Raw genomic sequence first — 106,955 nt, 5'->3', positions numbered from 1 at the left:
GTGCTCGGCGGTGTACCCCTCGTCGGTGACCTGCCGTGCTCGCTCGGCGGCGATCAGGTCTGCTCCGGTCATGCTCATGGTCAGTTCTCCTCGATGAGCTCGAAGGTGTACTCGGCGGGGAACGAGTCGCCCCATCCGATCCGCTTGGCGACGGTCTTGAAGTCGATCGCGACGGCGTCGCCGTCCGGGGTGGTGCTGGTGACGCGGCTCGGTCCCTGCTCGGTCTGGACGACGTCGCCCGGGGTGAGCTCGAGGGCGGTCTTCGTGGTGGTCATGCTGCTGCCTTTCGTTCGTTCGTTTCGTCGTTGTCGGGGAGGTCGATGGTGTCGTCGTCAAGGGCGAGCGGGGGAGGCCACCCCATGCGGGCGGCATGGTTCCGGGCACGGCGCGCGGCATTCACCTGCTCGATCGTCTGAGCCGGCGGTAGCCGCATCGACATGGCGTCGTAGACGCGGACGATGGTTGCTGCAGTCGTGGGGGAGACCATGCCGCGGCGGCAGATCGCGGCTGACCAGCCGTGACCGAATCCCGCCTGGGCACTGATCGCTTCGTGCGACCATCCGAGCGCCTGCAGCGCACGGATCCTGCGGATGGTGCCGGTCGAGTCGATGCGCAGCTTCCGGCCGGTACGGTGCTGGTGGTAGCGCCAGAACTCGTATTCGGCGGCGGCGCGTCGGCAGTCGTCGCACTGGCATCCGTGCTTTGCGCGGCAGACGGTGTTCTCGCCGTGACTGTGTTCCGGCGGGCAGATCGTGCGCTCGCTCATGCCGCCATCCCTCCGAGACGCACCATCGCCGCGTACTCGCCGGACTGGACGCGCGTCCAGCCCTGCACGCCGGGGAACCATGCGTGGATCGTGGTCGGGGCGACGCCGACCGTCCGTCCGACCTCGGCGAGCGAGCATCCGTCATCGAGGAGGCGCTTCGCGAGCACGTGATCCGATTCCGGGCGGCGCACCGCGGCGGGCTTCCGGTTTCGATTCAGAGCGGTCCGCCACCGGGTGACCGTCCGCGTCGAGACGCCGAACCGGACCGCGATCTCGGTGGTGCTCAGACGCTCCTGTTCGCATCCCAGGAACGCGGCCTCCCACTCAGGATCGAGCGACGGATACCGGTTATCCACAGGGGTTCGCGCATCAGGAACAGAAGGATTTTCACCGGTGTCTTGGTAGCTCTTACGTTCCGTCCCGTCCCGTTCCGTTCCGTAGCATCCGGCCAGGCCATGGGGTGGCTCGATGGGGTAGGCCATAGCCGAGGCCATTGGGGTAGTCATGAGGTCTCCTTTCCTCCCCAGCGCGCAGCCGCGCCCTTCTTCCCCGCCTCCGACAACTGCTGTCGGAGCGCTTCGGTGATCTCCTTCGTCGGCTGATGGTTTGCGTACCCTGTGACGGCCCAGCCCTTCTCATGGGGCTCGAAGAATCCGCCCTCCACCAAGAGCCGGGCGGTGGCCGCGGTCGCATGGATGAACCGCAGCGCGGACTTCGCGATCACTCCGTCTGTGGCGTGCGCGCCGGAGTACTCGATCGCGAAGTGCCACACGGCCATCGCAGCCAGGCCGCGCTGACCGTGCTCATCGATGAAGGTCGCGACCTTGGGATTCGCGTAGATGTCGCTGTCCATCCGCACCCAGGGCAGTCCCGTGGCCATCAGCGCACGCTCCTCAGGTAGAGCGCACGGGCACGATCCGTGTCGTCGGCGATCGCCTTCCAGAGGAGGTAGTCGTCGCCGTAGACGTCGAGCATCATGGCCAGGGCCTCGACGGCGTCGATCTGGCGGCGGCCGTCGCCTTCGAGGACGAACCAGCGTCCCTCGTTCGCGAACCACACGGGCACGCGTGTGACGTCCTTCACCCAGATCGGCACCTTGACGCCGTACGCCTGAGCGATCGCCGCCCACTCGGCGTCGTCCTCGATGAAGCTGTTGATCAGGGAATCGAGCCACAACAGGTTCGGGAGGCGGTGCTTGTCCTTCCTGCCGCCCATGCCGCCCTGACGGTGCTGGGGGATGATCCGCTCGGACTGGACGGCGGTGAGGACGCACGTGCGGCCGGCGGCAGAGTCCCGGCGGTCCAGGTCGCGGAGCATCCGTGCGGGGACGTGGCTACCCACGATGGTTCTCCTTCCAGTGGCAGGTGCAGGACCGCGGCGCGGCGTTCGAGTGCCCGTAGGGCGTCCAGCAGCACGAGCGACGACACCGCGCCTGGGGTGCGTCGTGCGCGAGCGTCTCCGGCGCTGGGCGGGGCGAGATGGTCTTCACGCGGCCATCGCCTCCGTCCAGTTCAGGAACTCGGCGACGGCGAAACCGAGGTCGCGCGCGCACGGCGGGGTGACCGCGTTCCCGGCCTGCTTGACCTTGTCCCGCTTCGTCCCGAGCAGGAGGTAGTCGCGCGCGAAGCCCATCCCCGCCTGGATCTCGTGCGGTTCGAGCATCCGGAAGCCGGCGTCGTCGACGTCGAGGCTGATCGGTACGAACGGCTCGAGCAGGGACTGATGGCCGCCTGTGGTCAGCGTGCGCAGCGGCTCGGTGACGGGCGTGGACATCTCCGCGCCGCCGAGGTTGTTGCGCATTATCAGGGCGTGGTGGTTGCCGTTCGCCGCGACCGTGTCGATCGGCTGATCGGTCGGCTTCGCGACGCCGTGGTTCCGCAGAGGGATCACGATGCCCTCGCGGTCCACGGTGGTCACCGCGCCCATCGGCTCGGTCGACGGCCGCGGCGTCCCCGTGCTGTAGTACGGCACGAGGATGCCGGTCTCGTTGCGGGTCGACTGCGTGCGCATCGGTCCCGACATCGGCGCGGCGGACTTCCCCTCGCGGCCCTCCACGGGCACGAGCAGCGACGCATGGTTGCCACCGGCGACGAGCGACGGCAGCGCGGCGCTGACCGGCTGAGACCGCGACGCATCCGCCCCACTGAGGTTGTTCACGATCAGCGCGTGGTTGGCGCCGTCCGCGACGACCGTCGGCAGGGCCTCGTCGAGGGTCTGCGTGCGGTCCCGCTCCCGGAACTGCGCCAGGAACGCCGGAGGGACGGCCACGCCATGCTCAGCGGTGCCGGTCTGCACCGGCAGGGGCGTGTCGAGCTCGCTCACCCGCAGGTAGTTCGAACCGGTGTTGACGCCGTCGTAGGTGTTCCCGGCGGCCTTGACGACCAGCGGTGCCCAGTAGCGCTCGATGCCACGGCGGATCCGCTCGCGGGTCTTCTCCGCCAGCGGCTTCTCCCGGTCACCGATCCTCGGCGCCGGCAGCGACCAGTCGATGATCGTGTCCGCGGCCAGCCAGCCCGGCTCCACAACCTGCCAGCACTCGGGGCACCGATAGACGTACTGCGCACGGTAGCGACCCCACGGCTCCTTCTTCTTGAACGCGCGCGTCGCGCGGATCTCGCCGTGCTCCAGGCACAGGGCGAGCGGCTGCGTCCACCGGCCCAGGCGCGGCGCGGGGTTCTTCTTGGACGCCTGATCCTGCCGCCAGAAGACGATGTACATCCGGTCGCGGGACTGCGGCGCGGGCAGGCCACCCTGCTGCGCGTGCATCGAGTTCAGCCAGACTGTCTCGTGCCGGTAGCCGAGCAGCTCCATGGCCATCAGCCAGGCCGGGAACTGCACCCAGCGGGCCGCATCGACGACGTTCTCGATGATGATCGCCCGGTACATGTGGTGCTCGGCGAACCGCGGCACGTCCCACATGGTCGCGCGTGAGCGGTTCGCGGCCTCATCGACCAGCGGGCGGGTACCGTCCAGTTCGAACAGCGCCTCGTTCATCGCCCGCTGCCGCTTCACGCCCTTCGCGATCGAGTGGTTCGTGCACTCCGGCGACGCCCACAGGATGTCCGTGGTCGGGAAGTACCGCGGGTCGACCTGCGAGATGTCCGCCTGCGAGTGGTCGGTGTCGGGGTGGTTCACCTGGTGCGATTCGATCGCCAGCGCCCAGTGGTTCGCCGCGATGACGACGCGGTATCCGGCCTCCACGAGACCGGAGGACGAACCGCCGGCACCGCAGAACAGATCCGTGACGGTGAGGCCGTTCCACGGCACCACGGGGTGCACGTAGCCCTTGACCTTGGCGACCTGGTGGGCGGCGTCGAACGCGGCCGACAGGGCGGCGTCGTGCGACTGATCGATGGTCGCTGCCGACGGCGTCATCGGACAGCCTCGGTCGGGGCGAGCAGCTCGCGGCGTTCGGCGCCTTCAGCGTCTACCTCGGAGACACGGAACCGCGGCGTGTACGGCACGCTGCTCTGATTGAGCGCGTGCAGCACCTTCACGACGGCCTGGAAATCGTCGTGGCTCAGGTCGACCGTGAGCTCCGACACGTCGTCCGCGTACGCTTCGATCTTGAACCGCTTGGTCATGGTCTGGAATGGCGACCTCATGCCGCGCTCCCTTCGATGTCGAGGAGGTCGAACAGCGTGGGTGCGTTCGCCTCAGGTGTCTTCTTGCAGCCGCCCGGAGTGGCATGCGCGTCGTGGACGGTCGCGGGCGCGTAATCCGTTCCAAGGACTTCTGCCCAGCGCTCCGCCTCGGCGCGGTCTTCGCAGGAGAGCGCACGGTCGCCCTTGATTCGCACCTCGAAGCGAGCAGGAGGCTTGTCGTCGGTCGGGAATCCGAGGGCAGTGAGGTCGGCAGCGTGCGAGGTGTCGTAGTGCTCCTGCATGATCCGGGCAGCCTTCTCCGGGCCGCGGTGCTCGACGATGTGCGAGCACTTCGACCAGAAGCAGTGCACCGTGACCATGCCGTTACACGTCGCGCACGTCGGGCGCGCGCTTTGGGTGATCGCGACGTTCGACTCGTCGACGTAGTAGTGCGCGTGCGCGGAGCAGAGCTCCTTCCCGCACGTGTGACATGTCAGGGCGAATGGCTCGCGCGACTTGAACGTCGTCGCGCTGCAGACCTCGCACGCGCTCATGACGTCACCGCCGATAGAGTTCCGGCATGACCTCGCTCGATGCGATGAATGCTGATGTGTGCACCGCGCTCTCGCAGCTCGCCCCCGTCTTCATGGTCTTGCTCGTCGCCGAGCGCGTCGTATTCAAGCGCTCTGGGGACGAGGACGCACTCGAGAGCGACAGCTTCTGGCTTGGCATAGCTCAGATCACGGTTGATTTGCTGCTTGCCGCGCTGAGCGCGTTCATCACCATCTCCGCGCTCCTGGGCATTCAGGCGAAGGGCTACGAGGGAACGTTCGCGAATGTCCTCTGGACGACCACGATCACACTGATCCTTCTGGTGATTCTTCGGTGGCTCTTCCTGGCCACGCCTCTTTCGTCTGCCTTCACCCAAGTGGTCCGATCTCAGGCGCGCGCTGCGCTCGCGCTGCAAGAGGGCCTTGTTGAAGGAGCGGTGGAGTTTCCAAGCGCCCTCGCTCGCGCTCTCGCGACACTGCCATATGACGTTGCGGCAAATGTCGTCCGAATCGTCGAAGGTATCGGACAGTTCTTCGTCGGAGTGGTCTCGATCGGCACCGCAGGGCGCAGCAGCCAGGACGTCAGCTGGCAGCGGCGAAGACGGAGATCCAGGGGCCCGAAGCACTGACCGCTGGTGGCAGCCAAATCCCGCTAGAGTGCGGGCATGCCTACGATCACGTACACGCTTCACTACGCCGACGCCGAGTTCCGCATCACGCACACCGATTACGAGATGCTCAAGGGGCTCTATGACCGCGCGGAGGGGCGTCCTAGCCTGTGGCGATTCACCCCGGCCGACAGCGACGAAGAGGTCGCAGTAGCTATTGGTGGCGGCGCGACCTTCTACGTCACGCGCAACATCGACGCCGACTGAGCCGATCACAGCAGACCCTCCGCTCGGAGCTTCGCCTCGGCGAGAGTTACGCGCTGGAATACCGCGGCGTCGCCGCCTCGATCGGGGTGGGTCGCGCGCTGTGCAGCCCGCAGAGCAGTGGCGGGCGTCCAGTCCTGCCGGACTTCGCCTGAGACATTGGCCAGGAAGAACAGCGCGTCCTTGCTCGAAGCGAAGCCGGCCGGCGCCGCAGTCGCTTCGATCGCGAGGAACCCGCGGTACTGCTCGCCGTGACGGGTGACGCCGTACCTGTCGACCTTGCGCAGCGCCTCGAGCGCGAGAGCGATCGCACGCAGGTTGTCGTGCCAGGTCGTGAACGTGTCGCACGGGTACGACAGTTGACCATGGCGGGACTCCATCGAGAAGATCACACCGGGGTGCTCGGCTTTGGCGTTCGCGTAGGGGCGTCCGTCGATGCGGAACGCGCCCGCCGGGACGGCGATCAGCAGCTCGGCGGAGTCCTGGTGCGCTCGGGTGTCGGCGAGGTGCCAGATCTCGCGATCGAGCAGACGCAGGGTGTCGTTCAGCGTCGCACTGAACTTCGACGCGTGCCGCTCGCGCGTCAGTTCGCCTGGCCACTCGCCGATCGGGCCGACCTTCATCCGGTCAGGCCAGGCGCTCATGCCGTCACCACCGATAGAGTGCGGGCATGACTGAGATCACGATCGCGTTGACCGATGCTGAGTGGGCAGAGGCACTCAAGGCAGGTTTTGATGCGGCGTACAAGGCCCGCTTTGTCGATGGGCTTGAGGACCAGGCGGACGAAATCGGTGTTGCGGCGGGCCAGGCGAAGGCGCGGGAGATCGCGCTGCGTCGCGCACGCGGTCTCTAGGCGCATCACGCTGCACCTCCCAGACGCACGCGGAGCCGTTCGAGCCCGCGCGCGGTGACACGCACCTGCGGGGCCACGGGGAGCAGCTCGCCGTCCTTGACGCGTGGCGGCATCGCGCGCTCCGTCAGGTAGCCGGCGTCGAGTGCGCGCGCGTACGGGCGCCAGCGGCGCTCCTCGCCGCGGTAGATCCAGCCGAGCTCCCCGAGGGTGTCGAACAGGCGCTGCGGGCCCGTGCTGATGCCGGCGCGCTTGAGGATGTTCGCGGCATCCGCGACGGCGTAGTCACCCTCGGCGGACGCGAGGTCGTCCCACGCTTCCGCGCGCGGTGTGAGCTCGGCGATGTGCTGGTCCCGGTCGGCGAGCATCTGCTGCGCCTCGATGACCGCCAGAGCGAGCAGCTCGGCGCCCTTCGGCGCTGCGGCGACTTCCTGCTTCCGGGTCTGGACGGCGAAGTACTGCTGCAGAGCAGCGATCTCCGGCTTCGAACCGTCCGCGTTCTGGAAGAGAACGTACGCGGCGTATCGGGTCAGCTGGACGTCTTCGACCTCGCGGCGTGCGCCCTTGCCGATCTGGATCATCTTGGTGGATCCGACGAAATGATCGGCGGCGTTCAGTCCCGAGGCGTTCACGGACGCGATCGCACGGTTGATCGCCTGCGACCAGTTCCGCCAGTCGGTGTACCCGGCGAACGGCATGAGGTCGCGGGCAGACCAGATCTCACCGTCGGTGAGGGTGATGATCTTGAGGTCGTCGAGCTCCGCGCTCAGAGCGAGGGAGTTCATCGGGCACCCCCGTTCAGGAGGAGGGCGAAGGTGGCGGCCGTCATGGTGACGTACTGCTCGGCCGGATCGGCGGTGCCGCGGCGCTTGTGCATGACGACACCGATTCGGGCGCCGTCGTTGATGCGCTCGGCTTCGGCCTCGCGCAGCCATGCGGGGAGGCTCATCGTCGCGGTGTCTTTGCACTCGATGACGACGCGGGCGCCGTTGAGTGTGCGGACGCCGGCGATGTCGCCCTTGTCGGCGGCGCCGGTCTTCACGCGACGGTCGATGCGGTCGTCGTGGAGCTCGGTGGCGAGCCAGTCGGCCTGACGGCGTTCGAACGTGGTGCCAGCCTTGCGCGCGCTGGCGCGGTTTCGTCGGGGCTTGGTTTCGGGGATGATGGGTACGCTCACGCTGAGTCTCCTGCTAGGGAATGCGATGTGTGGGTGGGGACCGGCCGACTGCTACTCGGCCGGTCCCCGTTCTTGTGGGCGCTGCACCTGCTACGTGCAGCGACCGGTCAGGCGGACGGCCGTCCCATGAAGATGGGGACGCCGCCGATGCCGTCGTGCACGCGGGTCTCTTCCCCGTCGCGCTTGTCAGTGCGGCCGTCGCGGATCTCGGTCACGATGTCCGCGAACGCCGCCTCGAGGATGTTCTCCGGGCGTTCGAGCTTGAAGCCGAGGAGGACAGCCCCGCCGCGGAGCCGGTATCGGAAGTGGGCCCAGATGCTGTAGATCGGACCGCCGACGTACGGGCGCAGCGCCAGCTGGATGCGGGCGGGGATCTCGATGTCGCCCTTCTGTCCGGCCCTCGCGGCCGTGTCCTCCGTGAAGTTCAGCTTCACGTCGCCACTCGTCTCGCGGATGGTGGACTCGAAGGTGACCTTCGTGTGCGCCTGGAAGGATCGCGCGATGTCGATCATGCGCGCCGCGGTCGGGTCGATGACGTCGAGGTAGCGGTCGTCGATGAAGTCCGCGAACACGTCCTGCTGGAACAGCTGCCCGTCGGCCTCGGCCCACGCTGCCCACGCCTTGGAGTGCTCCAAGTCGAGGGTGACGCGGTGTTTCTGCCAACCGCCGGGTGTGCCCGCTTCGTCGTGGGAGTCGATGATGCCGACGACCTTGGACGAGTTGGCGTGCGCGTAGACCTCTGTGCGCGAGTCGGCGTGCCGGTTCACGTAGGCAACGAACGACGCCGCGTCGGTGACGCTGCGTGCCCCGGTCTTACGGCGCGGGGACTCGGCATACTCGTCGGTGTCGATCGTGGCCATGCTCGCCTCCATGCTCTTGGCGACGAGGTAGACCTCGCCTGCCTTGAGCGGAACGTGCATCTCGCCGTCAGCTTGACGCTGCAGTTCGGCGACGACTGCTGCCTCGGTCTTGGTTTCCTCGATGGTGGTCATGCCCCAGGGGCCTCCTTGATCTCGCCGGTGCGGGGATCGGGGACTCCGCCGGCGTCGCGGATGTCCTCGTCGGTGAACAGCGGCATCGCGGACGGGTCCGTGCGCGACAGGTCGCCCGAGGGAGTGATGAACGCCATCGCTCCGACCCGGGTCTTCTCCGGGATCTTCTGGCTGATCTTGTCCGTCACGACGACCGCATCCAGGCCGCCGTCGGCGGCCTTCACGTCGATGCGGATCACGAGCGAGCCGGTCTTTCCCGTCTCCTTGACTGCTGCGGCGACCTTGCGGAGCGTCTCGGCGGCCTCGATGTCGGTGCCGGGGCGGACCTGCGCGAGCATCGCCGCGAAGCTCGGCGGCTTCTCGTCCTTCTTCTTCTCATCCACCTGGATGTCCTTTCTCGTGGTGGTCTATGCGATCCGTGTCGCGTGGTGCTGGGCCTCGGCCCACGTGGCGAACCAGCCGATCGATCCGGGGCTGATGACCATCCACGGACGGTCGAAATGCAGCCACAACGGCAGTCGGTGCACCCACGGCTTCATCGGGTGCTCCCGGGCTCGTCGATCTCCCACAGATGCAAGGTCCGTGGGTGCACGTCGATCCACTCGGCGCGCGGCGGGAGCAGCATCGCCATGCGCGCGCGGTCCGGGACGAACCGATACCGGGCATCGGCGATCTCGTCCCACGACGGGAGGCGGGTGGTGTGCGATACCGATAGGTGCCACAGGCCGACGTCCTGCGTGCGGATCACGTGCAGTTCGCCGTCCGCGACGGTCGCCAACCACGCGCCGGCGCCGGGGAGCGCGGCCATGAAGCCTGCATCCGTCTTCTCCCAGGGCGGGGTGGCGTCGTGCCGCGAGCCAGGCGCGGCGGTGGTGAACGCGCTCATCGTGTGCTCCCGAAGAATCCGGCGGTGATGCGCTTGCCGATGTTCATGAGGGCGAAGGATCGGTTCTGGACCGCTTTCTGCCGTTCCTCGGCGTAGCGGAGCATCTCCTTCTTGAGGTTCAGCTGGTGCAGCTCGTCCTTGGTCTTCGCATGCGCGTACTGGCGTGCCATCTGCGTGCCCGAGCTCTCGTGCATGATCATGAAGTCCGCGAACGCCGCGAGGTACTTCTCCTCGGCGCGGTCCCGGTCCTCGACGAGGACGATGATCACCTGCGCGATGTGCTCGATCGCGTCGGCGACCTCGACGATCATCCGATCGATCTCGCTCGGCCCGATCGGCATGCCGTAGATCCCGGAGGGGATCGCGAGCATCTCGGTCACAGCCTGCTCGGCAGCGGAGAGGCGCAGCTCGCCCGTGCGGCCGTCCACGATCTCAGTCACGGTCCACCTCCCCGGCATCCATGGCGGCGTCGAAGCGCGCAGCCTCGGCGGCCTCGAACTCCTCCTCGGTCAGGCCCTCCGACGGTGAGGGAAGGGGAGCGCTGGGATACGCCACCTCACCATCGGAGGGAGTCTCAGGGTCATCGGGGACGACGTCGGCATCCTCGGTGTTCTCCTCGCGGGAGAGCACGCCGGCGCGGGCCAGCCACGCGGCGCGGAGCTTGTCGGTGCCCTCGTCCTTCGCCGCGATCCGGTCCTTGATGTCGTCGAGCTCGGCGCGCGTCGTCGCGGCGGCGATCAGCGCGGGCCAGTCCTCGCTCGGTTCCGGATCCGGATCAGCGACCGGGATGCCGCCGTCGGTGATCTCCTCGGTGGAGTACAGGCCGAACAGGACATCCGCGAAGCCCTCCCGGCCAACCTCGGACATGCCGCGCCAGACGGGCATCGTCTCGGCGTACGCCTCCCAGGGCTTGATGCCGCCCTTGTCGGATCGAGCCCGGACCTCGAACACACCCTGCGCGTTCGGCTCGTAGCTCTGCACCAGGCCGGCGCGGATCGCGCGGGGGATGTCCCAGGTCGACGTGAACACCGATCCGTCGTCGGCGCGGGTGCCGGTCACGGTCACGGAGTAGTCGCCGCCGGGGATCGATCCGGTCTTGACGACCTCGAGCTTGTGTCCGGCCTTGCGGATGAGTGCCCCCATGAGGCGGGCCGACAGGGTGGCCTTGCCCTCGACGACGTCGATGGACTGCAGGGCGGCGGCCGGCATGAGACCGAGCATCGCGCCGGTCTCCATGACCAGGAGCACCTTCCCCGGCGACGGCGCGGCGGGCACGAGCACGCCATTCACGTTCGACGCGGAGTTCCACAAGCCGCGCGGGATCAGGTCGCCGGCGGCGGCGAGTGTCTGGGCGTACTTCATCCGGTCGTTGAGCGACGCGGACTCGTAGGCGACTACAGCGGTGGACATCAGAAGGGGCTCCGTTCGAGGCGGGCGGCATTCACGCCGGCGAGTACTTCGTGCGCGATCGGCACGATGAGGTTGAGAGCGGCCACGATCTTGGGGTGGTCGCGGTCGAAGTGGATGGTCTGCGGGTCGCGGCGAAGCTCCCAACCTTCGGCGCCGAACGCGCGCACGAGCTCGCCCCAGGTGAAGTTGACGGCCTCGAATTCCGGGAGCACGAACAGCTGCCACGCCATCTGGCGGATCTCGCGCGGCGTCGGTCCCGTGACGACCTTGTTGTGCTTGGCCTTGGTCTCGAAGATCTCCGCACCGCGGGTGCCGTCGACCGTGGCCCCGAACTGCTTCTCGTCCGGGTGGTGGATCAGCAGCGAGTTCGGTTCGGCGCCTGCCCACGCGAGAAGCATCGGCTCCCACCGGTTCCCTGAGCGGGTGGCCTCATTGCCCTTGAAGTCGCGCGGGGCGAGCATCTGTCGGATGTAGGTCTCCACGCTGCCGGGCTTCGCGAACGCCCCGGCCTGGTAAGAGCCGATCACGCGGCCATGCGCACGATCCCACGACGACGGATCCGCGGTGTCCGCGAGGGTGCGGTCCAGAACGGCGAGGGCGCTCACGAGTGCGCCTCGTCGTCCACACGGGCCTGGATGCGCATGCCCGGGGACTCGACATGCCGGTGCATCCAGTCGGGGTTGTCGCGGAGCCGCTTCGGGATGTCCTTGATGAACATGCGCCGGGCGGTGGCCGCTGCGATCCCGTGCATGAAGCATCCGTCACGGTTCGCGTGGAGCATCGCGCCTTCGGCGAGCTGCAGCATCTGCACGGCGGTAGCGATCTCCCGCAGGGTCGGCTTGCGGCGCTTGGCGGACTGCCCGCCAAGCCCGATCACGGTGACGGCGATCCTCATCGCGCACCTCCGAACGGGATGATGTTCAGGCCGGCCGCGGCAGCGACGTCCTCGATCGGTGTGAGGCCCGCATCGAGGGCGCCGTCGCGGACGGTGAACCCGATCCGGCGGGACTCATCGCGGTCGCGCTCCACGAGCACGGTGTAGCCGCGCTCTTCGGCGAGTTCCGCGATCCCGGCGAGGGAGTCGGCGTCGAGCAGGTCGCCGTCCTTGATGATGACGAGCTTGAGCTTCGGATCACCGGCTGTGGCGATCGCGAACGCGACGCGGCGGCGCATGGCCGAGTTCACCTGCGAGAACGGGATGCCATTGAACGTCACGCCGTCGTCATCGACCGAGAGGCCGTCGACGGGGAACTTCGCGGCGGCGAGGCCCTCAGCCTTCCGCGCGGCGATGCGGTCGAGTTCGGCCTGGGCGGCGGCATGGTCCGCATCCGCGACCTGCAGTTCCCCCGACACCTCGAAGTACTGGCGGGCGGCGCGCACGGCGCGGTTCGTGTCGTCGACGGCCGCGAGGCGCTCGCGGAGCGGTGCGATGTCGATCGGATCGGGCAGCTCCCTCAGCTGGCCCCACGCGACCTCCTGCCGATCCGCAGCCTCCTCGCGCTTCCGCTTGAGGTCTTCGATCTGCTGGTCGTAGTCGGCGACGAGGTTCGCGGCCTCGTCGTACCGGCTCTGCGTCTGGACGCGCCGACGCTCGATGTCCTGGGCCTCCTCGATCTCGACGAGGATGTCCTGCCCGGACACCTCCTCATCCGGGGTGCCAGCAGTCGGCTTCGGCAGCGACGCGAGCGCGCCCTCAAGCCGCTTCACCTCGCGACCCGCGATCAGGCGGCGCTCTTCCGCGCCCGCCTTCTCCCGCGCGAGCGCATCCAGGTCGAATGGGAGATCGACCTTCTCGAGCAGTGCGTCGCGCTGCTTCTTCTCGTCGAGGTTCAGGAACGCGACCGGGTCGAAGATCGCACCGCCGAGGAGGTCAGCGACGATCTTCGACGGGGTGGAGTACTTCGCGCCGTCCAGCGCCTCCACGGTCAGGGTGCCCGCGGTGCCATCCTTCTTCCACACGCGCGAGATCCGCAGGTCGAGGTCGTGGTCGACGTACTCGGCGCGCGCCTCGGCGGCGCCCTCCCGGATCGGCTTCGGGGTGAGCTTGGTGCCCTTCGGGTCGAACAGCTCAGTGATCGCGTCGATGAACGACGACTTGCCCGCGCCGTTCCCGCCGGCGATGACGACCAGTCGGCCGGTGGGGGAGAGCTCGATGTTCCGGACGCCCTTGTAGTCCGTCACGGTGAAGGTCTGGTTCATCATGCACGACCCTTCGGGAGGGCGACGTTCGGGCGGCCACCGGAGGCGATGAACGCCTGCGCACGCCGCGGCGACCGCGGGGCGAGCGGGGAGTACTTCATGCCTGCGGGCATCGCGTCGCCACGGCCGCGCATCACGGGCTCGGTGACGAACGACCGCTCGGAGACGGGCGTCCCGGTCTTGGCGGGCTTGGTGAACGGGATGCCGGCGCGCTTGCGGACCTTGCGGGCGGTGGTGCTCATGAGTGGTTCTCCGATTCGGTGGTGTACTGGCCGCGGAACGTCCAGCAGTAGAGGGTGAAGTAGAGGGCGAAGTCGGCAGCGAGGATCGCAGTTGCGACGCTGCGGGGAGTGATGGCCAGGAGCACGAGGCACTCGGCGGCGAGCACGAACAGCGCCCAGCGGAGGAGGACCATCAGTCGTCCCAGTCGCGCTCGCGGGCGAAGGTGTGCCCCGCGCCGCAGTTCGGGCAGTGCGCGTAGACGTACGTGTACGACCGGTCCACGATGGGTGCGTCTCCGCTGTAGACGCACAGGCCGCTGTCGCACTCGATGTCGATCAGACTGTCGCCGGCTTCGATGCACTCGGTGCAGTCCGACGCGTGAGGGAGGTCCGTGATCTCGGGGAGGGCATCCGGCCATGCGGTGTTCCCCTCGACGGTCAGGGCACGCTCCCCAGCGATGCCCTGACCGGAGGCGCTGGAATCCCCAGCCAGCGAGCCGACCCCCGTCGGCTGGTCAATGAGGAGGCTCATCACGCGGCCTCCGGTCCCAGATCAGCGATCCCGAACGCCGCGCGAACGTGCAGCAGCGTGACGGGCGCGAACGGTGCAGCCGGCTCGACGGGTTCGAGCGCGAACACGCGGCCGTCGATCTGATCGGCGCGCTCCGCGGCGACCTCGAAGTCGTCCGTCAGCATCCGACGCCCGCCCAGGTTCCCGTCCTTCTCCAAGACGAGGGCCAGCGGGCCGGTAGAATTCTCAGTGTTGGTGGCCATTGGTCGGCCTCCTTCCATCTCTTGATTCGCTCCCCGTTCCCGCGGGGAGCGTTTCTTCTTTGCGTCAGGCAGTGCGCTTGATCGGTGTGACGTTCGAGGCCGGACCCTGCGCGTCGATCCACGCCTGCACGGTGGACGACTTCCAGCGGAGGTACTTTCCGACCTTGATCGCGGCGGGCCCGTAAGCGGGCTTGAGCGTGCGCCACTTGTAGAGGGTCTGCACCTCGACGCCCAGGATCGACGCGACCTCATCGGGAGTCAGCAGGGGATCGACCACGACGGTGGCCATCAGGCGACCAGCGCTTCACGGTCTCGGTCGCGGATGCCCGTCGTGAGCTGTCCCACAGAGACGCCGAGCCACGCAGCGACCGCAGGCACTTCGTCGAGTGGATACTCGCGGGTGCCGTCATACCGGGCTTTCGCGGCCCGGTACTCGATCCCGAGCGCTCCGGCCAGGTCCCGGACGCTCTTGTGCTGCCAGCCCATCTCTGCCCGGACCTCGGCGGCGACCCGCTGGGGGAGGGGGAGTGTGGATGTCATGCCCCCATAGTGAACCTATTTCGGTTCACTGTCAACTCGATCTGAGCCGAAATCGGTTCACGTTTGACGTAGGAAAACCTTGATATAGACAAAACCGACCCGATTTCGGTACACTCGCCTCCATGTCACCCAAGGAACGGGAACCGGAAGCCACGGGCTTCGCGCGTGCTGTTGCGGACGCGTTCGCCCATGTGATCGAAGACCGCGGGATCTCGAAGCGCGAACTCGCACGGCTGGTCGGCAGGTCGAACAACTACATCGCGATGAGGTTCCGCTACGAGGCGGCCTTCACGCTCACCGATGTGGACGAGATCTGCTCGGCGCTCGGCCTCAACGCGGGGTCTTTCATCGCCGGCGTAGCGGTACCAACTTCAACTCCGGTGTCGCTCGATTCTCGCCGTGAGGCGCGTGTCCGAGGTGCGCGGCAGGATGACCTGGCAACGGTGAAGCTCGACGCTGAGGGGCTTGCAGCTTCCACCGATAACACCCCCATCGACCCCGAACGAGGAGGCGCATAACGCCATGACCCTTGCTGTTGAGACCTGGGACTCAGGAGCAACCACCGGCTACATGTTCGGTGTCACCGACTTCTACGACAGCCCGTGCGCGAGCGACTATGACCCCTGGGCACACGCCGAAATGCTCGACCTGCCTGTCGTCTTCCGCGATGATCTCCCCGACCCTGAAATGGTCGCTGCCTACTCGCATGCACACCGCGCTGTCTTCATGCGGACCAACCTGCACGGTGACGTCGAGCGTTGCGCCCTCGCGCACGAGATCGTGCACTACGAGCACGGCGACATCGGCACCACGGATGCGCAGGAGGAACGCGCGAACCGGATCGCCGCCCGCCGACTCATCCGACCATGGCGCCTTGAGGAACTCCACCCGATCACCGACGATCCGGCAGTAGTCGCCCTGGAGCTCAACGTCACCGAGCGCATCATGCGTGTCTACATGCGGATGCTTCGTCTCGGTCACATCCGATAGATCCTTACCCCCGAAGGAGAACACCATGTCCATACCCACTCCGCCGGCGGAGCCGACGGCCCAAGACGCACCGGCGAGCAGCGCCTCCAACCCGAAGCAGAAGCGGATGCTGGTTCTGGCGACCACGGCTGTGGGCGCTCTACTCGTCGGCGGCGTTGCCGGCTGGGGTGTCACGGCATCTCAGATGGCGCCACAGATCACCGAGCTGCAGAAGGACAACAAGGACGTGTCCTCCGATCTCGCGAAGATGACGAAGCTGCACGACCAGCTCGCAGAAGAGCAGGATCAGGTCATCAGCGAGTACACCGACAAGCTCGCCGACCTCACCACCGATGAAGCTGCCGTGCAGGCGCGCGAAGATGCCGTCAAAGCGCGGGAAGACAAGGTGGCGATTGTTGAAGCGTCATCGTTCTCTGCTGGCGTGCTGATGGTGGGCACCGACGTCGCCCCGGGTGTGTACCGGACCAGCGGCGTGAGCGACTGCTACTACGCCTGGAAGCGGGGCACCGGCTCCGGCGCGGACATCATCGACAACAACATCGCGGACGGTACCGCGACGGTCACCCTCAAGCAGGGCGACGTGTTCGAATCGTCCAGCCGCTGCGGCACCTGGACGAAGATCGGCTGATCATGGCGCGACCACCGCTCCCTATCGGCACGTGGGGGAAGATCAACCGCGTTGAGCGGGAGCCTCGCGTGTGGGTCGCCTACGCCCGTTTCAGAGACTACGACGGCACCACCCGGCAGGTGGAACGCACTGCCAGCACTGGCGCCAAAGCGGAGAACCTGCTGAAGGAAGCCCTCGTGGATCGGGCGAAGCTGCACGGGGATGAGATCACGGCCGACACTCGATTGAAGGTCGTCGCCGAGCAATGGTTCGCCGACGAGATCAAGGACGCGAAGGCGTACAACACCGAGCGTCGATACCGTGAAGTGCTCGACCTGATGGTGCTCCCCGGCATGGGGATGCTCCGCCTGCGTGAAGTGAGCGTGTCCCGCTGCGACCGTTTCCTGAAGGACACGACGGGGTCGCACGGGCCGTCGGCGGCGAAGCACGCGAAGACGGTCCTGTCCGGGGTGCTCGGGCTGGCAACACGACTGGGCGCGATCGACGCGAACCCGATCCGAGATGTCGCATCCGTGCGGATCGAGAAGGGCGAAGTCGAAGCGCTGGACCTCGCGCAGGTGCAACAGCTGCGGGTGCTGCTGTACGCCGACAAAGATGCTGTGTCGCGCGATATCCCCGACGGCGTGGACTACATGCTGGGCACGTCCGCCAGAATCGGCGAAGCGATGGCGCTCCGATGGTCTGACGTCGACCTCGAGTCGTCACCACCTACCGCACTGATCCGCGCGACCACCGTGTTCAAGAAGGGGCAGGGCACGGTGATCCAGGACCATCCGAAGACGTCGGCGTCGCGGCGTGTGGTGCCACTGCCGGAGTTCGTGGCGCGGATGCTGCGCGCGCGGGCGAAGGCCGCACGGCATCCCGAGTACGTGTTCCCCTCCGCGCGCGGGAAGGTCCGCGACCCGAACAACTTCCGCAAAGGATGGGACGCGTTCAAGGTGGAGAACGGGTACGAGTGGGTGCACCCGCATATCTTCAGGAAGACCGCTGCTGCGCTCGTCGCGGATCCTGAGCTTGCCGCCGGCCTGCTGGGGCACGCTGATTCGCGGGTCACGAAGGCGCACTACCTGCCGCGGACGACGCTCGCGCCGGACGTGCGCGACAAGCTCGAAGCCATGGCGAAGAAGCCAGCGAGTACCCAGCGGAATCATGGCGAGATAGCGCCTATCAAAGGCAGAAACGGGAAACAACAAGCTTCAGAAACGGCTGATCGGATCGCATAACAAGGAGACGTGGGAAGAGTGGGGAAAGAGCCGGGTGCGACTCGTGAGGTCGCGGGTTCAGCCCCACGTATGGTGCAGAAGAAGACCCCGGTGAGGCTGAGGTCTTGTCGCCTACTGTGATGTCATGACCAATGCCGGGATGCCTCCGCTGTCCGAGCCGGATAAGACGTTGGCTGTGCTGATCGCGATGAGCGTTCGAAACGCACTGGAGGACTTTCACGTCGAGCACCTGTCGGACCAGCAAATGGCTCAGATGAATCCGATAGTCCGTGATGCGATCGCGACCGCGCTTCATGCGCGGACGAACGCGCTGCGCCATCGGGCGGCTCTGAAGTATCTCGAGTTCCAGAACAGGCTTGTGCCGGACTATTGGGAGGAGCCGAAGCTCCTCGACGAGTACATCGAATACTGGGAGATGATTCCTGAAGCTGAGACCGTGTGCACGCGTTGCGGCCGACGGATCGTCGATGTGGGGGACGGGCAGTCACGTTGGACGCATCTCTCAGCAGACGGTGGCATGAATGTCGGCTGCCGTGCGGCTTCGTTTGTTGCCGGGGCAGGCTGGGATGAATCACTCGATCGGGGTTGGAAGGCACGTCTATGAGCTGTGCCTCCCGCCCGATGGATGGCACTGGAAGGAGCAGTTTCACGGGAGGATCATGAGTACATGGGCACGGTGAATCCGGAGACGCGGCATGTCGGGCTTGGTGGCTTCGTCCTCGTCCTGACTAGCGCAGTGGGTGTGGCGGTCGGACTGCTCGAGTCCGCGTTCGGTCCGTACTACCCGCTGCTGATCGCGACCGCCGTCTGCGTGCTCGGCGTCCTCGTGCGGCGGAGCCAACCCGCCTGGAGCCGTCTCCTGCTCGCGTTCGGGAGCATGATGGCGCTCGGCGCGCTGATGTACGTCGTCCTGGGACTGCTGCCGCACGGAGCGCCGAGCAGCGGATCGGGGACGGGCGTCGGGTGACAGGCGCGGATGCGGGTCGCCACGCGCCCGCCCGATAAACTGGAACCGATGACTGGTACGCGCGCTGAGGCGGCATATTCCCGCTCTCTGGCAGCGTTCAGAACGCCGACCCTGGGGCTGCTCCACGGGCGCCAGGCGCCCTTCGTGATCGCGGCGCTGTCGATGCTCTTCTCAGCCGACCGTCCTTCTGTCCCGATCGCGGATGCCCACGCCGAGGTCGCCGAGGCGCTGGACGTGCTGCGGGCCGCGGGTCATGACGATGACGACCGCCGCATCCCCGCCGGCACCGGCCGCGAGGTGTGCCGCACCTGGGCCAAGCAGGGCTGGCTGGTGCAGCAGATCGACGACGACGTGGAGGTCTACCGGCTCTCCGCCCACGCCGTCGAGGCGCTCGAGATCACCGGGCGCACCGGCGGCGGACGCACCCGCGTCTCCAACTCGCGGGTGCGCACGCTGCTCGAGGCCGTCGAGCGGCTCTCGGACGACGCCGAGGCGGATCCGGTCAAGCGCATCGCCCGGCTCACCGCCGAGCGGGATGCCCTGGATGCGGAGATCCTCAACATCCAGGCGAACGGCGCCGTGCCCCTCGACGACGAGGAGCTGTACGAAGAGGCCGAGAACGTGCTGCACCTCGCCCGCGAGCTGCCTGCCGACTTCACGCGCGTGGCGGAGTCGCTCAAGCAGATGCAGCGCGATGTCGTCTCCCACCTGCGCCGAGACGACCGACCGACCGGTGACGTGCTGCGCGAGTACCTGCAGCGCGCCAAGGACGTCATGCAGTCCACGCCGGAGGGCCGCGCCTTCGCCGGCGCCCTGCGCCTGATCGGTGACGCCGACCGCATCGACGCCCTCACCGAGCAGCTGCACGGCCTGCTGGCGCAGCCCTTCGCCCGCTTCCTCGATCCCGCGCAGCGCATCGAGTTCGACGCGATCGGGCGCCGGGTGGAGCTTGGCGTCGAAGAGGTGCTGGCGGCGCAGCGGCGGGCATCCCACGTCATCACCGGCCAGGTGAAGACCCATGACCCGCTGCGCGACCGGCAGATCGACGAGCTGCTGCGCGATGTGATCGCCGGCCTCCACGAGTGGTCCAAGGACGCGCCGTCATCGGCATCCGTCGACCCCGTCCGCAGCCTCCCGCTGATCGACCTCGGCCGGCTGCGGCAGACCGTCGGCGACGTGCGTCCTCCGGGCGCGCCCGCCCCGCTCACGGATGCGGACGACGTGGAGTACCTAGAGGCCGATTCCCGCTCCTGGGGCGGCCCGCACTACGCCGAGCTGGAGGCGTTCGTCGCCGGGCTCGGCGCGGAGTTCGACCTCGGGGAGGCGTTCGCCCACGCCCCCGATGACACCCGCCGGCCCGTCGACCTGGTCGGCCTGCTGGAGATCGCGCACCGCAACGGCATGACCGAGCACGATGCGATCTCCACCGCCGACACCCTGCGTCCGGACGGCACCACGCGACGATTCGCGTTCGGGGCGGTGACGGCCCGCTCTGCGGCCGCTGCGCCCGACGCGACCAAGGAGGATCAGGATGCCTGAGACGACGACCGATCCGGGTGGCATCGATGCCGGTGCGGGGGGCGCATCCGCATCCGCCACCCTCACCCGCGAGATCGCAGGCGAGGAGGAGAATGTCGGTTCTGATGCCTCAGAACCGACGGTTTCCTCCCGCGCTGAGGGCAGCGAGCCCGACCACGTCGACACCGAAGGCGCCGACCTCCCCGACGACCCGTTCATCGCGCCCGTCGCCATGGAGGACGACCTCGACGAGCTGTTCCCCGGCGACCGCGGCACGCTCGACGCCGAGGTCCGCCGCGTGCTCGTGCACGTGCTGCAGCGCCGCTTCCTCAGCGCCGAGGGCAACCGCGCGGAGTGGAAGCTGCTGCTGGAGCACCAGCAGATCATCGAGTCGCGCATGCACGACCTGTACCTGCGGCTGGTCGTCGACCTCGGCCGCGGGCTGGCGTACAAGCAGCAGGTGCGCTCCGATGAGTTCGAGGTGCCGATCCTGCTGAAGGACGCCCCGTACAACCGCACCGAGACGCTGGTCCTCGTGCACCTCCGCACGGTGTTCCAGCGCGAGTCGGCGGCGGGGGAGTCCGCTCCTCGTATCGACATCGAGGACGTCGAGCAGACCGTGCTCAGCTACCTGACGGATGCCGACGGCAGCCCGGCGCGTCAGCAGAAGGCGATCCGCGCGGCACTGGAAAGGCTCGACCGCGAAGGCGTGATCGACGAGGAGACCACCGGCCGCTACCGCATCAGCGCGCTGGTCGAGGTGGTGCTCAGCGCCGAGAAGCTCGCCGAGCTGCGCGCCTGGCTGCGCCGCCAGCAGCAGGAGCAGCAGGAGAGGGAGAACGCCTGATGACCATGCTCGACACGCTCTTCGGCCTGATCCCCGCCGAGTCCCGCGGCCAGCAGTGGGTCGCCGAGGACCTGCAGCTCGTGAACTGGGGCGGCTACGACGGCGGTCCGCACCGGGTGCGGTTCTCGCCGAACGCCACCCTGCTGTGCGGAGGCTCCGGCTCCGGCAAGTCCACGCTGATGGACGCCTACATCGCCCTGATGATGCCGCACACCACGCCCTTCAACGGTGCGTCCAACGGCGGCGTCACCGGCCGCCCGCGCGGCGACGAGCAGCGCAACATCCTCTCCTACGGCCGCGGCAAGATCGACGAGTCGCGCACCGAGGAGGGCACCAAGCTGCGCGTGCTGCGCGGCGACGGCGAGGACACCTGGACCGCCATCGCGATGACCTGGCGCGACCATGACGACTCGCGCTTCACCGCGATCCGCGCCTGGTACATTCCTGCGGGCGCCCGCATCCTCGAGGACACCGTGCGCGTGCGCGCCACGATCGACGGCGACTTCGACCTCGCGAGGCTCGAATCCGCGGCATCCCAGCGCCTCAGCGACGCGAGCCTGCGAGAGCTCGGTCTGGAGACGCTCGGCACCGACCGCGAGTTCTCCGCCCGCCTGCACGCCGTGCTCGGCATCGGCGCGGCGGGATCCGGCGCGAAGGCGATGAGCCTGCTCGCCCGCATCCAGGCTGGCCAGCAGATCACCACGGTCGACGACCTGTACAAGCGCCTCGTGCTCGAGGAGCCCGAGACGATGGCGACGGCGGACGCCGTGGTCGCGCACTTCGACGAGCTGGAGAGCACCCGCACGAGCATGATCACCGCGCGGCAGCAGGTGAACGCGCTGGAGCCGATCGCCGGCATCCGGGAGCGGATCGCGGATGCCGCGGAGCAGACCCGCCTGATCGACGAGATCGGCGATTTCTCGGACCCGGAATCCCGGGCGTCGCTGTGGCGCGCGCAGCGCCGGCTCGACCTGCTGCGCGAGGTCGAGAGCGAGCTGGGCGACCGGAAGCGCGCGCTGGACGCCGGCATCCGCGAGAAGAAGGCGCTCGTCGACGCGGCCGAGGTGGAGCGCGACGGCCTGCTCGACGTGCTGCGCCAGTCCGGCGGCGACCGGCTCGAGACCGCGCAGCGAGAGCTGCGGGCGGCCGAACGGCGGCTGACCGAGGTGCAGCGCGAGCGCGCCCGCCTGGATGCCGTGCTCGCCGACCTCGGCCTTTCGGCCACGACGTCCGAGGAGTTCGCGGCGGTGCTCGCATCCGCGCACGAGGCCGAAGGAGAGGGCTCTGCCCGCCGATCCGCGCGTGCGGCGTTCGCCGACGCCGAGACCGCGCGGCGCTCGCTGATGCGTCGTCGCGGCGAGCTCGACGCCGAGCGGCAGAAGGCGGATGCCGTGCACGGCAGCATCCCCTCGCCCCTGCACGAGGCTCGGATGCTGCTGGCCCGTGCGGCCGGGCTGGACGCCGACGACCTGCCGTTCGTCGGCGAGCTGATCGAAGTCCGCACGGAGTTCGAGCCCTGGCGTGAGGCGTTCAACCTCGCGCTCGGCGGGTTCGCCACGACCCTGCTCATCGACGCGGAGCACGTCCCCGCATTCCGGGCGGCGATCGACCAGGTGCGCACGCCGATCCGGCTGCGATACGAGGGCGTGCACACCGGCCTCGCGACATCGCCATCGGCCGACGGGCGCACGCTTCCGGGCCGTCTCGACTTCCGTGACACGGCGTTCACGGGCTGGCTGCAGCAGCGCCTCGACGAGCGCTTCGGCTTCGTGTGCGTGGACTCCTCCGCGCAGCTCTCCGCCCACAGCATGGCGCTCACCATCACCGGTCAGATGTCGCAGGGCAACCGCGGGGCGCACGGCGGACACGGGCGCGACAACGTGCTCGGGTTCTCGAACGAGCGACGGCTTCACGACCTCGAGCAGCAGCTGGAGCAGCTCGACGCGCAGATCGTCGCAGCGACGGATGCCGCGGATGCGGCCGAGAAGGCGATGGATGCCATCGAAAACCGGCTCACCGCGTTCGCGAAGATCCAGGACGTGACCTGGGAGCAGATCGACGTCGACGCCCTCGCGCAGGAGGTCGAGCGCTGGGCATCGGTCGAGGCCGAGGTCACCGGCGCGAACCCCGAGATCGCGCAGCTGAAGGAGCAGGCCGAGACGCTCAAACTCAAGGCATCCGTGCTTCGCGACGAGATCGGCTCGCTGACGGCGCAGCGCGACCAGGTCGCGGAGCGCTGGGGCGACGTGACCGACGACGTCGACGACTGCCAGCGCGTGATCGATGCCGCGGACGGCATGGAGCTGGATGCCGGTCAGGCCGCGTTCCTCGACGACCGGTTCATCCTTGAAGGCGCGTCCGAGGATGCCGCCAGCGACCGCCTCGCACGACTCGACGTCGCGTTGAAGACGGCCGCGGCGCGGCTCGCGGGCGACCGGCGAGCAGCATCCGAGGCGTACGAGGAGCAGCGCGAGCGGATGCGCCAGCTGATGGCGTCCTTCCTGGAGCGCTGGCCGAACCTGAACCTGCTGCCCGACCCCGACGAGTCCGTCGCCGAGTTCGAGGGCATCCTGGAGGCGCTGAAGACCAGCGGCCTGCACGAGCTGGAGAGCGAATGGCGCGACAGCCTACTCGGTCTCTCCGGCAACGACCTGACCAGCCTGGACTCCACGCTCAGCCGGTCGGTGCGCGAGATCCGGGAGCGCATCGAGCCGATCAACAGCATCATGCGCGAGCTGCCGTTCTACGACGACGACCACCGGCTGCAGATCTCGCCGCGGGAGAACCAGTCCGAGGCGCGGAAGCGCTTCCGTCGCGACCTGCGCGAGGTGCGCGGGCTGATCGAGGCGGCCTCCACCGACGACGAACGCGAGAACGCGTACCGCCGCATGAGCAGGCTGATCGGCCGCATGCGGCGCACCGCGCCCGACTTCGCCGAGCTGATCGACGTGCGCAACCACGTGCGGGTGTCGGCGGAGCGCGTCGTCGCGGCGACGGGCGAGCACGTCGCCCTGTACGACCACATCGGCGAGAAGTCCGGTGGCGAGTCGCAGGAGCTGGTCGCGTTCATCGTCGGCGCCGCGCTGCGCTACCAGCTGGGGGATGCCGGGGCCGAGCGCCCGCGCTACGCGCCGGTGTTCATGGACGAGGCGCTGATCAAGGCCGACGCGCACTTCACCAAGCGCGCCATCGGAGCCTGGCGGGGCCTCGGCTTCCAGCTGGTGATCGGCGCCCCGAACGACAAGTACAGCGCGATCGAGCCGCACGTGGACGTGGAGTACACGATCCTCAAGGACACCCGCGGACGTTCCTGGGCGAAGCCGAAGGTGGCCGTCGAGGGCTGACACGAAGCGGCGACAGGCAAGGCCGGGGGAGCTCAGCGCCCTCGTGGCCATGCCGTTGGTCGCGCACATCGCACCGTTCGTCGCATGAACGCGCACAGTCGGTCGGCGACTCTCCCGTCCGCCGACGTCGCTTCCTACCGTGACAGGACGCGATGACGCGCATGAGCACAGAACGCCGGGTGCTCGTCTGACTCGAAGGAGAGTAGATGTTCAACTTCGCCCCCCGCTCCCGAAGAACGGCCCTCCTGGTCGCCGGGACCATCCTCGTCACGGGCCTCGCGTCCACCAGCCTGCTGGCCGGTGCCGCGCAGGGCGCATCGTCCCCATCCGATCATTCCTCCAGCTCCTCGAAGCGGGTGCTGCACACCGCCGACGCGCCGGCCGCCATCGGCCCGTACTCGCAGGGGATCGCCGCCGGCAGGACGGTGTACGTGTCGGGGCAGCTGCCCATCGACCCGAAGGTCGGCAAGATCGACAACTCCCAGTCGATCGCCGAGCAGACCGCGCTGTCGGTGAAGAACATCAGGGCGGTGCTCAAGGAGGCGAGGCTGACCCTCGACGATGTCGTGAGCACGACCGTATACCTCGCGGACATGAACGACTTCGCCGCCTTCAACACGGTCTACGCCGAGTACTTCGGCACCGAAGCCGCGCCGGCTCGCGCCACCGTCCAGGTCGCCGCGCTGCCGCAGGGCGCAAAAGTCGAGATCAGTGCGATCGCCGTCCACTAGGAGATGAACACCATGGAAACGAATGACACGCAGATCAGCGGTTTCTCCCGTCGCGGTGCGCTCCGGCTGCTCGGCGCCGGTGTCGGCGCAGCGGGCCTCGGCGCGCTCGGACTCGCACAGCCCGCCACGGCCGCGCCGCTTCCCGCAGTGGTCCCGGCAGTGAACGACACGGGCTTCTGGAAGAAGGTCGAGCAGATGTTCGTGCTCGACAAGAGGATCCTCTACATGAACGTCGGCACGGTCGGCTCCCCGCCGCGTCAGGTGCTGGACGTCGTGGATGCCGTGCACCGTCAGGTCGCCCGCGACGCCGAGGCCTCGTACAGCGACTTCGCGGACGTGCGCCAGGTGATCGCCACCGCGCACGGCGTCGACAAGGATGAGATCGTCATCACGCACAACACCTCGGACGGCATGTCCAAGGCACTGCTCGGGCTGAACCTGCGCGAGGACGACGAGATCCTGACGACCAACCACGAGCACGGCGGCGGCAACACCCCGATGGCCCTGCTGCAGGACAGGCAGGGCGTCGTCATCAAGCGCGTGGAGCTGCCGATCGGTGACGAGCAGACCGCCGAGGACTATGTAGAGCTCTTCCGCGCAGGCATCACCAGCCGCACGAAGCTGATCATGTTCTCCGCGCCCACCTACCTCACCGGCACGATGCTGCCGATCAGGGAGCTGGCGGTGCTGGCGCAGGAGCACGGGATCACGACCCTCGTCGACGGCGCGCACATCCCCGGGATGATGAACTACAACTTCCGCGAGCTCGGGGTCGACTTCCTAGCGGCATCCGCCGCGAAGTGGCAGTGCGCGCCCGGCGGCACCGGCATCCTCTACATCCGCAACCGCATCACGGCAGCGAATCCGAACCCGCTCCCGGAGTTCTGGCCGATCGTGTCGTCGGGGTACCCGACGAACGGGTCGGTCGACCTGCGGCACCGCGATCCCTCGCAGGACATCGGCAAGTACCTCCAGTCCGTCGGCAACGGCACCAAGGCTCTCAACGCCGGCGTGCAGAAGGCGGTCGAGGTGTGGAACGAGATCGGGCGTCAGCGCATCCAGGATCACGTCGTGGGCCTCGGCGACTACGCGAAGGAGCAGATCATCGAGCGGTGGGGGATCGACGCGCTGTACTCGGCGAAGTCCGACCAGCGTCTCACCTGCGCACTGACCGGGTTCAACCCGTTCCAGAACCCGGCCGACGTGAAGGACGCGACCAAGTCGTCCGAGTTCGTCGCGCGGCTCCTGGACGAGTACCGGGTCGAGATCCGCAACACCGCGGTGCCGGTCATCGGGGATTCCGCCCTGCACCGCCCCGTGCGCGTCTCGACGCATCTGTTCCACCAGCAGGAGCATGTCGACCGCATGATCGATGCCGCCTGGAAGCTCTCCAAGCTGATGGCCTGACCTCGGCGACGCGGCCGGCTCATCCCCTCAGCGGGTGAGCCGGCCGCGATCGTCGCCCGACCTCGCGCACTCGCAGCGCACCCGACCTGCCCGCGTCTCAAGGAGGAGACCATGACCACACCTTCCGCAGCCGGCGACGGCACCCGCTCCGCCGCACAGGCGCTCGACACACCGCCCACGGCCGTCACCGAGGAGGACCGGCGGCGGGACTCCCGCTGGACGCTGCCCAAGATCCTGATCTGGGTGGCGATCGCCCTGCTCGGCGCCGTCGCCTGGACGATGCTCGCGTTCGTGCGCGGCGAGACGGTCAACGCCATCTGGTTCGTTTTCGCCGCGGTGTGCACGTACCTGATCGGCTATCGCTTCTACTCCAAGGTGATCGAGAGGCACCTGCTGCGGCCCGACGACCGTCGCGCCACTCCCGCCGAGATCCGGGAGGACGGCAAGGACTACGTCCCGACCGACCGCCGGGTGCTCTACGGCCACCACTTCGCCGCCATCGCCGGGGCGGGCCCCCTGGTCGGGCCCGTGCTCGCCGCGCAGATGGGATTCCTGCCCGGCACGATCTGGATCATCGTCGGCGTCGTGCTCGCCGGGGCGGTGCAGGACTACACCGTGCTGTTCTTCTCCATGCGACGCGGCGGCCGCTCCATCGGGCAGATGGCGCGCGACGTGCTCGGCAGGATCGGCGGAACGGCCGCGATCATCGCCTCGCTGCTCATCATGATCATCATCATCGCCATCCTCGCGCTGGTGGTCGTCAACGCCCTCGGCGAGAGCCCGTGGGGCGTGTTCAGCGTCGCGATGACCCTGCCGATCGCGCTCTTCATGGGCCTGTACCTGCGGTTCCTGCGTCCGGGACGGATCACCGAGGTGTCTCTGATCGGCTTCGTGCTGCTCATCGCCGCGATCGTCGGCGGGGGCGCAGTGGCCGGCACCGAGTGGGGACAGGCGATGTTCCACCTGGATCGCTCGGTGATCGCCTGGGGCATCATCGTCTACGGCTTCATCGCCGCGATCCTCCCGGTGTGGCTGCTGCTCGCGCCCCGCGACTACCTGTCCACGTTCATGAAGATCGGCGTGATCGTGATGCTCGCGGGAGCGATCGTCCTGGTCCGCCCCGAGATCACGGTCCCCGCCTTCACGGACTTCGCGTTCACCGGGCTCGGCCCGGTGTTCTCCGGACCGCTGTTCCCGTTCCTCTTCGTCACGATCGCGTGCGGTGCGCTGTCCGGCTTCCACGCATTGATCTCCTCGGGAACCACTCCGAAGCTGGTGGAGAAGGAGCGCCAGACCCGCTTCATCGGCTACGGCGGGATGCTGATGGAGTCGTTCGTGGCGATCATGGCACTGGTGGCCGCGATCTCGATCGACCAGGGGATCTACTTCGCGATGAACGCGCCGGCCGCCCTCACCGGCGGTACGGCCGAGAGCGCGGTGGCCTTCGTCAACTCGCTGGGCCTGACCGGTCCGAGTCTGACCCCGGACGTGCTCACCTCGACGGCCGCGGCTGTGGGCGAGGAGAGCATCATCTCCCGCACCGGCGGGGCGCCGACACTCGCGCTCGGATTGGCGCACATCATGCACCAGATCGGCGGCGGCACGGCGATGATGGGCTTCTGGTACCACTTCGCCATCATGTTCGAGGCGCTGTTCATCCTCACCGCCGTCGACGCCGGCACCCGTGTCGCGCGCTTCATGCTGCAGGACTCGATCGGTGCCTGGGCGCCGCGGTTCCGCGACAACAGCTGGCGCCCGGGCGTCTGGATCTGCACCGCGATCATGGTCGCCGGGTGGGGCTACATCCTGATCCTGGGAGTCACCGACCCGCTGGGCGGGATCAACACGTTCTTCCCGCTGTTCGGCATCGCCAACCAGCTGCTGGCCGCGATCGCGCTCGCCGTGGTGTTCGCGATCGTCGCGAAGCGCGGGCGGGACTACGTGCGCTGGCTGTGGATCATCGGCGTGCCGCTGGTGTTCACCGCGGTGATCACCATCACGGCCTCGATGTACAAGATCTTCTCGCCGGTGCCGAGCATCGGGTACTGGGCCAACAACGCGAAGTACCGCGCCGCGCAGTCCGCCGGTGACGACTCGTTGGGCGCCCCCGAGGTGGTCGAGGCCGTGATCCGCAACACGGCGGTGCAGGGCACGCTGTCGATCGTGTTCGTCGTGCTCACGATCATCGTGATCATCGTCGCGGCGGTCGTCGCGATCTCGGCGATCCGTCGCGGGGTCGAGGACGACGGAGAGGACGCTCCTCAGCCGTCCCGCCGCTTCGCGCCGGCGGGTCTGATCACCACGCGCGCCGAGCGCGAGCTCGAAGCGCAGTGGCGCGACGTCGGCACCGGACCGGGACGCTGATGGCCGTGACCAGGCTGGACACCGTCCCCGCACCCGTCGCCTTCTGGCGGCGGGTGCGGGGGTGGGCCTCCAGCATCCGCTGGTATCTCACGACCCTGATGGGCGACCGTGCGTACGACACCTACGTCGGGCACTGCCGGGCACAGCATCCGGATGCCGCGATCCCCACCGAACGCGAGTTCTGGCGAGACCGGATGGCGGCGCAAGATGCCAACCCCGGGGCGCGGTGCTGCTGACAGGACCCCGCTGGCGACCGTATGGTGAAGGCATGACCGACCAGGTACTGCTTTCGGGCGGGCTGGGAGCGGCGATCGGGGGGCTGCTGACACTCGTACTGCTGTGGGCGCGACGCTTCGCGCGAGGATCCCGAGATCTCGGCGGAGAGGCCGAGCGGGCCACGAGCCGCACGCTTCACCTCGCGGGCCTCGCCGCCGCCGAGCTTCGCGCCGATCAGGGCCCTGAGCTCGTGCGCGCGGCCCGGCATCTGCGGAATCTCCTCGGTGTGCACGCCGTCGCGTTCGTGGCGCCCGACGGATCCGTCGCCACCGACGGAGCCGTCGCAGGGCTGGAGACGGCGTCACGGGAGATCGCCGCACGCGTGCAGGAGACCGGCCGGAGGCAGGTGTTCCCCGGGACCGGAGCCCAGGATCGGACGTCGCTGGAGGCGGTGGGCGCCCCGATGACCGTGGACGGCGAGAGCCGCGGCATCCTGATCGCCTACTCCGACCAGGTGCGCGGACGGCTGGTGCGGGCCACAGGCCAGGTCGCGGAGTGGTGCGCCGCTCAGATCGCGCTGACGGAGCTGGAGGCCTCGCGGGCCAGCCTCGCCGAGGCCGAGCTGCGGGCCCTGCGCGCGCAGATCAGCCCGCATTTCATCTATAACTCACTGGCCGCGATCGCCTCGTTCATCACCACCGATCCCGAACGGGCCAGAACGCTCGTGCTCGACTTCGCCGACTTCACCCGGTACTCGTTCCGCAAGAAGGGCGAGTTCGCGACCCTCGCGCAGGAACTGGGCAGCATCCGCAACTACCTCGAACTCGAGCGGGCGCGGTTCGGCGACAGGCTGGACGTGCAGCTGCGCATCGCCCCGGAGACCCTCTCGACCGTGATCCCGTTCCTGTCGGTGCAGCCGCTGGTCGAGAACGCGGTCCGGCACGGGCTCGAGCCTCTCGCATCCGGTGGCCGGATCATCATCGCCGCCGCCGACGAGAGCACGCACACCGAGGTCTCGGTCGAGGACGACGGAGCCGGCATGGATCCCGCCGCGGTCCGGCGCGCGCTCGCCGAGGACAGCGCGCAGGGCGCGCATGTCGGGCTGCGCAACGTCGACACGCGACTGCGCCGGCTGTACGGGCCCGAGGGCGGACTGATCATCGAGACGAATCTCGACGCGGGGACGCTGGTGCGGATGCGGATCCCGAAGTCGCAGCCGCTGCACGAGACGGAGGAGCGATGATCATCGACGTGCTGGTCGCGGACGACGAGCCGCCGGCGCTCGCCGAGCTCGTGGCGCTGCTGGAGGCGGATGCCAGGATCGGCGCCATCCACGCGGCGTCCACCGGCGCCGATGCGCTGCGGATGCTCTCGAGCGAGGCGGTCGAGGCCGTCTTCCTCGACATCCATATGCCCGGAGTCGACGGGTTCGATCTCGCGCGGGCGCTGGGGCGGTTCGCGCAGCGACCTGCTCTCGTGTTCGTCACCGCCGACGACGCCGGGGCTGTGACGGCCTTCGATCTGGATGCGCTCGACTACGTGCTCAAGCCCGTCCGTCCCGAACGCCTGCGTCGCGCGATCGACCGGGTGTTCGCCGACGCACGAGCCAAGGAGGCCGCCGACGACGTCGACACCGGGACGGTGGCGGTCCCGGTCGGGCAGTCGGTGCGGCTGGTGCGCCGTGCCGACGTACGCTGGGTGAAGGCGGAGGGCGACTACTCGCGACTGTGGACGGAGACGGGCGACACGCACCTCGTGCGCATCCCGATCTCCGAGCTCGAGGAGCGCTGGGAGGCCGCGGGCTTCGTGCGCATCCACCGCTCGTACCTCGTCCAGGCGGACGCGATCACGGGAGTGCGACTGACCGGCCCGTTGCCGGTGGTGGAGCTGCCCGAGGTCGAGCTGCCGGTCAGCCGGCGCCTCATCCCCGCGGTGCGGAGCCGACTCGTGAAGGCGGACAGCAGATGAGCCACAGCGACGGCGGTCGTCCGGCACGGGTGCGGGTCTCGTTCCAGGCTCCGGCCAGTTCTGCCGAGGCCGCGCGGGCGTCCAGCGGCGCGGCACCTGCGGTGCGTCCGGTGCGCGAGGCCGAGTCGGTGTTCCTCACCGACCTGATGCGCGCGCAGCTGCGCCTGGCCGGCGCCTGCCTGATCGGGTTCGTGCTGGTCTCGCTCACGCTCACCGTCGCGATCATGATCATCGCGAACACGATCGATCCGCCGGTCTTCGGGGTGCCGCTGTCGTGGCTGCTGCAGGCCTATGCGTACTATCCGATCATCCTGGGCTTCGCGGTGGTGTTCGCCCGCAACGCGGCGCGCAACGAGCGCCGGTTCCGGATGCTCGCGGACTCGGACTCCGTGCAGGGCGGTGCCGACGGATGAGTGTGGTCCTCGACCTCTCGGCGTTCGCGCTCGTGCTCGTGGCCACCGTCGTGCTGGCGGTGATGGGCGTGCGGATGAGCCGCACCACGAGCGACTTCTTCGTGGCATCCCGCAGCGCCCGGCCGGTGTGGAACGCATCCGCGATCAGCGGCGAGTATCTCAGCGCGGGCACGTTCCTGGGGCTCGCGGGGCTCGTGCTGCTGGTCGGATCGGACGGGTTCTGGTTCCCGATCGGGTACGCGGCCGGATATCTGCTGCTGCTGCTGTTCGTCGCGGCGCCGCTGCGGCGCAGCGGCGCGTACACGATCCCGGACTTCGTGGAGGCTCGGCTGGAGTCGCGCACGGTGCGCCGGGTGACGAGTCTGCTGGTGCTGGTGATCGGCTGGCTGTACATCGTTCCGCAGCTGCACGGGGCGTCACTGACGCTGGGTGTCGTGGCGGATCTGCCGCCCTGGGTCGGCGCCGTCGTCGTCGCCGTGGTGGTGTCCGGCATCGTCGCGGCCGGTGGCATGCGCGCGATCACGGTCGTGCAGGCCATGCACTACTGGGTCAAGCTCAGTGCACTGGCCATTCCGGCGGTGCTCATGCTGATCGTGCTGTCGGGGCGGGAGCCGTCATCCGACCCGATGGTCGCCTTCCCCGCGGAGCTGGGGCCGGTGGCGGCGGATCCCTATTCCACGGCATCCCTCATGATCGCGCTGCTGCTCGGCACGATCGGCCTCCCGCACGTGCTGGTGCGTTTCTACACCAGCCCCGACGGGGCATCTGCTCGGCGGACGACGGTGCTGGTCGTCGCGATGATCGGCCTGTTCTACGCGGTGTCGGGCACGCTCGGGCTGATCGCGCGCGTCGCGGCACCCGACCTGGCGCTGCCGGGGGTGGCCGACACGGTCGTGCTGGCGCTGCCCGCCCGGCTGCTGCCCGAGCCGCTCGGCACCATCGTCACGGCGATCGTCGTCGCCGGCGCCTTCGCGGCGTTCCTGGCGACCTCGTCGGGCCTGGTCGTGTCCCTTGCGGGCGTGATCAGCCAGGACCTCTTCGACGGGTCTGTGCGGTCGTTCCGGCTTTCGGCCGTGCTGTGCGTCGTCGCGCCGCTGATCGTGGCGCTGCTGACCGGGCCGGAGGCCCTGGTGTCGAGCGTCGGCACGGTGTTCCTGGTGGCGGCGACCAGCCTGACTCCGGTCATCCTGCTCGGCGTGTGGTGGCGCGGCCTGACCGCTCGAGGAGCACTCGCGGGGATGCTGGTGGGTGCGCTCACCGTGGGCGCGTCGCTGATCGCGTCGATCGCGCTGGACCCGCAGGCGCGGGCCGCGGCTTCCTGGATCGTGCAGCCCGCGGCGTGGGCGATCCCGCTGGTCGTCGTGGTGATCGTGCTGGTCTCGCGGTGGGACCGGCGGCGGATCCCGGGCCGCGCCGAGTGGTACCTCACCCGCCTGCACCTGCCGGAGCGCAGCGGCGACGTCGGCTGAGACCATTGCGCGCTCAGACGGGCTCCCCGGCACCCGCCCGCTACTGGACCGGTTCGGGTGTGATGCGCGGCCTGGCGGCGCGCTCGGCCTCGGCGTCGCGGATGCCGTTCTCGACGACCTCGGCGAAGATGCGCCCGCCGTCGTCGCCGGGGTGGATGCGGTCGCCGGCGAGCAGATCCTCGTGCGGGGCGATGGCGCCGGCCCAATCGGCGACGACCACGCCGGGGCGGCCTGCGGCTCATGGTTCACCCCGGGGATCCAGTCGCGCGGGGCGTAGGCGTTCACGAGCACGAGGTCACGGTTGCGCCCGACGGTGTCGGCGATCTTCTGCAGCACATCCTCGTCGACGGAGCCGTTCGTCCCGAGCGCCACGACCACGTGCTCGCGCAGATTCCCGGAGGCCTCGAGCGCGTCGATGATCCGCGGCCCCGCCCAGACCGAGCGCGACACCTTGGCATCCACCTCTATGCCGGGGAACTGCTGCTGCAGGGCCGGAGCGGATGCCAGCATCACCGAGTCGCCGACGGCGGTCACATCGGTGCCCGCGATCACGGCGGGCGTCGTGGGCGCGGGAGTCGGCGCGGCCTTATTCAGGGCCTCCTGACCGGCGCGGATGGCCATCTCGGAGCTCGTCATCGGCGGTGCGCTCGCGACCGCGGCAGTCGTGCCGCCCAGCGCGAGCACACCCACCAGCACGTTCGTCAGCATGGCGAGCCTGCTGACCGGCCCGCGTGCGAAGCGAGACCGCACGGCGCGCAGCGAGCGGCGGAATCCGAGCCGCCGCAGCGGCGTCTCCACGACGCGGAACGACACGGCCGCAGCCGTCACCGACAGCACCAGGGCAGTGCAGCCCGCCCAGACCGGCACGCGGGCGAGCTGACCGGAGACACCCAGGTCGCTCGCGGCGGAGACGAGCACGAGCACAGGCCAGTGCCACAGGTAGACGCCGTACGAACGGTCGCCGATCCAGCGCAGCGGTTGCGCATCGATGGCGCGGCCGAACCACGACCCGGGCATGACGCCCGCGAACACGGCGAGCACCGTCCCCGCGGATGCCAGCAGGAGAGTCCCCGGGAATCCTGCTCCTGCCGGTTCCGACGGCTGGAACGCGGCGAAGACGACAAGACCGACCCCGACCAGCCCGAGCAGCACGCCACCTGCGCGGACGCTGCGGCGCAGCATCCAGTCCCTCTCCGGCATGCCGCGGATGCCGAACGCCAGAGCGATGCCGAGCAGCAGCCCGAACGCGTGCGAGTCGGTGCCGAAGTACGCGCGCGTGACGGTCCCGGACGAGACCAGCACCGACATCCACCACGCGGAAGCGCCGGCCGCGACCACCGCGAACGCGACGAGCGCCCAGCGCACCCGCAGCACGACCAGCAGCAGAGGGAGGAGCAGCGGCCAGAGCAGGTAGAACTGCTCCTCGACGGCGAGCGACCACACGTTGCGGAACAGCTCCGGCTCGGTCGCGGTGAAGTAGTCCGAGCCGCCCGCGAGAGCCACCCAGTTGTAGCTGAACGTCGAGGCACCCAGCAGCTGCCGACCGATGCCGACCAGCACGTCGCCGCCGATCATCCAGGCGACGGTCGCGCACACCGTGAGCATCACGGCCAGCGCGGGCAGCAGCCGGCGGGCCCTGCGGCGCCAGAAGTCCAGCAGGCGGTGCCGCAGGGGATGCCGCGTCGGCCGCAGCGTGAGCGAGGTGATCAGGAATCCGCTCACCACGAAGAAGACGTCCACGCCGACCAGCCCATTGCGCAGACCGAGCCCGGGGAACAGGTGGTAGATCAGCACCAGTCCGACGGCGATCGCGCGGAGCCCGTCGAGCCCCGAGTACCGCGGCAGGTGGGGCGAAGACGGGGACATCACAGCTGAGGAGGGCGCATTTCGAAGGAGGGGGAGGCTCCAGTTTAGGCTGGACGGGTGCGCATTCGCCTGGACATCGCCTACGACGGCACCCATTTCCGCGGGTGGGCGAAGCAGCCCGGCCTGCGCACCGTGCAGGGTGTGCTCGAGGCGGCGCTGGCGCGCATCGTCGGGTCCGACGTGCAGTTCGTGGTCGCCGGGCGGACGGATGCCGGGGTGCACGCCTCCGACCAGGTGGCGCACGTCGATCTCGACGAGGAGCAGTGGTCGCGGGTCACCGCGCGGCACGGACGTGCGGCGGATGATCCGGCCGGGTCGCTCGCGCATCGCATCCGCGGGGTCCTGGGTCAGTACCCCGACGTGACCGTCACCCGCACGACCCTTGCGCCCGAGGGCTTCGACGCCCGGTTCTCGGCGGTGTGGCGCCGATACCGGTACCGGCTCGCGGACACGACCGTCGGCTACGACCCGATGCGCCGCAACGACACCACCACGATCCGCGCTGCGCTGGACGCGGATGCCATGGATGCCGCCGCCCGCACCCTGATCGGGCTGCATGACTTCGCGGCGTACTGCAAGCCGCGCGAGGAGGCGACGACCATCCGCACCCTGCTGGACTACCGCTGGGCCCGGGATGCAGAGGGCGTGCTGGTCGCCGATGTGAAGGCCGACGCGTTCTGCCACAGCATGGTGCGCGCCCTCGTCGGCGCCTGCGCGGCCGTGGGGGAGGGCAAGCTGTCCGTCGACGATGTCGTGCGGCTGCGCGACGAGCTGACCCGCACGAGCGCGTTCAAGGTGCTCCCCGCACGCGGCCTGACGCTCGCCGAGGTCGGCTATCCGGCCGATGAGCTGCTGGCGGCCCGGGCTGAGCAGACCCGCGCCCGCCGCGATCGGGACGGAGACGACGCGGAGGATGCGTGAACCGCGACGCATGCCGGGCGACGTCTCGGGCGAGGACGACGAGCACGCATAACCGGCCGCTCACGCCATTTCAACCCCACGACGCGTTCAGCGTGCGGCGGTAACCTCATCGCATGAGGCTCATCTCGTACAACCTGCGCAAGCATCGGGCGGCATCCGAGCTGGTGGCGCTGGTCGGCCGACATGACCCCGACATCCTGTGCCTGCAGGAGTGCGACACGGCGGCGCTGCCCGAATCGATCGACGGGCTCTCGCTGGTGAGGGCCACCAGCGGCAACCGGCTGGGCCTGGCGATGTACCTGCGCAGCAACCAGTTCCGGGTGGAGCGGGTGCGCACGATCGGCCTGAAGAAGTCCCTGCACGACCGCGTGCTCAAGCCCGCCGAGGAGCGGGTGCTCGGGGCGCTCCTCACGAACATCGACACCGGGCGACAGCTGATCGTGGCATCCTTCCATGCGGCCCCGCTGACCGCACTGAACTCGCTGCGCCGCAACCAGATCCGCGCCGGGCTCGACGCGCTGCAGGCACTCGCCCCGGGCAAGCCCGTGCTGATGGTCGGCGACTACAACTACCCGGTGTTCAAGGAGAACCTCGGGCAGACGGTGCGCGAGCACGGCTACCGACTCACCCTCAGCGACGACCGCACCTACACGCGGTACCGCGTGTTCCGCGGGCACTACGACTTCGCGACATCGAACGGCTTCGACATCGCCGACATCACCACGCTCCCGCAGGGCACCAGCGACCACCGCCCGATCCTGATCACGGCTGAGGCCGCGTAGCGGGTCTCAGTCGTGTGAACGGAGGTAGTGCGCCAGGCCGGTTGCACCGTCCTGTGGGATGAAGCCGGCCGCCTCGATCTTCGAGAGGTCGAGCACGCTGTTGCGTGGGCGCGGCGCCACCGGGGCGGTCGCGGATGCGAAGTACTCGGCCGTGCTGACGGGGGTGATGCTCGCCGGATCGTGTCCTGTCAGACGGTAGACGTCTCGGGCGATATCGGCCCAGGTGCGCGCGGGACCGCTGCCGGTCAGGTTGTATGTGCCGAACGCCGCACCGGAGTCGAGCAGGTGGCGGATGCCGCGGGCGATGTCGTCCGTGAAGGTGAGCCGACCGGTCTGGTCGTCGACGACCTTCGGGGTGATCCCGCGCTCGGCCAAGGAGGCCATCGTGCGGACGAAGTTGGCGCCGTCGCCGATGACCCAGGACGTGCGGATGACGTAGTGCCGGGGTGCGGTGGCGATGGCGAGGTCGCCGGCGGCTTTGGTCTGCCCGTAGACGCTGAGGGGGCTGAGGGCGTCCGTCTCGAGGTAGGGGAGAGCGGATGCCCCGTCGAAGACGTAGTCGCTGGAGACATGCACGATCGTGATGCCATGCTCGGTCGCGATGCGGGCAAGTGCGGCGGGTGCTGCGGCGTTCACGGCCCAGGCATCCGCTCTGCCTTCGGGGGTCTCAGCTGCGTCGACGGCGGTGTAGGCGGCGGCGTTGATGATGGTGCCGTAGTCGCGCCAGCGGCGTGCGGTGCCGAGGTCGGACGAGGTGAGGTCGAGGGAAGCCCGGGTGGCGTACTCCACGTGAGGGGCGTCGCCGTATTCTGCGCGCAGCGCCCGGCCGAGTTGCCCATTCGCGCCCAGGATGAGGGTCCGGCGTGGCGGGATCGGGGTGACGTCTGCCAGCCGGGGGTGGGCACGGTCCTTGTCGGAGAGCTCCGCCTTGTCGAGAGGGATCGGCCAGTCGATCGCGGCCGTCTCGTCGGCGAGGTTCAGGAAGGCATACTCCGCGTCAGGCGACCAGTGGTCGTTGACGAGGTAGACGTAGGCGGTTTCGGGCTCGAGCGTCTGATAGGCGTTGCCCACGCCGCGAGGGACGAAGATCGCCTTCGAAGGATCCAGTTCCGTGGTGAACACCGCGCCGAACGTCGGGCCCTCGCGCAGGTCGACCCAGGCGCCGAAGATGCGTCCGGTCGCGAGGGAGACGAACTTGTCCCAGGGTTCTGCGTGGATGCCGCGCGTGGTTCCGACGTCGTCGTTAAAGGAGATGTTGTTCTGCACCGGTCCGAGATCCGGAAGTCCGGCGGCGATCATCTTCTCGCGCTGCCAGTTCTCCTTGAACCATCCCCGGCTGTCGCCGTGCACAGGCAGGTCGAAGACCACGAGCCCGGGAATCGTCGTCTCCGTGCGGACCAGCTTCTTGCCGAACTCGATGCTCATTGTCCCTTGCCCGCGTAGAACGCCTCCGTGCTGTCCTTGGACGGGGTCCACCAGGCTTCGTTGGCCCGGTACCAGTCGATGGTCGCGGCCAGGCCGGCTTCGAAGTCGGCGTACTGCGGCATCCAGCCGAGCTCGGTCCGGAGCTTGGTGGAGTCGATCGCGTAACGCAGGTCGTGCCCGGCACGGTCGGTCACGTGGTCGTAGGCATCCGGATCCTGGCCCATCAACTCCAGGATCAGCTCGACGACGGACTTGTTGTCCTTCTCGCCGTCCGCTCCGATCAGGTAGGTCTCGCCGATTCGTCCCCTCTCGAGGATGGTGAGCACGGCCGAGGAGTGGTCATCGGCGTGGATCCAGTCGCGCACGTTCTGGCCTGCGCCGTAGAGCTTGGGCCGGATGCCGCGAATGACGTTCGTGATCTGACGTGGGATGAACTTCTCCACGTGCTGGTAGGGCCCGTAGTTGTTGGAGCAGTTCGAGATCGTGGCCTGCACGCCGAAGGAGCGCACCCAGGCGCGCACGAGCAGGTCAGAACCGGCCTTCGTAGACGAGTACGGCGACGAAGGGTTGTACGGGGTGCTCTCGGTGAACTTCTCCGGATCATCGAGCTCCAGGTCGCCGTACACCTCGTCGGTCGAGATGTGGTGCAGCCTCGTGCCATGCCGGCGCGCAGCCTCCAGCAGCGTGTAGGTGCCGATGATGTTCGTGTCCAAGAAAGGCCGAGGGTCGTGCAGCGAATTGTCGTTGTGCGACTCGGCGGCGTAGTGCACCACAGCATCCGCGTCCGCGAACAGTCCGTCGACGAGACCGGCATCCGCGATGTCGCCCTGCACGAACTCCACCCGGTCGGCGGGCAGCCCCTCCAAGGACGCGCGGTTGCCCGCGTACGTGAGCTTGTCCAGCACCGTCACGTGATGATCGGTGTGCGCCACGACGTGGTGCACGAAGTTCGATCCGATGAATCCGGCGCCACCGGTAACCAGCAGACGCGACATCAGCGTCCCCTCTCCAGGATCTCGAGCAGGTACGTCCCGTACCCCGACTTGACCAGCTTCTCGGCGCGCTCGCGCAGTTCGACGTCCGAGAGGAATCCCTGCCGCCAGGCGACCTCCTCCGGGGCACCGATCTTCATGCCCGTGCGGCGCTCCATCGTGCGCACATACTCCGTGGCATCCGTCATCTGATCGAAGGTCCCGGTGTCCAGCCAAGCGGTGCCACGCGGGAGCACCTCCACCTGGAGCTTTCCGCGCTCGAGATACGCACGGTTCACGTCAGTGATCTCGTACTCTCCGCGGGCGGATGGCTTCAGGTTGCGGGCGATCTCGACGACGTCGTTGTCGTAGAAGTACAGGCCGGGCACGGCGTAGTTGCTCTTCGGCTGTGTCGGTTTCTCCTCCAGAGACACCGCCCGTCCCGCGGCATCGAACTCCACCACGCCGTACGCCTGCGGCTCCGACACCCAATAGGCGAACACCGCCCCGCCGTCCACGTCGGCGAACCGCTTCAGCTGCGTGCCGAGCCCAGGACCATAGAGCAGGTTGTCGCCGAGCACCAGCGCAACGGAGTCGTCGCCGATGAAGTCCGCACCGATCGTGAACGCCTGTGCCAGGCCGTCGGGCGACGGCTGCTGCGCGAACGTGATCCGCACGCCGAACTGGGATCCGTCGCCGAGCAGGCGCTCGAAATGAGCGGCATCGTGCGGTGTGGTGATCACAAGGATGTCTTCGATGCCCGCCAGCATCAGCGTCGACAACGGGTAGTACACCATCGGCTTGTCGTACACCGGCACGAGCTGCTTCGACACGCCCAGCGTGATCGGATGCAGACGCGTCCCCGAACCCCCAGCGAGAATGATCCCCTTCATGCGTCCATCGTGGCATAGTGCCGGTTCCTCGCACTGTGTTCCGACCATCGGAGGATCCGGGGCGAAGCCCCAGGCATACTCAGTATCCTGAGGGTGCGTGCCGACTGGGTGGCGCGCGTCGAGGCGACCGAGGGGGCTGCCATCACCGATTCGAACGCACCGCGCAGCCGACGCGAGCGACGCTATGACGGGTCCATCAGCGACCTCGATCCCGACTTCGAGGTGGACGAGTACGTCGAGGGCCCGCGCAAGCGGCGGGTCTGGCCGTGGATCGTGCTGGTCATCTTCCTGTTGCTGATCGCGATCGTCGTGGTCGGCGGCGTTTTCGCGATCCAGGCGCTGAAGGTCAAGGACGACCTGCAGGCTGCGAAGGGCAAGATCTCTGCGGTCGTGCCGCTCATGAAGAAGGGCGACACCGCGGGCGTCGAGGCGCTCAGCAAGCAAGTGCTCAAGCTCACCAGCGACGCCGACAAGATCGTGGCCGGTCCGCTGTGGGACATCGCGAGCATCGTGCCGGGCGTCGGTGCGAACGTCGTCGCCGTCAGCGAGACCACCAAGGCGACGCACATCCTGGTGCGCGACGCCCTGCCGCTGGCATCCTCACTGCTCCCGCTGGCCGACCCGGCGAACTTCAAGGTCGAGGGCGGCGGCATCAACCTCGCGCCGTTCCGCGCCGCCGAGCCGAAGCTGCCGCAGCTGAGCGCGATCTTCGACAACGCGAAGACGCACATCGACAGGATCGACATGAAGGCGATCCACCCGTACATCAAGTCGAACATCAGCCAGATCGTCGACATCGTCGACACGGCCGCACCCACCCTCTCGTTCGCGCAGGAGAACCTGCCCGTGCTGCTGTCGACCCTCGGTGCCGACGGCCCGCGCAACTACGCGCTGCTGTTCCAGAACAACGCCGAGATCCGTGCGACGGGCGGCAACCCCGGTGCGGGCGCTGTCCTCACCGTCGACAACGGCAAGGTCACGATGCGTCAGGACCAGGCGGCGCTGAACTTCGTGCTGCTCGGCCCGAAGGGTCAGTTCCCGCAGCACCTCGCGGATCCCGCGGAGGAGAAGCTGTTCGAGGGCGACACCTGGGCACACTCGCAGAACTACACGCGCACGCCCGACTTCGCGGACACCGCGCACCTGGTCGGCGGCCTGTGGAACCAGACGGTCGGCGGCAAGCTCGACGGCGTCATCTCCATCGACCCCATCACGCTCTCCTACATGCTCCAGGTCGCCGGCCCCGTGCAGGTGCCGGACGAGACCACGCCCGTGGCGGCGGACAATGCCGTGAAGCTGCTGCTCAGCGACACCTACGAGCGCTTCGGGGCGAAGGGCGACTTGGCCGACCTCTACTTCGCGAAGGTCTCGGCGGCCGTGTTCAGCAAGGTCATGAGCGGCGGATGGGATCCGCTGAAGATGGTCGAGCAGCTGCAGAAGGCCACGCACGAGCAGCGCATCTACGCCTGGTTCGCCGACGAGAAGCAGCAGGCGATGGCGACGCAGCTCGGCATCGACGGCAAGATCACCACCGACAACAAGACGGTGACGCAGACCGGCATCTACCTGAACGACTCGTCGCACTCCAAGCTGGAGTACTACCTGTCCAGCAAGATCATGGTGACCTGCTCCGCGGAGAACCGCACGGTGACCACGACGATCGAGATGCACAACTCCGTCCCCACCGCAGACCTGAGTCACTACACGCTCGGCGCGCGGAACAGCCGCTGGGGTCAGCCGCGCACCACCATGATGCTCGATGTCGTCGGCATCGCCCTGCCCGGGGGCAAGCTGGTCGGCTCCTCGCCCGAGAAGGGCGCGCGCAAGGACCAGGAGCGCAGCGGGCTCTACAAGGGGCGCGAGGCGAAGAGCATGCTCATCAACGTGCCGATGGGCGGCTCCAAGACGGTCTCGTTCACGTCGACCGTTCCGGACGACGCCACCAAGCCCCTGCAGGTGCGGTACTCGCCGACCGTGGGCGAGACGCCCGTCACCATCGACGGCTCCTGCGGGTCGATGTTCCCCGCCTCCTGAATTGGGGGAGCGGCGGCGGATGCTGTAAGCTAACCCTTTGGTGCCTGTGCTTCGGCTCGCCGAGACACCGGCACGACGAACGTGAGCCCTCCACTGGCGTGTTCCCGGTCTCGATCAGAGGCAGGAACCACCCCGGAGTGGGATTCACGAACCTCTCCGTTCGATTCAAGAAAGCAGCACTATCGTGACGCGCACTTACACCCCGAAGGCCGGGCAGGTCCAGCGTGACTGGATCGTCATCGACGCCACCGACGTCGTTCTCGGTCGCCTGGCTTCGCACGCCGCCGCAATCCTGCGTGGCAAGCACAAGCCGACCTTCGCTCCCCACGTCGACACCGGCGACTTCGTCGTCATCGTCAACGCCGACAAGGTCGCCCTGACCGGTCAGAAGCTCCTGCAGAAGAAGGCCTACCGTCACTCGGGTTACCCGGGCGGTCTGACGGCCACCTCCTACGCCGAGCTCCTCGAGAAGAACCCGGTTCGCGCCGTGGAGAAGGCCGTCCGCGGCATGCTCCCGAAGAACACCCTGGGCCGCCAGCAGCTCTCGAAGCTGAAGGTGTACGTCGGTGCCGAGCACCCGCACGCCGCTCAGCAGCCCACGCCGTACACCCTCGACCAGGTCGCGCAGTAAGCGCCCCTTAGATTTCAAAGGACATACTCGTGGCTGAAATCCAGGACACCACCGAATTCCCGCAGAACTTCTCGACCGAGACCCCCGAGACCGAGGTCGTGGAGTCCGCTCCTCGCCCCGTGCTCTCCGTGCCGGGTGCGGCCGTGGGCCGTCGCAAGCAGGCCATCGCCCGCGTGCGCCTGGTTCCCGGTTCGGGCACCATCACGATCAACGGTCGCACGATCGAGGACTACTTCCCGAACAAGCTGCACCAGCAGCTGATCAACGACCCGTTCACCGCCCTCAACCTCGTGGGTGCGTACGACGTCATCGCCCGCATCTCGGGTGGCGGCGACTCGGGTCAGGCCGGCGCCCTGCGCCTGGGCATCGCTCGCGCGCTGAACAACATCGACGCCGAGAACAACCGCCCGACCCTCAAGAAGGCAGGCTTCCTGTCTCGTGACGCCCGCGTCATCGAGCGCAAGAAGGCCGGTCTCAAGAAGGCCCGCAAGGCTCCTCAGTACTCCAAGCGCTGATCCGCACAGTCCGTCATATGGCACTGTTCGGTACGGACGGCGTGCGGGGTCTCGCCAATGGCGAGACCCTCACCGCCGGACTTGCGCTCACCCTGGCCCAGGCGACTGCCGTCGTCCTGGGCCAGGGCCGTATTGCCGAGGCTCGCAAGGCCGCAGGCAAGCGTCTCACCGCGGTCGTCGCTCGCGACCCGCGGATCTCCGGTCACTTCCTCAGCGCGGCTGTCGAGGCGGGTCTCGCCTCCTCCGGCGTGGACGTGCTGGATGCTGGCACTCTGCCGACCCCGGCGGCCGCCTTCCTGATCTCGGACATCGACGCCGACTTCGGCGTGATGATCTCGGCATCCCACAACCCGGCTCCCGACAACGGCATCAAGATCTTCGCCCGCGGCGGAGTGAAGCTGCCCGATGAGGTCGAGCAGCGCATCGAAGCGGCGATGGCCGGTCCCATGCTGCAGCCGACCGCCGGTGACGTGGGTCGCGTGCGTCGGTTCGCGGATGCCGAGGACCGCTACGTCCTGCACCTGCTGGGCTCGCTGCCGCACCGGCTCGACGGCATCCACGTTGTGCTCGACTGCGCCAACGGCGCGGCATCCGGAGCATCTCCCGAGGCGTTCCGCACCGCCGGCGCGAAGGTGACGGTCATCGGCGCCGACCCCGACGGCATCAACATCAACGACGGTGTGGGCTCGACCCACCTCGACAAGCTGGCCGCCGAGGTCGTGCGCGTCGGGGCCGACGTGGGCATCGCGCACGACGGCGACGCCGACCGCTGCCTGGCGGTCGACGCCGACGGCAACGTCGTCGACGGCGACCAGATCATGGCGATCCTCGCGGTGGCGATGAAGAGCCGCGGCAAGCTCGCCGACGACACCCTGGTCGCGACCGTGATGAGCAACCTGGGCCTGCACGTCGCCATGCGCGAGCACGGCATCACCGTGCGCCAGACCAGCGTCGGCGACCGCTACGTGCTCGAGGACATGAACGCCGGCGGCTTCTCGCTGGGCGGCGAGCAGTCGGGCCACGTCATCATGCGCGCGTTCGCCACCACAGGCGACGGCGTGCTGACCGGTCTGCACCTGGTGGCCGAGATGGCGCGCCAGAAGAAGTCCCTGGCCGAGCTGGCGTCGATCATGACGGTCTACCCGCAGGTGATGATCAACGTGAAGGGCGTCGACAAGGACGCCGTCTCGGATCACGCTGGTGTGCAGGACGCCGTGAAGGCCGTCGAGACCGAGCTGGGGGACTCCGGCCGCGTGCTGCTGCGCAAGTCAGGCACTGAGCCGCTCGTGCGGGTGATGGTCGAGGCGGCGGATGCCGAGACGGCGAACGCCCACGCCGAGAACCTCGCCGACGTGGTGCGGAAGCACCTGGCACTCTGATGCATTATGCGGCGGCTCACAGGGCCGCCGCATAAGCTCATCCTGGGGATGACGAACCTGGGGAGGGGGAGCAGATGGTCGCACCGCCTTTCGATGGCGCCGCCTTCCCGCCGCCGCCTCCCGCCGCGCCGGCCCGTCCGGCGGGCCTGCCTCCTGTGCATCCGATGGCGATTCCGCCGAGGCCGCCCCTGCCCTCGGCATCCGCGGCACGGCCTGACGGAGCGCAGGCCGACTCGCCGCCGCTGGACGACGAGCTGGTCCCCCTCGGGCTGACGGGGATGTCCGTGGTCGACGCGGATGCTCCCCGGCCACCGGCTCCGCTGTGGCACCGGATCTCCACGTGGGTGGCCGTGTACGGCGTCGTGCTGGCGCTGATCGCGTTCTGGCCGGTCCCTGTCGACTCGGGCTCCGGTGGCTTCCTGCGGTGGGTCACCGCGCACTTCCCGCTGCTCACGTACGCACGGATCGAGTTCGGATCGAACATCCTGCTGTTCGTGCCGTTCGGCGTCGGACTGGCACTGCTGCTGCCGAAGCTGCGGTATCTCGTGCTGCCGTCCGCTCTGCTCGTGTCGCTGGCCATCGAGTCGGGGCAGGCGATCTTCCTCGCCCAGCGCACGCCGAGTCTCTACGACATCCTCGCGAACGTCTCCGGTGCGGCTCTCGGACTCATCGTGCTGGCCGTGTTCGAAGCGGTGCGCAAGCGCGTCACGGGCCCGTCAGAGGACTGATCGACCGTCAGGCCGGAGCCGGTGAGACCTGCACCGAGCGCCGTCGGCTGGACCCGCTCAGCCAGCCGAGCAGGGCCTCGAGCGGACCGCGTCGGTGCAGCAGCGCCAGCACGGCGCCGATCGCGAGCACACCGACCAGCTGCAGGAGCAGGATGCCGAGCCCCTGCGCGTACCAGACCGGCCAGGTCGCCTCGCCGGCCGACACCGCCTGAATCGCCCGTGCCTGCAGCGCTGCGGTGACGACGACGTGCGCGGTGTAGATCGTGAGCGGCGCCGCACCGGCCGCGCGCACCATCGCGAGCGGGAAGCCTCCGCGCAGCGCCAGCACGTCGAACAGCAGCACGAGCAGTCCGATCAGCAGGCAGGCGCCGGCGACCGTGCGGAGCATGTCAGCCGGGTTCCCGCTGTGCGGTGTGGGGATGAGGAGCATCCAGAGGTCGGTGCCGATCGGCGCGCCGTAACCCGAGCTCAGCATCCGCTCGCCGAGGTCGGGGAGCCCGAACCATGCGGGTCGCATGCGCACGATGCGCCCGGCAGCCGTGACTCCCGTGTACACGATCGCTCCGGTGACCAGCATCCGCACGCAGAGCCGGCGCAGCGCATGCCGGTCGGTGATCGAAAGCATGAGCCGGGCCAGCAGGATGCCGGTGAGCATGTACGCGACCCACGTGATGGAGGGGTAGTGTCCGGTGAGCACGAGGTCGAGCAGGAATCTCGGTACGACGTCGGAGAGGCCGGGGGAGGCGGGCAGCGGCGCCAGCCCGGACCGGATGCCGGCGTTGACCGCGCCGCCGAACAGCCAGAGCGCGCCGACGACACCCGCCACGGCCCACGACGGTATAAGCAATGCGGGTGCGGAGAGGATCATCGCCACGCCGTAGGCGGTGAGGACCACGCTGATCGGACCGTTCAGCTGCTCGAGCGCGAACCCGAGCAGGGAGATGAGGATGCCGCGGAGCAGGATGCTGAGCAGCATCCGTCCCGTGGATCGGCCGCGCATGCTGCGGGACAGCAGCACCAGGCTGAACCCGCCGAGCACGGCGAAGGTGGTCGCCGATGTGCTGCTGACTGTCGCCCCGATCAGCTTCGCCGCTGCGTCATCGATCGCGCCGACGCCGGTTCCCGGGCGGACGAGGTGCGCGGCCATCATGCCGAGGATCGCCGCGAAGCGGGCGAGATCGATGCCGACGATGCGGCGCCGGGCGAGGAGGGCATCGGGCGTCGTCATGGCTCTCATCCTGCCAGGTGACGGTGATTCGCTCTTCGAACCAAGGACTCCCGTAATGAAACGCGCCCTGTCGCGTCTCTTCCCTGGGTGCTGCGTGCTCGTAGCTCGGGGGAGCATCGAGCCACTCCCATCCCAGGGGAGAACCCGCGGCCAGTCGGGGGACTCCGCCGCGAGCGCCCGGCGGGGCGCCGATCCCTTAGTCGGCGCCCCGTCTCTCTTCGAGAGGTTGCCGACCGACCCTCGCAATCGCCGTGGGTCAGAGGGTGCCGATCTCCCCGCGGCGCAGCTGGCGCAGCAGTTCCTGTGAAGGGCGCTGCGACCCCGGGAGGGAGGAGACTGGCCGGACCGCCGCGATGCCCGCCACGGTGGGGCGGAGTGTGCCCCGCTCGCGCCGCACGAAGCCGCGCTGCAAGAGCCAGCTCAGGCGACGCTCGAAGCGTGCGTTGCGGAAGAGCCCGAAGATCGGCACGGCGGTGAGGAGCGTCTGCTCGGTGGTGGCGGTCGCAAGGCGCAGTTCGCGTTCCACAAGCACGTTCAGCACGTCCCACATCGGGCTCGGCAGATTCATGCCTAGAGCCGCGCCGCGGCGCAGCTCGCGTTCGATGCTGGCGTCGAAGCTCGCGCGGTGGCTGGCGATGGACGCGCGAGTCGGGGCGTGTGACGGCGCCTCGATGCGTCGGTCGACGATGGTCATACTTTAAGAGAGTGCGCCGCTGGCGTTTCATCACGCGGATGCTCGCTCTGAGACGGTTCCGATGCGCGACAGGATCGGGTGATCTTTGCGACATTGCGTCACGAAGACGTGAGATGCACGTCTCATGAGGTGAGTGTCCACGGTCGGCAGTCGGGGGACTGCGAATCGCTCCCTCCCAGCGGGAGCGGCGGAGGCATGTGGGGAGTGCTCCGCACGGTGGACACCATTGCGGGGCATCAGATCACCCCCCTGGGATCTGGTGCCCCGCTCTCTTGCGTTCGGCGTGATGAAATCGGGTCCTGTGCGTCTCTACTGTGGGTGCTCGGCGATCGAATGCATGGGGAGCTTCGAACCCTCCCATCCCAGAGGGAGACTCGCACGGTCCTCGGGGGGAAGTCCGCTGGAGCGAGCGCCTGATGGGGTGCCGACCATCCCATGGTCGGCACCCCATCTTCACGGGCAGCTTCCGTGCTGTCGGATGTCAGTGGGCCCCGGACGGCTTGACCACGGCTGCGGCCGTACGCGCGACCACGACGATGTCGGTGGTGATCGACCAGTTCTCGACGTAGTAGAGGTCGAGCCGGATGGCGTCGTCCCAGCTCAGGTCCGAGCGGCCGCTGACCTGCCAGAGGCCGGTGATGCCGGGCTTCATGAAGAGCCGGCGGTGGGCGTCCTCGTCGTAGAGGGCGACTTCGGCCTCGCGCTGCGGGCGCGGCCCGACGAGGCTCATCGTGCCGATCAGGGCGTTCGCGAACTGCGGTAGCTCGTCCAGCGAGTACCGGCGGATGAACCGTCCGACGGGCGTGATGCGCGGGTCGTCATTGACCTTGAACAGCGGCTTGTCAGAGGTGCCCTGCTGGTCGAGCAGTGACTTCAACTGGTCGTCTGCGCCGACGACCATGGAGCGGAACTTGAACATCTTGAAAGGCTTGCCGTGCAGACCGATGCGCTCCTGGGCGTAGAAGATCGGTCCCTTGCTGGTGAACTTCACGGCGAGGGCGACGGCGATCATCACGGGGGAGAACAGGATGAGCAGGCCGAGGGAGCCGAAGATGTCGAAGGCGCGCTTGGCGATGCGCTGGCGGCCCTCGAAGCGCGGATACTCCACGTGGATGAGTGGGAGACCGGCGACGGGGCGGGTGTGGATGCGGGGCCCTGCGATGTCGGTGAGTGCCGGGGCGACGATCAGTCCGATGCGCTTCTGGTCGAGAGCCCAGCCGAACTTTCGGGTGCGCTTGGGCGTGATCGCATCGGACGTGGAGAGAATCACGGAGTCGACGTTGTGCGAGTCGATGATGTCGAGGACCTCGTCGAAGTCGCCGAGAACGGGTACGTCCTCGAGCAGTGGCTCCTGCGACCCGTGGGTCGTGACGGCACCGACGATGCGGATGCCGGACTGCGGCTCTCTGACGATCTTGTCCGCGATGTGAGTGGCCTTCTCACGGTCGCCGATCACGATCGCGCGCTGAAGGAAGTGACCCGCATTTCGCTGGTGACGCAGCCAGTTGCGCCAGAGCCATCGAGTGAGGATGAGCAGCAGCAGGCCGGACGGCAGTGCGATCAGCAGATAGAAGCGGCCAAACTGGATCTGGAACAAAAGCGCCAGGATCGCGATGCCGCCGAAGACTCGCATCGTCGCATCGACGATGCGTCGATACTCGGTAGAGCCGCCGTCGAGCACGGACGGCTCGCGCGTGCCGAACATCTGGAGCGCAACCAGCCACCCGAGTACGAACAGGAGTGATGTGACGACATAGCCGACCTCGAAATCGAAGGTGCGATCGCCGATCGTCAGCGGCTCATTGTTGAAGCCGAAACGCAGAAGGTGTGCTCCGAAGACTGCAAGAATTACGACCGCGGTGTCGGTCATCGCAAGGCGAGTTCTGTACCGGCTCTGCTGTCGCTCCACGCGTGTCGTCGCGGATGCCGCGTGTGACATGACGCTCATACTGTTTGCTCACCCATCTTCAGCCGTCCCCAAGGCACAACGCGTTTCCCTCGCACGTCGGTGGTTCGAAGCGGCGACCCCCTCGGCCGGCCTCGCGATGACGCCGCGCAACGGGTGCGCTCGGCATCGCGCTCATTCTCGCACGTCGGCCGGTGGCATGCATATCGCGCAACAGCATGGTCCGCGGCGACACGGATTCGAGAATCCATCAAGATAGGGTGGGCCCAATTGAGGGTCAGGAAACGGAGAGCGGTTTGACCGCGTGGATCTCGATCGGTTTGTCGTCGATCGCTGCGATTTTGGCGGTGTTCGCATGCCGCGATGTCGGCTTTCGAGAGTGGCGGTCGCTGGCGTTCTGGGTCCCTCCGGTGGTCATCATCTGGCCGTCGATCGCTTTGATTCTCGGGGCGCTTCCGACAGCTCCCGGTGCGTTCCACGCCGACGAGGCGCTGTTTGGGTTGCAGGTGATGCCCCTGATCCTGGTCTGCGTGCTACTCGCGGTGCGTGTGGTAGCCGATCGGAATCGGGCTGAATCTGAGACAGGAGCGTGACCAGTCGAGACCCGTCACTCAGATCGCCGTAGTGAAGAAAGAGTCGAGCACTGGCGTCGTGCGGGTCCACATAGAGGTGGTCGATGCGAGAGGTGTTGAACATCGATGCGCGACGGATCAGCCCATGCACCTCGTAGCCCTTGGCAAGCAGCAACTCTGCGAGATATGAGCCGTCTTGGCCGGTGATGCCCGTGACGAGAGCGCGTTTTACTAGTAGCTCCTCTGCACAATGGTCGTTGTCCGAATAGGGATCATGTCAGGGTAACTGAGCCGCTGAGTTCCTTCGCGCAGTGCGATTGACGAGCAATCGAGCGACTAGATTGCGTCTGAGCGTGACAAGATCGCGCGACGAGACGTTGGAGTGAGGTGAACGTCGGTACGATCTGATCGATTGCTATGAACCAGGAAGCGGCGAGACAAGAACAGACCGACGGAGCTTCGCGCCCGCGATTCGGCGTGATGATCTCGACTTTGGGTACGCGCCCGGAACTTCGCGAGCTGCTTCAGAGCCTCGCCACACAGACCGAACCCCCGCACGCGGTCGGAATCGCAGACCAGGGGACTTCTACGCTTGTCGCCGATGTTGTTAGGGAGTTCGAGTCCCGGTTGCCTATCCACCTAACCAGGACGGGAAGTCGTGGGCTCTCCGCCGGGCGTAACGACGCGATCAATGCATCTCCGTCAGACATCACCCACTACCTGTTCCCGAATGACACCTCGACCTACCCAGAGCGACTTCTTGAGGAGCTTGGTGAACACCTGGGGGGTGCTGATGTCTGCGCGATGAGCTACGTGGACAGTCTTGGTGTCAGGAACGCGGCACCGGCTGCTCGCCCACCCGATCTGACACTGGCCGAGGTGTTTTCGATCATCGAGGCTGGCATGGCTGTCTCTGCGCGGCGGCTGCTTGAGGTCGGAGGTTTCGACGAGATGATCGGCACTGGCTCATCGGGTAAGCGGCAGAGCGGCGAAGGCACGGATCTCCTTCTGCGAATGATGCAGCGAGGCCCACTAAGTGTCCGGTGGCTTCCAGAACTCCGAGTCACGGGAGTGACCCAAGGGTACGGGCTGTCTCAAAGCGCAGAGGCAAGCAAAGCCCGACGCTATGGATACGGGTACGGCTACATATTGCAACACTGGCGTTTCCCTGTTGGGCGTCGCATACGCGCCGTCATCGGACCGATCATCCTGTCGCTGCGGCGTCAACTGAGGTGGCGAGTCGGGGTCCAGTCGGCACTGGGTAGGCTGGATGGACTGATCGCTGCGATGCGAGAAACAACACGAAGGCCGGATGCTCTGGGGAGAGATCGCTGATTGAGTGCCTTCGAATCACTGGGGGGATGGGCGGAGGCTGAACGATGGCAGATTGGAATTTTCTTCGGTATCGCCTACTGAAGATACTCAAGGGGGATGAGTATGCGTCACGAGACGCAGGGGTCACGATCGGCGTCGGCTGTCGGATATATTCGAATCTCGCGGCGAGCGAACCGTGGCTGGTGAGCGTGGGGGATCGAACAACTGTCAGTGTTGGAGTGACTGTACTCACACATGATGGAACCGGCTGGCTGTACTCGGACGATCGAGGCCGACGTTATCGATACGCGCCGGTGGCAATTGGCGACGACTGCTTCATCGGTGCGCGAGCCATGCTGATGCCGGGCGTCCGCATCGGAAGCGGAAGCATCGTCGGCGCGGGTTCGGTCGTCACCAAGTCCGTTCCGCCTGGATCCGTGGTGGCAGGCAACCCGGCCCGAATCGTCGCTTCACGTGATGATCTGATGAGCCGAGTCGCGGAGTGGCCGACGGAGGCAGACAAGCGGGGTTCCACCTACCAGGAGAAGGTCGATTCTATCCGCGAGACACAGTTCCGTCCTGAGATGAGGCACGGTTGATCCGTCGGGTGGCATTGGTGACGCCGAGCTTTTCATCCAATTCCCTGGGGCGTACTCACGTTCTATGGCGTCTCGCGCGGCTCAGCGGGATGGAAGTCGTCGTAGCATCAGCCGGAGGGGGGGAGATCTGGCCCCCCCTAGCTGCGGACGAGCTGGTTGCGGACTGCGTTGGAGTCGGGGAGGCAGGCGGGACCGCCCTGCTGGAGAAGACGATCGCTGGTTCCGACCTGGTGATCGCAGTCAAGCCCGTGCCTGCCTCCATGGGAATTGTGGAGCCCGTGGCGCGTCGACTTCATAAGCCACTCGTCGTAGACATTGATGATCCGGATCTCCCTCCGCTGCCATTCGTCCGTCTTACAGCCCGCCAGGTCCTCAAGCCCCGCAAGTACTGGGCAGATACGAAGATTCGACTCGCTGTCGATCGGTATCCGCATATCGTCAGCAACCCTGTGCTCCAGAACTGGCATGGCGGCGTGATCATTCCACATGCGCGCTCTGAAGAGATTCAGGGTGAAGCGCACGCTCGGACCGCTCCCATTGTTGCGTTCGTGGGGACAAACCATCCGCACAAGGGGCTGCACGAAGTTCGTGAGGCGGTTCGAGCGACTCAGAACCTGGGCACGCGGCTCGTCGTCACCGATACTGCGCCTGACGATGCTCGGGCCTGGGAGGAATGGCACGGCCGGACAACGTTGGAAGAGGGACGGAGAATTGTTGCCCACAGCGATGTCGTCTTGTTGCCGAGCCATCCTGATCCCTGGTCGGAAGGGCAGTTGCCTGCCAAGTTGATCGACGCAATGATGGCTGGTCGTGCGATTGCGGTGACGGACGTGGGCCCGATGCGCTGGGCTCTCGGAGACGGTGGGCTGATCGTCCCTTCTCGGAACATCGGAGCACTGGTAGATGTGATCAGGCAGTTCGCTTCGCCCGAACGGCGTGTTCATTTCGGGCAGCGAGCTCGCGCCCGTGCTGTTTCGGAGTTCGGGGAGACGGTCAACGCGAAGAGGTTTGCTCAGATCTGCGAGGACGCAGTTAAGGGCTCAGCCGGTGCACGGGAGGAAAGCAGATGAAGTGGCTGATTCCGCTATCAGAGTTCGCGGGCGTCACCGAACTCACGGGAGGAGTAGGACGCAGGTACGCAGCAGTTCTCGCAGAACTCTCGGCTCTCGGAGTCGAACCGGTCGTTGTCCTCTACCCAGATACGAGGCTGGTCGAGAACCCGGAGCTTCCCCTCGGAATCCAACTGGATGTCGATCGTAGGTGGTCCTGGTTGCCCGCCTTCGTCCGACCAGTTCTTCGTGCCGTCATGTTTCGGCGTCGCATCGCCAAGATCAAACCTGACCTCATCTTCGCGCCCGAGTGGTTGGGAGCAGCAGCTTTCGCACCATCGCGCATTCCGCTAGTGACCAATCTGGTGACCGGGATCGAGCTCATGACTGAGGTCGAAGACTCTGCGGGTGTCGCCGGTTCGTGGCGACGGAGTCTTCAAACGCGCATACAGGGTATGCTCGAGCGGCGGCAAGTCCGGCGCTCGTCAAGAACCATCGGGTGTTCGGTGGCTATCACCAATTGGTACAAGGCAAGATTCACGATGCCGCATGACGCGCAGGTTGTGCGCAACTGTATCGATGTTGAGCGCGTCAGGGCGGGGGCTTCGAACGCTCCATTGCCGGATGGGTGGCCAACACAAGGCACGGTACTCATGCACGCTGGCAGGGTGGAAGCGCGGAAAGGGGCACATGTATCAGCACTCGCCTTCAATCTCATAGCGCGGAAACATCCTGACCTACAGCTCGTGTTCGCCGGTGCGAGAGGTCATACCCTCCCAGAATGGGGCACCGAGGGGGTCCTGTCCCTGATCGATTCTGACCTTCGAGATCGGGTCGTCTTCCTGGGAAATATTCGTAGCGATGCGCTGTATCGAGCCATGGCGGAGGCTGAAGTCTGCATGGTCCCTTCGCTCTGGGAAGCTTTCGGCAACATCGCCCTCGAAGTCAAGGCGAGCGGCACACCGCTGATTGTCACAAGCGGAAGCGGCTTTGACGACTTCTGCGAGGACGGCGTGGATGCCCGGGTCGTACCGCCGGCGGACGAGCGCGCATTGGCGCATGTTGTCTCGGAGATGCTCGGAGACGCGGAGCAAATGAGGACATTAACTCAAAGAGCGGCGATTCAGGTCGATGATTTCAGTGCCGTATCCGTCGCGCGGGACCTCCAGCGAGCAGTGGAGGCTCCACCCCATGTTGATCGGCAATACATAGCATGACCCGTTCTGGAAAGGTCCGCGGATGGCGCATGCTGGGCTACTTGGTCTTGCCATTCACGGGGCTGCTTAGCCCTCTCATTGCCCTGCCTGCGGTAACTTTCAAATACGGTGCGGCCGCATGGGCCGCAATAGCGATCGGTCAGTCCATCGGCATGGCGGCAAGCGCGGTTGGAGAACTCGGGTGGGGGCTGAACGGGCCTCAACGTGTGGCGCGCGCTACCGCCACCAATTCGTATCAGATACTTGTTCTGTCAATTCAATCGAAACTGGTGGTCTTCGCGCCGTTGGCTGTGGTTGTTTCCGCTAGTGCATATATCCTCTCTCCGGAATACCGCGGTGAGTCTGCCGTCATCGCCATTGCATCTCTGGCTGCCGGTCTCAACGCTGTGTGGTTCTATCTGGGAAAGTCGCGGCCGTGGACCGCGATCGTTACTGACGGTCTTCCCCGAATGATCGGAGTACTCGTCGCGGCGGGCTTGCTCCTGGCGGGCGCTCCGTTGATGGTGTACGCACTTGTCGGCCTTCTCCTACCTTGTGTTGTCGGCCCAGTGTTAGGCCTGTTGGTCGCGCGCAGTGGATTGACGCGTCGTTGTGTTCAGCATCGGCCGCGCCAAGTCATCAACGCGATATTCGCGCAGTCGAGTGCCTTTACTGCAAGGCTCGTGAGTGCGCTCTACATCGCGCTCCCCGTGACATTGGTGAGCATCGTGAGTCCGGCGAGCGTTGCAGTATTTGCCGCAGGGGAGCGGCTGATGAGGCTCGGATTGGGAGCGATGGCGTCTGTTCCGAACGGAATGCAGGGGTGGGTCGGTTCAGAGCCGGATCGAATGCGACGTTGGAACCGAGTACGAAGCGCGATATTCCTGAATGTCTTGCTTGGAGTGGTGGCCGCATTGTGTTTCGGGTTTCTTGCCCCGGTGGCATCCAGCCTGATGTTCTCCGGGGCCGCGACAGTCCCGAGCGAGCTTGCTTGGATACTTGCCCTCGTCGTCGTAATCGTGAGCACTTCTCGAGCGACAGGGAATCTTGCTCTGGTTGCCCTGTCTCGAGTACGCATCATCATGTGGAGTGCGATGGCGGGTGCAATAGTCGGTGTTCCCGCGATCCTGATCTTCTCCCGCCTGCTCGGACCGATTGGGGGGGCGATTGGCGAGTTGTCCGCGGAGCTTGTGGTGCTGACGGTTCAGATCGTCGGCGTTGTTTCTACTCGTAGGAGGCACATCTTGCTCTATGGACGGTTGGGTTCTGCATGACTCCTTTGGCGATCCTGATCTTTGGAGTAGTGCTGTTGCTGGCTGTGCGCGCACTTTTCTCCCGTGCGAATCGCGTCCGTGAGGCTTCGCTGACGGTGGCCATCGTAGCGCTTGTGCTCATCCCCACCTTTGGTGTTCGAGCAGAAGTCGTCATTGCTATCAATGCGTCGATTACGCTCGTGCTTCTGATCTCACTTGCGCGCGGAACATCTGCGCCGGGAGCAAAGGTTGCACTCCCGGCCTTCGCCGTTATCTTCGCAGTCTATCTCACAATTTCTGAATCGCTGGGCTCGGGTATTGGACACATCATCAGTGAATGGGTCCGCCTCGCGTTCTTCCTTACGCTCGCAATGGCTGCATTCGCCGACCATTCGTCTGGCCGGAGCACCGTCTTCAAGTCCATCGTATGGTTGCTCCCGATCGAGTTGATCACCGCGGTGGCGGAGCAGCGATTCTCATGGGCCAATGCCTGGCCGCGTGGAGACTCCGGATTTGACGATATCCATCGACGTGTGAATGAGCTTGTGCCTCAAATGGCTGGCCGTTCGCTCGGAACCATGGGGCATCCGATCCTGCTGGGCACGTTCGCCGTCGTTGCCTTCATCGGGTGCATGATTCTCTATCGACACACGAAGCAGAAGAGGTACCTTCTGCTTCTACTCTGCGTGCCGCCGATCATCGCATTGTCGGGGACGAGGAGCGCGGCTGTCGCGTTGATTCTTGTGGTCGCTGCAATGTTTGCATTTATGCCTGGAAGGGCGCTGCTGCTTCGCATTGTTGTGGCGCTGGGGGTCGGGGTTGCCGTCACCACTGTCGATGTCCTCGAACTTCTAGGATTCGGCGGCGTTCAACAAACGTCATCTTATCTGCATAGGAGCGGAGTAATTGGATCGGTTCCGCGACTGTTGGATCGTGATCCGATTTCAGTCATGTTCGGCTCGGGCGTCGCCTCGGGCGGTGAGCTCTTCAATTCGGGGATCATGCAAGGTTACCCGGGATACTACTTCTTCGACAATGAGTATGTTCGGATCCTTGCGTTCGCGGGAGTGATTGGTATCGTCTTGCTTGCGATCGCCTTGGTCAATGGGTTTGTTCGAGTCGACGCTGGCGGGAAGCTCGTCCTGCTCGCAATGTGCGTGTTCATGGCAAGTTACGATGTGATGACTTGGGACTTCAGTTACGCGATGATCTTCGTTGCTATGACAGCCAAATGGGGAGACTCAGCTACGCAAATGACGGTCGCTCCGGATCATCTCGTCGAGGTGCAAGGAGATGACGCCCGCTGAGCGCTCCCAGCTCCGACGTCCAACATTCGAATGTCCTGCGGCGCGGAGCCGTTGGCGCGCATCGGCATCAGCGTCGAGTGTCAGGAACGCGTCAGACATGGACTTCGTGTCGCTTGGATCGAAGAACAGTGCAGAATCTCCGAGCGCCTCCCGCACGGGCGGGATGTCAGCAGCCGCGACCGGGGCGCCCGCAGATTGCGCCTCAAGAGGAGGCACGCCGAATCCCTCGTACAGCGACGGGAAGATGAATCCGCGGGCGCCTGCATAGAGCTCCTGCAACCGCCGGTCGTCTACGCGGCCGAGGAGCTCCACGCCCGAGGCCGCACGGGGAGAACCATCCGACCGTGCCATCGACGCCGGGCGCGCACTTCCTACGAGCCGCAATGTCGTCGTGCTTCCCGATTCCGCACGATAGCGCTCGAAGGCGTCCACCATCCGGTCGATGTTCTTGTGCGGGAGGAATGAGGCGACGGCCAGGAAATAGGCGGGATCGCTTTCCTGGTGCGGGCGGCGGAACTCGGATCCGGCGGCGTTCGGTACGACTCTGATCTTCTCCAAGTCGATGCCGTACACGTCTACGATCTCCCGACGGGAGAACTCACTCACTGTGATCACCTGTCGAGCGCGGTGAAGCGTCAATGATGACAGCATCCGATAGGCGACGCGGAACCGCTTCGTATACGTCTGCGGGAACCGCACGTACGTCACGTCATGATGCGTGACCACCTGGTTCCGGTACAGCACGGGGCCGGTGTTCATCAACGACAGGAGCAGCGGTGAGCCGTGCTCGCGGCGAAGCATGCGGGGCAGGTCCCATTGCTCCCACCTGTGACCACTCGCTGTCCCGATCTGCTCGACCTCCCGTCCGCCGAGACCTGTGTGGCGGAGAGCGCCGGGCGGTGCGAACAGCCGCACATCTTCGCGAGTCCTCGCGAGCTCCGCCGTGATCTCCTCAGCGAAGCGTTGGACGCCCGTGAGGTCCTGAGTGAGAAACCGGCAGTTGATGGCGATCATGAGACGAACCGGTCGATGTGCTCGCGGAACGCAGGTTCGTCGAATCGTGCGGTCGTCTCGTGTGCATCGAAACTCGGCAGTGACGCGGCTCGCCGCACGGCATCCGCAAGGTCCCCGGCATCCGTCGATGCGGCTGCGATCCCGCTCACGCCGTCCACGAACGTCTCCACCTGCCCGCCCACCGGGCCGGTGACGACCGGAGTGCCCGAGGCCTGCGCCTCGACGGGGACGATGCCGAAGTCCTCCACCGGGGGGAAGACGAATACACTGGCGAGCTGCATGAGCGCGTAGAGCAGCGCATCCGAGGGAGAGACGACGATCCGCACAGGCACCTTCGCGGCCGCGGCGATCGCGCGCAGGCGCTGTTCCTCCGGGCCGCGACCTGCGATGACGACGGGCAGACCGGTCCGTTCACCGGCGGCGATCACAAGGTCCAGCCGCTTATAGGGGATGAACCGCGAGGCGCCGAGGATGAACGGGGTCGGCAGCTGCTCCAGCAGGCGCAGCTCCTCGGCATCCGTCACCTGCGTGCGCCAGTCGCTCTCCGAGAGGATCCGCTCCACGGCGACCGGTGGGTGGATCACGATCGCCTCGCGCTCCCAGGCCTGGGCGATCCTGTCGCGCACGAACGCGCTGTTCGCCGCGATCGCCGCGGCCTCCTGCGCGCGCCGGCGGTCGATGCGCTGGAAGAGCGGCGAGACGGCCTTGACGGCCAGGCTGTTGCCGCGCTCATCCAACTCGGGATTCCAGATGTACCTCGCCGGCGTGTGGGCATAGACGTACTTCGGCACGTCACGACCGGCGAGTGTCGCATGGTGGGCGAACAGGTGCGAGCTCACCAGCATCCACTCGTAGTCGCGCGAGGCCGGCAGACCCCGCCAGGCGCTCACCGTGAACGGCAGCGCCAGAGCCTTGTGTCGACGCAGCGGTGTGCGCGCCAGCCACGTCTCGCGAACAGCGCGGTTAGCGAAACGGTGCGGAGCGTCGTCCCAGAGGCACTGGATGTCGGCGTCGGGAAAGGCCCGCGCCATGGCCTCGAGCACGTTCTCCGCCCCACCCGAGGACTCGATCCACTCGTGGACGAGCAGCCCCGTCACTAGGGCCGCCCCATCCCGAAGTACGACCAGCCGGCGGCACGCCATGCAGCGGCATCCAGGCCGTTGCGGCCGTCGACCACCACGCGTCCGTCGGTCAGCGACGCGGCGTGCTCCGGCGACAGCTCACGACGGTACTCGTCCCACTCGGTCACCATCACCACGGCCGCGGCACCGCGGATCGTCTCGTCGCGGTCCGCCTCGAAGGTCAGCTGCGGGTGCAGCCTGCGCGCGTTCTCGATCGCCTGCGGATCGGTGACGACCACGTCCGCACCCAGCCCGTTGAGCCGGACGGCCACGTCGAGGGCGGGGGAGTCGCGCACGTCGTCGCTGTGGGGCTTGAACGCCGCACCCAGCACGGCCACCTTCTTGCCGTACACGCTGCCGCCCAGGCCATCGACGACGAGCTGGACCGCCCGGTCACGGCGGCGCAGGTTGATCGCGTCGACCTCGCGCAGGAAGTTCACCGACTCGCCCCGGCCGAGCTCCTCGGCTCGCGCGGCGAAAGCGCGGATGTCCTTCGGCAGGCACCCGCCGCCGAATCCGATTCCCGCCCCGAGGAACTTGCGGCCGATCCGCGCGTCGTGGCCGATGGCGTCGGCGAGCTGCGTGACATCGGCTCCGGTCGCCTCGGCGATCTCGGCCATCGCGTTGATGAACGAGATCTTGGTGGCGAGGAACGCGTTCGCCGAGACCTTCACCAGTTCGGCGGTGGCGTAGTCGGTGACGATGAACGGAGTGCCCTTCGCGACCGCCGGGTGGTACACCTCGCGCAGCACCTCGGCCGCGCGCTCTCCCTCCGCTCCCGACGGGACGCCGGCGACGAGGCGGTCCGGGTCAATGGTGTCCTGCACCGCCCAGCCCTCGCGCAGGAACTCCGGGTTCCACACGAGCACCGCCCCGGCGGCGGAGATGCGCGGCGCCAGCTCGGCCGCCGTGCCGACGGGCACCGTCGACTTGCCGGCGACGATGTCGCCCGCGGACAGATGGGGGAGCAGGTCGTCGATCGCGGTGTTCACGTAGGTGAGATCGGCGGCGTGGCCGCCGGCCTGCTGGGGCGTGCCGACTCCGACGAAATGGACCTTCGCGCCCGCAGCGGCGGAGGCATCCGTCGTGAACGACAGGCGGCCGGACGCGATGCCCTCGGTGAGCAGCTGCTGCAGACCGGGCTCGAAGAACGGCGCCTCGCCCTTGGTGAGCGACTCGATCTTGCGGGGATCGACGTCGACTCCGACCACCTCGTGGCCGATGGATGCCATCGCGGCTGCGTGCACCGCACCGAGATAGCCGCAGCCGAACACAGAAAGACGCATGTACTTTTCCTCCCCAGAAAGCAACGCCTCCATCATCCCCTATCGGAGTGACGTGCGTTGTCCCGCGGGAAAGCGAAAGGCGCGCCCCGGACGGGACGCGCCTTTCGATGGAGTCGTTCAGAGAACGCCGGCGTTGGCGAGCATGTTGATGTTCGAGCCGGAGAGCTGGGCGAACTCGACACCGTTCGACTGCAGCGAGACGACGACGGTCACCGAGGTGGCGACACCCAGGCTGATGTTCAGTCCCTCGCGCCCGGTGGCACCCCACGTCGTGTCGAAGTCGAGGGCCGCGTTGGGCGCGATGGTACCGAGGCTGTAGGTGGCAGCCGTGTCCTGCGCGTAGGTCGTGCCGAGGAGCGCGACCGAGGCGATCTCCCGATCGGTGATGGTGATGTTGCCCACGCGAGTCCCACCTGCGACGGCGGAAGGAGCGAAACCACGCAGCTTGGTCGTGCCGACCGGCACGGTGATGTTCAGGCCGGCAGTGCTCAGTGCGGCGGTGAAGACCGCGGTCACGTTGGGCAGCTCGGTGGCGCCGTTGGTGATCCTGAACTGCGTCGGAGCGGACGGGAGCACGCTGGCGGACACCGTGCCGGAGTTGTCGAGCAGGCCGAGAGTCAGGAGCTGGGTGTTTGCCTGCGTCCACTGCGCGCTGGCCGTGCCGGTCGAAGCGGCAGCCAGCGGGGTGGCGGCGGCGACGGCGACGACGGGAAGCGACCAGGCGGCGCCCTTGACGAGGGTGCGGCGCGAGACGTTGGTGTTTTCGATGGTCATGTTTCTCCTGGAATTCGTACGCAAGGCGCTGTGAAGAAGAGCAGTGCCGCCCGGGGGAGCGGCGAGACGTCAACTCGCCGTGCCGCTCGGGGGAGCGGCCGATGCCAGATGACAGTTCTGACAATGGCGGAGATGTCGCATAGTGAACCCGGCCGTGTCGCCTACTGATCGAAGAGCGACGGAAAACGATCGCCGAGACGTCGTGGCGGCCCGGTGAGCGGGTGGACGAAGGTCATATGGGCGGGCGCTGGGGGATACTTGCCTGATGGGGACGGGGACCGTGAGGTCGCGGTTGGGTGAGTTCTGGGCGGATGCCTGGCGCTGGTGCCTTTTCGCGCTCGGAGTCGTGTTCGCCGTCTACCTGCTGCTCGACCGCGGCATCCCGAACGGCGCCGTCGCGGCATCCGTCGTCGCCGCCCTCACCGTGGGCGTCGTGCTCACGGCATCCGAGCCCCTCGCCATCGCCCTGATGGCGACACCCGCCCTGCTCGTCACCGAGCGCCTCGGACTGGGCGGAGCCGATCTCACCGTCTCCGACGCGGCACTCGCCGCGGCGCTCGGCGCCGCCGTGCTGCTCGGCAAGCACGACTACAGCCCGCCGATGCGGGTGATGCTCTGGGCGAACCTCGGCTACCAGTTCGCCTCCCTGCTCACGGTGATCGTCAACCCCTACATGCAGAACACCGTCGAGTGGGTGCACGCGTGGCTGCTGGTCTCGGGCGCGCTGATCGTGGGATGGGTGATCGGAAGGGCGGGCCGGGCGCGCCTCGCCTTCATCCTCATCCTGGGCGCGACCGGCGTGATCGCGGCGGGCACCTTCGGCACCGCGATCGGACACGCCCTGCACGGGGAGTTCAGCGCCGTCTACCCCACCTGGCCGTGGCCGATGCACAAGAACTTCGCCGGCGGCATGCTCGGCTTCGCCGCCTTCATCGCCTACGTCAACCCCGACTGGGCCCGCATCGACCGCCGCTGGGCCCGGGCGGCGTTCGTCGTGTTCCTGATCGCCCTGCTGCTGACGCAGTCCCGGCAGGCCGGCATCGGGCTGGCCCTCGCGCTGCTCGTGCACACGCTGCGGCGAGGCGCTGCGAAGCACATCGTGCTCATCATCGTGCTCGCCATCCCCGGCATCTATCTGGTCGTGCAGAGCGTGTTCGATCAGATCGACTCGCAGAACCGGTTCAACTCCTTCTACCAGCGCGTCGACTGGCTGCGCGAGGTGTACGCGTTCTGGAAGCACTCGCCGGTCTTCGGCCACGGACTGCGGTACTGGTACGTGCAGCCGGGGGCGAACTTCCAGCCGCCGCAGGCCGAGGTCGAGGTGCTCGCCTCGACGGGGATCGTCGGCCTGATCGGTTTCATCGCGATGTGGGCGGTGATGCTGATCGCATTGTGGCGCGTCGCTCCGAGGTTCGGGATGCTGGCCTTCGGCCTCGTCTTCGCGCGTATCGCGCAGGCCCAGTTCGACCTCTTCTGGGTCGCCGCGCAGGTGTCGGTCCCGTTCTTCGTCGCGGGCGTCTGCCTGGGCGCGCAGGCCCTCGCCCACGAACACGATCCCACCCAGCCGTTCTGGGCGATACGGGAGAAGAAGAGCCGACGAGACCGCGATCTCGAGCTGCCCGAGCGGGTGCTGGTCAGATCGGGCGTACGAAGGGCCCAGCACATATGATCGAGCGAGACAGAGGGGTGCGGGGATGAGGCTTCGCGACTACGGCAACGCGTTCCGCCGTTACTGGCTGGCGATACTGCTGATGATCGCGGTCGGCGCGGGGGTGGGCTTCGGCTGGGCCAAGCTGCAGACACCGGTGTACCAGGCCGACGCCAGCGGGTACATCACCGCGGGCAGCAAGTTCGACACCTCCACCTTCTCTCCCGGTCAGGTCGACGGGCTCGCCAAGGCGAAGGTGCCGACGTACCTCGACATGGCCACCTGGCGGTCCGTGGCCGAGCGCGCCGGCGAGGAGATCGGGTCGAAACTGTCGCCCGAGGCGCTGGCACAGCTGATCACCGTCGAGAACCCGCAGGGCACGGCGATCCTCAAGATCTCCGCGCGCGCAGCGACGCCGGAAGCCGCCCGCGACATCGCGTCGGCCTGGGTCACTGCGCTCGCCGCCGAGATCGATCGCGTCGAGGGCGACGGCAACCCCGAGAGCGCCGAACTGACCATCAAGCTCGGCGAGTCGGCATCCCTCCCGTCGTCTCCCGTCTTCCCCGACACCAGGCTCGCGATGATCGTCGGGGTCGTGCTCGGCCTCGGCGGGGGCATCGCCTTCGCCCTGGTGCGTGCCATGGCCGATCGCCGGCTGCGGACTGCGACCGACGTGGAGCAGCGACTGCACATCCCCGTCGCCGGTACCCTCCCCGATGTGGGCTCCCTCGCCGACGGACACCGTCTGTACCGGCCCGGCGATGTCGCCGAGGACGCCAAGGCGCAGCGCGCGGACTTCGCCGTGCGCGAGTCGCTGCGGATGCTGCGCACCAACCTGCAGTTCATGAACGTCGACAACCCGCCGCGCCGTATCGTCGTCACCAGCGCGCTGCCGGGCGAGGGCAAGTCGACGGTGGCGGCGAACCTCGCCGGCACACTGGCCGCCAACGGCGCTCACGTGATCCTCGTGGACGGCGATCTGCGTCGCCCCACCGTGGCGGAGAGCACCGGAATCGACGGCGCGGTCGGTCTCACCGACGTGCTCGCCGGTCGGCTGGAGATCACGGATGCTCTGCGACGAGTGCAGGGCGTGCCGAACCTGCTCGTGCTGCCGGCCGGGACCCTCCCGCCGAACCCCAGCGAGCTGGCGGGGTCGGAGCGGATGCACAAGCTGCTGGCCGACCTCGCGAAGCACGCGATCGTGATCATCGACGCGCCTCCGCTGCTCGCCGTCACCGACGGCGCCGTGCTCACACGGGCCGCAGACGGCGCCCTCATCGTCGTGTCCGCCGGGCACACCAGCTACGACACCGTCGACGACGCGGTCGCCGTACTGGAGAAGATCCACGGCCACGTGCTCGGCGTCGTGCTGAACCGCGTGGCAGTGCCCAATGCCGGAGCGTACGGCGCCTACGCCTACGACGCGAAGCAGCCGCGGAGCTCGGATGCCGCCGCCGGACGCGCGGAGGACAAGCCGGTCGCGGCTCCTGCGGCATCCGCCGAGGTCGTGACCGCGCCCGAACCGGGCCGCCGTCGCGGCGTCCGGAAGAGCACGGACGAGGACGTCATGACCGAGCTGTTCGGCAGGACTTCTGCTGACGACAGTGGCCGCTGACGGGGGCCGGCGACTGCGCATCGCACTGATCGCCTCGTCGTACGCCCCGCACATCGGCGGCGTCGAGGAGCACGTGGCGCAGGTGTCGCGCGCACTGCGATCCCAGGGGCACGAGGTCGAGGTCTGGTCCGTCGACAGGGGGCGGCGCCCCGCCGCATCCGCTCTCGAGACGCCTCCGGTGCGCTACCTGCCCACGCCGCTGCCCGCGCGCACCGCGGCGGCCCTGCTCCGCTACGCGCTCGCGGGTCCTGCGGCCTGGCGGCGGTGGCGTGCGGCGGCGCGCGAGTTCCGACCCGACGCGCTGGTCGTGCAGTGCTTCGGCCCCAACGGCGTGTACGCGCTGCGGCTGCACCGGGCCACCGGCATCCCGCTGATGGTCGTCTCGCACGGCGAGACGCTGGGCGACGACAACGGCGCCTTCGCACGATCGCGGCTGCTGCGAGACTCGCTGCGCGCGGCGCTCGCCGCCTCGTCCGCCCACGCGGCCCCCAGCCGTTACGTGCTCGACGACCTCACCGCGCGCTTCGGCGCCGGTGAGGGCACGATCATCCCCAACGGCGTGGGCCGGATGCCATCGTTCGACGCGCCCGCGCGCGAGCAGGATCTGCTCGTCGCGGTCGGGCGGCTGGGGCGGATGAAGGGCTTCGACCTGCTCATCGATGCGTTCGCCGGGGTGGAGCACGGACGACTGGAGATCGTCGGCGACGGGCCGGAGCGCGAGGCGCTGACGCAGCAGATCAGCGCACTCGGTCTGGGCGATCGCGTGCGCCTACTGGGTGAGCGCGATGCGGCGGGGGTCGCGGAGCGCATCGCGGCGGCGACGGCGGTGGTCGTCCCCAGCCGTTCGGAGTCGTTCGGCATCGTCGCGCTGGAGGCCTGGCGCGGCGGCGCGCCCCTGGTGATGACGAGCCGCGGGGGCGCCGCCGAGTTCATCCGGGACGGGGAGGACGGGCTGCTGGTGGACCCGGAGGACGCCTCGGCGCTGACGGAAGCCCTGCGGCGGATGCTTTCGGATGCCCCGCTGCGCGACCAGCTCGCTGCGGCGGGCCTCGAGCGCGTGAAGGCCTTCAGCTGGCCGCGCGTGGCGCTGCTCTACGACATGGTGCTGCGGGCCATCGTGGGGCGTCGACGATGACGCCGTCGCTCAAGTACGAGGGCGCGCTGCGCCGGCGCGCGCGCCAGCTGCGACGCCTGATCGCCGCGGGCGGGCACCGTGCCGCCTGGGGAGCGGCGGTTGTGCCCGCGTACTGGTGGGACGGGCATCCGAACTTCGGCGACGCGCTCACGCCTTGGCTGCTGCCGCGCTACGGCATCGTGCCCGTGTATCGGGAGCCGCGCCGGGCGCGCCTGGCGGGGGTGGGCAGCCTGCTCGAGTTCTTCTCCTCCGACTACGACGGCGCGATCTGGGGCACCGGGTTGATGACCGACGTCGAGCAGCGGATGCCCTCGGCATCCGTGCTCGCGCTGCGCGGCCCGCTCACGGCGGAGCGCATCGGGGCCGGCGAGGTGCCCTACGGCGACCCGGGCCTGCTCGTGGCGCGGCACGTGCGCCGGCCGGCGCGGCGCTCGGCAGTGGTCGCCGTTCCCCACGGCCACCACCGTGGGCACGAGGGGCTCGCGGCGCTGCTGGCGAGCGAGCCCGGGCGGGCGCGCACCGTGAACGTGCATCAGAGGGCCGGGGCTGCCGTGCGCGAGATCGCGTCGGGAGAAGCCGTGCTCACCACGTCATTGCATGGGCTGATCACTGCGGACGCGTACGGCATCCCCGCGGTCTGGACCGTGCTCGAGCCCGCGCTGACCGGCGGCGACTTCAAATTCCGCGACTACGAGGCCGCTGTCACTCCTGGACGCACCCGGTACGTCGACTTCGGCGATCTGCGCACGCTCGACGACGTGCAGCGGCTTGTTCGCTCGGCGGATGCTGCCCGCGTGACCGCGCTCGCCGACGGGCTGGAGCGCTCGCTCGCCCGCCTCACCGACGTGATCCCCGCTCTGCCGCGTTACCCGCTGGGGGTGCTGCGCCGCCAGCCCCACGAGGTGTGACGGCCGAGCCACCAACGTACCGCCCAGCCACCATCGAAACCGCGGTGATCCGCCTGGTGGTTCGAGATCTCGATGGTGGCTCGGCACGCAGGTCAGGGCAGATGGTCAGCGTCGGCGGAGCCTCTCGCGGACGGCGCGCGCCGAGGGGAGCACGGCGCGCGCCAGCGACCAGGGCGCCAGACCCGTCGCGGGAACGCCGAACTCGCGAGCGACCGATGCGCTCACGGGGCGCGACCAGCCGGACAACGAGTTCCCGGAATGCGCCTCCGCCTGACCCACGCGGTACAGGGCACCGGGGAACGGCAGCGGCGCCAGCTCGATGTCGTCGTGGATGTGCATGTGCGACCCGAGCCACCGCTCCAGGCGATCGCCCAGCGCCGCGTAGAGCTGCTCCTGCGTCGGAGCGCCGGCCGGCACCTCGGGCAGCAGATCGGTGCGCACGATGTGCGAGCTGCCGCACTGCAGGTGGAAGTCCCCGTGGTGCGCGCGCAGCGCGCGGCGCTCCACATTGATGCGCCAGCCGTCGGTGAAGGTCCAGCCCGCGGCATCCGGATGCTGTGCCACGAACGCCGCGAGCCGGTTCGAGACGAAGTCGTCGTCGTCGACGAACATCACGTGCCGCGCGCCCGCATCGCGGGCGGCGGCGAGCCCGACGGCGAGCTTCGTGCCCTTGTCGCGGACCACCGCGGCCAGCCCGGTGCGGGGGCCGGCGACGTTGCTCGGGGGAGGGAAGTCGACCTGCACGAACCGGATCCGGGGGTCGTCTGCAAGCGGCGGCCGGCGGTTGGCCACGACGATGACCGCGAACCGCGGCGAGGTCTGCCGCATCCACGACGCCAGCCCGGCCGCGAACTGCTCTTCGACCGCGCGGTAGTCGCGACTGTTGTGCGGATGCCGCAGGGAGGTGACGAACGCCAGTGCGGTCGCGGTCACAGCGACTTCCAGACCTCGGCGTGCCCGGCGGCGGACCGCTCCCAGGTGTACTCCGACGACCGCTCCCGGCCACGGGCGATCAGTTCGGTCACGGCGGCGGGATCCGCCAGCAGGTCGCGCAGCCCTGCCGCGATCCCGGCGCCGGTGGGCTGCACCAGCATCCCGGCGTCTCCGACGACCTCGGGGAGGCTGCTCGTGCTGGCCGCGACCACGGGAGTGCCTGCTGCCATCGCCTCCAGGGCGGGAAGGCCGAAGCCCTCGTACAGCGACGGCACCACCACCGCGTCTGCGGCCGCCACCAGGCCGGGCATCGCCGCATCCGGCAGCCGTCCGAGCAGCACCGTGCCCGGCAAGCCGTCGAACAGGTCGGTGCGTCGCGGATGCGGCGGGCCCGCCAGCGCGAGAGTCAGCTCAGGATGCTCGCGGTGCACCGTGGGCCAGGCTTCGGCGAGCGCCGCCAGGTTCTTCCGCTCGGCCGCGCCGCCCGCGTGCAGCACATAAGGGCCCGGGATGCCGAGAACTGCTCGCTCACCGGCATCCAGAGGCTCCGCGTCGAAGTAGCGCGGGTCCACCCCGTTCGGCACCACGTGCGGGTCGCGCACCCCCAGGAACCGCACCGCCTCACCGGCGGTGAACTCGGAGACGCAGATCACCGCATCCGCGCTGCGAGCCTCCTCCATCGCGGCGGGGACCGGTGCGGACTCATCGGCGAAGCGCCATGCGACCACATCGTGCAGAGTGATCACGTCCCCGCGCGGCGCGGGCGGCAGCTCCAGCGACGTGCGGTGCGAGACGGCGTCGCCGGCGAACAGCATCCGCCCGATCTGCCGGCGCAGCGCGGGCGAGGCGGTCGCCACCCGGCCCATCGGCAGGCGCCGGTTGCCGGGCAGCGCGGAGCGCATCGAGCGGAAGACCAGCTCGCGCACCTCCCAGGCCGGCCCCATCGCCTCGGCCGCCCGCGAGATGACCTGAGTCTCGTAGGCCTGCGCGCCCATCGGTGTCTCGGTCGCGATCCGCGCGATGCTGAGCCTGCTCACGTCGGGAGACATCACGAGCCCACCCTAGGCGACGATGAACCGCCGAGACCCTCGTCCAGGGCATCCATCAGTGCGGCGCTGCGGGCGGGATCCACCTTCCGGCAGAAGGGAGATCCGCTGGCGCGGAGCTCGTCCAGATCGTCGATCGTCCAGAAGCCCACCCCGTCGTCGCCGGCGCGCAGGCGGTATTTGGACACCGGAGGAAGCGGGCCGGGCGGGGCATGCCAGCTGAGCGGGGTGACGAGGGCGGACTCGTCCGGGATGATCGAGCGTCGGTAGATCCGCCGCAGGCGCGACCCCGGCGCCAGGCTCTCGTCGAGGAGCACGTCGAGTTCCGCACGTCGCACGGCGATCCACTGCGAGCCGACGTAGACCGGACGGGCGTCGCTGAAAGGCAGAGGCACGCGTCGGAATCCGTAGTGCCGTCCGCGCCCGCGGGGGAGGACTCGGATGCCGAACACCGGGGCGAGCCGCACGGCTATCGCCCCCCGCAGCCGGGCGCGGAAGCGCGATGCGGGGAGCGGCCGCCCGCGTCCGGCGAGGGGAGCGCGGAACCAGCGGAACGCGTAGCGCGTGTAGCGCTCATCGCCCTCGCCATGGCGGCGGCCCCAGAACAGCCGGAAGTGCGCGGCATCCGCCTCGCCGGTCCAGCTCGGCGACGCGAGCGCCTCCGTCTCCCACTGCGCGAGCGGTCGCACCGGATAGTCCTGACCGGAGATCACCACGACCAGCTGCGGATCCCAGCGCGCCCTGGCGCGATCGAGCGCGAGCAGCGTGGCCTCGACGATCTGCCAGGAGCCCCAGTCGGTCGCGAGACCGTGGACGAAGACCTCGATCCGTTCGTCGTGGGCCGGTTCCGAGAACGGCTCGGCGCGCGCGTCGTGGGCGATGAGCACCCGGGCCGAGGGGCTGGAGCGCAGGATGGCCCGGGCGAGCCGGAGGACCTGACGCTGATCGCGGTGCGAGAGCACGACGTACACCGCGCGCACCCGCTCCGTCTGCCCCATCAGTGGTGTCCGTCGATGATCGTCCAGGCGGGGTCGAGCTGCCAGGCATCCGTCCCGGTGTCCAGACGCGCGTGGAATCGCGGCATGATGACCCGTGCATCCTCATGCAGCGCCCCTGCGATGTACCCGCCCCAGTACGAGAACGTCGAGTTGGTGCCGATGAGCGTGCGACGGCTCGAGACGGCGAGGAAGTTCCCGACCGCGCCCGGAGGCTCGTACACGACCTGGTCCGCGTGCTCGAGGAGCAGCCCTTCGAGGTTGATGCGACACCACTGGGGGTCGTCGGACACCACACGGATGCGCTCGCTCCGCTCCACCCGCTGCAGCGCGTCCGTCAGGTATCCGATCTGGTCGAACCCGTAGCGCTCGCGAAGCTCCGCCTGCGCGTAGTAGTCGCCGCGCCGGACATTGACGATCACGTCGTCGTCGGTCGGGGCGGGGATGCCCGGGGCGAGCACCTCGCGCACGAAGTCGTTCAACTGCTCCCGGGTGAACTGCTCGCCGAAGCTCTGATTGCGCGCCGTCTCGTCCCAGACCCGACGATCGTGGAATCGCAGCTGCCCGCGGTCGATCGTGAGAGCCTCCAGGCCGCGGAAGGGGGTGAACCACTCCCGCATCCCCGGTGTCTCGAGCACACGCCACGGATTCCCCTCCCGCGACTCCGCGTGCGCATGCAGCCACAGGTACAGCCAGTTGCCCAGACGAGGCCCGACGGGCGGTGTCATGGTGATCGTGCGATCCCCGCGCCGCAGCCGATCGGCCGTCGCCGTCCCCAGACGCCGGGCGCGCCAGCCGAGGTGGCGGACGACGCGGGCGGGCAGGGAACCTTCGGTCACGTTGTCATGATAGGCCGGGGACCGCGCGCACTCGGGGTGCCGCAGCGCACCGGAATCCGAGCCGGCGATCAGGCCTCGAGGGCCGCGCGGATCGCTTGCGCGTCGGCATCGTGCCGCTCGGGCGGGAGCGGCCGAGCGGCGGCCTGGCGCAGGGCCGCGACGGTGCCCCAGGCGATGCCGATCAGCGAGACGCCGAGGCGCTGCAGGCATCGCAGCGGACCGCCCGCACGGAGCACGGCGCGCAGGTCCGATGCGATCCAGCGGCGCAGCAGCGGCGAGCGCCGTCCGGCGTAGCGCGCCAGCATGACCATGTGGTTCCGGCGCCCGTACAGCTTGTACCGGGTGTCGAAGCGCCGTCCCTTCACGTGCGGCGCCGGAAGGTGATCGACCACGGCCAGCGGCGCGAACACGGTGACGCCGCCGACCCGTTTGACCCTCAAGAACATGTCGGTGTCCTCGCGCATGGCGGTGCCGGGGTAGTCGTCGCGGAAACCGCCGAGACGCGCCAGCATCTCGCGGCGGAAGGACATGTTGGCCCCGATGCCGTGGTCCACGATCTCCAGGCCGTCGCGCACGGCGGCGAAGCCGGCGGTGAGGGTGCCGTCATCGCGAAGCCGTCCGATCGGCAGGTCGTACTCGTCCTCGCCCGGCTGCAGGTTGCGCGTGCGCCCGGCGACGGCATCCGGACGCAGCTCCGACGCGAAGGCGTCAAGCAGGCCCCGTCGCCATCCTTCGGAGACCACCACGTCGTCATCGAGAAAGGCGATGATGTCGCCGCCCGCATGCAGCAGCGCCTCGTTGCGCGACCGGGTCATCCAGCCCGCCAGTTCCGGCCGGTGCACGTAGAGCGCACCGGGATGCGCGGCGGCCGCCGAAGAGGCGCCGACCCGCGACGCGTCGACGACGACCACGGGGGTGTCCGGCGCATTCCGCTGCAGTGACGCCAGGCAGCGGGCGAGGAACTCCGGGCGCTCGTAGGTGACGATGCACACGGTGAGCTGCGGGTCGGACATGCGCCTCAGCCTAGTGGCGCGCATCGTCGCGATAGGCTCACCCCGGGGACGGGAGGCGGCATGGCCGAGCGCAGGGTGACGGTGATCATCCCGACGAACCGCGGCGGCGCGTATCTGGACGCCGCAGTGGCGTCGGTGCGGTCGCAGACCCGGCCTGCGCACGAGATCCTGCTGGTGGACGACGGCTCCCCGGAACCGGGCCTCGCCGACGTCGCCGCACGTCTCGGGCTCCGCTACCTCCGGCAGCAGGCTTCGGGGCTCTCCGTCGCCCGCAACACCGGTGTCGCGGGCGCCGAAGGGGAATGGATCGCCTTCCTCGACGATGACGACGTCTGGCATCCGGAGCGCCTCGAGGAGCAGCTGCGCGCCCTCGATGCCGCGGGCGATGTCGTCGCCGTCAGCACCGGCGGGTGGTACATGGATGCCGAGGGGGAGCCGTTCGGCACCGGATGGGGAGCGCCCCCGGCCACCTCGGCCCGGTTCATCGCATACGAGGCGGTCCCGCCGCGCATCACCACCCTCCTCATCCGCCGGAGCGAGTACCTCGCTGTCGGCGGATGCCGCCGTGCGATGGAGCCCGCAGAGGACAACGACCTGATCCAGCGCCTGCTGCAGCGCGGTGAGTTCGCGAGCGTCGATCGCCAGCTGGTGGGCTACCGCCGGCACACGGGGAACATCACCCAGCGCTCGCTGGCGGGGCGGGAGGCGAGCCGGATCGTCATCGACGACCTGCTTCGCGACGCCCGCCGCCGCCAGGACGAAGAGGTCGTCGCGCTGCTGAGGCGACACCGCAGGACGGCGCGACGCATCTCGGCGTCGGGCAACACGGGCGAGCTGATCGCGGCGGTGCGGGCAGGGGAGTCCGGTTATGCACTCCAGCTGGCTCTGTGGGGGCTGCGGCATGTGCCCCTGCATTCGGTGGCCGCCGTCGTGCGACGCTGGCGCTCCCGAGAGGCGTCCGGTCGATGACTTCGGCGCGTGAGGAGGGCGCGGGCGGCCGCCCGGTCGGCCAGGACGGCGGTGTGCAGACCTTCACGCTGATCATCCCGACGCACGGGCGTCCCGAGTTCGTGGTCCAGGCCGTGGACAGCGGGCTCCGACAGGAGCGTGCGTTCGACCGGATCATCGTGATCCCGGACGGGCTGGATGACCCGGCTCCGGACGCGCTGGCGGGGCTTCCCGTCGACGTGCATCCCATCGCCCACGGCGGCGTCTCGGCCGCGCGGAACGCGGGCCTGGCACTCGCCGACACGGACTGGGTGTGCTTCCTCGACGACGACGATCTGCTGCATCCGGCCTATCTCGCCGACCTCGAGGCGGCCATCGCCGCACATCCGGAGACCTCGGCGTTCAACGCGCCGTACTGGAGCTTCGCGGCCGTCGCGGGCCCGCACGAGGAGTTCTCGGCGACCTCGCTCGATGAATGCCTCTCGGCGATCGAGTCGGCTGTGCCGCGCAACGACATGTCCTACCTCGAGATCACGGGCCGCAGCTACGACGCCCTCCTCGAGAAGCTCGCAGGGTCGATGAGCACGGCGGCGGTGAGGACCGCTGTGCTTCGCGAAGCCGGCGGGTTCCCCGTCGGCCTGATCGCCGCCGAGGACTGGACCATGTACGTCAACGTCGCGCGGCTCACCGAATGGCGGGTGCTCGATGAGCGACGTGCGTTCTTCCGCGCACACGGCGACAATGCGATGAGCGGCCGATCGCGCGGGAAGCTCCTCGCCCCGCTGCGTGCGATCCGCTCGTTCTGGCGGTCCGGGGAGCCATCGCCTCCGCACGCCCCTCTCGAGGCGTACCGGCGTGCCTACCGCAATGAGGTCATGACCGCGCTCACCGGGTGCCGTCGCAACGGCGACGCCGAAGGCCGTGAAGAGGCGCTGCGCATCGCGGACGAGATCCTCCCCCGGCGATGGGACCGGATCTTCATCCGGATGCCTCGTCCCGTGCGCAGCGTCATGTGGAGGCTGGAGCGAGGATCCCGCGCGTCCTGAGGGCGCGCGGCGTGCGGGCTACTGCAGCGATCCGAGCTCCACGAGCCGGGCGAACTCGGCATCCGCGGCCCTGACCTGCTCGAAGGTGCCGGTGGCCGCGACCTCGCCCCGGCGCAGGAAGACGAGCTGATCCACGTGGCGGACCGTCGAGAGCCGATGCGCCACCACGATGATCGTCATCGAGCCCTGCAGCCGCTGGAGGGTCTGGGCGATCTCGTGCTCGGTCGCATTGTCGAGTGCGGAGGTGGCCTCGTCGAGCACGAGCACGTTCGGCCGCCGGTACAGCGCCCGGGCGAGACCCACGCGCTGCCGCTGGCCGCCGGAGAGGCGCGTGCCGCGATCGCCGAGCAGGGTGTCGAGTCCGTCGGGCAGCTCCGCCACCACCTCGTCGAGCAGCGACATGCGCACGGCCTCGCGCACGCGGTCGTCGTCGATCGCGCTGCGTTCGAGTCCGAAGGCGACGTTCTCGGCCAGCGTGGCGTTCGAGATGAACACGTCCTGCGGGACGACACCGAGCCCGGCGTGCCAGGCCGCGAGGTCGTCGTCGATGATCTGCTCCCCGCACCGGATGTCGCCGGCCGTCGGCGACAGCAGCCCCAACAGCAGGTCGAGCAGTGTGGACTTCCCCGCACCGCTGGCTCCGACGAACGCCGTCGTGCGGTTCTCGGGGATGCGCACGCTGACGCCGTCGAGCACGTTCTGGGTCGAATCCGGGAAGTGGAACGAGACCTCGTTCACGACGATGTCACCGGTCGGCGGCGTCGGTGCCTGCGGGGTCTCGTCGTGCTGGCCCTCGGTGTCGAGCTCGTCGAGCGCGGAGACCATGATCCGCAGCCCTGCGTCGCCCGCGCGGGTCGTCGCGACGTTCGCCGTCACGCGCGTGAGTGCAGGGAGCAGACGCATGGATGCTGCGGCGAAGACGCCCAGCACGCTGAGGATCTGGTCCTGTGCGCCGGTGACCGAGAGGATCACGGCGATGCCGGCGATCGCGACGAGGAAGGCGATCTCGAGCAGGTAGCGCGGGACGTCGCCGAGGATGCCGGCCTGCTGCTGGGCGCGGGCGCCGCGAAGACGCGCCGCGCGGAAACGGTTCACGAACAGCTCCGAGCTCGCCGTCAGCCGCGTGTCGCGGAAGCCTTCGATGCCCGGCATCAGCGATTGCCAGGCCTGCAGCGAGGAGGCGGCGACCTCCTCGCCGAGGTTGACCTGGCGACGGCGCAGCAGGCGCTGCACGCCGAAGACGATCACACCGAAGAGGAAGCCGGCGAACACCGTCGCCAGCAGGGAGCTCCAGGCGAGCACCAGTATGATCGCGGTCATCGTCACCACGTCGGCGACGAGGCTCACCTGCGCCAGCAGCACGCTGGCGGCCTGACCCGTGGCGTCATTGATGTTGCGGTAGATCTCGCTCGACGCCCGCTTACGATGCGAGCCGTAGGGGGCGAGCACGTAACGACGCATCAGTGCGGCCGCGGCCAGCGCCGAGACCCGGGTGGTCCGCCCGAGAAGCCACCACCGGAACATCAGCGCGCCGATGCTCTTGATCAGGAAGGCGATCAGCACCAGGCCGGCGATCAGGGGGAGCAGCACGCTGACATCCGTGGTCCCGGCGGTCTTCGAGATCCAGGTCAGGAACGCCCCGTCGATGCTTCCCGACGTGATCAACTGCATCAGGGGGAGCATGGAGAGCACGCCGACCATGTCGAGGCCGGCCAGCACCAGAGAGACCAGCACCGTCGTCGTGACCCACCGGGCGGGTGCCGCTCCGGTGACCTCCAGGAGCAGGCGCAGCCGCGACATCCTCGTCTGACGCGTCATCTGCCCACTGTCCCCTCGACGGTCCCGATCGCCTCCCGGCGTCCCGAGAAATCTAGCATCGCGGTCCCGATCGGGCCCCGATCGAGAGAGCGGATGAATCGGAATATCGGTCTCTTTCGCATCCGACTCGATTCGACTATCATTGGCGGCAATGCCCGTCGGTTCAGTGGCTCTATGGGGGAGTCGCGCCGGGGCGATAAAGCATTGGGGAATGCTCTCATGAGCGAGAACACGAAGACCGCGAACGACGGCATCAGCCGCCGCACCGTCACGAAGGCGATGGCATGGTCCGTGCCCGCTATCGCCGTCGCCGCACCGATCCCGGCCTTCGCCGCGTCGGGCAAGCCGCCGACAGTCCTGCCGGGCAAGGTGTTCAAGTGGCCTGGCGGCAGCTGCGTCAACACGCCCAGCGGCCTGGACAACAACAAGGCGTACCTGTTCACCTTCCGCGTGACCAACACGTCGAACAAGCCGATCTACATCTACAGCGTCAACATCACCACGACGAGCGGCATCACGTTCAACACGGTGGGCATGACGCCCGGCCTCGGGACGGCGCTGGCGCCGAACCAGTCGACCGACGTGTCGGTGTGGGCGAACAGCAACAGCAGCGGCAACCTGACCTTCCAGGCGACGGCGACGATCTCGTGGGGCCACAACTACCCGGGTCCCGACCCCGACAACCACGCACCGATCGTGAAGACGTGGCAGGTCAACGGCACGCCCACCACCACGTCGCAGGGCTACAGCCAGTGCCAGAACCCCGGCTACGTCGGGCTCTGAGCCGCACCGGCTCGTGACACGCTCACGGGCCACCACGAAGTCCTCGAACCACCACGTCGACCACAGCGGTCGGCGTGGTGGTTCTGCGTTCGGCGGGAGGTGCCGAGCCTCCGGACGACAAAGGCGGCGGTCAGCGCAGCGGAAGCGCGGCGCGGAATGCGGCGACGCGCGCCGACCAGTCCGCGGCGCGTGCGTTCGCGCCGTCGGGGAAGGCGGACTCCACGGGAAGAGCGGATGCCACCGCCGAGGCGAATTCGGCCCCCGACGCGATCGTGACACCCGGCTCATCGCGGAAGCCCGCCACGGGGGTGGAGATGATCGGACGCCCGACGGCCTGATACTCGTACAGCTTGATCGGGTCGAGGCTCTCCGTGAACGAGGTCACGAGGTGCGGCACGACCAGGACGTCCGCGTGCTGCAGGTAACCCGGCACATCTTCCCGGTCGCGGGCGCCCAGCACGATCGCACCCGCGGCGCGGACACGCTCGCCGTCGGCCGCCGACCAGGCCTCGGGGCCGACGAGCACCAGCTGACCGCTCCCGCGCAGCGCGGTCGCGGTCGCCACGCACAGGCCGACGTCGATGCGGTCGCGGTGCAGGGTGCCGAGGTATAGGGCGTACGGCCCCTCAGGGGCATCCGCGGGGCGCGGAGCGGGCGCGAGGTAGCGCGCCGTGTCCACGCCGTTGCGCACCAGCACGATGTCATCGCGCTGCGGGCGCTTGCGGCGGATCAGCTCCGGTGAGCACGCGACCACCGCGGCCGCGTGCTGCAGCAGCCAGTTCTCGCCCTCGGCGATGCGCTGCTGCGCCGACTCCGGGCGTTCTGCGGCCAGCCAGTCGTCGGTCATGTCGTACAGCACCGGCCAGCCCGTGCGCTGCGCGAGCTGCACCGCCGTGGGGTCGTTGATCCAGAGCGCCGGGTGCGGCATCCGCAGCGTCTCCACCGCCGCGCGGACGGTGCTCGCGAGACGATCGTCGGCACCGCGGTCGATGCGGCGGGGGAGCCACTTCACAGGGCGCAGCGTCCACAGCCGATCGTCGATGCGCGTCAGGCCGCGTCCCGTGCTCGGCCGGCGTCTGTGGCGCAGGTCGTGGATCGGGTCGTCAGGCGGCTCCACGAACAGCACGCGGAGATCGGGATCGGCAGCGAGCAGGCCCGCCACCAGGTACTGATTGCGGCGCCACACGCCATCCCACCGTTCGAGGGAGAGCACGACGAGGTCCGTCATCGCCGCCGCCTCTCGATCGCACGCCGGTAGACGTCGTCGGTCCGAGCAGACTGCTGTGTCAGGGAGAACTCCGCGCGGGCGCGCTCCCGGGCCTGCACTGCGAGACGCATCCGTCGCTCCTCGTCGTGGGCGAGGGTGCGCAGCGCGTCGGCGGCGTCCGAGACGTCTCCCGGGCGGTATCCGCTGCGCGCATCCAGCCCGGCGAGCACGTCGAGGTGGCCGGCGGCGGATGCCGCGATCGGCGCCGCGCCCGCGGCCATCGCCTCGATGACCGCGAGTCCCAGGCCCTCCACCTCGCAGGGCGCGAGGAACAGGGATGCTCGCTCCAGACGTGCGGGCAGATCCTCGCGGAAGCCCAGCAGCCGCACCGCGCCGGAGACGCCGAGTTCGTCGACCAGCGCTTCGAGGTCGACGCGCAGCGGGCCGTCACCGGCGATGTCGAGCCGCCAGCCGTCCTGAGCCAGCCCGGAGGCGGCGAAGGCGCGGATGCCCGTGTCGGTGCGCTTCTCCGGCTGCAGCCGCTGCGCCATCAGGACGACCCGTTCGCGCTCGGCCAGGGCGCCCGCATCCGCCTGCGCCGAGGGCACGCCGGAGTGCACGACGGCGGAGGGCACGCCGATCGCCGCAGCGACCGCCGAGCTGATGGCGATCTCGGCATCCACGCGGCGGCGGACGAGAGCGTCGACGGGGATTCCGAGCACGCTGCCGCGAGGGGATGCGAAATGCCGGGTCGAGACGAGCGCGGGCCCCCGCCTGCCCAGAGCGAGCACGGCGGAGGCATCCGCATTGGTCATGTGGGTGTTCACGACTTCGGCAGTGCGACGCCGCGCCCGCAGGGCACGGACACCGTCCCACAGGCCGACGGCGGGCGACCAGGACGCCCCGGACTCGCGCAGCGGCCCGGGCATGCGCTCCGGTGACCCGCCGAGGACGTCGACGTCGTGCCCTGCCTGCCGCTGGGCGACGGCGAGCCGCAGCACGAACTGCTCCACCCCGGCGAAGCGATCCGAGCACACCAGATGCACGATCCTCATCGGACCGCTCCGCTGCGCTCGGCGGCGGTGACATCGGACAGCAGCCGCACGTACTGCTCCGCCACCGCGCGCCAGGACAGGTGCGCCACGGACCGCCGGCATGCGTCACGCCACGTCTCGACGTCGGTCGCAGCGATGCGCTCCAGCCGTTCGGCGATCATGATCGGCTCCGGCTCGACGAGGAAGCCCGTCTCGCCGTCGAGGACGAGGTCGGGCGCACAGCCGGTCCGCGTCGCGATCACCGGGAGCCCGCAGGCCAGGGCCTCGGCGATCACCAGCCCGAACGACTCGTAGTCGCTCGGCAGCGCGAACATGTCCGCGGCTCGGTAGAAGGGGAGCACGTCGGCGTGCATGCCCGCGAAGAGCACTCTGTCCGCCACGCCGAGCCGCTCCGCCCGGCGCCGCATCTGCGGCACCGTCTTCGCGTCACCGCCGACCACCAGCAGCATGACGGTGGTGGCGTGCCCGAGAGCATCGATCAGCAGAGGGACGCCCTTCCAGCGCAGCTCGTGGCCGATGAACAGCACGACCCGATGCTCGTCATCCAGGCCGAGCGCAGCGCGAGCAGCGCGTCTCTCGTCACCTGTGGGCGGGCGGAACCCCTCGAGATCGACGCCGTGCGGGATCACCGTCACGTCCGTGCGGGAACGCGGGTGCAGGCGCCGCAGCGTCGCGGCCTCCGACGCCGTGGGTGCGACGACGGCACGGTGCAGACGCCGACGGAAGCGGATGCCATCGCGGAGCCAGCCGAACAGGACCACCGGATTGCGCAGCAGGCGCCAGGACATCCCGCCACGTGCCGCGATCGCCGCGAGCTGCATGCCGTGATCGACGTGGAGCTCGCCCGCCATCACGGCGTTGTGGCTGATGGCGACGGCACCAGGACGCCCGGCGAGGAGCCGTCGCGCGGCGGACGTGCCGCGGAACGTCTGATGCACGGTCGACCACGCCTGGCTCAGCACATGCCCGAGGCGGGTGCGGGCTGTGCGCGGCTCGGTGATCAGGCGCTCGGTCGAATGGCCCAGCGCGAGGAACTCGCGTTCGAGGTTCCAGGCGACCGCGGCGATTCCCGTTCCGGGGCCGATGCGCGATGCGATCTGCACGATGTGCATCAGTCCGCGCTCCGGAACCGCTGCTCGACCTTCACGGGGCCGAGACGATAGAGCGCCGCCCGGCGGCGGGCCTCGTGCCCGCGCTCGCCGGGAAGGATCACGGCGCGCACCGCCGCACCGAGGAAGGCCGCCGTGCGGGCGCTCTGCCAGCCGAGTGTGCCGAAGTGCTTGCGGAAGTACCGCTCCTGCGAGGCGTGGAAGTACGACTCACGGCGGCGCGGGTCGGTGCTCGTGCCGCCCGCCGCGTGCACCGCGTGCAGGCCTGTGATCTCCTGATGCCGCCAGCCCAGACGGTGCGCGCGGTACGCCCAATCGGTCTCCTCGGCATAGAGGAAGAACCGCTCGTCGAAACCGCCGACCTGATCCAGCGCCTCCGCACGCAGCAGCAGCACGGAGCCGATGACGAACCGGGGGCCGCGGATCAGGCGGCCGAGACCGATCGCCTGCATCCAGCTGCCGAGCGGCGTGGGAAACGGCCACAGGGTGCGGGCCGCGTGGCCGTTCAGGTCGACCTGCGCGGGTCCGACGCTGGCGAGGTCCGGTCTCGCCCGGAGAGCCGCATGGAGCTGCCGGATGCCGTCGGCCGAGAACTCGGCATCCGGATTCAGCAGCAGCACGTCGCCGTCCGGCACGAGCCGGTCGGCGAGCACCCGGTTGACGGCCGCGCCGAAGCCGATGTTGCCGCCCGAATCGATGTAGCGGATGCCCAGCTCTTCGCAGAGTGCGGCGATCTCCGGCATCGACGAGTTGTCGATCACGGTGACCGGCAGTCCGGCGACCGGCGCCAGCGCACGACGCAGCATCTCGACGGCGCCGTAGGCGACGACGATCACCTCGACTCCGCGCTCATCTGCCGCCTCTGTCTCGCCGTGCGACGGCCGGGCGATCGAGACGGTGCGGTACAGGCCCCGATACTCTCGCGCGACGGACTCCCACGAGCACTGCTGCGCCCTCACCAGGCCGGCGGCGGTCAGCTCGGTTCGGCGAGGGCCGGCGGCATCCACCAGCGCCGCCGCCAGGGCATCCGCATCGCCGGCCGGGACGACGATCCCCGCCCCGCCCACGACGTCGGGCAGCGCGCCGGCGTCGCTGGAGACCACCGGCACACCGGCCGCCATCGCCTCGACGGCGACCCGGCCGAATTGCTCCGTCCAGCTGTCCGTGGGGATCGAGGGCACGGCCAGCACGTCGACGGAGCGGTAGAACTCGCCGATGCGATCGGGCCGGATCGGTCCGAGGACCTCGAGACGGTCGCCGACCCCGGCCTCACGGGCGAGCGTTTCCAGGAATCCGCGGTCCCCGCCCTCTCCGCCGACGCGGAGCCGCAGCCGGGGCTCCTGCTGCATCGCGCGCACGAGGGGCTCCAGGCCCTTCTCCCGCACGATCCTGCCGAGCAGTCCCACCGTGATCCCGCCGTCCGTCGCGTGCTCGGCGGGGACGTCAGGGGACGCCGCATCCGGCACGGGGTCCACGCCCAGCGGGATCACCCGAGCCCGCCCGGAGAAACCCTTGCGCTCCACGATGCGGGCCGCCTCAGTGTTGCAGGCCGAGATCCCCGACGCCGTGCGCAGCGCCCACCGCTCCAGCCAGCGGAACGGCACCGGGTAGCGCTTGTCGATGTTCTGCGCGGTGTACAGCACCACCGGTGTTCGGTCGCGTCGCAGAGCGCGCATCAGCAGCACCTGAGCGGTGCTCAGAGCGAAGGGCTCCTCGTGGATGTCGATCACGTCCCAGTGCTCGCCGAGAGCCCGCCACAGCGGCCCGGGGGAGTACAGGAACAGCGCCGGATGCCGGCCGAAGAAGGTGCGCGCCGACCGCACGTTCTCGTCGGGGCGGGCATCCAGATCCACCCACACTCCGCCCGCGTGCCAGCGCGGTGCGGTGATCAGCGTGACGTCGTCCCCGGCATCGCGGAGGGCGCGCTCACGGCCGCGCCACGCGGCGATCGTGGCGCTGTGCGAGATACGCAGCACGCGCACAATGCCTCCCCAGGGTTATGCTGTCCTCAGCAACCATATCCGTCGCGATAAGGCACTGGGGAGTGTCCGCGGCGGAACGATTCTGGGGATCGAAGGGGAATGGTAAGCGTACGCACTGGGGACGTGCGGCCACGGGTCGTGCACCTCGACCACACAGCCGTCCGCGGCGGGGCCGAGCTGGCTCTGCTGCGCCTGCTCAACGCGCAGCCCGACTGGGCGGCATCCGTGCTGCTTCCGGCGAAGGAGGGAGCCGGCGTCTTCGACCAACTGCCCTCCGACGTGCCGCTGATGTTCGCGGGTGTGCGGCAGCCGAGCGGGGGCAGCGGTTCCTCGCCGCTCCGCCTGGCGGAACTGGGCGCGCGGCTCGCGGCGCAGGCCGCCGCCGTCCGCTGGCACCGCGCGGTGCGGGGCAGCGACATCGTCGTCGCCAACAGCACGCGCTCCGCCGCCTACGGGGCGCTCGCTGTGCGCGGTTCGCGCAAGCCGTTCGTCGTACACCTGCGGGACCTCGTCGAGCGGGAGAGCCTGGGTGCCTTCGGCCACCGGCTGATGACGGACCTGGTGCTGCCGAGGGCAGACGGCGTGATCGCGAACTCCCGCACGACCCTCGAGAGCGCCCGCCCCTTCCTGCGGCGCGGAGCGGTGGCCGTCAGCATCCCCAGCGCCTCGGGGATCCACCCGGTCGCTGCGGTCCGTCCGCATGTCGGCCCCCTGCGGGTCGGGATGCTGGCGCGCATCGACCCGTGGAAGGGACAGCGCGAGCTGCTCGAGGCCTTCGCCCTCGCCTTCCGTGACGGCGACGCGCAGCTCGATCTGGCTGGCGGCGCGCCCTTCGCACATGACGGCTTCGCCGAGTCGCTGCGCGCGCGTGCGGACGAGCTCGGGCTGGGCGCTCGCGTGCTGCTCCCCGGCCATGTCGACGACACCGCGACGCGCATCGCGGGCTGGGACATCGCCGTGCAGTACTCCACCCGCGCCGAGCCGCTCGGGCAGAACGTGCTGCAGTACCTCGCCGCCGGCACGGCCGCGATCGTCGCCGACGAGGGCGGTCCGGTCGAGTGGGTGCAGGACGGCCGCAACGGCGTGCGCGTGCCCCCGCGCAGCATCCCGCAGCTCGCCGACGCGCTGCGCACGCTGGGCGGCGACGCGGCGCTGCGCGCTCGGCTCGCGGATGCCGGCAAGCACACCCCCGGTCTGATGGACGATACCGCCGTCGCACGCGCCCATGCGGACGCGTACGGCGAGACGCTGGCGCGCACGAGGCGCTCGGCGGCCGGAGCGGGCGCGACGCCCGTGCTGGCCTAAGCTGACGCCGTGGGAGCCTTGCAGGAGACGCCGATCCCGCTGCCCGTGCGGATCTCGCTGTGCCGTGCCGGTCTGCAGGTGATCGCCGACCGGCTGGGCGTGCGGATGCTGCACGTCAAGGGCGCCGTGCTCGACCCCGGCATTCGTCCTGACGTCCGCGGCGGCAGCGACGTCGACGTGATCGTCGACCCGGCCAGGATCGACGACGTGCACCGCGCTCTGCTCGGCCACGGCTGGGAGGTCTACAGCACCTTCGACGAGGGCTCGCCGTTCGGACACGCGCAGACGTACTGGCACCAGGACTGGGGCTATGTCGACCTGCACCGGCGCTTCCCCGGGGTGGGCATCGCGGATGCCGTCGCGTTCGACCGGCTCTGGGACGGCCATCTGCCGCGCACCGTGGCCGAGCGGCCGATCGTCGTGCCGAGTCTCGTGGCGCAGGGCGCACTGTTCGTGCTGAACGCCGCACGCGGAGACGCCGCGGAACGCGAGGAGGCACTCGAGTACCTCTCGCGGCTCGCACCCCCATCGCGCGCCGACGTCTCGGCGCTGATCACCGAACTGCACGCCGATGTCGCGGCATCCGTGGTGACCGGCACGCTCGACGAGTGGCGCCGTCACCGCGACCACGCCCTCTGGAAGGCCGTCTCAGAAGGCGGTTCGCGGACGCAGGAGTGGTGGGGCCGGGTCCGCGCGGCCCGCACCCCGGCCGACGCGCTGAAGGTGATGCTGCGTGCCCCTCGCGTGAACCGGAGTCGCCTCGCGCACGAGCTGGGCCGCACGCCCACTACGTGCGACGTACTCGTCGCCGGCGTGCGACGTGCGGCGTCCGCGGCGAGGGAGGCGCTCGGCCGCGGAGGCGAGCGGGGCCGCGGAGGCGAGCGGGGCCGGGGCGGGAGGGCGCGGTGACGATGCGTGTGAGCCTGGGAGCGGATGTCGGCTCGGTGGAGCAGGACGGCGTGTACTACGCGGCCGTGCTGCCGGACGGGCCGATCCTCGTGCTCGCCGACGAGGCGGCCGACGTCTGGCGTGCGGCCCTCGAGGGCCGCGAGGTCCGGGACAATGACTACGTCAGGGCGCTCGTCGCCGCTGAACTGCTCACGATCGATGGGGACACATGATCTACTTCGCGTTCGCGCCCGCGCTGATCGTCGTGGGGGTGCTGCTCGTCAGCGGCATCGCCAAGCTGCGCACGCCCGATGATGAGGCCGGATGGGCCGAGCTCGGAGTGCCGGCGGTGCTGCGCCGGCCCTGGCTGATGCGGCTGCATCCGATCGCCGAGATCGTGCTGGCTGCGGTCCTGCTCGTGTTCGGCGGCGTGCTGGGCGTTCTCGCCGCGATCGCCGCGACCGTGCTCTTCGCCGTCTACCTGGTGATGGTGTGGCGAGCGAAGCAGAGCACGCCGGATGCGTCGTGCGCGTGCTTCGGCGAGCGCAAGCCCATCACCACGCGCACGCTGCTGCGCAACGGCTGGCTGGTGCTGATGGCTGCGTTCGCGGTCGTGGGCGTCGGCTCGACGCCGCTGCTGGGCGGGGTCGCCGCGGTGGCGACGTGGATGTGGCCCTGGACCCTGGGCCTCGCCGCTGTCGCCGTGACGTTCGTGCTGGTGAACCAGCCGGCGGCACCCGTGATCGCGGCTCCCACGGGAGTCGCCGACGAGGAGCTGGGGGAGTACCTCCGCACCCGCACGCCGGCCGTGCCGGTCACGCGTGGCGACGGTGCCGTCATGAACCTGCGGGCACTGTCGATGGAGAAGCCGATCCTGCTGCTCTCGGTGTCGGAGACCTGCGGCTCGTGCACGCCGGTGATCGAGCGCGCTGATGCCTATCGCGAACTGCTGCCCGAGGCATCCGTGCAGCTGCTGGTGCGCAGCACGCCTGAGGCGAGCCCGATGGCCAGCGCCGCCGAGCCGTTCACCCTGCACGACCCCGACGGCTACGTGCGCGATTCCCTGGAGATGCCGCGCACGCCGAGCGCGGTGCTGCTGGGTGCGGACGGCCTGCTCGCGGGCGGCCCCGTGGTCGGGCATCCTGACATCGAGGAGTTCGTCGCCGACATCTACGAGTCCCTGCACGGCACCCGCCCGGACGCCTGACCCCCCCCGGCGGTACCCCGTCCAGGACCGGATTCAGTACGCGCCGTGGGGGCGCAGCAGGGTGCGGACCGTGCGCCAGAGGATGACGAGGTCGCCGGTGAGCGACCAGTTCTCCACGTAGTAGAGGTCGAGGCGGACGCTGTCCTCCCAGGAGAGATCGGAGCGACCGCTGACCTGCCAGAGGCCCGTGATGCCCGGCTTGACGAGCAGTCGGCGCTGAGCGAAGTCCTCGTAGTTCTGCACCTCGCGCATCAGCGGCGGACGGGGTCCGATCAGCGACATGTCGCCGCGGAGCACGTTCCACAGCTGCGGCAGCTCGTCCAGGCTGAACCGGCGGAGAACGCTGCCGACGTGGGTCACCCGAGGGTCGTCGTGCATCTTGAACAGCACGCCGTTGCCGTCAGAGAACGCCAGCAGGTTGGAGAGCATGTCCTCGGCGTCCGGCACCATCGAGCGGAACTTCAGCAGTCGGAAGCGTCGTCCGTCCAGTCCGATGCGCTCCTGCATGAACAGCGCAGGCCCACCGTCGGTGCGGACGGCGAGGGCGATCGCGAGCAGCAGCGGCGAGAGCACCAGCAGCGCGAGCGCCGAGACGCACACATCGAACGCGCGCTTGGTCGCGTACCGCATGCCGGTGAACTCCGGATAGTCCACATGGATGAGCGAGAGCCCGGCGACCGGGCGCGCGTGGATGCGGGGGCCGGCGATGTCGGTCAGCGCCGCAGCCACGATCAGGTCGATGCTGCGCGTCTGCAGCTCCCAGCCGAACTGACGCAGCCGCGGCGGCGAGATCAGGTCGGAGCCGCTGTAGACCACGGCATCCGCGCCGACCGACTCCAGTGCGGGGAGCATGCCGTCGAGGTCGCCGATCACCGGGATGCCCGGAAGCAGCAGCCCGTGGCCGCGCTCGGTGACGGCACCGATGATCTCGTACCCCGCGGTGTGGTCGCGCTGCACCTCGCGCGCGATGTGCGCGGACTTGGCGTGCTCGCCGACGATGACGATCCTCGTGAGGAAACGGCCCTGCGAGCGCTGCGCGCTGAGCCAGCCCCGCCACATCCAGCGGCCCACGATGAGCAGGAGAAGTCCCGCCGGAAGCGCGAGCAGCAGATACGCGCGCGCCACCTCGATGTGCAGCAGGAACGCGGCGATCGTCAGGATGCCGAAGGTGCGGATGCTGGCATCCGCGATGCTCCGGTACTCCTGCGTGCCGTTGCCGATGGTCTTCGCGTCGCGGGTGCCGTGCAGGCGCAGTCCCACGAGCCAGGCGATGGCGAACACCGCTGAGACCAGCGTGTACGCCAGCGTGAAGCTGCTGCCCCGGAAGCCCGGGATGTACAGACTCGCGGAGTCCTCACCGAAGCGCAGGAACTGCGCGCCGAACACCGCCACCACGACGATGATCGCGTCGGTGACGACGAGGCGACGACGATATGCCGTCTGCCAGTCCGCGCTCGTCGATTCGGGCGCCGCGAACGCCACTGCAGGCGTCTGACTCGCCTGCCCTGCTGCACCCCAGTGCGCACCCCATGGCTCGGATACGGCCACGATCCCTCCCCAGAGGATTTCGTCCCACGCGCAGCGCACACGACGGATCGTGCACCCAGCGCTTCATCGCTGCCCCAGCAAGCGACGTCATCCTCCTCCCACAGGAGGACTGTCTGCAGTCTAAGCCGTCAAACCCCTGACGTACAGCCCCGCATATATCGGTTTGTGCCGAATCCTCAGAGACCGCTCCATCGGCCGACCGGCCAGAGGATCGCGACGGCCTTGCCGACGATGTCCTGACGCTTCGCCCAGCGATAGCAGGTGGTCGCGTCGGCATCCGCCGTGCGACACGAGTACGCGCCGTCGGCCGAGTTCGAGCGGTGGTCGCCGAGCACCAGATACGAGCCGGCGGGGACCGTCACCTCGGGCAGGCAGCGAGGTGATGCAGGGGTCGTGGTGCAGTCCAGGGAGCCGGGAGTGAAAGGGAGGTCCTCGAACACGTAGGGCTCATCGAGAGGCTTGCCGTCGACCAGAAGGCGCCCCTCGGCGTCACAGCAGGAGACCGTCTGGCCGGGTCCCGCGATGACCCGCTTGATGAGGGTGTGCGGACCCGACGGGCCGAACCCGGTGACCTCGCCGATCCAGCGCAGCACGCCCTTGAGCGGACCGTCGTCGGCGGTGCCATCCGGACCCCAGGTCTCGTCCGCGTCGAACACGACGATGTCGCCCGTGCGGGGGCCGCCACCCACGAACGCGAGCCGGTTGACGAGCACTCGATCACCGGGCGTGAGGGTCTGCTCCATGGAACCCGACGGCACGGCGTACGGCTTCGCGACGAACGACAGCACAGCCCCGACCACCACGAACGCCAGGATCAGGTGGAACCAGGTGCTGCCCGTGATGCGCCGCCACAGCGGGCGCGGGGCAGAGGGAGCATCGTCAGCGGAGGTCACGCATACAGCATGCCGCACCTTGCTGATCGACCAGGGGAGCGGATGCCGATCGCCGGCGAGGTCGCATCTTCGTGCGCCCGCTGTCGCGGAATGACATCCACGGGCTATGCTGTCGCCAACGAACGCCGACGGATGGGGCCGGGCGTCTCGTGGATCTGGGGAGGTCCGTCTTGGGGAATGTGATCGACGTCGCCGCTGTCATGCGGCAACTGGGGCCGGGATCGGAACAGCTTGCGGCGATGTGCCGCCATCGCAGCACGCTGACGACGAGCTACGTCTTCGACGAGGACATGCGATGGACGTGGCGTCGTCAGCCGCCGGGTCGCGATGCACTCGCGGGCCTGGTGTTCATCGACGTGCCGATCAGCATCGACGGCGACCTCGGCGAGGAGCGGGCCGAGCCCGGCAGCGCCGTGTTCCTGCATCCGCACCGCGACCTGCACCTCTCGGCGGACGTCGGTGGCAACTCGATCGGCGTGTGGCTTCCGTGGGACTCGCTGCTCGAGGTCGAGACGGGCGTGCAGTCGCCGGGGCAGGTCCTGTCACCGACGCCGCTCACCGTGGGGCTTCGTGCGTTCCTCACGTCTCTGCTCGTGCAGCCGTCGGATGCGACGCCGTACACCGACTATCTCGTGGAGCGCGTGCTTGCGGAGATGACGTTCGGAGCGCTGCTCGAGTCGGTGCCGAAGAACATCGCCGGCGCCCGCGACGACAGGCCCATCGATCGAGCGCGATCGCTGATGCTCATGCGCCGAGCGGAGGGGGACTTCGGCGTCGCTGAACTCGCGCAGGAGATGCACATGTCCACCCGGCATCTGCAGCGCATGTTCGCGGCCGAGAACAGCTCGCCCGCCGATGAGCTGCGCGGCATGCGCATCGATCTCGCCAACGAGCTGCTCGGCGACCCGGCGTACGACTCACTCAGCATCAGCGAGATCGCCATGCACGCGGGCCTCCGCACGCCGTCGGCGCTGCGTCGAGCGTTCGCCGGTCGCGGACTCACGCTCCCAGCGCGGGCACGGAGCGAGCGGATGCCGGTGGGCTGACGCCTCGTTCGGGTGGGCCTGCTCCGTTTTGCGACAGGACTCGCAGAAAGTGCGACAAGCGCGTTGAGTGCTCGCTTGAGCATTCAGATCATCAGAGGTGTGCGGCATTGAGGAGCCGCTCGACACCACTGGGAACTGTCTGCTGAGGGGACAACACAGCACATGAATGAGAACGCCACCGCGGGCGCACCGCGCGCCATCGACCGCCGCACCGTCGTCAAGGGAGCCGCCTGGTCGGTTCCGGCCATCGCCGCCGCCGTCGCGATGCCGCTGGCATCGGCATCGGGCGAGACGAAGACGCCTGCTCTCCGTATCTACGCCGACTGCCTGCTCAACGCCCTCGACGTCAAGATCGGGCAGGGCTTCTACGTCGAGAACGCGGGCACGGGCGACTACGCGGGCAACATCACGGTCGTTGAGACGATCACCCTCTCAGGCGCGGCCGCGGCTCCGCTCGTGCGGGACGCCGTCTGGCTGATTCTCCTTGTCCAGGGCGTGCTTGGTGGTAACACCGCCGGTGTCACCCGAGGCAATTGGGGCGTCGTGAACTCTGGCAACGGCATCACCACTCCGTTCAAGTCTGTCGCGACCCGCACCGTCACGATCTCCGGCCCGCTCGCCGCTGGGGAGACGCGGAGCTGGGGCATCCTGGCAAATGTGGCCTCCGGCGTGATCAACGCACTTGGCCTCCTCGGACTGGCCGGTCTTCAGCAGTCCGCCTCCATCACCGTTCCGACCGGAAACCCGCCGGTGACCAAGGCGTCTGACACGATGAACTGGGAGCTGCTGTCCACCAGCTGCTGACCGAGCATCCACAATCACGCGACGGGACTCCTTCTCCGGAAGGGGGCCCGTCGCTCTTTCGTGCCCGGATGTCGCCAGGGAACGCCTGTCGCCGCGGCATCCGACTGCTAGATTCGAAGGCATTATTGCGTCGTACGGACTGAGGGGTGCACGCGCGCATGGAGTTGAGGGACTACCTGCGGATCTTCCGCGCACACTGGCTGGGCATGCTGGCCGTCATCGTGGGCGCCGTGGTGCTCGCCTTCGGCTGGACGCTGACGCAGCCCAAGGTGTACACGGCGGACGCCACAGCTCTCGTGCGGACGACCGGCGGCGATGAGCTCGGGACGGTCAGCCTCGGCAACAGCATCGCCTCGCAGCGCGTCAAGACCTATGTCGAGATCGGCCAGAGCCGCTCGGTCGCCGACCGCGTGATCACGGAGCTCGACCTCGCGAAGTCGCCCGACTCGCTGATCAACCAGGTCAGCATCACGAACCCGATCGACACGACCTCGCTGAAGGTCACGGCGAACGGCTCGAGCCCGGAGCAGTCCCGCGATCTCGCAGAGGCCTGGGTTCGTGCGATGATCGCCGAGGTCAACAAGATCGAGTCCGGGGAACCCGACAAGACCGGTTCGGTCTTCCTCAGCGCCGTCGACTCGGCCCGCCTGCCCAGCAGCCCGTCCTCGCCCAACACCAAGCTCGCTCTCGCGATCGGCGCCCTCGTGGGCCTCGCGCTCGCGATCGGCTACGGCCTGCTGCGCTACACCCTCGATCGCCGCATCCGCTCTGTCGAGGCCGTGGAGCGCGAGACCGGCGTCGCCGTGGTGGGCACCGTCCCGGAGGAGAAGACCTTCACCGCGGACGACCGTCTCATCCCGTTCGACGGCGGCAATTCCGCCAACAGCTCCAAGGCGCACCTGTTCGCGATCGCCGAGGCCATGCGCGAGCTGCGCACCAACATCCAGTTCATGGACGTCGACAATCCCCCGCGGGTGATGGTCATCACCAGTCCGCTTCCGGGAGACGGCAAGTCGACCACCGCCTCGAACCTGGCGATCACGCTCGCCTCGAGCGGTCAGAAGGTCGTCCTGATCGACGGTGACCTGCGCCGCCCCATGATCGACACGGTCTTCGGCCTGCCCAAGGGCGCGGGCCTCTCCGACGTGCTGGCCGGGCGTGCGGAGCTGGCCGACGTCGCCCACCGCGTCGGCGGCAACGGGCGCCTGTTGGTCATCGGAGCGGGCAAGATCCCGCCGAACCCGAGCGAGGTGCTCGGCTCCGCCCGCATGAAGGAACTGCTCGAGGCGATCTCCCGCGAGGCCATCGTGATCATCGACGCGCCGCCGCTGATCCCGGTCACCGACGCCGCCGTCCTCGCCCACAGCACCGACGGCGCGATCGTCGTCGCCACGGTCGGCAAGACCACCTTCGAGGTTCTCGGCAAGGCGCTCAGCAACCTCGAGCGCGCCGGCGCACGCGCCCTCGGCATCGTGCTCAACCGGGTGCCGCGGCGGGGCAGCGGTGCCGCCTATTACGGCTACCAGTACCACGGCGACTACTACCGCGTGGAGAAGCCCGAGGAGGAGACAGCTCAGCTGCTCGCGGGCACGCCGAGCAGCGAACCCGTGCGCAGCGAGCCGGCGGCCCGTGAAGACGACGGGGCCCCACTGCGCAGAAGCACGCATCGCGCGTCATGACGGCGGACCTCGTCGTCGACGTGCTCGGCCTGCACGTCCTGATCGAGCCGGGGGATGCCCTCGACGAGGCACAGTGCGAGCGACTCCGCGCGGCATGGAGCGGCGCGATCAGCGCGGATGCCGTGACGACGCCCGACCTGACCGTCTCCTTCGACGCCGAAGCGTCCTTCGACGAGGGGATGGAGCGTCTCACCGTCGACGTGACACTCGCCGCCCTGGAAGCCCTCCGCGGGCGCGCGCTGATGTTCCACGCGGCGGGCGTGGCGGATGCCGAGGGGCGCGTCATCGCATTCGTCGGCCCGTCAGGCCGCGGCAAGACGACCCTCAGCCGGGCGCTCGGACGTCGGTTCGGCTACGTCTCCGACGAGACCGTCGCCGCGGACGAGGCCCGCGCCGTTCATCCGTACCGCAAGCCGCTGTCCGTGGTGCGCAAGGATCTCCCCAAGGAGCAGGTCTCGCCCGTCGACGCGGGGCTCCTCCCGGTTCCCTCGGCCCCCCTGCGGCTCAGCGGGCTCGTGCTGATCGATCGTGATCCGGAGCTGGCCGCCCCGCAGCTGAGCACCGTGCCCCTCGCCGAGGCGCTGCCCGAGCTCGTGACGCAGATGAGCTACCTGCGCGACCATCCGGCTCCGCTGCAGTCGATCGCCCGCCTGTGCGATGCGGTCGGAGGCGTGCGGATGCTGCGCTATCCGGATGCCGAGACCGTTCCGGCGATCATGCCCGAGATCTTCGGCGCCGAACCCGCAGCATCCGCATGGCATCCACTGGCTCTGCCGGAGACGAGCGGTCCATATGGCGTCGCGCAGGCGCGGGACGCCATCCAGACCGACGAGTACCTCATCGTCATGGTGGAGTCCGAGCTGAAGGTGCTCGACGGCATCGCGCCCACCATCTGGCAGGCGGCTGCGGACGGCGCCGACCTCGAAGGCATCATCGCTGCCGTCGTGGACGCGCATGGTGAGCCTCCCGCCGGCTCGGCGCGGCAGATCGTCACAGACGCCGTGGACGAGCTCGTCCGCGCCGGCGTGATCAGCCGCATCTGATCGGTCGCCCTCCGGCATCCGCCTTCGCGGCGGCAGAAAGACGTCGACTCGCGCGCTCAGGCGCCGCGCTCGGCGTTGCGCAGCTCGACCGGAGCAGGCGACCCTTCGGCGTGCAGCGCCCGGCGCAGCTGCAGGGCGGAGGTGAACCCCGCATATCGCGAGATCTCCTCGACGGTCAGGCCGGAGTACAGCGGGTTGCGCAGCATCGACTCCGCCAGCTCGATGCGCATCCGGCGCAGCATGTCACCGGGCCGGAGGCCCGCGCCCGCGAAGGCGCGTTGCAGCTGCCTCGGGGAGATGTGCAGCTCAGCGGCGAGCTGAGGCGTGGAGAAGTTCGGGTCCTCGCGGTGCATCAGCATGATCGAGCGGGCGCGCTCCACGAGCGAGCTGGGGCGAGGGCCGGTCTCGATCGACTGCTGCTCCACCAGCGCGCCGAACAGCATCTCCGCCACGAGGCGCTCGATCGCGTACTGCGACATCGACGAACCCTCATCCCCGTGGCGCACGACCGCCTGCGCGAAGGTGCGGAAGCCGATCGTGAGGGGCGAGGAGTGCAGCACAGCGGCATCCGGGGTCCTGCCCTCCGTGAACTCCTGCAGCAGCCGTTCCGGCACCCACACCGCCAGCACGTCCGAGCCCGGTTCCCACTCCAGATTCTGCTCGGCGTCAGGCGGAAGGAACAGGCCGAGTGGGGCGGGACTCGAGGGAGCGGCATCCGCTGTCGGAACCTTCCGCCCCTCGCCGGGGAAGAGCACCACCGTGCTGCGTCGCGTTCCCACTTCGATCGGCGACCAGCGCCAAGCCGTCTCGCGGGCGCGATGCCAGGTCATCGTGATCGACCGGAACGAGCGCGCAGCGACCAGCCCTGCGACGTGGGTGGGGATGCCGAGGTGCGCAGAGATCAACGAGGTGACGCTGGAGGATGCCATGGGGGGAAGATGCAGTCCGGTTGCCGTGCACGCCACCGGGGGTGTGACGCGCACAGGCGCTAGGCTACCAAGCGTGACGGGGTGGGGGAGCGCATCGGTGCGCATCGGCGACGATGTGGCCTGGACCGCGGACGAGTCCCGCGTCGTCGCACTCGACCTCGCACAGCCGGGCGCGAGTCCCCTCGTGCTGGAGTCGACCTCCGCCGTCATCTGGGAGGAGATCGCGATCCGCGGCCCGATCCAGGTGGACGAGCTGCTGGGACTGCTCGCCCAGACTTTCGATGTGCGGGTCGACGAGATCCGCTCCGACGTCGACAGCCTGCTCGCCGAACTGCGATCCCGTCGGCTGCTCGCCGGCTGAGTGGGAACACGCGGCGCGCTGCGTCGGTATGGTCGGAGAGGGAAGGGGGTGACGTGGCGACTGTCATGAATTTCGCGCTGGGCGAGGCGAACGAGCTCGCGCACGCGATGATGGCGCGGATCGGCCGCGACCACGGCATCCGCACCCTGTCGATCAAGGGGCTGGTGGCCGACCGCTACGGCCTGCGCCGGCCACGTGTCGCCGCCGATGCCGACGTGATCGTCGACCCCGCCCGCTTCGACGAGTTCTGCCGGCTGCTGCGGGACTATGGCTGGCATCTGCGCGTGGAGCGCGAGGTGCCCTCGCTGCTCGGACCGCATTCCGTCACGCTCATCCGCGACGACTGGCCCAACGACATCGACGCGCATGTGCGGTTCCCCGGATTCTTCGCCGACGACCAGACCGTCTTCGAGCGGCTGTGGAGCACGCGCTCGACCATGGAGGTGGCGCACTGCGAGGTGACCGTGCCCTCGCGGGCCGCGAGCGCCGTCATCGCCGCACTGCACGCGGTGCGCTACACGAAGTCCATGCGCCACGCCGGAGAGCTCGAGCGCGTCGCGGAGCTGCTCATCGATGACTTCTCGGATGCTGAGCGCGAGGAGTTCCTCGACGTCGCATGCGTCGGGAGAGCGCAGTGGGTGCTGCGTGAGCTGTTCGACCTCGTCGGGCGCCCGTACGAGATGGACGCCACACCGCGCCAGATGCAGTTGTGGGAGACCAACCGGGCGACCGTCGAGGACGGCGCGGCCGTCTCCTGGCTGAGCACGCTGCGCTCGGCGCCGCTGCACCGCAAGCCGGCCGTCCTCGCGCGCGCTCTGTGGATCTCACGCGAGGAGATCCCGCGCAACGACGTGAACCGCCTGCCCACGGCGCGCGAGGCGTGGGCGCATCGGATGCTGCGCTGGAGACGCGGTGGCATCGCCCTCTGGCACTACGCCCGCTGGCGGCGCTGAGGGATCCGGGCGTCAGGCCAGGGCGATGCGGACGACCCGCTCCACCTGGGTCAGTGCGGGAAGCAGCTGCGCGGCGGACTGCTCGTACACCTCGAGGGACTGGCGGTACGGGTCGATCACGTCCTCATCGCCGGTGGCGCGCGGTGCGACGCCGCGCTGATCGGCGACGGCCTGCACCAGCACGCCGAAGCGGGACCGCGGGTTGCCCGCGCTGCGGGCGATGCGCCGCAGCACGCCGTCGTCGAGCGAGGCGGCCAGACGCGCGAACTCGCGCACCGTGAACGTGCTGTGCATGCGGCGAGGGGTGAGCTGCATGGCGGCGGTGCTGTGCTGACCCGTCATGGTCAGGATCAGATCCGCGTCGTTCATCAGCGTCTCCGACAGCAGGCGCGCGCGATGGGCGGCGATGCGCTCCGGGGAGACGCCGTTCCGCTCGGCGAGGGTGCGCGCCTCGTTCGGCATCCCGTGCCCGACGAGGGCCTGCGTCCCCGCGCTGTGCACGCGGAGATCGAGGTCGGCGAGGCGCGTGGCCAGCACGGCCTCGGCGAGGGGCGAGCGGCAGATGTTGCCGGTGCACACCGTCATGATGTTCGGCTGCACGTCGGGGACGTCCTCATGGGTGCTCGCGAACAGGGCGGCCAGGGAGAACTCGGATCCAGCGGTCATGGTCGTCTCCGGGGGTCTCGGCGACCGCCCGTCGGAGTCGAGGGCCGGCAGCGGCGTTTCGGGGTCCGCACGCAGCAGGCGACGCTCACGGCGAGTCCTCGCCATGGGTGCGTCGATTCCGCTGCCTGGCCTCCCCAGAAGGCCGCGATCCTCAGATCGATGCATCCTCACACTCTAGCCGTGGCTGCTTTCCGGGCCACCATCGAATCCGTGATCGTTCGCGGGTCCGCGGCAGGCGGCCGATGTCAGCGCAGCGGGACCGTCGGTCCCATTCCGGACTGCTCGATGTACCGCAGCAGCACCCCCTCGCGCAGCGCCCACGGGCACACCTCGAGTTCGTCGATGTCCAGCATCTCCATCGCGGTGAGCAGGCACACCGCGGCGGCCGTGATCTGGAACGTGCGGTCAGGTGTGATCCCGGGGAGCTCCTGACGAGCGGATGCCGGGATGCGGGCCAGTCGCGGCACCCAGGAGGCCAGCGAGGCGCGGGGGAGCAGCATCCGCTCCGACCCGGACCAGCCACGCGTCGGATAGCCGACCAGCCGCGCCAGTGATCGGATCGCCTTCGACGTTCCGACGATGTGGTCGGGATCGGGGAGCACGCGGAAGCTCTCGACGATCGGTGCCAGGGTGCTCTCGGCGTGCGCGCGAAGCAGGGCGACGCGCTCCTCCCCGGGAGGATCGTCCTGCAGGAACTGCAGCGTCATGCGCCCGGCGCCGAGGGGAGCGGATGCCGAGACCTCGGGCAGCTCGTCCTCGCCGGCTGCGAACTCGAACGAGCCACCGCCGATGTCGAGCAGCATCAGCCGTCCCGCCGACCAGCCGAACCAGCGGCGCACGGCGAGGAAGGTGAGCTCGGCCTCCATCTCGCCGGTCAGCACCTGCAGCGGCTGGCCGAGCCGGGCCTCGATGCGGGAGATGACCTCCGCGCCGTTGGCGGCCTCACGCACCGCGCTCGTGGCCGTCGCGATCAGAGTGTGCAGGTCGTCTGCGTCGGCGACCCGGCGAGCCTGATCGACGGCATCCTCCAGGGCCGCGACCCCCTCGGGGCTGATCGCGCCCTCGGGCGTGAGGTAGCGCATCAGGCGCAGCACCGTCCGGTCGCTCGTCGTCGCCAGCGGGCGTCCACCGGGGTGGATGTCGGCGGCCAGCATGTGGACGGTGTTGGAACCGATGTCGAGGACTCCCAGGCGCACGGCATGAGATTACTCGTGCGCGGACGCCGCGACATCCCTTGCAGATCGCCGCGACATCCGCTGTTCACCCGACGGATACGATGTAACGCGTGACCGCCGCCACCAACCTGCCGCTGTCCCAGTACCGCGAGATCGACCGCGCCGATTGGGCGCGCCTGTCGGCAGGCCTCGATCAGCCGCTCAGCGAGACCGAGGTCGTCGGCATCCGCGGCATCGGCGACCGGCTCAACCTCGACGAGGTGCGCGAGGTCTACATGCCGCTGAGCCGCCTGCTCAGCCTGTACGCGTCGTCGATCCGCAAGCTGGGCGCCGCGACCAGCGAGTTCCTGCAGGAGGACGACTCCACCACGCCGTTCGTGGTGGGCGTCGCCGGCTCCGTGGCTGTCGGCAAGTCGACCATCGCCCGCCTGCTGCGCGAGCTGATGAGCCGCTGGCCGGGGACGCCGCGGGTCGAGCTGGTCACCACCGACGGGTTCCTGTACCCGAACGCCGAGCTCGAGCGCCGCGGGCTGATGGACCGCAAGGGCTTCCCCGAGTCCTACGACCGCCGCTCGCTGATCGAGTTCCTCACCGAGGTGAAGAGCGGGGCATCCGAGGTGCGCGCACCGTTCTACTCGCACATGCGGTACGACATCGTGCCCGACGCGCACGTGGTCGTGCGCCGCCCCGACGTGGTGATTGTGGAAGGCCTGAACGTGCTGCAGCCGCCGCCCGCGCCGAACGACGTGGCGGTCAGCGACCTGTTCGACTTCTCGATCTATGTCGACGCCGACCCCAAGCACATCGAGCGCTGGTACATCGACCGCTTCCTCGCGCTGCGCAAGGGCGCGTTCGCGAATCCGTCGTCGTACTTCAACGTGTTCGCGCACCTCACCGACGACGAGGCGGTGACGACGGCTCTCGGGTACTGGAACGAGATCAACATGCCGAACCTGCTCGAGAACGTCATGCCCACCAAGCACCGCGCGACGCTCGTGCTGCGCAAGGGCGCCGACCACGCCGTGGAGAGCGTGCAGCTGCGCAAGGTGTGACCGCGGCTCCGACTTTCGTTCAGAGGCCTCGCAAAAACCCCCGATTATTCTGGATCCCATGTGTGGAATCGTCGGATACGTGGGCCCGCGGCCCAGCCAGGACATCCTTCTCGCGGGCCTGGCCCGTCTCGAGTACCGCGGGTACGATTCGGCGGGCATCGCCGTCATCGACGAGGACGGGCGCCTCGGGATGCGCAAGAAGGCAGGCAAGCTCAAGGTGCTGCGTGACTCGCTGGCGGATGCCGCGCTCGCCGACGGCACGACCGGCATCGGCCACACCCGCTGGGCGACGCATGGCGGACCGACCGACGGCAACGCTCACCCGCACCTCGCCGACGACGGCAGGCTGGCGCTGATCCACAACGGCATCATCGAGAACTTCGCAGTCCTCCGGGACGAGCTGACCGCCGAGGGTGTCACCTTCCTCAGCGAGACCGACACCGAGGTCGCCGCCGCCCTGGTCGGCCGGGAGTACGGTCGCACCGGCGACCTGGCCTCCGCCTTCCGCAACGTGGTCAACCGCCTGGAGGGCGCGTTCACGCTGCTGGCCGTTCACCAGGACGAGCCCGGTCTCGTGGTCGGCGCGCGCCGCAACTCGCCGCTGGTGATCGGCCTGGGCGAGGGCGAGAACTTCCTCGGCTCGGACGTCGCCGCGTTCGTCGAGCACACCCGCAGCGCACTCGCCATCGGGCAGGACCAGATCGTCGCGATCACCCCCGACTCGGTGACGGTCACCGATTTCGACGGCAACTCCGTCGAGGCACAGCCCTTCGAGGTCTCCTGGGACGCCGCGGCCGCCGAGAAGGGCGGCTGGTCCTCGTTCATGGCCAAGGAGGTCGCCGAGCAGCCCGAGGCCGTCGCGAACACCATCCGCGGCCGCATCCAGGGCGACGCGGTGGTCATCCCCGAGCTCGACGGGCTCGACGACCTGTTCACCGGCATCAACCGCGTGATCATCACCGCCTGCGGCACCGCGTCGTATGCGGCGCTGGTCGGCAAGTACGCGATCGAGCAGTGGGCGCGCGTGCCCGTCGACGTCGAGCTCGCGCACGAGTTCCGCTATCGCGACCCGGTGATCGGCGACGACACGCTCGTCGTCTCGATCAGCCAGTCCGGCGAGACGATGGACACCCTGATGGCGGTCAAGTACGCGAACGAGCGCGGTGCGAAGACCCTGTCGGTCTGCAACACGCAGGGCGCGACCATCCCGCGCGAGTCGGATGCCGTCGTCTACACGCACGCGGGCCCGGAGGTCGCCGTCGCGTCGACCAAGGCGTTCTCCGCTCAGATCACGGCGCTGCTCCTTCTCGGCCTGCACATGGGGCGGGTGCGCGGCACCGCCTCGGCATCCGATGTCCGTGAGGCCGTCGGCGAGCTGCAGTCGCTTCCCGAGAAGGTCGCGCAGGTGCTGGCCGAGGAGACCGAGCACGTCTCGCAGCTGGCCGGCTGGATGGCCGACACCCGCTCGGTGCTGTTCCTGGGCCGTCACGTCGGGTTCCCGATCGCGCTCGAGGGCGCGCTCAAGCTCAAGGAGATCTCCTACATCCACGCCGAGGGGTTCGCCGCCGGCGAGCTCAAGCACGGCCCGATCGCGCTGATCGAGCCCGGTCAGCCCGTGTTCGTGCTGGTGCCCTCGCCGCGCCACTCCGCGCTGATTCACTCCAAGGTGGTCTCGAACATCCAGGAGATCCGCGCCCGCGGCGCCCGTGTGATCGTCGTGGCGGAGGAGGGTGACGCCGCCGTGCTGCCCTACGCCGACGAGGTCATCCGCATCCCGCTCGCCGGGCCGCTGTTCGAGCCGATCCTCGCGGTCGTCCCGCTGCAGATCTTCGCGATGGCGCTCGCCACGGCCAAGGGTCTGGACGTCGACCAGCCCCGCAACCTCGCGAAGTCGGTCACGGTGGAGTGAGCTGGGAGCTCCGGGCTTTCGTGTTCGGTCTTTCTGCTTTCGTCCGCAGGTCGAGGTGACATCGCGGATGCCGAAGCGTCGGTTCCCGGCATCCGGACGTGTGAATCGGCCTGCGGACGAAGCGGATGGAGCGGATAGGACGGGGACCGGACTGGTCGGCGACGCGAAGTCAAGCGTGCGCGCGCCGTAATGCCGCGAGGATCGCCTCGAGCACGGTGTCCCAGGCCCTCAGGATCTGGACGTAATCAAAGCGCAGCGACTCATAGCCCAGGGCGGATGCTGCCGCATCGCGCCGCAGATCCCTGTGGCGCCGCGGACCGGTGTGGTTGTCCTCGCCGTCCGCTTCGACGATCAGTCGACCCTCGATCACGAAGTCGACCCGGCCTACCCCGTCGATATGGACCTGCGTCCGGACATCGTCGATGCCCTGCAGATGCAGGCGGAGGCGCATCAGAGACTCCAGACCGCTATCGGCGTCGGGTCGGGCGAAGTCGACCAGCCACTGTGCGGAGCGAGGCAGGGCCGCGCGGATGCGCGCGCGATCGCCGGCGCCGATCAGTCGCTTTCGCCATGCCGACTCGAGCGCGCAGAAGAAGAACTCCTCGCCATGACAGAAGTACCCGTGGATGAGGGCATCTCGCACATCGGCGACCCCGAGCGACATCCTGCCCGGGTGGTAGTGGGCGACGCACGAGCATCCAGGATGCGGGTGCACCCGCCCGGTGGAACCGAGCCACACGTGCGGTTCGTCATCGTCCTCAAGTGTCCAGACCTCATGGTGCTGCAGCGCTCCGGCGCATGTGAGCGCCCCGCCGTGGCGTGCGGCGGCGATGGCGGCGTCTGTCGCCTTCGTGCTCGCGTACACGCCGCGTCGAAGCCGCCGGATCTCGCCTCGGTCAGCCGCCCGAGCGAGTTCATATCTGCTGAGCCCGAATGCCGTGAGCTGTCTGCCGCGGGCGAGGCCGTCGAAGCGGTCGAGAAGCTGGCGGGGCGTGATGAGCATGCTGCGATGCTGGCGGGAATCCGAGTGCCGTGGGTTCGCGAATCCAGTGGATGGGGACAACTCGTCGGATTCCCCGACTGTGCAGGGAGTCGCATCCCTTCGTCTGCAGGTCGGTGCGACGTCCCGGATGCCGGTTCGGTTGTTGTCTGCATCCAGACGCGCGAATCGGCCTGCGGATGAAAAAGGTGTAGCAAAGATAAGAGAAGACTTATATAGTCAGGGCGTGCACGAATTCGAGGTTCTCGCGGATGCTGTCCGTCGGCGGCTGCTGAGCGTGCTCGCCCTGGGCGAGCAGTCGGCGGGGATGCTGACCGACATCGCCCGCGAGGAGTTCGGCATCTCGCAGCCTGCAGTGTCGCAGCACCTGAAGGTGCTGCGCGAGAACGGCTTCGCGACGGTGCGGGCCGAGGGGACACGTCGCGTCTACGCGCTGGATCAGGCGGGGCTGGATGCTGCCGCCCGCGCGCTCGCGCGGCTGAGCGGTCCGCTCGGTCAGCGCTTCGACGCACTGCACACCGAGGTCGCGCGGGGACGCCGCGCGGTATCCGGAAAGAGCAGCACGAAGATCACGGAGAGGAACGCATCATGAGCATCACCCGTCCCGTCATCGAGAAGCATCCGTCCGGCTTCCGGCTCGTCTACGAGGACGTCTACGCCACCGACATCGACGACCTCTGGCAGGCGATCACCACGCCCGATCGCCTCGGGCGCTGGATGGTCGACCTGACCGGCGAGTTCCGGCTCGGCGGCACCTGGGCGGTCGTCGCGGAGGGCGATGAGCCGTCCTGGGCGACCGGCACCGTCACCTCCTGCGACGCACCGCTCTCGTTCACCACCACCTGGCATGCCGTCGAGGAGGAGCCGACCGAATTGACCGTCACGCTCGACGAGGTCGCCGGCGGCACCCGCATGCGCCTGGTGCACACCGGCATCCGTTCGATCTTCTACGGTGCTGGATGGCAGACCTATCTCGAGCGCCTCGCCGCCCACGTCGCAGGCGAGGCCTTCGCCCACGAATGGGATGCCCGGTTCGCGGAGCTCTCGCCGGAGTACGAGGCGCGGTTCGGGTCGCTCTGAGCTCGTGTCCCTTCGTCTGCAGGCCGGGGTGACGTTCCGGATGCCGGTTCGGTCGTTCTCGGCATCCGGACGTGCGACCCGGCCTGCGGACGGAAGAGCACGGCAGCGGAAGGGTGCCCCGGATGCCGGGCATCCGACGCCCCGAGTAGGCTGAACGGGTGATCATCGGCACCGGAATCGACCTCGTCGACGTCGCGCGGTTCGAGCGCTCGGTGACCCGCACTCCCCGGCTCCTTGCCCGTCTCTTCACGCCGTCCGAGCAGCAGCTGCGCCTGCGCTCGCTGGCCGCACGGTACGCCGCCAAGGAGGCGCTGATCAAGGCGCTCGGCGGCAGCGACGGCGTGTACTGGACCGAGATCGAGATCGCCTCCGAGGCCTCCGGCCGTCCGCACTTCGTATTGAGCGGCTCCACTGCGGCCGTCGTCGCCGAGCGCGGCATCACCGCCCTGCACCTGAGCCTCACCCACGACGCCGGCCTCGCCGCGGCGTACGTCATCGCCGAGAGGACGGACGCCGCATGAGCAGCCTCGCACGAGACAGGGACCTCCGCATGACCCGCACCTTCCCGTTCCGTCAGGCCACGATCGACCTCGGCGCGATCGCCGAGAACGTCCGCCACCTGCGTAGCCTCACGGGCGTGCAGGTGATCGGCGTCGTCAAGGCGAACGGCTACGGGCACGGTGCCGCCGCCGTCGCCACGGCGGCGCTCGCCGGGGGCGCCTCGCGAATCGGCACGGCGACCCTGGAGGAGTCCTTCGCACTGCGCCGCGCGGGCATCACCGCGCCGCTGGTCGCCTGGCTGCACGAACCCGGCCGGCGGTTCGACGACGCGGTCGAGGCCGAGATCGAGATCGGCGTCTCCTCGTTCGCGCAGCTCAACGCCGCATCCGAGGCCGGATCCCAGGCATCCGTCCACCTCAAGGTCGACACCGGGCTCTCCCGCAACGGCATCCCCACCGAGCAGCTCGAGCAGGTGCTCGCCGAAGCCGCCCGGCTGGAGCGCATCGGACGCATCCGCATCGTCGGGATCTTCAGCCATCTCTCCGGCGCGAGCCCCGACGATGACCGGGCGCAGCTCGCCCGGTACCAGGAGATCCTCGCGCAGGCCGGGTCCTTCGGCATCAGTCCGGAGATCCGCCACCTCGCCGCCACCGCAGGCGCCATCTCGCTGCCCGAGGCGCGACTCGACGCGGTGCGCGTGGGTCTCGGCATCTACGGACTCTCGCCCTTCGCCGACCGCACCTCGGCCGATCTGGGACTGCGTCCGGCGATGAAGCTCAGCGCGGCTGTCGCGAACGTCCGCCGGGTCGCCGCCGGCACCGGCGTCTCGTACGACTACGCTTACCGCTGCGACCGCGACACCACGCTCGCGCTCGTGCCGCTCGGCTACGCCGACGGCGTGCCGCGTCAGGCATCCGGCCTCGGCCCGGTGCTGATCAACGGCCGCCCGCACACCGTCGCGGGCCGCATCGCCATGGACCAGTTCGTCGTCGACGTCGGCGACGAGCCCGTCGAGGTGGGCGACGAGGTGGTGCTGTTCGGCGACCCGACCCTCGGTCATCCGTCGGCGACGGACTGGGCGGATGCCGCGGGCACCATCAACTACGAGATCGTCACGCGCATCGGCGACCGCGTCCCCCGGCGGACGGTGTCATGAGCATCGATCCCGCGTTCCTGGGGCGGCACGAGATCGCCACTTCGGATGCCATGGAGCGGCTCGGCCTGCACATCGGCGAGCAGCTGCAGGCCGGCGACCTGCTCGTGCTGACCGGGCCGCTCGGTGCCGGCAAGACGACCTTCACACGCGGTCTCGCCGAGGGGCTCGGCGTGCGCGGGCCCGTGCAGAGCCCGACCTTCGTGATCGCCCGGACGCATCCCTCGCTGGTCGGGGGAGCGCCGCTCGTGCACGTGGACGCCTACCGTCTCGGCTCGGCCGCCGAACTCGACGACCTGGACATCGACTTCGCCCGCTCAGTGGTGGTGATCGAGTGGGGGCGGCCGATGGCCTCGTCGGTGGCGGATGCCTGGTGGGACATCGAGCTGGAGCGTCCGGTCGGAGGCGTCGCAGACCTGGCGGACGAGGACCTGGACGCCGATGCGCCGAGGTTCGTGACGATCGAGCGCGTCGAGGCCTGAGATCGTGCGGGCGCCGCGCGTCAGCGCGTGATGCCCATGTCGTCGAGGGATCCGTCCACGTCGAAGCCGAGCTCCTCGGCCGTGGCGAACTGCTCCTCGGCCGCATCCCGGTCCGGGGTGAGCCCGTCGTCCCCGCGCAGCAGCATGACGCCGGCGATGAACGCGGCGCGGGCGTGGCCGTTGTCGCCCGCGCGGCTGTACCACTCGACGGCCTTCCGCGCGTCCTGCTCGACGCCCCGGCCGGTCGCGTACATGCCGCCCAGATTCGCCTGCGCGCGTGCACTGCCCAGGTCGGCCGCCCGGCGGGTCCAGTCCGCCGCGGACTCGGGGCGGAGGATGCTGAGCTCGAACGCGGCATCCGCGTCTCCCCGCGCGGCCGCCGCGTCGAAGAACGGCAGGGCCGCGGCGACGTCCTGCGCGTACCCGTACCCCTGGCTGATGAAGTAGCCCAGCAGGAGCTGCACGCCGGCATCCTCGGGATCGGCGGAGTACAGCGCACTCAGGCGCTCGACGGCCGCGGGGGCCATCGACTCGTCCCGGGCGAAGTAGGCGGCCCGGATCCAGCCGAGCGCGCCGGCGGCGGAGCCTGCGTCATCGGCTCGGCGCAGGAGTGCGATGCCCTGTGCGAGATCCTTGCCCGGGTACGGCGCCCACGGCGCGACCTCGCCCGACACGTACAGCGCGCCGAGGTCGAGCATCGCCCTCACCAGGCCGCGGTCTGCGGCGGCCCGGTACGCCCGGATCATCACCTGGTCGGCGTCGCCAGGGAGCAGGCCGATCGTGTGCTCTGCGCGTTCGAACGAGCCGCGCAGCTCGACCGCGGCTCCGTACAGCTGCTCGGCGGTGGCGTCGGGGTCGATCAGGAGGCGGGAGGCGGTCTCGTAGCTCACACCATGACCGTACCCGCCGGGGCACGGCTCCCGGCCGAGGCCCAGCGGCCGCCGACTAATCTGGAGGGGTGATCCTCGCCGTCGACACCTCCCTGGGCACCGCCGTCGCCGTCATCGACGCCGACGGGCGCACTGTCGCCGAGGCCTCCACGCCGGACCCGCTCGGACACGCCGAGGTGATCGGCGATCTGCTCGCCCAGGTGGCGCAGCCGGGCATCACGCACGTGGTCGCGGGAATGGGCCCTGGACCCTTCACCGGCCTGCGCATCGGCATCGCGGCGGCGCGCACGTTCGCGCTCGGTCGCGGCATCCCGGTCATCCCGATCCCCAGCCACTTCGCGATCGCGCAGGCGGCGGGCATCCAGAGCCGATTCGCGGTCGTCACCGACGCTCGCCGTCGTGAGATCGCCGTGAGCGTCTTCGACGGAGCGGATGCCGACGGCATCCCGCACCTGGTGCTCCCCACCCGCCTGGAGAAGCGCGGTACCGAACTCGCCGAGCCGGTGCACGAGGTCACCGAGCTCTCGGCCTCCGCCCTCGCCCTCGTCGGCGCGCGCGCCATCGCCGCCGGACGGACCCTCGCCGATGCCGAGCCGCTCTATCTGCGCTCGCCGGATGTCGTGCTGCCCGGCGCTCCGAAGCGGGTGAGCGCATGACCCTCCGCCTCGCGACCGGCGACGACCTCGCCGCGATCATGGACCTCGAGCGCCGCAGCTTCCCCACCGACGCGTGGAGCGAGGACACCATGCGCGCCGAGGTCGCCAGCGCTCACAACCACTACCTCGTCGACGAGGAGGACGGCCGCGTCGTGGGCTACGGCGGGCTGCGCGCCCTGCGCGGCGGATCGGATGCCGACATCCAGACCATCGCGCTCGATGAATCGGTCCGGGGGCAGGGGAGGGGCCGCGCCCTGCTGCGCGCGCTGATCTCCGAGGCGGCCGCCCGCGGCGCCCGCGAGCTGTTCCTCGAAGTGCGCGCCGACAATCCCGTGGCCGAGGGCCTGTACCGGTCGGAGGGCTTCGCGGAGCTGGGCCGCCGCCCGCGCTACTACCAGCCCGACGACGTGGACGCCGTGGTGATGCGGCTCGACCTGCACGCCTGGACCGTCGGCGCAGCATCCGAGCAGGAGACCTCCGCATGACCACCACCGAACCCCTGGTGCTCGGCATCGAGACCAGCTGCGACGAGACGGGCATCGGCATCGTGCGCGGCCGCACCCTGCTCTCGAACACGATCGCGTCGAGCATGGACGAGCACGCCCGCTACGGCGGGGTCGTGCCCGAGGTCGCCGCACGCGCGCACCTGGAGGCCCTGCAGCCGTCCATCGAGCGCGCCCTCGCCGAGGCGCAGGTGACCCTCGACGACCTGGACGCCATCGCCGTGACCAGCGGTCCGGGCCTGGCCGGCGCGCTCATGGTCGGCGTGGGCGCCGCCAAGGGGCTCGCCGTGTCGCTGGGCAAGCCGCTGTACGCCGTGAACCATCTGGTCGGGCACATCGCCGCCGACATCGTCGCCGGGGACGCGGAGCCCATCGAGTACCCGACGATCGCCCTGCTCGTCAGCGGCGGCCACACCTCGCTGCTGCACGTGCGCGATCTCACGACCGACGTCGAGCTGCTCGGCGAGACCGTCGACGACGCGGCCGGCGAGGCTTTCGACAAGGTCGCGCGCCTGCTGGGGCTTCCGTACCCCGGCGGGCCGCAGATCGACAGGGCCGCGGCCGGCGGCGACCCGAAGGCGATCCGCTTCCCGCGCGGACTTTCCAAGGCATCCGATCTGGAGAGGCACCGCTACGACTTCTCGTTCTCGGGGCTGAAGACGGCGGTCGCCCGCTGGATCGAGCGCGCCGAGGCGAACGGCGAGGAGGTCCCCGTCGCCGATGTCGCCGCCAGCTTCCGCGAAGCGGTGGTCGACGTGCTGGTGACCAAGGCGCTCGCCGCCTGCCAGGACCGCGGAGTCCCTCGCCTGCTGCTGGGCGGCGGCGTGATCGCCAATCGGCGTCTGCGCGAGGTGACGCTGGAGCGTGCCGCCGCAGCGGGCGTCACCGTGCGCATCCCTCCTCTGAGCCTGTGCACGGACAACGGCGCGATGATCGCGGGTCTCGCCGCGGAGCTGATCTCGAGCGGCCGTGGCGCGTCGACACTGGCGTTCGGGGCGGACTCGACGCTGCCCGTGACCGAGATCCAGGTGAGCCCGGCATGACCGATCCGCGCATCGAGGGGCCCACTCCCGAGGTCGAGCGACCGGAGGGGAGCGCGGCGCTGCCCGGTGCGTCGAAGGGGTACGGCAAGCTGCCGACGGCGCCGATCCCGGTCGAGCGGACGAATCACGAGCCGGATGCCGAGGAGTTCGCGGCCCGGTCGGACTGGGAGCCGCATGCGGAGTCGGACCCGGCGCCGGTGGATGATGCCCGGCTCGCGCCGTGGGCCCTGTTCGCTGCGATCGTCGCGCTGGCGACGTCGATGTTCGTGGGCTGGGGGATTCCGGTGGCGATCGTCGCCGTGATCTCCGCCATCATGTCGCTGCGCCGCCCGCTGGAGAGCCGCGCCATCGCGATGTGGGCTCTGGTTCTCGGACTGTGTGCCACTCTGTTCAGTGCGGGCTGGCTGATCTGGGCGACGATGCAGTTCGAGAGACTGGGGTGACGGATGCTGGAGGGGGCGGAAGCTGCACGACGACGTGAGCTTCAGCTGCGGGCCTACGCGCCCGGGGGCGCGCTGACGGATGCCGAGGCCGCCGAGCTGCGGGATCTGGACGCGCGCAATCTGACGGCTCCCGTGGTCGCGCCCCCGACCACCGAGCCGACGTCGGCTCGTGAGGACGGGTTCCGAGCCTCCGCACTGTGGGCGGGATCGTCGGAGGAGCCGCGGCGGACGTCCTCGGACGCGGAGCCTGAGCTGCCGGCGGCCGATCCGGAGCCTGTGCGTGCGCCCGAGGCATCCGCTCGTCGTCGCTTTCCTCAGCGCCTGCTGATCCCGGTCATCGCGATCGTCGCGGTCGTGCTGGGCCTCGTCGCCGGCCGCCTCGTCTTCGGCGAGCACAGCCCGATGACCGCGGCGCAGCAGGCCGCGTGGGCGAAGCTCGACGCATCAGGGACGTACGAACCCGGCTCCCTCCGACTGGTGGGCAGCGAATACGGGGTGGATGCCTGGAAGGGGACCCAGGCCGCGTCCGAGCTCGAGTGCCTGATCCTGACCCGCGAAGGCGGTTCGGACGACCCGAACGACGGCTACTCAGCGGGCTGCCTGAACCCGGATCAGCGCGAGAACGGCGAGCAGCTGCAGGCCAACCTGGACTACACCGAGAAGCGGATCCAGTACTCCGTGTGGGCGGCTGTCGTGGAGGACATCGATGGCGAGCTCGCCGTGGTCATGCAGCGCCAGAACATGACCGAGGGATTCGACTGGCGTTCGATGTACGGGGCATCCGAGCTCGCCATGGTCAGCGTGCTGGAGGACGCGGGGTTCGCGGGCCAGATGCTGAACATCCTCGGCTACGACGGCGACACCCCGGTGTGGAGCGGCGTCGATGACGAGCAGCGGCAGTGCCTGATGGTGGTGCAGGGGGCCGAGGTCGTGCAGCAGTGCGGCGGGCCCGCACGAATCGAGCCGCTCGAGCTGACGATCGGCGACACCACCTACGCCATCGAGCAGACCCTGGACCGCGGGGACGCGCTCACGATCTACCGGGGTACGGGGGTGCAGGGATGAGCGAAGCGGATGCCGCACGCCGGCGAGAGCTGCAGCATCGCCTGTACGCCCCAGACGGCGCCCTGACCCCGGAGGAGACCGAGGAGCTGCGGATGCTGTCCGCGACGAGCGCCGCAGGCGACGACGCGTCGGGGGCTGCGACGCTTCGGCTCCCGGAGTTCGAGGTGCATGCCTCCGCGGTCATGGCCGACACGGGAAGGTCGACGGAGTCCGCGGTCTCCGCCGAAGGGTCGCCG

Annotated in this window: 120 protein-coding genes and 3 pseudogenes (2 of these 123 running past the window's edge); 65 read left to right on the top strand and 58 right to left on the bottom strand. The window is 68.8% G+C overall.

Annotated features, from left to right (window positions below; translation table 11 throughout):
* From ACTJJ4_RS07530 to ACTJJ4_RS07490, 9 genes are all read right to left on the bottom strand, one after another.
* On the bottom strand, positions 1–78 hold the start of the coding sequence (locus tag ACTJJ4_RS07530) for a hypothetical protein (protein WP_440942697.1). Its footprint begins 237 nt before the window's first position; the window shows 78 of its 315 coding nt (coding positions 1–78); the start codon lies at positions 76–78; the stop codon falls past the left edge of the window.
* A 2-nt stretch (positions 79–80) separates the two neighbouring features.
* Positions 81–275 (bottom strand): hypothetical protein, encoded by a 195-nt coding sequence (locus ACTJJ4_RS07525; protein ID WP_440942696.1) that lies wholly within the window; start codon positions 273–275, stop codon positions 81–83.
* A complete protein-coding gene (locus ACTJJ4_RS07520) occupies positions 272–766 on the bottom strand; it encodes a hypothetical protein (RefSeq protein WP_440942695.1) in 495 nt (164 codons plus the stop codon). Before ACTJJ4_RS07520 ends, ACTJJ4_RS07525 begins: the two co-directional genes overlap by 4 nt.
* Positions 763–1,248: a helix-turn-helix domain-containing protein gene (locus ACTJJ4_RS07515; RefSeq protein ID WP_440942694.1), complete on the bottom strand. Its 486-nt coding sequence runs from the start codon at positions 1,246–1,248 to the stop codon at positions 763–765. The genes ACTJJ4_RS07520 and ACTJJ4_RS07515 overlap by 4 nt, the downstream gene beginning before the upstream one ends.
* Positions 1,249–1,268: 20 nt before the next feature.
* Positions 1,269–1,646 carry a hypothetical protein gene (locus ACTJJ4_RS07510; protein WP_440942693.1) on the bottom strand — a complete coding sequence of 126 codons (378 nt, stop codon included), beginning with the start codon at positions 1,644–1,646 and terminating at the stop codon, positions 1,269–1,271.
* Positions 1,646–2,107, bottom strand: coding sequence for a hypothetical protein (locus tag ACTJJ4_RS07505; protein ID WP_440942692.1), 462 nt, complete (start codon positions 2,105–2,107; stop codon positions 1,646–1,648). The genes ACTJJ4_RS07510 and ACTJJ4_RS07505 overlap by 1 nt, the downstream gene beginning before the upstream one ends.
* Before the next feature lie 144 nt (positions 2,108–2,251).
* The gene (locus tag ACTJJ4_RS07500) at positions 2,252–4,141 is read right to left on the bottom strand and encodes a DNA cytosine methyltransferase (protein WP_440942691.1); all 1,890 of its coding nucleotides are present in this window, start codon (positions 4,139–4,141) and stop codon (positions 2,252–2,254) included.
* Positions 4,138–4,371 carry a hypothetical protein gene (locus ACTJJ4_RS07495; protein WP_440942690.1) on the bottom strand — a complete coding sequence of 78 codons (234 nt, stop codon included), beginning with the start codon at positions 4,369–4,371 and terminating at the stop codon, positions 4,138–4,140. The genes ACTJJ4_RS07500 and ACTJJ4_RS07495 overlap by 4 nt, the downstream gene beginning before the upstream one ends.
* Complete coding sequence (locus tag ACTJJ4_RS07490; RefSeq protein ID WP_440942689.1) at positions 4,368–4,904, bottom strand: hypothetical protein; 537 nt, start codon at positions 4,902–4,904, stop codon at positions 4,368–4,370. Before ACTJJ4_RS07490 ends, ACTJJ4_RS07495 begins: the two co-directional genes overlap by 4 nt.
* 26 nt (positions 4,905–4,930) lie before the next feature.
* On the opposite strand from ACTJJ4_RS07490, the gene ACTJJ4_RS07485 reads away from it, so the two are divergent.
* Entirely contained in the window at positions 4,931–5,530 is a 600-nt protein-coding gene (locus tag ACTJJ4_RS07485) for a hypothetical protein (RefSeq protein WP_440942688.1), read from the top strand.
* A gap of 36 nt (positions 5,531–5,566) precedes the next feature.
* Entirely contained in the window at positions 5,567–5,776 is a 210-nt protein-coding gene (locus ACTJJ4_RS07480; protein WP_440942687.1) for a hypothetical protein, read from the top strand.
* 5 nt (positions 5,777–5,781) lie between these two features.
* On the opposite strand, the gene ACTJJ4_RS07475 is transcribed toward ACTJJ4_RS07480, so the two are convergent.
* Entirely contained in the window at positions 5,782–6,417 is a 636-nt protein-coding gene (locus ACTJJ4_RS07475) for a hypothetical protein (RefSeq protein ID WP_440942686.1), read from the bottom strand.
* Positions 6,418–6,443: 26 nt separating this feature from the next.
* Here ACTJJ4_RS07475 and ACTJJ4_RS07470 point away from each other — a divergent pair, with 26 nt between their 5' ends.
* A complete protein-coding gene (locus tag ACTJJ4_RS07470; protein ID WP_440942685.1) occupies positions 6,444–6,626 on the top strand; it encodes a hypothetical protein in 183 nt (60 codons plus the stop codon).
* A 5-nt stretch (positions 6,627–6,631) separates the two neighbouring features.
* Here ACTJJ4_RS07470 and ACTJJ4_RS07465 read toward each other — a convergent pair whose 3' ends face one another.
* The 17 genes from ACTJJ4_RS07465 to ACTJJ4_RS07385 form a co-directional block, all read right to left on the bottom strand.
* Complete coding sequence (locus tag ACTJJ4_RS07465) at positions 6,632–7,408, bottom strand: phage antirepressor KilAC domain-containing protein (protein WP_440942684.1); 777 nt, start codon at positions 7,406–7,408, stop codon at positions 6,632–6,634.
* Complete coding sequence (locus tag ACTJJ4_RS07460; protein WP_440942683.1) at positions 7,405–7,800, bottom strand: hypothetical protein; 396 nt, start codon at positions 7,798–7,800, stop codon at positions 7,405–7,407. The genes ACTJJ4_RS07465 and ACTJJ4_RS07460 overlap by 4 nt, the downstream gene beginning before the upstream one ends.
* Positions 7,801–7,907: 107 nt before the next feature.
* On the bottom strand, positions 7,908–8,792 hold the full coding sequence (locus tag ACTJJ4_RS07455; RefSeq protein ID WP_440942682.1) for a DUF2303 family protein: 885 nt from the start codon (positions 8,790–8,792) through the stop codon (positions 7,908–7,910).
* Positions 8,789–9,175: a hypothetical protein gene (locus ACTJJ4_RS07450; protein ID WP_440942681.1), complete on the bottom strand. Its 387-nt coding sequence runs from the start codon at positions 9,173–9,175 to the stop codon at positions 8,789–8,791. Before ACTJJ4_RS07450 ends, ACTJJ4_RS07455 begins: the two co-directional genes overlap by 4 nt.
* Before the next feature lie 24 nt (positions 9,176–9,199).
* Positions 9,200–9,331 carry a hypothetical protein gene (locus ACTJJ4_RS07445; protein ID WP_440942680.1) on the bottom strand — a complete coding sequence of 44 codons (132 nt, stop codon included), beginning with the start codon at positions 9,329–9,331 and terminating at the stop codon, positions 9,200–9,202.
* The gene (locus ACTJJ4_RS07440; protein ID WP_440942679.1) at positions 9,328–9,678 is read right to left on the bottom strand and encodes a DUF7694 domain-containing protein; all 351 of its coding nucleotides are present in this window, start codon (positions 9,676–9,678) and stop codon (positions 9,328–9,330) included. Before ACTJJ4_RS07440 ends, ACTJJ4_RS07445 begins: the two co-directional genes overlap by 4 nt.
* On the bottom strand, positions 9,675–10,118 hold the full coding sequence (locus tag ACTJJ4_RS07435; RefSeq protein ID WP_440942678.1) for a hypothetical protein: 444 nt from the start codon (positions 10,116–10,118) through the stop codon (positions 9,675–9,677). The genes ACTJJ4_RS07440 and ACTJJ4_RS07435 overlap by 4 nt, the downstream gene beginning before the upstream one ends.
* Positions 10,111–11,088: a hypothetical protein gene (locus ACTJJ4_RS07430; protein ID WP_440942677.1), complete on the bottom strand. Its 978-nt coding sequence runs from the start codon at positions 11,086–11,088 to the stop codon at positions 10,111–10,113. The genes ACTJJ4_RS07435 and ACTJJ4_RS07430 overlap by 8 nt, the downstream gene beginning before the upstream one ends.
* Positions 11,088–11,693 (bottom strand): hypothetical protein, encoded by a 606-nt coding sequence (locus tag ACTJJ4_RS07425; RefSeq protein ID WP_440942676.1) that lies wholly within the window; start codon positions 11,691–11,693, stop codon positions 11,088–11,090. The genes ACTJJ4_RS07430 and ACTJJ4_RS07425 overlap by 1 nt, the downstream gene beginning before the upstream one ends.
* Positions 11,690–11,983 (bottom strand): hypothetical protein, encoded by a 294-nt coding sequence (locus ACTJJ4_RS07420; protein WP_440942675.1) that lies wholly within the window; start codon positions 11,981–11,983, stop codon positions 11,690–11,692. Before ACTJJ4_RS07420 ends, ACTJJ4_RS07425 begins: the two co-directional genes overlap by 4 nt.
* Positions 11,980–13,290: an ATP-binding cassette domain-containing protein gene (locus tag ACTJJ4_RS07415; protein WP_440942674.1), complete on the bottom strand. Its 1,311-nt coding sequence runs from the start codon at positions 13,288–13,290 to the stop codon at positions 11,980–11,982. The genes ACTJJ4_RS07420 and ACTJJ4_RS07415 overlap by 4 nt, the downstream gene beginning before the upstream one ends.
* Positions 13,287–13,529: a hypothetical protein gene (locus ACTJJ4_RS07410; protein ID WP_440942673.1), complete on the bottom strand. Its 243-nt coding sequence runs from the start codon at positions 13,527–13,529 to the stop codon at positions 13,287–13,289. The genes ACTJJ4_RS07415 and ACTJJ4_RS07410 overlap by 4 nt, the downstream gene beginning before the upstream one ends.
* The gene (locus tag ACTJJ4_RS07405) at positions 13,526–13,702 is read right to left on the bottom strand and encodes a hypothetical protein (RefSeq protein ID WP_440942672.1); all 177 of its coding nucleotides are present in this window, start codon (positions 13,700–13,702) and stop codon (positions 13,526–13,528) included. Before ACTJJ4_RS07405 ends, ACTJJ4_RS07410 begins: the two co-directional genes overlap by 4 nt.
* Positions 13,702–14,040 carry a hypothetical protein gene (locus tag ACTJJ4_RS07400; protein WP_440942671.1) on the bottom strand — a complete coding sequence of 113 codons (339 nt, stop codon included), beginning with the start codon at positions 14,038–14,040 and terminating at the stop codon, positions 13,702–13,704. The genes ACTJJ4_RS07405 and ACTJJ4_RS07400 overlap by 1 nt, the downstream gene beginning before the upstream one ends.
* Complete coding sequence (locus ACTJJ4_RS07395; protein ID WP_440942670.1) at positions 14,040–14,282, bottom strand: hypothetical protein; 243 nt, start codon at positions 14,280–14,282, stop codon at positions 14,040–14,042. The genes ACTJJ4_RS07400 and ACTJJ4_RS07395 overlap by 1 nt, the downstream gene beginning before the upstream one ends.
* A gap of 64 nt (positions 14,283–14,346) precedes the next feature.
* Positions 14,347–14,571, bottom strand: a complete 225-nt coding sequence (locus ACTJJ4_RS07390) for a helix-turn-helix transcriptional regulator (RefSeq protein ID WP_440942669.1) — start codon at positions 14,569–14,571, stop codon at positions 14,347–14,349.
* Positions 14,571–14,822: a hypothetical protein gene (locus ACTJJ4_RS07385; protein ID WP_440942668.1), complete on the bottom strand. Its 252-nt coding sequence runs from the start codon at positions 14,820–14,822 to the stop codon at positions 14,571–14,573. The genes ACTJJ4_RS07390 and ACTJJ4_RS07385 overlap by 1 nt, the downstream gene beginning before the upstream one ends.
* A 122-nt stretch (positions 14,823–14,944) precedes the next feature.
* On the opposite strand from ACTJJ4_RS07385, the gene ACTJJ4_RS07380 reads away from it, so the two are divergent.
* The 17 genes from ACTJJ4_RS07380 (at position 14,945) to ACTJJ4_RS07300 (ending at position 32,907) form a co-directional block, all read left to right on the top strand.
* Positions 14,945–15,340, top strand: a complete 396-nt coding sequence (locus ACTJJ4_RS07380) for a helix-turn-helix domain-containing protein (protein ID WP_440942667.1) — start codon at positions 14,945–14,947, stop codon at positions 15,338–15,340.
* Between the two features lie 52 nt (positions 15,341–15,392).
* A complete protein-coding gene (locus ACTJJ4_RS07375) occupies positions 15,393–15,812 on the top strand; it encodes a hypothetical protein (protein WP_440942666.1) in 420 nt (139 codons plus the stop codon).
* A 25-nt stretch (positions 15,813–15,837) separates the two neighbouring features.
* Positions 15,838–16,440 (top strand): hypothetical protein, encoded by a 603-nt coding sequence (locus ACTJJ4_RS07370; protein ID WP_440942665.1) that lies wholly within the window; start codon positions 15,838–15,840, stop codon positions 16,438–16,440.
* A gap of 68 nt (positions 16,441–16,508) precedes the next feature.
* Positions 16,509–17,663, top strand: coding sequence for a tyrosine-type recombinase/integrase (locus ACTJJ4_RS07365; protein WP_440942664.1), 1,155 nt, complete (start codon positions 16,509–16,511; stop codon positions 17,661–17,663).
* Positions 17,664–17,787: 124 nt separating this feature from the next.
* Positions 17,788–18,267, top strand: a complete 480-nt coding sequence (locus ACTJJ4_RS07360) for a hypothetical protein (RefSeq protein WP_440942663.1) — start codon at positions 17,788–17,790, stop codon at positions 18,265–18,267.
* Positions 18,268–18,330: 63 nt separating this feature from the next.
* Complete coding sequence (locus tag ACTJJ4_RS07355) at positions 18,331–18,630, top strand: hypothetical protein (protein ID WP_440942662.1); 300 nt, start codon at positions 18,331–18,333, stop codon at positions 18,628–18,630.
* Between the two features lie 48 nt (positions 18,631–18,678).
* The gene (locus ACTJJ4_RS07350) at positions 18,679–20,169 is read left to right on the top strand and encodes a DUF3375 domain-containing protein (protein ID WP_440942661.1); all 1,491 of its coding nucleotides are present in this window, start codon (positions 18,679–18,681) and stop codon (positions 20,167–20,169) included.
* Complete coding sequence (locus tag ACTJJ4_RS07345; RefSeq protein ID WP_440942660.1) at positions 20,162–20,995, top strand: DUF4194 domain-containing protein; 834 nt, start codon at positions 20,162–20,164, stop codon at positions 20,993–20,995. Before ACTJJ4_RS07350 ends, ACTJJ4_RS07345 begins: the two co-directional genes overlap by 8 nt.
* The gene (locus tag ACTJJ4_RS07340) at positions 20,995–24,339 is read left to right on the top strand and encodes an ATP-binding protein (RefSeq protein WP_440942659.1); all 3,345 of its coding nucleotides are present in this window, start codon (positions 20,995–20,997) and stop codon (positions 24,337–24,339) included. The genes ACTJJ4_RS07345 and ACTJJ4_RS07340 overlap by 1 nt, the downstream gene beginning before the upstream one ends.
* 206 nt (positions 24,340–24,545) lie before the next feature.
* Entirely contained in the window at positions 24,546–25,070 is a 525-nt protein-coding gene (locus ACTJJ4_RS07335; RefSeq protein WP_440942658.1) for a RidA family protein, read from the top strand.
* A gap of 12 nt (positions 25,071–25,082) precedes the next feature.
* Positions 25,083–26,477, top strand: coding sequence for an aminotransferase class V-fold PLP-dependent enzyme (locus tag ACTJJ4_RS07330; protein WP_440942657.1), 1,395 nt, complete (start codon positions 25,083–25,085; stop codon positions 26,475–26,477).
* A gap of 111 nt (positions 26,478–26,588) precedes the next feature.
* A complete protein-coding gene (locus ACTJJ4_RS07325) occupies positions 26,589–28,841 on the top strand; it encodes a carbon starvation CstA family protein (protein WP_440942656.1) in 2,253 nt (750 codons plus the stop codon).
* The gene (locus ACTJJ4_RS07320) at positions 28,841–29,077 is read left to right on the top strand and encodes a YbdD/YjiX family protein (RefSeq protein WP_440942655.1); all 237 of its coding nucleotides are present in this window, start codon (positions 28,841–28,843) and stop codon (positions 29,075–29,077) included. Before ACTJJ4_RS07325 ends, ACTJJ4_RS07320 begins: the two co-directional genes overlap by 1 nt.
* Before the next feature lie 32 nt (positions 29,078–29,109).
* A complete protein-coding gene (locus ACTJJ4_RS07315; protein WP_440942654.1) occupies positions 29,110–30,300 on the top strand; it encodes a sensor histidine kinase in 1,191 nt (396 codons plus the stop codon).
* Positions 30,297–31,025 (top strand): LytR/AlgR family response regulator transcription factor, encoded by a 729-nt coding sequence (locus tag ACTJJ4_RS07310; RefSeq protein ID WP_440942653.1) that lies wholly within the window; start codon positions 30,297–30,299, stop codon positions 31,023–31,025. Before ACTJJ4_RS07315 ends, ACTJJ4_RS07310 begins: the two co-directional genes overlap by 4 nt.
* On the top strand, positions 31,022–31,438 hold the full coding sequence (locus tag ACTJJ4_RS07305; RefSeq protein ID WP_440942652.1) for a heavy metal transporter: 417 nt from the start codon (positions 31,022–31,024) through the stop codon (positions 31,436–31,438). The genes ACTJJ4_RS07310 and ACTJJ4_RS07305 overlap by 4 nt, the downstream gene beginning before the upstream one ends.
* Complete coding sequence (locus ACTJJ4_RS07300) at positions 31,435–32,907, top strand: sodium/solute symporter (RefSeq protein WP_440942651.1); 1,473 nt, start codon at positions 31,435–31,437, stop codon at positions 32,905–32,907. The genes ACTJJ4_RS07305 and ACTJJ4_RS07300 overlap by 4 nt, the downstream gene beginning before the upstream one ends.
* A 40-nt stretch (positions 32,908–32,947) precedes the next feature.
* Here ACTJJ4_RS07300 and ACTJJ4_RS07295 read toward each other — a convergent pair whose 3' ends face one another.
* Positions 32,948–33,127 (bottom strand): hypothetical protein, encoded by a 180-nt coding sequence (locus ACTJJ4_RS07295; RefSeq protein ID WP_440942650.1) that lies wholly within the window; start codon positions 33,125–33,127, stop codon positions 32,948–32,950.
* A gap of 393 nt (positions 33,128–33,520) precedes the next feature.
* On the opposite strand from ACTJJ4_RS07295, the gene ACTJJ4_RS07290 reads away from it, so the two are divergent.
* Positions 33,521–33,787 carry a hypothetical protein gene (locus ACTJJ4_RS07290; RefSeq protein ID WP_440942649.1) on the top strand — a complete coding sequence of 89 codons (267 nt, stop codon included), beginning with the start codon at positions 33,521–33,523 and terminating at the stop codon, positions 33,785–33,787.
* Here the strand turns inward: ACTJJ4_RS07290 and ACTJJ4_RS07285 are convergent.
* Positions 33,781–34,773: pseudogene (locus ACTJJ4_RS07285) on the bottom strand (acyltransferase family protein); the annotation flags it as partial. The gene ACTJJ4_RS07290 and the pseudogene ACTJJ4_RS07285 overlap by 7 nt on opposite strands.
* Positions 34,774–34,830: 57 nt before the next feature.
* Between ACTJJ4_RS07285 and truA the strand changes: the two are divergent.
* Entirely contained in the window at positions 34,831–35,694 is an 864-nt protein-coding gene (truA, locus tag ACTJJ4_RS07280; protein WP_440942648.1) for a tRNA pseudouridine(38-40) synthase TruA, read from the top strand.
* Positions 35,695–35,807: 113 nt separating this feature from the next.
* On the top strand, positions 35,808–36,476 hold the full coding sequence (locus ACTJJ4_RS07275; RefSeq protein ID WP_440942647.1) for an endonuclease/exonuclease/phosphatase family protein: 669 nt from the start codon (positions 35,808–35,810) through the stop codon (positions 36,474–36,476).
* A gap of 6 nt (positions 36,477–36,482) precedes the next feature.
* Here ACTJJ4_RS07275 and ACTJJ4_RS07270 read toward each other — a convergent pair whose 3' ends face one another.
* The 3 genes from ACTJJ4_RS07270 to rfbA are packed head-to-tail and all read right to left on the bottom strand — an operon-like array spanning position 36,483 to position 39,765.
* Entirely contained in the window at positions 36,483–37,901 is a 1,419-nt protein-coding gene (locus ACTJJ4_RS07270; protein WP_440942646.1) for a sugar nucleotide-binding protein, read from the bottom strand.
* Positions 37,898–38,896: a dTDP-glucose 4,6-dehydratase gene (rfbB, locus tag ACTJJ4_RS07265; protein ID WP_440942645.1), complete on the bottom strand. Its 999-nt coding sequence runs from the start codon at positions 38,894–38,896 to the stop codon at positions 37,898–37,900. The genes ACTJJ4_RS07270 and rfbB overlap by 4 nt, the downstream gene beginning before the upstream one ends.
* Positions 38,896–39,765 (bottom strand): glucose-1-phosphate thymidylyltransferase RfbA, encoded by an 870-nt coding sequence (gene rfbA / locus ACTJJ4_RS07260; protein ID WP_440942644.1) that lies wholly within the window; start codon positions 39,763–39,765, stop codon positions 38,896–38,898. The genes rfbB and rfbA overlap by 1 nt, the downstream gene beginning before the upstream one ends.
* Before the next feature lie 93 nt (positions 39,766–39,858).
* Between rfbA and ACTJJ4_RS07255 the strand changes: the two genes are divergently transcribed.
* The 5 genes from ACTJJ4_RS07255 to ACTJJ4_RS07235 all read left to right on the top strand — a co-directional run bounded on the left by ACTJJ4_RS07255 (position 39,859) and on the right by ACTJJ4_RS07235 (position 45,052).
* Positions 39,859–41,799: a DUF4012 domain-containing protein gene (locus tag ACTJJ4_RS07255; protein ID WP_440942643.1), complete on the top strand. Its 1,941-nt coding sequence runs from the start codon at positions 39,859–39,861 to the stop codon at positions 41,797–41,799.
* A gap of 184 nt (positions 41,800–41,983) precedes the next feature.
* Complete coding sequence (gene rplM / locus ACTJJ4_RS07250; RefSeq protein WP_285634871.1) at positions 41,984–42,430, top strand: 50S ribosomal protein L13; 447 nt, start codon at positions 41,984–41,986, stop codon at positions 42,428–42,430.
* Between the two features lie 29 nt (positions 42,431–42,459).
* Entirely contained in the window at positions 42,460–42,945 is a 486-nt protein-coding gene (gene rpsI / locus ACTJJ4_RS07245) for a 30S ribosomal protein S9 (RefSeq protein ID WP_285634868.1), read from the top strand.
* Between the two features lie 17 nt (positions 42,946–42,962).
* Complete coding sequence (glmM, locus tag ACTJJ4_RS07240) at positions 42,963–44,324, top strand: phosphoglucosamine mutase (RefSeq protein WP_440942642.1); 1,362 nt, start codon at positions 42,963–42,965, stop codon at positions 44,322–44,324.
* A gap of 74 nt (positions 44,325–44,398) precedes the next feature.
* Complete coding sequence (locus ACTJJ4_RS07235) at positions 44,399–45,052, top strand: VanZ family protein (protein WP_440942641.1); 654 nt, start codon at positions 44,399–44,401, stop codon at positions 45,050–45,052.
* A gap of 7 nt (positions 45,053–45,059) precedes the next feature.
* On the opposite strand, the gene ACTJJ4_RS07230 is transcribed toward ACTJJ4_RS07235, so the two are convergent.
* From ACTJJ4_RS07230 to ACTJJ4_RS07220, 3 genes are all read right to left on the bottom strand, one after another.
* Positions 45,060–46,280 (bottom strand): heparan-alpha-glucosaminide N-acetyltransferase domain-containing protein, encoded by a 1,221-nt coding sequence (locus tag ACTJJ4_RS07230; RefSeq protein WP_440942640.1) that lies wholly within the window; start codon positions 46,278–46,280, stop codon positions 45,060–45,062.
* A 256-nt stretch (positions 46,281–46,536) separates the two neighbouring features.
* Positions 46,537–46,974, bottom strand: a complete 438-nt coding sequence (locus tag ACTJJ4_RS07225) for a hypothetical protein (protein ID WP_440942639.1) — start codon at positions 46,972–46,974, stop codon at positions 46,537–46,539.
* A gap of 481 nt (positions 46,975–47,455) precedes the next feature.
* Complete coding sequence (locus ACTJJ4_RS07220; RefSeq protein WP_440942638.1) at positions 47,456–48,844, bottom strand: sugar transferase; 1,389 nt, start codon at positions 48,842–48,844, stop codon at positions 47,456–47,458.
* Positions 48,845–49,176: 332 nt separating this feature from the next.
* On the opposite strand from ACTJJ4_RS07220, the gene ACTJJ4_RS07215 reads away from it, so the two are divergent.
* Positions 49,177–49,473: a hypothetical protein gene (locus ACTJJ4_RS07215; protein WP_440942637.1), complete on the top strand. Its 297-nt coding sequence runs from the start codon at positions 49,177–49,179 to the stop codon at positions 49,471–49,473.
* Here the strand turns inward: ACTJJ4_RS07215 and ACTJJ4_RS07210 are convergent.
* Positions 49,445–49,660: pseudogene (locus tag ACTJJ4_RS07210) on the bottom strand (GDP-mannose 4,6-dehydratase); the annotation flags it as partial. The gene ACTJJ4_RS07215 and the pseudogene ACTJJ4_RS07210 sit on opposite strands and share 29 nt — an antisense overlap.
* A 209-nt stretch (positions 49,661–49,869) precedes the next feature.
* On the opposite strand from ACTJJ4_RS07210, the gene ACTJJ4_RS07205 reads away from it, so the two are divergent.
* From ACTJJ4_RS07205 to ACTJJ4_RS07180, 6 genes are all read left to right on the top strand, one after another.
* On the top strand, positions 49,870–50,787 hold the full coding sequence (locus tag ACTJJ4_RS07205; protein WP_440942636.1) for a glycosyltransferase family 2 protein: 918 nt from the start codon (positions 49,870–49,872) through the stop codon (positions 50,785–50,787).
* A 44-nt stretch (positions 50,788–50,831) separates the two neighbouring features.
* On the top strand, positions 50,832–51,365 hold the full coding sequence (locus ACTJJ4_RS07200; protein ID WP_440942635.1) for an acyltransferase: 534 nt from the start codon (positions 50,832–50,834) through the stop codon (positions 51,363–51,365).
* A gap of 230 nt (positions 51,366–51,595) precedes the next feature.
* A complete protein-coding gene (locus ACTJJ4_RS07195; protein ID WP_440942634.1) occupies positions 51,596–52,435 on the top strand; it encodes a glycosyltransferase family 4 protein in 840 nt (279 codons plus the stop codon).
* Positions 52,432–53,631 carry a glycosyltransferase family 4 protein gene (locus tag ACTJJ4_RS07190; RefSeq protein WP_440942633.1) on the top strand — a complete coding sequence of 400 codons (1,200 nt, stop codon included), beginning with the start codon at positions 52,432–52,434 and terminating at the stop codon, positions 53,629–53,631. Before ACTJJ4_RS07195 ends, ACTJJ4_RS07190 begins: the two co-directional genes overlap by 4 nt.
* Before the next feature lie 29 nt (positions 53,632–53,660).
* Positions 53,661–54,884: a hypothetical protein gene (locus ACTJJ4_RS07185; protein WP_440942632.1), complete on the top strand. Its 1,224-nt coding sequence runs from the start codon at positions 53,661–53,663 to the stop codon at positions 54,882–54,884.
* Complete coding sequence (locus ACTJJ4_RS07180) at positions 54,881–56,170, top strand: hypothetical protein (protein ID WP_440942631.1); 1,290 nt, start codon at positions 54,881–54,883, stop codon at positions 56,168–56,170. The genes ACTJJ4_RS07185 and ACTJJ4_RS07180 overlap by 4 nt, the downstream gene beginning before the upstream one ends.
* Here ACTJJ4_RS07180 and ACTJJ4_RS07175 read toward each other — a convergent pair.
* The 4 genes from ACTJJ4_RS07175 to ACTJJ4_RS07160 all read right to left on the bottom strand — a co-directional run bounded on the left by ACTJJ4_RS07175 (position 56,105) and on the right by ACTJJ4_RS07160 (position 60,365).
* A complete protein-coding gene (locus tag ACTJJ4_RS07175; protein WP_440942630.1) occupies positions 56,105–57,184 on the bottom strand; it encodes a glycosyltransferase family 4 protein in 1,080 nt (359 codons plus the stop codon). The two genes, ACTJJ4_RS07180 and ACTJJ4_RS07175, sit on opposite strands and share 66 nt — an antisense overlap.
* On the bottom strand, positions 57,181–58,281 hold the full coding sequence (locus ACTJJ4_RS07170) for a glycosyltransferase (RefSeq protein ID WP_440942629.1): 1,101 nt from the start codon (positions 58,279–58,281) through the stop codon (positions 57,181–57,183). Before ACTJJ4_RS07170 ends, ACTJJ4_RS07175 begins: the two co-directional genes overlap by 4 nt.
* The gene (locus ACTJJ4_RS07165; RefSeq protein WP_440942628.1) at positions 58,281–59,591 is read right to left on the bottom strand and encodes a UDP-glucose dehydrogenase family protein; all 1,311 of its coding nucleotides are present in this window, start codon (positions 59,589–59,591) and stop codon (positions 58,281–58,283) included. Before ACTJJ4_RS07165 ends, ACTJJ4_RS07170 begins: the two co-directional genes overlap by 1 nt.
* 117 nt (positions 59,592–59,708) lie before the next feature.
* On the bottom strand, positions 59,709–60,365 hold the full coding sequence (locus ACTJJ4_RS07160; protein ID WP_440942627.1) for a hypothetical protein: 657 nt from the start codon (positions 60,363–60,365) through the stop codon (positions 59,709–59,711).
* A gap of 265 nt (positions 60,366–60,630) precedes the next feature.
* Between ACTJJ4_RS07160 and ACTJJ4_RS07155 the strand changes: the two genes are divergently transcribed.
* The 4 genes from ACTJJ4_RS07155 to ACTJJ4_RS07140 are packed head-to-tail and all read left to right on the top strand — an operon-like array spanning position 60,631 to position 65,671.
* Positions 60,631–62,034: an O-antigen ligase family protein gene (locus ACTJJ4_RS07155; protein WP_440942626.1), complete on the top strand. Its 1,404-nt coding sequence runs from the start codon at positions 60,631–60,633 to the stop codon at positions 62,032–62,034.
* A gap of 25 nt (positions 62,035–62,059) precedes the next feature.
* Entirely contained in the window at positions 62,060–63,628 is a 1,569-nt protein-coding gene (locus tag ACTJJ4_RS07150) for a polysaccharide biosynthesis tyrosine autokinase (RefSeq protein WP_440942625.1), read from the top strand.
* Positions 63,618–64,763 (top strand): glycosyltransferase family 4 protein, encoded by a 1,146-nt coding sequence (locus tag ACTJJ4_RS07145; RefSeq protein ID WP_440942624.1) that lies wholly within the window; start codon positions 63,618–63,620, stop codon positions 64,761–64,763. The genes ACTJJ4_RS07150 and ACTJJ4_RS07145 overlap by 11 nt, the downstream gene beginning before the upstream one ends.
* Positions 64,760–65,671, top strand: coding sequence for a hypothetical protein (locus tag ACTJJ4_RS07140; RefSeq protein WP_440942623.1), 912 nt, complete (start codon positions 64,760–64,762; stop codon positions 65,669–65,671). The genes ACTJJ4_RS07145 and ACTJJ4_RS07140 overlap by 4 nt, the downstream gene beginning before the upstream one ends.
* A gap of 105 nt (positions 65,672–65,776) precedes the next feature.
* On the opposite strand, the gene ACTJJ4_RS07135 is transcribed toward ACTJJ4_RS07140, so the two are convergent.
* The 5 genes from ACTJJ4_RS07135 to ACTJJ4_RS07115 form a co-directional block, all read right to left on the bottom strand.
* Positions 65,777–66,604 carry a hypothetical protein gene (locus ACTJJ4_RS07135; protein ID WP_440942622.1) on the bottom strand — a complete coding sequence of 276 codons (828 nt, stop codon included), beginning with the start codon at positions 66,602–66,604 and terminating at the stop codon, positions 65,777–65,779.
* Entirely contained in the window at positions 66,601–67,653 is a 1,053-nt protein-coding gene (locus tag ACTJJ4_RS07130) for a glycosyltransferase family 4 protein (RefSeq protein ID WP_440942837.1), read from the bottom strand. Before ACTJJ4_RS07130 ends, ACTJJ4_RS07135 begins: the two co-directional genes overlap by 4 nt.
* The gene (locus tag ACTJJ4_RS07125) at positions 67,653–68,648 is read right to left on the bottom strand and encodes a hypothetical protein (RefSeq protein WP_440942621.1); all 996 of its coding nucleotides are present in this window, start codon (positions 68,646–68,648) and stop codon (positions 67,653–67,655) included. The genes ACTJJ4_RS07130 and ACTJJ4_RS07125 overlap by 1 nt, the downstream gene beginning before the upstream one ends.
* Positions 68,648–69,484: an alpha-1,2-fucosyltransferase gene (locus ACTJJ4_RS07120; RefSeq protein WP_440942620.1), complete on the bottom strand. Its 837-nt coding sequence runs from the start codon at positions 69,482–69,484 to the stop codon at positions 68,648–68,650. The genes ACTJJ4_RS07125 and ACTJJ4_RS07120 overlap by 1 nt, the downstream gene beginning before the upstream one ends.
* 68 nt (positions 69,485–69,552) lie before the next feature.
* Positions 69,553–70,497, bottom strand: a complete 945-nt coding sequence (locus tag ACTJJ4_RS07115; protein ID WP_440942619.1) for a glycosyltransferase family 2 protein — start codon at positions 70,495–70,497, stop codon at positions 69,553–69,555.
* A gap of 60 nt (positions 70,498–70,557) precedes the next feature.
* Here ACTJJ4_RS07115 and ACTJJ4_RS07110 point away from each other — a divergent pair, with 60 nt between their 5' ends.
* Complete coding sequence (locus ACTJJ4_RS07110; protein WP_440942618.1) at positions 70,558–71,466, top strand: glycosyltransferase family 2 protein; 909 nt, start codon at positions 70,558–70,560, stop codon at positions 71,464–71,466.
* Positions 71,463–72,491, top strand: coding sequence for a glycosyltransferase family 2 protein (locus ACTJJ4_RS07105; protein ID WP_440942617.1), 1,029 nt, complete (start codon positions 71,463–71,465; stop codon positions 72,489–72,491). Before ACTJJ4_RS07110 ends, ACTJJ4_RS07105 begins: the two co-directional genes overlap by 4 nt.
* Before the next feature lie 18 nt (positions 72,492–72,509).
* On the opposite strand, the gene ACTJJ4_RS07100 is transcribed toward ACTJJ4_RS07105, so the two are convergent.
* Positions 72,510–74,309, bottom strand: a complete 1,800-nt coding sequence (locus ACTJJ4_RS07100) for an ABC transporter ATP-binding protein (RefSeq protein ID WP_440942616.1) — start codon at positions 74,307–74,309, stop codon at positions 72,510–72,512.
* A 219-nt stretch (positions 74,310–74,528) separates the two neighbouring features.
* Between ACTJJ4_RS07100 and ACTJJ4_RS07095 the strand changes: the two genes are divergently transcribed.
* Positions 74,529–75,092, top strand: coding sequence for a hypothetical protein (locus ACTJJ4_RS07095; RefSeq protein WP_440942615.1), 564 nt, complete (start codon positions 74,529–74,531; stop codon positions 75,090–75,092).
* A 130-nt stretch (positions 75,093–75,222) separates the two neighbouring features.
* On the opposite strand, the gene ACTJJ4_RS07090 is transcribed toward ACTJJ4_RS07095, so the two are convergent.
* From ACTJJ4_RS07090 to ACTJJ4_RS07075, 4 genes are read right to left on the bottom strand one after another with little or no spacing between them, the layout of a single operon-like run.
* Entirely contained in the window at positions 75,223–76,320 is a 1,098-nt protein-coding gene (locus ACTJJ4_RS07090; RefSeq protein WP_440942614.1) for a glycosyltransferase, read from the bottom strand.
* Positions 76,317–77,354 carry a glycosyltransferase family 4 protein gene (locus tag ACTJJ4_RS07085; protein WP_440942613.1) on the bottom strand — a complete coding sequence of 346 codons (1,038 nt, stop codon included), beginning with the start codon at positions 77,352–77,354 and terminating at the stop codon, positions 76,317–76,319. The genes ACTJJ4_RS07090 and ACTJJ4_RS07085 overlap by 4 nt, the downstream gene beginning before the upstream one ends.
* Positions 77,351–78,466 (bottom strand): glycosyltransferase, encoded by a 1,116-nt coding sequence (locus ACTJJ4_RS07080; RefSeq protein WP_440942612.1) that lies wholly within the window; start codon positions 78,464–78,466, stop codon positions 77,351–77,353. The genes ACTJJ4_RS07085 and ACTJJ4_RS07080 overlap by 4 nt, the downstream gene beginning before the upstream one ends.
* Positions 78,466–80,445 (bottom strand): glycosyltransferase, encoded by a 1,980-nt coding sequence (locus ACTJJ4_RS07075; protein WP_440942611.1) that lies wholly within the window; start codon positions 80,443–80,445, stop codon positions 78,466–78,468. The genes ACTJJ4_RS07080 and ACTJJ4_RS07075 overlap by 1 nt, the downstream gene beginning before the upstream one ends.
* A 123-nt stretch (positions 80,446–80,568) precedes the next feature.
* Between ACTJJ4_RS07075 and ACTJJ4_RS07070 the strand changes: the two genes are divergently transcribed.
* Genes ACTJJ4_RS07070 through ACTJJ4_RS07055 form a run of 4 tightly spaced genes read left to right on the top strand, consistent with a single transcriptional unit; the run spans position 80,569 to position 83,845 of the window.
* The gene (locus ACTJJ4_RS07070; RefSeq protein ID WP_440942610.1) at positions 80,569–81,750 is read left to right on the top strand and encodes a glycosyltransferase; all 1,182 of its coding nucleotides are present in this window, start codon (positions 80,569–80,571) and stop codon (positions 81,748–81,750) included.
* Between the two features lie 9 nt (positions 81,751–81,759).
* A complete protein-coding gene (locus tag ACTJJ4_RS07065) occupies positions 81,760–82,659 on the top strand; it encodes a nucleotidyltransferase family protein (protein ID WP_440942609.1) in 900 nt (299 codons plus the stop codon).
* A complete protein-coding gene (locus ACTJJ4_RS07060) occupies positions 82,656–82,871 on the top strand; it encodes a hypothetical protein (protein WP_440942608.1) in 216 nt (71 codons plus the stop codon). The genes ACTJJ4_RS07065 and ACTJJ4_RS07060 overlap by 4 nt, the downstream gene beginning before the upstream one ends.
* Positions 82,868–83,845, top strand: coding sequence for a MauE/DoxX family redox-associated membrane protein (locus ACTJJ4_RS07055; RefSeq protein ID WP_440942607.1), 978 nt, complete (start codon positions 82,868–82,870; stop codon positions 83,843–83,845). The genes ACTJJ4_RS07060 and ACTJJ4_RS07055 overlap by 4 nt, the downstream gene beginning before the upstream one ends.
* Positions 83,846–83,878: 33 nt before the next feature.
* Here the strand turns inward: ACTJJ4_RS07055 and ACTJJ4_RS07050 are convergent, their stop codons facing one another.
* Together ACTJJ4_RS07050 and lepB are read right to left on the bottom strand one after the other, a co-directional pair.
* The gene (locus tag ACTJJ4_RS07050) at positions 83,879–85,393 is read right to left on the bottom strand and encodes a sugar transferase (protein WP_440942606.1); all 1,515 of its coding nucleotides are present in this window, start codon (positions 85,391–85,393) and stop codon (positions 83,879–83,881) included.
* Between the two features lie 176 nt (positions 85,394–85,569).
* On the bottom strand, positions 85,570–86,286 hold the full coding sequence (lepB, locus tag ACTJJ4_RS07045; protein ID WP_440942605.1) for a signal peptidase I: 717 nt from the start codon (positions 86,284–86,286) through the stop codon (positions 85,570–85,572).
* 239 nt (positions 86,287–86,525) lie between these two features.
* Here lepB and ACTJJ4_RS07040 point away from each other — a divergent pair, with 239 nt between their 5' ends.
* From ACTJJ4_RS07040 to ACTJJ4_RS07025, 4 genes are all read left to right on the top strand, one after another.
* Positions 86,526–87,332, top strand: coding sequence for a helix-turn-helix domain-containing protein (locus tag ACTJJ4_RS07040; RefSeq protein ID WP_440942604.1), 807 nt, complete (start codon positions 86,526–86,528; stop codon positions 87,330–87,332).
* A 162-nt stretch (positions 87,333–87,494) separates the two neighbouring features.
* A complete protein-coding gene (locus ACTJJ4_RS07035; protein WP_440942603.1) occupies positions 87,495–88,136 on the top strand; it encodes a hypothetical protein in 642 nt (213 codons plus the stop codon).
* Between the two features lie 158 nt (positions 88,137–88,294).
* Positions 88,295–89,815 carry a polysaccharide biosynthesis tyrosine autokinase gene (locus ACTJJ4_RS07030; protein WP_440942602.1) on the top strand — a complete coding sequence of 507 codons (1,521 nt, stop codon included), beginning with the start codon at positions 88,295–88,297 and terminating at the stop codon, positions 89,813–89,815.
* Complete coding sequence (locus tag ACTJJ4_RS07025) at positions 89,812–90,858, top strand: hypothetical protein (RefSeq protein ID WP_440942601.1); 1,047 nt, start codon at positions 89,812–89,814, stop codon at positions 90,856–90,858. The genes ACTJJ4_RS07030 and ACTJJ4_RS07025 overlap by 4 nt, the downstream gene beginning before the upstream one ends.
* Positions 90,859–90,914: 56 nt before the next feature.
* On the opposite strand, the gene ACTJJ4_RS07020 is transcribed toward ACTJJ4_RS07025, so the two are convergent.
* A complete protein-coding gene (locus ACTJJ4_RS07020; RefSeq protein WP_440942600.1) occupies positions 90,915–91,787 on the bottom strand; it encodes a helix-turn-helix domain-containing protein in 873 nt (290 codons plus the stop codon).
* A 73-nt stretch (positions 91,788–91,860) separates the two neighbouring features.
* Here ACTJJ4_RS07020 and ACTJJ4_RS07015 point away from each other — a divergent pair, with 73 nt between their 5' ends.
* Together ACTJJ4_RS07015 and ACTJJ4_RS07010 are read left to right on the top strand one after the other, a co-directional pair.
* Positions 91,861–92,148, top strand: coding sequence for a PqqD family protein (locus ACTJJ4_RS07015; RefSeq protein WP_440942599.1), 288 nt, complete (start codon positions 91,861–91,863; stop codon positions 92,146–92,148).
* A 53-nt stretch (positions 92,149–92,201) separates the two neighbouring features.
* On the top strand, positions 92,202–93,101 hold the full coding sequence (locus ACTJJ4_RS07010) for a hypothetical protein (protein WP_440942598.1): 900 nt from the start codon (positions 92,202–92,204) through the stop codon (positions 93,099–93,101).
* Between the two features lie 12 nt (positions 93,102–93,113).
* Here ACTJJ4_RS07010 and ACTJJ4_RS07005 read toward each other — a convergent pair whose 3' ends face one another.
* Together ACTJJ4_RS07005 and ACTJJ4_RS07000 are read right to left on the bottom strand one after the other, a co-directional pair.
* Complete coding sequence (locus ACTJJ4_RS07005) at positions 93,114–93,767, bottom strand: arsenate reductase/protein-tyrosine-phosphatase family protein (protein ID WP_440942597.1); 654 nt, start codon at positions 93,765–93,767, stop codon at positions 93,114–93,116.
* Positions 93,768–94,012: 245 nt separating this feature from the next.
* Entirely contained in the window at positions 94,013–94,963 is a 951-nt protein-coding gene (locus ACTJJ4_RS07000; RefSeq protein WP_440942596.1) for a Ppx/GppA phosphatase family protein, read from the bottom strand.
* Between the two features lie 89 nt (positions 94,964–95,052).
* On the opposite strand from ACTJJ4_RS07000, the gene coaA reads away from it, so the two are divergent.
* Together coaA and glmS are read left to right on the top strand one after the other, a co-directional pair.
* Positions 95,053–95,994 (top strand): type I pantothenate kinase, encoded by a 942-nt coding sequence (gene coaA / locus ACTJJ4_RS06995; protein WP_292700491.1) that lies wholly within the window; start codon positions 95,053–95,055, stop codon positions 95,992–95,994.
* Positions 95,995–96,052: 58 nt separating this feature from the next.
* Positions 96,053–97,903 (top strand): glutamine--fructose-6-phosphate transaminase (isomerizing), encoded by a 1,851-nt coding sequence (gene glmS, locus ACTJJ4_RS06990; RefSeq protein WP_440942595.1) that lies wholly within the window; start codon positions 96,053–96,055, stop codon positions 97,901–97,903.
* Positions 97,904–98,072: 169 nt separating this feature from the next.
* On the opposite strand, the gene ACTJJ4_RS06985 is transcribed toward glmS, so the two are convergent.
* Both ACTJJ4_RS06985 and ACTJJ4_RS06980 read right to left on the bottom strand, forming a co-directional pair.
* Entirely contained in the window at positions 98,073–98,567 is a 495-nt protein-coding gene (locus ACTJJ4_RS06985; protein ID WP_440942836.1) for an endonuclease domain-containing protein, read from the bottom strand.
* A 201-nt stretch (positions 98,568–98,768) separates the two neighbouring features.
* A pseudogene (locus ACTJJ4_RS06980) lies at positions 98,769–98,906 on the bottom strand (type IV toxin-antitoxin system AbiEi family antitoxin domain-containing protein); the annotation flags it as partial.
* 223 nt (positions 98,907–99,129) lie between these two features.
* Here ACTJJ4_RS06980 and ACTJJ4_RS06975 point away from each other — a divergent pair.
* The 5 genes from ACTJJ4_RS06975 to tsaE all read left to right on the top strand — a co-directional run bounded on the left by ACTJJ4_RS06975 (position 99,130) and on the right by tsaE (position 102,119).
* A complete protein-coding gene (locus ACTJJ4_RS06975; protein WP_440942594.1) occupies positions 99,130–99,495 on the top strand; it encodes an ArsR/SmtB family transcription factor in 366 nt (121 codons plus the stop codon).
* Positions 99,492–99,983 (top strand): SRPBCC domain-containing protein, encoded by a 492-nt coding sequence (locus ACTJJ4_RS06970; RefSeq protein ID WP_440942593.1) that lies wholly within the window; start codon positions 99,492–99,494, stop codon positions 99,981–99,983. The genes ACTJJ4_RS06975 and ACTJJ4_RS06970 overlap by 4 nt, the downstream gene beginning before the upstream one ends.
* A gap of 158 nt (positions 99,984–100,141) precedes the next feature.
* Positions 100,142–100,504 carry a holo-ACP synthase gene (locus ACTJJ4_RS06965; RefSeq protein ID WP_311254700.1) on the top strand — a complete coding sequence of 121 codons (363 nt, stop codon included), beginning with the start codon at positions 100,142–100,144 and terminating at the stop codon, positions 100,502–100,504.
* A gap of 29 nt (positions 100,505–100,533) precedes the next feature.
* Positions 100,534–101,640: an alanine racemase gene (alr, locus tag ACTJJ4_RS06960; protein WP_440942592.1), complete on the top strand. Its 1,107-nt coding sequence runs from the start codon at positions 100,534–100,536 to the stop codon at positions 101,638–101,640.
* Positions 101,637–102,119, top strand: coding sequence for a tRNA (adenosine(37)-N6)-threonylcarbamoyltransferase complex ATPase subunit type 1 TsaE (gene tsaE, locus ACTJJ4_RS06955; RefSeq protein ID WP_292700511.1), 483 nt, complete (start codon positions 101,637–101,639; stop codon positions 102,117–102,119). Before alr ends, tsaE begins: the two co-directional genes overlap by 4 nt.
* Positions 102,120–102,139: 20 nt before the next feature.
* Here the strand turns inward: tsaE and ACTJJ4_RS06950 are convergent, their stop codons facing one another.
* Entirely contained in the window at positions 102,140–103,009 is an 870-nt protein-coding gene (locus tag ACTJJ4_RS06950; protein WP_440942591.1) for a tetratricopeptide repeat protein, read from the bottom strand.
* A gap of 68 nt (positions 103,010–103,077) precedes the next feature.
* Between ACTJJ4_RS06950 and tsaB the strand changes: the two genes are divergently transcribed.
* The 6 genes in view from tsaB to ACTJJ4_RS06920 are tightly spaced (at most 3 nt apart) and all read left to right on the top strand, a layout consistent with a single transcriptional unit that may run on beyond the window.
* Entirely contained in the window at positions 103,078–103,665 is a 588-nt protein-coding gene (tsaB, locus tag ACTJJ4_RS06945) for a tRNA (adenosine(37)-N6)-threonylcarbamoyltransferase complex dimerization subunit type 1 TsaB (RefSeq protein ID WP_440942590.1), read from the top strand.
* Complete coding sequence (rimI, locus tag ACTJJ4_RS06940; RefSeq protein WP_440942589.1) at positions 103,662–104,150, top strand: ribosomal protein S18-alanine N-acetyltransferase; 489 nt, start codon at positions 103,662–103,664, stop codon at positions 104,148–104,150. Before tsaB ends, rimI begins: the two co-directional genes overlap by 4 nt.
* A complete protein-coding gene (tsaD, locus tag ACTJJ4_RS06935; protein ID WP_440942588.1) occupies positions 104,147–105,211 on the top strand; it encodes a tRNA (adenosine(37)-N6)-threonylcarbamoyltransferase complex transferase subunit TsaD in 1,065 nt (354 codons plus the stop codon). Before rimI ends, tsaD begins: the two co-directional genes overlap by 4 nt.
* Positions 105,208–105,654 (top strand): hypothetical protein, encoded by a 447-nt coding sequence (locus tag ACTJJ4_RS06930; RefSeq protein ID WP_440942587.1) that lies wholly within the window; start codon positions 105,208–105,210, stop codon positions 105,652–105,654. The genes tsaD and ACTJJ4_RS06930 overlap by 4 nt, the downstream gene beginning before the upstream one ends.
* Before the next feature lie 3 nt (positions 105,655–105,657).
* Complete coding sequence (locus ACTJJ4_RS06925) at positions 105,658–106,719, top strand: hypothetical protein (RefSeq protein WP_440942586.1); 1,062 nt, start codon at positions 105,658–105,660, stop codon at positions 106,717–106,719.
* A protein-coding gene (locus ACTJJ4_RS06920; protein WP_440942585.1) for a hypothetical protein crosses the window boundary here: on the top strand, positions 106,716–106,955 show its start. The gene runs 855 nt beyond the window's last position; only the first 240 of its 1,095 coding nucleotides appear in the window; its start codon is at positions 106,716–106,718; its stop codon lies beyond the right edge, outside the window. Before ACTJJ4_RS06925 ends, ACTJJ4_RS06920 begins: the two co-directional genes overlap by 4 nt.

It is taken from the genome of Microbacterium sp. 22195 (assembly GCF_052056515.1).
GTDB lineage: Bacteria > Actinomycetota > Actinomycetes > Actinomycetales > Microbacteriaceae > Microbacterium.
Note: the sequence above shows the minus strand (reverse complement) of the source record. Positions and strands in the feature narration are given on the sequence as shown.

Coding starts and splice junctions, on each gene's coding strand:
- ACTJJ4_RS07320 (WP_440942655.1), top strand. CDS start 28,841: ATGGCCGTGACCAGGCTGGACACCGTCCCCGCACCCGTCGCCTTCTGG.
- ACTJJ4_RS07220 (WP_440942638.1), bottom strand. CDS start 48,844: ATGACCGACACCGCGGTCGTAATTCTTGCAGTCTTCGGAGCACACCTT.
- ACTJJ4_RS07390 (WP_440942669.1), bottom strand. CDS start 14,571: ATGGCCACCGTCGTGGTCGATCCCCTGCTGACTCCCGATGAGGTCGCG.
- ACTJJ4_RS07100 (WP_440942616.1), bottom strand. CDS start 74,309: ATGACGCGTCAGACGAGGATGTCGCGGCTGCGCCTGCTCCTGGAGGTC.
- ACTJJ4_RS07055 (WP_440942607.1), top strand. CDS start 82,868: ATGATCTACTTCGCGTTCGCGCCCGCGCTGATCGTCGTGGGGGTGCTG.
- ACTJJ4_RS07515 (WP_440942694.1), bottom strand. CDS start 1,248: ATGGCCTACCCCATCGAGCCACCCCATGGCCTGGCCGGATGCTACGGA.
- ACTJJ4_RS07160 (WP_440942627.1), bottom strand. CDS start 60,365: ATGACCATCGAAAACACCAACGTCTCGCGCCGCACCCTCGTCAAGGGC.
- ACTJJ4_RS07225 (WP_440942639.1), bottom strand. CDS start 46,974: ATGACCATCGTCGACCGACGCATCGAGGCGCCGTCACACGCCCCGACT.
- ACTJJ4_RS07345 (WP_440942660.1), top strand. CDS start 20,162: ATGCCTGAGACGACGACCGATCCGGGTGGCATCGATGCCGGTGCGGGG.
- ACTJJ4_RS07095 (WP_440942615.1), top strand. CDS start 74,529: ATGAGCGAGAACACGAAGACCGCGAACGACGGCATCAGCCGCCGCACC.
- ACTJJ4_RS06925 (WP_440942586.1), top strand. CDS start 105,658: ATGCTGGAGGGGGCGGAAGCTGCACGACGACGTGAGCTTCAGCTGCGG.
- ACTJJ4_RS07350 (WP_440942661.1), top strand. CDS start 18,679: ATGACTGGTACGCGCGCTGAGGCGGCATATTCCCGCTCTCTGGCAGCG.
- ACTJJ4_RS07495 (WP_440942690.1), bottom strand. CDS start 4,371: ATGAGGTCGCCATTCCAGACCATGACCAAGCGGTTCAAGATCGAAGCG.
- ACTJJ4_RS07405 (WP_440942672.1), bottom strand. CDS start 13,702: ATGGTCCTCCTCCGCTGGGCGCTGTTCGTGCTCGCCGCCGAGTGCCTC.
- ACTJJ4_RS07355 (WP_440942662.1), top strand. CDS start 18,331: ATGGGCACGGTGAATCCGGAGACGCGGCATGTCGGGCTTGGTGGCTTC.
- ACTJJ4_RS07370 (WP_440942665.1), top strand. CDS start 15,838: ATGTCCATACCCACTCCGCCGGCGGAGCCGACGGCCCAAGACGCACCG.
- ACTJJ4_RS07125 (WP_440942621.1), bottom strand. CDS start 68,648: ATGGGGCAGACGGAGCGGGTGCGCGCGGTGTACGTCGTGCTCTCGCAC.
- ACTJJ4_RS07485 (WP_440942688.1), top strand. CDS start 4,931: ATGACCTCGCTCGATGCGATGAATGCTGATGTGTGCACCGCGCTCTCG.
- ACTJJ4_RS07270 (WP_440942646.1), bottom strand. CDS start 37,901: ATGAGCATCGAGTTCGGCAAGAAGCTGGTCCGCACGGAGACGACGATT.
- ACTJJ4_RS07510 (WP_440942693.1), bottom strand. CDS start 1,646: ATGGCCACGGGACTGCCCTGGGTGCGGATGGACAGCGACATCTACGCG.
- ACTJJ4_RS06970 (WP_440942593.1), top strand. CDS start 99,492: ATGAGCATCACCCGTCCCGTCATCGAGAAGCATCCGTCCGGCTTCCGG.
- rimI (WP_440942589.1), top strand. CDS start 103,662: ATGACCCTCCGCCTCGCGACCGGCGACGACCTCGCCGCGATCATGGAC.
- ACTJJ4_RS07525 (WP_440942696.1), bottom strand. CDS start 275: ATGACCACCACGAAGACCGCCCTCGAGCTCACCCCGGGCGACGTCGTC.
- glmM (WP_440942642.1), top strand. CDS start 42,963: ATGGCACTGTTCGGTACGGACGGCGTGCGGGGTCTCGCCAATGGCGAG.
- ACTJJ4_RS07310 (WP_440942653.1), top strand. CDS start 30,297: ATGATCATCGACGTGCTGGTCGCGGACGACGAGCCGCCGGCGCTCGCC.
- ACTJJ4_RS07230 (WP_440942640.1), bottom strand. CDS start 46,280: ATGACGACGCCCGATGCCCTCCTCGCCCGGCGCCGCATCGTCGGCATC.
- ACTJJ4_RS07200 (WP_440942635.1), top strand. CDS start 50,832: ATGGCAGATTGGAATTTTCTTCGGTATCGCCTACTGAAGATACTCAAG.
- ACTJJ4_RS07330 (WP_440942657.1), top strand. CDS start 25,083: ATGGAAACGAATGACACGCAGATCAGCGGTTTCTCCCGTCGCGGTGCG.
- rfbA (WP_440942644.1), bottom strand. CDS start 39,765: ATGAAGGGGATCATTCTCGCTGGGGGTTCGGGGACGCGTCTGCATCCG.
- ACTJJ4_RS07360 (WP_440942663.1), top strand. CDS start 17,788: ATGACCAATGCCGGGATGCCTCCGCTGTCCGAGCCGGATAAGACGTTG.
- ACTJJ4_RS07475 (WP_440942686.1), bottom strand. CDS start 6,417: ATGAGCGCCTGGCCTGACCGGATGAAGGTCGGCCCGATCGGCGAGTGG.
- ACTJJ4_RS07290 (WP_440942649.1), top strand. CDS start 33,521: ATGGCCATCTCGGAGCTCGTCATCGGCGGTGCGCTCGCGACCGCGGCA.
- ACTJJ4_RS07420 (WP_440942675.1), bottom strand. CDS start 11,983: ATGAGGATCGCCGTCACCGTGATCGGGCTTGGCGGGCAGTCCGCCAAG.
- ACTJJ4_RS07025 (WP_440942601.1), top strand. CDS start 89,812: ATGACGGCGGACCTCGTCGTCGACGTGCTCGGCCTGCACGTCCTGATC.
- ACTJJ4_RS07090 (WP_440942614.1), bottom strand. CDS start 76,320: ATGACGGACCTCGTCGTGCTCTCCCTCGAACGGTGGGATGGCGTGTGG.
- ACTJJ4_RS07400 (WP_440942671.1), bottom strand. CDS start 14,040: ATGAGCCTCCTCATTGACCAGCCGACGGGGGTCGGCTCGCTGGCTGGG.
- ACTJJ4_RS07180 (WP_440942631.1), top strand. CDS start 54,881: ATGACTCCTTTGGCGATCCTGATCTTTGGAGTAGTGCTGTTGCTGGCT.
- ACTJJ4_RS07410 (WP_440942673.1), bottom strand. CDS start 13,529: ATGAGCACCACCGCCCGCAAGGTCCGCAAGCGCGCCGGCATCCCGTTC.
- ACTJJ4_RS07335 (WP_440942658.1), top strand. CDS start 24,546: ATGTTCAACTTCGCCCCCCGCTCCCGAAGAACGGCCCTCCTGGTCGCC.
- rfbB (WP_440942645.1), bottom strand. CDS start 38,896: ATGTCGCGTCTGCTGGTTACCGGTGGCGCCGGATTCATCGGATCGAAC.
- ACTJJ4_RS07020 (WP_440942600.1), bottom strand. CDS start 91,787: ATGGCATCCTCCAGCGTCACCTCGTTGATCTCTGCGCACCTCGGCATC.
- ACTJJ4_RS07205 (WP_440942636.1), top strand. CDS start 49,870: ATGAACCAGGAAGCGGCGAGACAAGAACAGACCGACGGAGCTTCGCGC.
- ACTJJ4_RS07375 (WP_440942666.1), top strand. CDS start 15,393: ATGTTCGGTGTCACCGACTTCTACGACAGCCCGTGCGCGAGCGACTAT.
- tsaD (WP_440942588.1), top strand. CDS start 104,147: ATGACCACCACCGAACCCCTGGTGCTCGGCATCGAGACCAGCTGCGAC.
- ACTJJ4_RS07235 (WP_440942641.1), top strand. CDS start 44,399: ATGGTCGCACCGCCTTTCGATGGCGCCGCCTTCCCGCCGCCGCCTCCC.
- ACTJJ4_RS07085 (WP_440942613.1), bottom strand. CDS start 77,354: ATGAGGATCGTGCATCTGGTGTGCTCGGATCGCTTCGCCGGGGTGGAG.
- ACTJJ4_RS07395 (WP_440942670.1), bottom strand. CDS start 14,282: ATGGCCACCAACACTGAGAATTCTACCGGCCCGCTGGCCCTCGTCTTG.
- alr (WP_440942592.1), top strand. CDS start 100,534: ATGACCCGCACCTTCCCGTTCCGTCAGGCCACGATCGACCTCGGCGCG.
- ACTJJ4_RS07130 (WP_440942837.1), bottom strand. CDS start 67,653: ATGTCTCCCGACGTGAGCAGGCTCAGCATCGCGCGGATCGCGACCGAG.
- ACTJJ4_RS07110 (WP_440942618.1), top strand. CDS start 70,558: ATGGCCGAGCGCAGGGTGACGGTGATCATCCCGACGAACCGCGGCGGC.
- ACTJJ4_RS07500 (WP_440942691.1), bottom strand. CDS start 4,141: ATGACGCCGTCGGCAGCGACCATCGATCAGTCGCACGACGCCGCCCTG.
- ACTJJ4_RS07275 (WP_440942647.1), top strand. CDS start 35,808: ATGAGGCTCATCTCGTACAACCTGCGCAAGCATCGGGCGGCATCCGAG.
- ACTJJ4_RS07490 (WP_440942689.1), bottom strand. CDS start 4,904: ATGAGCGCGTGCGAGGTCTGCAGCGCGACGACGTTCAAGTCGCGCGAG.
- ACTJJ4_RS07455 (WP_440942682.1), bottom strand. CDS start 8,792: ATGACCACCATCGAGGAAACCAAGACCGAGGCAGCAGTCGTCGCCGAA.
- ACTJJ4_RS07430 (WP_440942677.1), bottom strand. CDS start 11,088: ATGTCCACCGCTGTAGTCGCCTACGAGTCCGCGTCGCTCAACGACCGG.
- ACTJJ4_RS07030 (WP_440942602.1), top strand. CDS start 88,295: ATGGAGTTGAGGGACTACCTGCGGATCTTCCGCGCACACTGGCTGGGC.
- ACTJJ4_RS07440 (WP_440942679.1), bottom strand. CDS start 9,678: ATGAGCGCGTTCACCACCGCCGCGCCTGGCTCGCGGCACGACGCCACC.
- ACTJJ4_RS07380 (WP_440942667.1), top strand. CDS start 14,945: ATGTCACCCAAGGAACGGGAACCGGAAGCCACGGGCTTCGCGCGTGCT.
- ACTJJ4_RS07165 (WP_440942628.1), bottom strand. CDS start 59,591: ATGCGTCTTTCTGTGTTCGGCTGCGGCTATCTCGGTGCGGTGCACGCA.
- ACTJJ4_RS07465 (WP_440942684.1), bottom strand. CDS start 7,408: ATGAACTCCCTCGCTCTGAGCGCGGAGCTCGACGACCTCAAGATCATC.
- ACTJJ4_RS07080 (WP_440942612.1), bottom strand. CDS start 78,466: ATGCACATCGTGCAGATCGCATCGCGCATCGGCCCCGGAACGGGAATC.
- ACTJJ4_RS07315 (WP_440942654.1), top strand. CDS start 29,110: ATGACCGACCAGGTACTGCTTTCGGGCGGGCTGGGAGCGGCGATCGGG.
- tsaE (WP_292700511.1), top strand. CDS start 101,637: ATGAGCATCGATCCCGCGTTCCTGGGGCGGCACGAGATCGCCACTTCG.
- ACTJJ4_RS07480 (WP_440942687.1), top strand. CDS start 5,567: ATGCCTACGATCACGTACACGCTTCACTACGCCGACGCCGAGTTCCGC.
- ACTJJ4_RS07040 (WP_440942604.1), top strand. CDS start 86,526: ATGTGCCGCCATCGCAGCACGCTGACGACGAGCTACGTCTTCGACGAG.
- ACTJJ4_RS07185 (WP_440942632.1), top strand. CDS start 53,661: ATGCTGGGCTACTTGGTCTTGCCATTCACGGGGCTGCTTAGCCCTCTC.
- ACTJJ4_RS07175 (WP_440942630.1), bottom strand. CDS start 57,184: ATGATCGCCATCAACTGCCGGTTTCTCACTCAGGACCTCACGGGCGTC.
- ACTJJ4_RS07035 (WP_440942603.1), top strand. CDS start 87,495: ATGAATGAGAACGCCACCGCGGGCGCACCGCGCGCCATCGACCGCCGC.
- ACTJJ4_RS07520 (WP_440942695.1), bottom strand. CDS start 766: ATGAGCGAGCGCACGATCTGCCCGCCGGAACACAGTCACGGCGAGAAC.
- ACTJJ4_RS07140 (WP_440942623.1), top strand. CDS start 64,760: ATGACGCCGTCGCTCAAGTACGAGGGCGCGCTGCGCCGGCGCGCGCGC.
- ACTJJ4_RS07385 (WP_440942668.1), bottom strand. CDS start 14,822: ATGACATCCACACTCCCCCTCCCCCAGCGGGTCGCCGCCGAGGTCCGG.
- ACTJJ4_RS07325 (WP_440942656.1), top strand. CDS start 26,589: ATGACCACACCTTCCGCAGCCGGCGACGGCACCCGCTCCGCCGCACAG.
- ACTJJ4_RS07150 (WP_440942625.1), top strand. CDS start 62,060: ATGAGGCTTCGCGACTACGGCAACGCGTTCCGCCGTTACTGGCTGGCG.
- ACTJJ4_RS06930 (WP_440942587.1), top strand. CDS start 105,208: ATGACCGATCCGCGCATCGAGGGGCCCACTCCCGAGGTCGAGCGACCG.
- ACTJJ4_RS07415 (WP_440942674.1), bottom strand. CDS start 13,290: ATGATGAACCAGACCTTCACCGTGACGGACTACAAGGGCGTCCGGAAC.
- ACTJJ4_RS07470 (WP_440942685.1), top strand. CDS start 6,444: ATGACTGAGATCACGATCGCGTTGACCGATGCTGAGTGGGCAGAGGCA.
- ACTJJ4_RS07340 (WP_440942659.1), top strand. CDS start 20,995: ATGACCATGCTCGACACGCTCTTCGGCCTGATCCCCGCCGAGTCCCGC.
- ACTJJ4_RS07105 (WP_440942617.1), top strand. CDS start 71,463: ATGACTTCGGCGCGTGAGGAGGGCGCGGGCGGCCGCCCGGTCGGCCAG.
- ACTJJ4_RS07155 (WP_440942626.1), top strand. CDS start 60,631: ATGGGGACGGGGACCGTGAGGTCGCGGTTGGGTGAGTTCTGGGCGGAT.
- ACTJJ4_RS07115 (WP_440942619.1), bottom strand. CDS start 70,497: ATGTCCGACCCGCAGCTCACCGTGTGCATCGTCACCTACGAGCGCCCG.
- ACTJJ4_RS07005 (WP_440942597.1), bottom strand. CDS start 93,767: ATGACCGCTGGATCCGAGTTCTCCCTGGCCGCCCTGTTCGCGAGCACC.
- glmS (WP_440942595.1), top strand. CDS start 96,053: ATGTGTGGAATCGTCGGATACGTGGGCCCGCGGCCCAGCCAGGACATC.
- ACTJJ4_RS07300 (WP_440942651.1), top strand. CDS start 31,435: ATGAGTGTGGTCCTCGACCTCTCGGCGTTCGCGCTCGTGCTCGTGGCC.
- ACTJJ4_RS06985 (WP_440942836.1), bottom strand. CDS start 98,567: ATGTCGCTCGGGGTCGCCGATGTGCGAGATGCCCTCATCCACGGGTAC.
- ACTJJ4_RS07305 (WP_440942652.1), top strand. CDS start 31,022: ATGAGCCACAGCGACGGCGGTCGTCCGGCACGGGTGCGGGTCTCGTTC.
- ACTJJ4_RS07190 (WP_440942633.1), top strand. CDS start 52,432: ATGAAGTGGCTGATTCCGCTATCAGAGTTCGCGGGCGTCACCGAACTC.
- ACTJJ4_RS07445 (WP_440942680.1), bottom strand. CDS start 9,331: ATGAAGCCGTGGGTGCACCGACTGCCGTTGTGGCTGCATTTCGACCGT.